Origin of the sequence: Bacillus massilinigeriensis, from assembly GCF_900117315.1 — a bacterium.
Lineage (GTDB): Bacteria > Bacillota > Bacilli > Bacillales > Cytobacillaceae > Bacillus_BE > Bacillus_BE massilionigeriensis.
The window spans coordinates 974675-1090017 of sequence record NZ_LT630337.1 but is presented as its reverse complement, the minus strand read 5'-3'; the positions used below and the strand labels follow the sequence as shown (position 1 = coordinate 1090017).

Annotated in this window: 106 protein-coding genes (1 of these 106 cut by a window edge); 81 read left to right on the top strand and 25 right to left on the bottom strand. The window is 36.5% G+C overall.

The genetic code is table 11. From position 1 onward, the window contains the following. From menC to BQ6100_RS05530, 3 genes are all read left to right on the top strand, one after another. Positions 1-48, top strand: partial view of an o-succinylbenzoate synthase gene (gene menC, locus BQ6100_RS05540; RefSeq protein WP_075983452.1) — the final stretch only. It extends 1038 nt beyond the left edge of the window; only the last 48 of its 1086 coding nucleotides appear in the window; the start codon falls outside the window, past its left edge; its stop codon occupies positions 46-48. Positions 49-319: 271 nt separating this feature from the next. Then, positions 320-1156 (top strand): CPBP family intramembrane glutamic endopeptidase, encoded by an 837-nt coding sequence (locus BQ6100_RS05535; protein WP_075980720.1) that lies wholly within the window; start codon positions 320-322, stop codon positions 1154-1156. A gap of 50 nt (positions 1157-1206) precedes the next feature. After that, positions 1207-1983 carry an SDR family NAD(P)-dependent oxidoreductase gene (locus BQ6100_RS05530; protein ID WP_075980719.1) on the top strand — a complete coding sequence of 259 codons (777 nt, stop codon included), beginning with the start codon at positions 1207-1209 and terminating at the stop codon, positions 1981-1983. Between the two features lie 543 nt (positions 1984-2526). On the opposite strand, the gene BQ6100_RS05525 is transcribed toward BQ6100_RS05530, so the two are convergent. After that, positions 2527-3012 (bottom strand): cysteine dioxygenase, encoded by a 486-nt coding sequence (locus tag BQ6100_RS05525; RefSeq protein ID WP_075980718.1) that lies wholly within the window; start codon positions 3010-3012, stop codon positions 2527-2529. A 213-nt stretch (positions 3013-3225) separates the two neighbouring features. Here BQ6100_RS05525 and megL point away from each other — a divergent pair, with 213 nt between their 5' ends. After that, positions 3226-4410 (top strand): methionine gamma-lyase, encoded by a 1185-nt coding sequence (gene megL / locus BQ6100_RS05520; protein ID WP_075980717.1) that lies wholly within the window; start codon positions 3226-3228, stop codon positions 4408-4410. Positions 4411-4463: 53 nt separating this feature from the next. Here megL and BQ6100_RS05515 read toward each other — a convergent pair whose 3' ends face one another. Next, entirely contained in the window at positions 4464-5138 is a 675-nt protein-coding gene (locus tag BQ6100_RS05515; protein WP_075980716.1) for a YetF domain-containing protein, read from the bottom strand. A gap of 147 nt (positions 5139-5285) precedes the next feature. Continuing rightward, complete coding sequence (locus BQ6100_RS05510) at positions 5286-5663, bottom strand: hypothetical protein (RefSeq protein ID WP_390622399.1); 378 nt, start codon at positions 5661-5663, stop codon at positions 5286-5288. 242 nt (positions 5664-5905) lie between these two features. Here BQ6100_RS05510 and BQ6100_RS05505 point away from each other — a divergent pair, with 242 nt between their 5' ends. Together BQ6100_RS05505 and BQ6100_RS05500 are read left to right on the top strand one after the other, a co-directional pair. After that, positions 5906-6241 carry a hypothetical protein gene (locus BQ6100_RS05505; RefSeq protein ID WP_235816490.1) on the top strand — a complete coding sequence of 112 codons (336 nt, stop codon included), beginning with the start codon at positions 5906-5908 and terminating at the stop codon, positions 6239-6241. Positions 6242-6502: 261 nt separating this feature from the next. Beyond that, complete coding sequence (locus BQ6100_RS05500; RefSeq protein WP_075980714.1) at positions 6503-7066, top strand: acetate and sugar kinases/Hsc70/actin family protein; 564 nt, start codon at positions 6503-6505, stop codon at positions 7064-7066. A gap of 478 nt (positions 7067-7544) precedes the next feature. Here BQ6100_RS05500 and BQ6100_RS05490 read toward each other — a convergent pair whose 3' ends face one another. Then, the gene (locus tag BQ6100_RS05490; protein WP_084780243.1) at positions 7545-7847 is read right to left on the bottom strand and encodes a hypothetical protein; all 303 of its coding nucleotides are present in this window, start codon (positions 7845-7847) and stop codon (positions 7545-7547) included. Between the two features lie 312 nt (positions 7848-8159). On the opposite strand from BQ6100_RS05490, the gene BQ6100_RS05485 reads away from it, so the two are divergent. The 9 genes from BQ6100_RS05485 to BQ6100_RS05445 all read left to right on the top strand — a co-directional run bounded on the left by BQ6100_RS05485 (position 8160) and on the right by BQ6100_RS05445 (position 17951). Further along, positions 8160-9707 carry an acyl-CoA carboxylase subunit beta gene (locus tag BQ6100_RS05485; protein ID WP_075980712.1) on the top strand — a complete coding sequence of 516 codons (1548 nt, stop codon included), beginning with the start codon at positions 8160-8162 and terminating at the stop codon, positions 9705-9707. Positions 9708-10096: 389 nt separating this feature from the next. Beyond that, positions 10097-10651 carry an NADPH-dependent FMN reductase gene (locus tag BQ6100_RS05480; protein ID WP_075980711.1) on the top strand — a complete coding sequence of 185 codons (555 nt, stop codon included), beginning with the start codon at positions 10097-10099 and terminating at the stop codon, positions 10649-10651. A 494-nt stretch (positions 10652-11145) separates the two neighbouring features. After that, positions 11146-12348, top strand: coding sequence for a branched-chain amino acid ABC transporter substrate-binding protein (locus BQ6100_RS05475; RefSeq protein ID WP_075980710.1), 1203 nt, complete (start codon positions 11146-11148; stop codon positions 12346-12348). A 227-nt stretch (positions 12349-12575) separates the two neighbouring features. Continuing rightward, positions 12576-13562 (top strand): branched-chain amino acid ABC transporter permease, encoded by a 987-nt coding sequence (locus tag BQ6100_RS05470; RefSeq protein ID WP_075980709.1) that lies wholly within the window; start codon positions 12576-12578, stop codon positions 13560-13562. 9 nt (positions 13563-13571) lie between these two features. Next, complete coding sequence (locus BQ6100_RS05465) at positions 13572-14858, top strand: branched-chain amino acid ABC transporter permease (protein ID WP_075980708.1); 1287 nt, start codon at positions 13572-13574, stop codon at positions 14856-14858. Between the two features lie 18 nt (positions 14859-14876). Next, on the top strand, positions 14877-15653 hold the full coding sequence (locus BQ6100_RS05460; protein ID WP_075980707.1) for an ABC transporter ATP-binding protein: 777 nt from the start codon (positions 14877-14879) through the stop codon (positions 15651-15653). 12 nt (positions 15654-15665) lie between these two features. Continuing rightward, positions 15666-16373, top strand: coding sequence for an ABC transporter ATP-binding protein (locus BQ6100_RS05455; RefSeq protein ID WP_075980706.1), 708 nt, complete (start codon positions 15666-15668; stop codon positions 16371-16373). Between the two features lie 403 nt (positions 16374-16776). After that, complete coding sequence (locus BQ6100_RS05450) at positions 16777-17424, top strand: chromate transporter (protein WP_084780241.1); 648 nt, start codon at positions 16777-16779, stop codon at positions 17422-17424. Then, positions 17421-17951: a chromate transporter gene (locus BQ6100_RS05445; protein WP_075980705.1), complete on the top strand. Its 531-nt coding sequence runs from the start codon at positions 17421-17423 to the stop codon at positions 17949-17951. The genes BQ6100_RS05450 and BQ6100_RS05445 overlap by 4 nt, the downstream gene beginning before the upstream one ends. A gap of 124 nt (positions 17952-18075) precedes the next feature. Here BQ6100_RS05445 and BQ6100_RS05440 read toward each other — a convergent pair whose 3' ends face one another. The 3 genes from BQ6100_RS05440 to BQ6100_RS05430 form a co-directional block, all read right to left on the bottom strand. Then, positions 18076-18477 carry a hypothetical protein gene (locus BQ6100_RS05440; RefSeq protein WP_075980704.1) on the bottom strand — a complete coding sequence of 134 codons (402 nt, stop codon included), beginning with the start codon at positions 18475-18477 and terminating at the stop codon, positions 18076-18078. A gap of 109 nt (positions 18478-18586) precedes the next feature. Then, positions 18587-18871: a hypothetical protein gene (locus BQ6100_RS05435; RefSeq protein ID WP_075980703.1), complete on the bottom strand. Its 285-nt coding sequence runs from the start codon at positions 18869-18871 to the stop codon at positions 18587-18589. A gap of 81 nt (positions 18872-18952) precedes the next feature. Next, positions 18953-20173 carry an MFS transporter gene (locus tag BQ6100_RS05430; protein ID WP_235816570.1) on the bottom strand — a complete coding sequence of 407 codons (1221 nt, stop codon included), beginning with the start codon at positions 20171-20173 and terminating at the stop codon, positions 18953-18955. A 190-nt stretch (positions 20174-20363) separates the two neighbouring features. On the opposite strand from BQ6100_RS05430, the gene BQ6100_RS05425 reads away from it, so the two are divergent. The 5 genes from BQ6100_RS05425 (at position 20364) to cysC (ending at position 24365) form a co-directional block, all read left to right on the top strand. After that, positions 20364-21131, top strand: a complete 768-nt coding sequence (locus tag BQ6100_RS05425; RefSeq protein ID WP_075980701.1) for a phosphosulfolactate synthase — start codon at positions 20364-20366, stop codon at positions 21129-21131. Further along, positions 21116-21649: a histidine phosphatase family protein gene (locus BQ6100_RS05420; protein ID WP_075980700.1), complete on the top strand. Its 534-nt coding sequence runs from the start codon at positions 21116-21118 to the stop codon at positions 21647-21649. Before BQ6100_RS05425 ends, BQ6100_RS05420 begins: the two co-directional genes overlap by 16 nt. Positions 21650-21679: 30 nt before the next feature. Further along, entirely contained in the window at positions 21680-22393 is a 714-nt protein-coding gene (locus BQ6100_RS05415; RefSeq protein WP_075980699.1) for a phosphoadenylyl-sulfate reductase, read from the top strand. A gap of 84 nt (positions 22394-22477) precedes the next feature. Further along, entirely contained in the window at positions 22478-23635 is a 1158-nt protein-coding gene (gene sat / locus BQ6100_RS05410; RefSeq protein WP_097677942.1) for a sulfate adenylyltransferase, read from the top strand. A gap of 130 nt (positions 23636-23765) precedes the next feature. Beyond that, complete coding sequence (gene cysC / locus BQ6100_RS05405; protein WP_075980697.1) at positions 23766-24365, top strand: adenylyl-sulfate kinase; 600 nt, start codon at positions 23766-23768, stop codon at positions 24363-24365. A 10-nt stretch (positions 24366-24375) separates the two neighbouring features. On the opposite strand, the gene BQ6100_RS05400 is transcribed toward cysC, so the two are convergent. Both BQ6100_RS05400 and BQ6100_RS05395 read right to left on the bottom strand, forming a co-directional pair. Beyond that, the gene (locus BQ6100_RS05400; RefSeq protein ID WP_075983448.1) at positions 24376-24993 is read right to left on the bottom strand and encodes a YitT family protein; all 618 of its coding nucleotides are present in this window, start codon (positions 24991-24993) and stop codon (positions 24376-24378) included. 1211 nt (positions 24994-26204) lie between these two features. Further along, positions 26205-28868 (bottom strand): cation-translocating P-type ATPase, encoded by a 2664-nt coding sequence (locus BQ6100_RS05395; RefSeq protein WP_075980696.1) that lies wholly within the window; start codon positions 28866-28868, stop codon positions 26205-26207. Between the two features lie 273 nt (positions 28869-29141). On the opposite strand from BQ6100_RS05395, the gene BQ6100_RS05390 reads away from it, so the two are divergent. The 13 genes from BQ6100_RS05390 (at position 29142) to BQ6100_RS05330 (ending at position 40747) form a co-directional block, all read left to right on the top strand. Beyond that, positions 29142-30794 (top strand): AMP-binding protein, encoded by a 1653-nt coding sequence (locus BQ6100_RS05390; protein WP_235816489.1) that lies wholly within the window; start codon positions 29142-29144, stop codon positions 30792-30794. A gap of 78 nt (positions 30795-30872) precedes the next feature. Continuing rightward, the gene (locus tag BQ6100_RS05385; RefSeq protein WP_315970008.1) at positions 30873-31634 is read left to right on the top strand and encodes an NRDE family protein; all 762 of its coding nucleotides are present in this window, start codon (positions 30873-30875) and stop codon (positions 31632-31634) included. Positions 31635-31819: 185 nt separating this feature from the next. Further along, the gene (locus BQ6100_RS21540) at positions 31820-31993 is read left to right on the top strand and encodes a Flp family type IVb pilin (protein ID WP_075983445.1); all 174 of its coding nucleotides are present in this window, start codon (positions 31820-31822) and stop codon (positions 31991-31993) included. A gap of 74 nt (positions 31994-32067) precedes the next feature. Then, on the top strand, positions 32068-32559 hold the full coding sequence (locus BQ6100_RS05375) for an A24 family peptidase (RefSeq protein WP_075980695.1): 492 nt from the start codon (positions 32068-32070) through the stop codon (positions 32557-32559). Continuing rightward, complete coding sequence (locus tag BQ6100_RS05370; protein ID WP_075980694.1) at positions 32556-32939, top strand: TadE/TadG family type IV pilus assembly protein; 384 nt, start codon at positions 32556-32558, stop codon at positions 32937-32939. Before BQ6100_RS05375 ends, BQ6100_RS05370 begins: the two co-directional genes overlap by 4 nt. Then, positions 32939-33838 carry a Tad domain-containing protein gene (locus BQ6100_RS05365; protein WP_075980693.1) on the top strand — a complete coding sequence of 300 codons (900 nt, stop codon included), beginning with the start codon at positions 32939-32941 and terminating at the stop codon, positions 33836-33838. Before BQ6100_RS05370 ends, BQ6100_RS05365 begins: the two co-directional genes overlap by 1 nt. A gap of 8 nt (positions 33839-33846) precedes the next feature. Continuing rightward, positions 33847-34308: a Flp pilus assembly protein CpaB gene (gene cpaB, locus BQ6100_RS05360; RefSeq protein ID WP_075980692.1), complete on the top strand. Its 462-nt coding sequence runs from the start codon at positions 33847-33849 to the stop codon at positions 34306-34308. Positions 34309-34346: 38 nt separating this feature from the next. Next, positions 34347-35519 (top strand): AAA family ATPase, encoded by a 1173-nt coding sequence (locus tag BQ6100_RS05355; RefSeq protein WP_075980691.1) that lies wholly within the window; start codon positions 34347-34349, stop codon positions 35517-35519. 11 nt (positions 35520-35530) lie between these two features. Beyond that, positions 35531-36871 (top strand): CpaF family protein, encoded by a 1341-nt coding sequence (locus BQ6100_RS05350; protein WP_075980690.1) that lies wholly within the window; start codon positions 35531-35533, stop codon positions 36869-36871. 3 nt (positions 36872-36874) lie between these two features. Continuing rightward, positions 36875-37840: a type II secretion system F family protein gene (locus tag BQ6100_RS05345; RefSeq protein ID WP_075980689.1), complete on the top strand. Its 966-nt coding sequence runs from the start codon at positions 36875-36877 to the stop codon at positions 37838-37840. A gap of 91 nt (positions 37841-37931) precedes the next feature. After that, positions 37932-38750: a type II secretion system F family protein gene (locus tag BQ6100_RS05340; RefSeq protein WP_159433133.1), complete on the top strand. Its 819-nt coding sequence runs from the start codon at positions 37932-37934 to the stop codon at positions 38748-38750. A gap of 184 nt (positions 38751-38934) precedes the next feature. Then, positions 38935-40122 (top strand): aminotransferase-like domain-containing protein, encoded by a 1188-nt coding sequence (locus BQ6100_RS05335; protein ID WP_075980687.1) that lies wholly within the window; start codon positions 38935-38937, stop codon positions 40120-40122. Positions 40123-40300: 178 nt separating this feature from the next. Continuing rightward, positions 40301-40747, top strand: a complete 447-nt coding sequence (locus BQ6100_RS05330; RefSeq protein WP_075980686.1) for a hypothetical protein — start codon at positions 40301-40303, stop codon at positions 40745-40747. Between the two features lie 241 nt (positions 40748-40988). On the opposite strand, the gene BQ6100_RS05325 is transcribed toward BQ6100_RS05330, so the two are convergent. Continuing rightward, on the bottom strand, positions 40989-41450 hold the full coding sequence (locus tag BQ6100_RS05325; protein ID WP_075980685.1) for a DUF523 domain-containing protein: 462 nt from the start codon (positions 41448-41450) through the stop codon (positions 40989-40991). A gap of 81 nt (positions 41451-41531) precedes the next feature. Next, the gene (locus BQ6100_RS05320; RefSeq protein ID WP_075980684.1) at positions 41532-42143 is read right to left on the bottom strand and encodes a TetR/AcrR family transcriptional regulator; all 612 of its coding nucleotides are present in this window, start codon (positions 42141-42143) and stop codon (positions 41532-41534) included. A 282-nt stretch (positions 42144-42425) separates the two neighbouring features. On the opposite strand from BQ6100_RS05320, the gene BQ6100_RS05315 reads away from it, so the two are divergent. From BQ6100_RS05315 to BQ6100_RS05285, 8 genes are all read left to right on the top strand, one after another. Further along, positions 42426-43715: a sensor histidine kinase gene (locus BQ6100_RS05315; protein ID WP_075980683.1), complete on the top strand. Its 1290-nt coding sequence runs from the start codon at positions 42426-42428 to the stop codon at positions 43713-43715. Positions 43716-43871: 156 nt separating this feature from the next. Next, positions 43872-44021, top strand: a complete 150-nt coding sequence (locus tag BQ6100_RS21420; RefSeq protein ID WP_173719813.1) for a hypothetical protein — start codon at positions 43872-43874, stop codon at positions 44019-44021. 279 nt (positions 44022-44300) lie between these two features. Next, entirely contained in the window at positions 44301-44501 is a 201-nt protein-coding gene (locus BQ6100_RS05310) for a cold-shock protein (protein WP_075980682.1), read from the top strand. A gap of 287 nt (positions 44502-44788) precedes the next feature. Then, positions 44789-46012: an exonuclease SbcCD subunit D gene (locus tag BQ6100_RS05305; protein ID WP_075980681.1), complete on the top strand. Its 1224-nt coding sequence runs from the start codon at positions 44789-44791 to the stop codon at positions 46010-46012. Further along, on the top strand, positions 46009-49101 hold the full coding sequence (locus tag BQ6100_RS05300; RefSeq protein WP_075980680.1) for an AAA family ATPase: 3093 nt from the start codon (positions 46009-46011) through the stop codon (positions 49099-49101). Before BQ6100_RS05305 ends, BQ6100_RS05300 begins: the two co-directional genes overlap by 4 nt. A 120-nt stretch (positions 49102-49221) precedes the next feature. Then, positions 49222-51111, top strand: a complete 1890-nt coding sequence (selB, locus tag BQ6100_RS05295) for a selenocysteine-specific translation elongation factor (RefSeq protein ID WP_075980679.1) — start codon at positions 49222-49224, stop codon at positions 51109-51111. Positions 51112-51665: 554 nt separating this feature from the next. Next, on the top strand, positions 51666-52427 hold the full coding sequence (locus BQ6100_RS05290; protein ID WP_097677900.1) for a threonine/serine exporter family protein: 762 nt from the start codon (positions 51666-51668) through the stop codon (positions 52425-52427). 17 nt (positions 52428-52444) lie between these two features. After that, positions 52445-52912, top strand: coding sequence for a threonine/serine exporter family protein (locus tag BQ6100_RS05285; RefSeq protein WP_075980677.1), 468 nt, complete (start codon positions 52445-52447; stop codon positions 52910-52912). Between the two features lie 102 nt (positions 52913-53014). On the opposite strand, the gene BQ6100_RS05280 is transcribed toward BQ6100_RS05285, so the two are convergent. Further along, positions 53015-54739 carry a glycoside hydrolase family 13 protein gene (locus BQ6100_RS05280; RefSeq protein WP_075980676.1) on the bottom strand — a complete coding sequence of 575 codons (1725 nt, stop codon included), beginning with the start codon at positions 54737-54739 and terminating at the stop codon, positions 53015-53017. 369 nt (positions 54740-55108) lie between these two features. Here BQ6100_RS05280 and BQ6100_RS05275 point away from each other — a divergent pair, with 369 nt between their 5' ends. The 8 genes from BQ6100_RS05275 to BQ6100_RS05240 all read left to right on the top strand — a co-directional run bounded on the left by BQ6100_RS05275 (position 55109) and on the right by BQ6100_RS05240 (position 66102). After that, positions 55109-55798: a response regulator transcription factor gene (locus tag BQ6100_RS05275; protein ID WP_075980675.1), complete on the top strand. Its 690-nt coding sequence runs from the start codon at positions 55109-55111 to the stop codon at positions 55796-55798. After that, the gene (locus BQ6100_RS05270) at positions 55799-56803 is read left to right on the top strand and encodes a sensor histidine kinase (RefSeq protein ID WP_075980674.1); all 1005 of its coding nucleotides are present in this window, start codon (positions 55799-55801) and stop codon (positions 56801-56803) included. 111 nt (positions 56804-56914) lie between these two features. Continuing rightward, positions 56915-57598 (top strand): ABC transporter ATP-binding protein, encoded by a 684-nt coding sequence (locus BQ6100_RS05265; RefSeq protein ID WP_075980673.1) that lies wholly within the window; start codon positions 56915-56917, stop codon positions 57596-57598. Beyond that, complete coding sequence (locus tag BQ6100_RS05260; RefSeq protein WP_075980672.1) at positions 57595-60183, top strand: ABC transporter permease; 2589 nt, start codon at positions 57595-57597, stop codon at positions 60181-60183. Before BQ6100_RS05265 ends, BQ6100_RS05260 begins: the two co-directional genes overlap by 4 nt. A 177-nt stretch (positions 60184-60360) precedes the next feature. Further along, a complete protein-coding gene (locus BQ6100_RS05255; RefSeq protein ID WP_075980671.1) occupies positions 60361-61518 on the top strand; it encodes a DUF4317 domain-containing protein in 1158 nt (385 codons plus the stop codon). 235 nt (positions 61519-61753) lie between these two features. Further along, positions 61754-62218, top strand: coding sequence for a GNAT family N-acetyltransferase (locus BQ6100_RS05250; protein ID WP_075980670.1), 465 nt, complete (start codon positions 61754-61756; stop codon positions 62216-62218). Positions 62219-62239: 21 nt separating this feature from the next. Continuing rightward, positions 62240-62782 carry a GNAT family N-acetyltransferase gene (locus BQ6100_RS05245; protein WP_075980669.1) on the top strand — a complete coding sequence of 181 codons (543 nt, stop codon included), beginning with the start codon at positions 62240-62242 and terminating at the stop codon, positions 62780-62782. A 110-nt stretch (positions 62783-62892) separates the two neighbouring features. Continuing rightward, positions 62893-66102, top strand: a complete 3210-nt coding sequence (locus BQ6100_RS05240; protein ID WP_075980668.1) for a DEAD/DEAH box helicase — start codon at positions 62893-62895, stop codon at positions 66100-66102. Between the two features lie 82 nt (positions 66103-66184). Here BQ6100_RS05240 and BQ6100_RS05235 read toward each other — a convergent pair whose 3' ends face one another. Next, positions 66185-66736, bottom strand: a complete 552-nt coding sequence (locus BQ6100_RS05235) for a CBO0543 family protein (protein WP_075980667.1) — start codon at positions 66734-66736, stop codon at positions 66185-66187. 235 nt (positions 66737-66971) lie between these two features. Here BQ6100_RS05235 and BQ6100_RS05230 point away from each other — a divergent pair, with 235 nt between their 5' ends. Then, on the top strand, positions 66972-68069 hold the full coding sequence (locus tag BQ6100_RS05230) for a carbohydrate kinase (RefSeq protein WP_075983444.1): 1098 nt from the start codon (positions 66972-66974) through the stop codon (positions 68067-68069). Next, on the top strand, positions 68066-68977 hold the full coding sequence (locus BQ6100_RS05225) for a pseudouridine-5'-phosphate glycosidase (protein ID WP_075980666.1): 912 nt from the start codon (positions 68066-68068) through the stop codon (positions 68975-68977). Before BQ6100_RS05230 ends, BQ6100_RS05225 begins: the two co-directional genes overlap by 4 nt. A gap of 61 nt (positions 68978-69038) precedes the next feature. Here the strand turns inward: BQ6100_RS05225 and BQ6100_RS05220 are convergent, their stop codons facing one another. Further along, a complete protein-coding gene (locus BQ6100_RS05220) occupies positions 69039-69872 on the bottom strand; it encodes a TetR family transcriptional regulator (protein ID WP_075980665.1) in 834 nt (277 codons plus the stop codon). A gap of 100 nt (positions 69873-69972) precedes the next feature. Between BQ6100_RS05220 and BQ6100_RS05215 the strand changes: the two genes are divergently transcribed. The 12 genes from BQ6100_RS05215 (at position 69973) to BQ6100_RS05160 (ending at position 87088) form a co-directional block, all read left to right on the top strand. Further along, a complete protein-coding gene (locus BQ6100_RS05215; RefSeq protein ID WP_075980664.1) occupies positions 69973-73059 on the top strand; it encodes an efflux RND transporter permease subunit in 3087 nt (1028 codons plus the stop codon). A 136-nt stretch (positions 73060-73195) separates the two neighbouring features. Next, positions 73196-74239 (top strand): DUF3231 family protein, encoded by a 1044-nt coding sequence (locus BQ6100_RS05210; RefSeq protein WP_075980663.1) that lies wholly within the window; start codon positions 73196-73198, stop codon positions 74237-74239. Between the two features lie 277 nt (positions 74240-74516). Further along, a complete protein-coding gene (locus BQ6100_RS05205; protein ID WP_075980662.1) occupies positions 74517-75662 on the top strand; it encodes an acyl-CoA dehydrogenase family protein in 1146 nt (381 codons plus the stop codon). A gap of 133 nt (positions 75663-75795) precedes the next feature. After that, on the top strand, positions 75796-77358 hold the full coding sequence (locus BQ6100_RS05200) for a fatty acid--CoA ligase (protein WP_075980661.1): 1563 nt from the start codon (positions 75796-75798) through the stop codon (positions 77356-77358). 61 nt (positions 77359-77419) lie between these two features. After that, positions 77420-79036 carry a long-chain fatty acid--CoA ligase gene (locus BQ6100_RS05195; RefSeq protein ID WP_173719812.1) on the top strand — a complete coding sequence of 539 codons (1617 nt, stop codon included), beginning with the start codon at positions 77420-77422 and terminating at the stop codon, positions 79034-79036. Positions 79037-79364: 328 nt separating this feature from the next. Continuing rightward, positions 79365-79817, top strand: a complete 453-nt coding sequence (locus tag BQ6100_RS05190; RefSeq protein ID WP_235816488.1) for a MarR family winged helix-turn-helix transcriptional regulator — start codon at positions 79365-79367, stop codon at positions 79815-79817. Continuing rightward, positions 79814-81025, top strand: coding sequence for an MFS transporter (locus tag BQ6100_RS05185; protein WP_075980659.1), 1212 nt, complete (start codon positions 79814-79816; stop codon positions 81023-81025). Before BQ6100_RS05190 ends, BQ6100_RS05185 begins: the two co-directional genes overlap by 4 nt. 295 nt (positions 81026-81320) lie before the next feature. After that, on the top strand, positions 81321-83753 hold the full coding sequence (gene nirB, locus BQ6100_RS05180) for a nitrite reductase large subunit NirB (protein ID WP_075980658.1): 2433 nt from the start codon (positions 81321-81323) through the stop codon (positions 83751-83753). Between the two features lie 18 nt (positions 83754-83771). Next, positions 83772-84092: a nitrite reductase (NAD(P)H) small subunit gene (locus BQ6100_RS05175; RefSeq protein WP_075980657.1), complete on the top strand. Its 321-nt coding sequence runs from the start codon at positions 83772-83774 to the stop codon at positions 84090-84092. A 112-nt stretch (positions 84093-84204) separates the two neighbouring features. After that, positions 84205-85653 carry a uroporphyrinogen-III C-methyltransferase gene (gene cobA, locus BQ6100_RS05170; protein ID WP_075980656.1) on the top strand — a complete coding sequence of 483 codons (1449 nt, stop codon included), beginning with the start codon at positions 84205-84207 and terminating at the stop codon, positions 85651-85653. A 45-nt stretch (positions 85654-85698) separates the two neighbouring features. Further along, positions 85699-86490 carry a sirohydrochlorin chelatase gene (locus BQ6100_RS05165; RefSeq protein WP_075980655.1) on the top strand — a complete coding sequence of 264 codons (792 nt, stop codon included), beginning with the start codon at positions 85699-85701 and terminating at the stop codon, positions 86488-86490. Beyond that, on the top strand, positions 86462-87088 hold the full coding sequence (locus BQ6100_RS05160; protein WP_075980654.1) for an NAD(P)-binding protein: 627 nt from the start codon (positions 86462-86464) through the stop codon (positions 87086-87088). Before BQ6100_RS05165 ends, BQ6100_RS05160 begins: the two co-directional genes overlap by 29 nt. 133 nt (positions 87089-87221) lie before the next feature. Here BQ6100_RS05160 and BQ6100_RS05155 read toward each other — a convergent pair whose 3' ends face one another. Both BQ6100_RS05155 and BQ6100_RS05150 read right to left on the bottom strand, forming a co-directional pair. Then, positions 87222-88274 carry a M42 family metallopeptidase gene (locus tag BQ6100_RS05155; protein WP_075980653.1) on the bottom strand — a complete coding sequence of 351 codons (1053 nt, stop codon included), beginning with the start codon at positions 88272-88274 and terminating at the stop codon, positions 87222-87224. A 107-nt stretch (positions 88275-88381) separates the two neighbouring features. Then, positions 88382-88807, bottom strand: coding sequence for a GNAT family N-acetyltransferase (locus tag BQ6100_RS05150; RefSeq protein WP_075980652.1), 426 nt, complete (start codon positions 88805-88807; stop codon positions 88382-88384). Between the two features lie 131 nt (positions 88808-88938). Between BQ6100_RS05150 and pdxR the strand changes: the two genes are divergently transcribed. The 3 genes from pdxR to BQ6100_RS05135 all read left to right on the top strand — a co-directional run bounded on the left by pdxR (position 88939) and on the right by BQ6100_RS05135 (position 93790). After that, positions 88939-90339 (top strand): MocR-like pyridoxine biosynthesis transcription factor PdxR, encoded by a 1401-nt coding sequence (gene pdxR, locus BQ6100_RS05145; protein WP_075980651.1) that lies wholly within the window; start codon positions 88939-88941, stop codon positions 90337-90339. Positions 90340-90520: 181 nt separating this feature from the next. After that, positions 90521-92845, top strand: a complete 2325-nt coding sequence (gene helD / locus BQ6100_RS05140) for an RNA polymerase recycling motor HelD (protein ID WP_075980650.1) — start codon at positions 90521-90523, stop codon at positions 92843-92845. 180 nt (positions 92846-93025) lie between these two features. After that, positions 93026-93790: a TraR/DksA C4-type zinc finger protein gene (locus tag BQ6100_RS05135; protein ID WP_075980649.1), complete on the top strand. Its 765-nt coding sequence runs from the start codon at positions 93026-93028 to the stop codon at positions 93788-93790. A 49-nt stretch (positions 93791-93839) separates the two neighbouring features. On the opposite strand, the gene BQ6100_RS05130 is transcribed toward BQ6100_RS05135, so the two are convergent. Beyond that, positions 93840-94487 carry a glycoside hydrolase domain-containing protein gene (locus BQ6100_RS05130; protein WP_075980648.1) on the bottom strand — a complete coding sequence of 216 codons (648 nt, stop codon included), beginning with the start codon at positions 94485-94487 and terminating at the stop codon, positions 93840-93842. A 412-nt stretch (positions 94488-94899) separates the two neighbouring features. Here BQ6100_RS05130 and BQ6100_RS05125 point away from each other — a divergent pair, with 412 nt between their 5' ends. The 3 genes from BQ6100_RS05125 to BQ6100_RS05115 all read left to right on the top strand — a co-directional run bounded on the left by BQ6100_RS05125 (position 94900) and on the right by BQ6100_RS05115 (position 97886). Further along, the gene (locus BQ6100_RS05125; RefSeq protein WP_075980647.1) at positions 94900-95910 is read left to right on the top strand and encodes an ABC transporter substrate-binding protein; all 1011 of its coding nucleotides are present in this window, start codon (positions 94900-94902) and stop codon (positions 95908-95910) included. A gap of 175 nt (positions 95911-96085) precedes the next feature. Then, entirely contained in the window at positions 96086-97117 is a 1032-nt protein-coding gene (locus tag BQ6100_RS05120) for an ABC transporter permease (RefSeq protein ID WP_075983442.1), read from the top strand. Continuing rightward, positions 97092-97886, top strand: coding sequence for an ABC transporter ATP-binding protein (locus BQ6100_RS05115; protein WP_075980646.1), 795 nt, complete (start codon positions 97092-97094; stop codon positions 97884-97886). Before BQ6100_RS05120 ends, BQ6100_RS05115 begins: the two co-directional genes overlap by 26 nt. Before the next feature lie 67 nt (positions 97887-97953). Here BQ6100_RS05115 and BQ6100_RS05110 read toward each other — a convergent pair whose 3' ends face one another. The 3 genes from BQ6100_RS05110 to BQ6100_RS05100 form a co-directional block, all read right to left on the bottom strand. Continuing rightward, the gene (locus BQ6100_RS05110; protein ID WP_075980645.1) at positions 97954-98565 is read right to left on the bottom strand and encodes a class D sortase; all 612 of its coding nucleotides are present in this window, start codon (positions 98563-98565) and stop codon (positions 97954-97956) included. Continuing rightward, positions 98559-99527, bottom strand: coding sequence for a processed acidic surface protein (locus BQ6100_RS05105; protein WP_075980644.1), 969 nt, complete (start codon positions 99525-99527; stop codon positions 98559-98561). The genes BQ6100_RS05110 and BQ6100_RS05105 overlap by 7 nt, the downstream gene beginning before the upstream one ends. Positions 99528-99759: 232 nt before the next feature. Continuing rightward, entirely contained in the window at positions 99760-100293 is a 534-nt protein-coding gene (locus BQ6100_RS05100; protein WP_075980643.1) for a pyridoxamine 5'-phosphate oxidase family protein, read from the bottom strand. Between the two features lie 218 nt (positions 100294-100511). On the opposite strand from BQ6100_RS05100, the gene BQ6100_RS05095 reads away from it, so the two are divergent. Next, positions 100512-101699: a glycine C-acetyltransferase gene (locus BQ6100_RS05095; protein WP_173719811.1), complete on the top strand. Its 1188-nt coding sequence runs from the start codon at positions 100512-100514 to the stop codon at positions 101697-101699. An 89-nt stretch (positions 101700-101788) separates the two neighbouring features. Then, positions 101789-102730 (top strand): L-threonine 3-dehydrogenase, encoded by a 942-nt coding sequence (locus BQ6100_RS05090; protein ID WP_075980642.1) that lies wholly within the window; start codon positions 101789-101791, stop codon positions 102728-102730. Positions 102731-102784: 54 nt separating this feature from the next. On the opposite strand, the gene selD is transcribed toward BQ6100_RS05090, so the two are convergent. Together selD and BQ6100_RS05080 are read right to left on the bottom strand one after the other, a co-directional pair. Continuing rightward, the gene (gene selD, locus BQ6100_RS05085) at positions 102785-103840 is read right to left on the bottom strand and encodes a selenide, water dikinase SelD (protein WP_084780235.1); all 1056 of its coding nucleotides are present in this window, start codon (positions 103838-103840) and stop codon (positions 102785-102787) included. 66 nt (positions 103841-103906) lie between these two features. After that, positions 103907-104290: an Hsp20/alpha crystallin family protein gene (locus tag BQ6100_RS05080; RefSeq protein WP_075980640.1), complete on the bottom strand. Its 384-nt coding sequence runs from the start codon at positions 104288-104290 to the stop codon at positions 103907-103909. A 110-nt stretch (positions 104291-104400) separates the two neighbouring features. Here BQ6100_RS05080 and selA point away from each other — a divergent pair, with 110 nt between their 5' ends. After that, complete coding sequence (gene selA, locus BQ6100_RS05075) at positions 104401-105810, top strand: L-seryl-tRNA(Sec) selenium transferase (RefSeq protein WP_075980639.1); 1410 nt, start codon at positions 104401-104403, stop codon at positions 105808-105810. 122 nt (positions 105811-105932) lie between these two features. Here the strand turns inward: selA and BQ6100_RS05070 are convergent, their stop codons facing one another. Next, positions 105933-106076: a small acid-soluble spore protein P gene (locus BQ6100_RS05070; RefSeq protein ID WP_075980638.1), complete on the bottom strand. Its 144-nt coding sequence runs from the start codon at positions 106074-106076 to the stop codon at positions 105933-105935. 201 nt (positions 106077-106277) lie between these two features. Here BQ6100_RS05070 and BQ6100_RS05065 point away from each other — a divergent pair, with 201 nt between their 5' ends. After that, positions 106278-106541, top strand: a complete 264-nt coding sequence (locus BQ6100_RS05065) for a hypothetical protein (RefSeq protein WP_075980637.1) — start codon at positions 106278-106280, stop codon at positions 106539-106541. 47 nt (positions 106542-106588) lie between these two features. On the opposite strand, the gene sspO is transcribed toward BQ6100_RS05065, so the two are convergent. Further along, complete coding sequence (gene sspO / locus BQ6100_RS05060) at positions 106589-106738, bottom strand: small acid-soluble spore protein O (protein ID WP_075980636.1); 150 nt, start codon at positions 106736-106738, stop codon at positions 106589-106591. A 398-nt stretch (positions 106739-107136) separates the two neighbouring features. Here sspO and acnA point away from each other — a divergent pair, with 398 nt between their 5' ends. From acnA to BQ6100_RS05020, 8 genes are all read left to right on the top strand, one after another. Further along, positions 107137-109845 carry an aconitate hydratase AcnA gene (gene acnA, locus BQ6100_RS05055; protein ID WP_075980635.1) on the top strand — a complete coding sequence of 903 codons (2709 nt, stop codon included), beginning with the start codon at positions 107137-107139 and terminating at the stop codon, positions 109843-109845. 228 nt (positions 109846-110073) lie between these two features. Then, on the top strand, positions 110074-110616 hold the full coding sequence (locus BQ6100_RS05050) for a peroxiredoxin family protein (RefSeq protein WP_075980634.1): 543 nt from the start codon (positions 110074-110076) through the stop codon (positions 110614-110616). 223 nt (positions 110617-110839) lie between these two features. Beyond that, the gene (locus tag BQ6100_RS05045; RefSeq protein ID WP_075980633.1) at positions 110840-110968 is read left to right on the top strand and encodes an FbpB family small basic protein; all 129 of its coding nucleotides are present in this window, start codon (positions 110840-110842) and stop codon (positions 110966-110968) included. Between the two features lie 68 nt (positions 110969-111036). Further along, positions 111037-111180 carry an acid-soluble spore protein N gene (locus BQ6100_RS05040; protein ID WP_075980632.1) on the top strand — a complete coding sequence of 48 codons (144 nt, stop codon included), beginning with the start codon at positions 111037-111039 and terminating at the stop codon, positions 111178-111180. A gap of 174 nt (positions 111181-111354) precedes the next feature. Next, entirely contained in the window at positions 111355-111597 is a 243-nt protein-coding gene (gene tlp / locus BQ6100_RS05035; RefSeq protein ID WP_075980631.1) for a small acid-soluble spore protein Tlp, read from the top strand. 124 nt (positions 111598-111721) lie between these two features. Continuing rightward, positions 111722-114106: an AAA family ATPase gene (locus tag BQ6100_RS05030; RefSeq protein WP_235816486.1), complete on the top strand. Its 2385-nt coding sequence runs from the start codon at positions 111722-111724 to the stop codon at positions 114104-114106. A 2-nt stretch (positions 114107-114108) separates the two neighbouring features. After that, positions 114109-114546, top strand: coding sequence for an acyl-CoA thioesterase (locus tag BQ6100_RS05025; protein ID WP_075980630.1), 438 nt, complete (start codon positions 114109-114111; stop codon positions 114544-114546). Between the two features lie 14 nt (positions 114547-114560). Continuing rightward, positions 114561-114851: a hypothetical protein gene (locus BQ6100_RS05020; RefSeq protein WP_075980629.1), complete on the top strand. Its 291-nt coding sequence runs from the start codon at positions 114561-114563 to the stop codon at positions 114849-114851. A 33-nt stretch (positions 114852-114884) separates the two neighbouring features. On the opposite strand, the gene BQ6100_RS05015 is transcribed toward BQ6100_RS05020, so the two are convergent. Further along, entirely contained in the window at positions 114885-115175 is a 291-nt protein-coding gene (locus tag BQ6100_RS05015; RefSeq protein WP_075980628.1) for a HesB/YadR/YfhF family protein, read from the bottom strand. Positions 115176-115343 lie beyond the last annotated feature (168 nt).

Sequence of the window (115343 nt, the reverse complement as noted above, 5' to 3'; positions counted from 1 at the left end):
TCATTCCGGATTGATAAGCAAGTGTTTACATCGTCAAAAGTAGTGTAAAACTGGTGTCTGAAGCCCACAGCAATAACTGAGGGAGTCAGGCATCAGTTTTTTTATAGGAATTCGATCAGAATTCTCCTATAGAACGTTTGGTCGAATAGTCTATATAGCTTTCAAAACATTTTTTTCATTTAACTATTGATAACTTTTTACTTAAAAAATGACTAAAAGTCATAAACAATGCAGAAACTTATGACTTTTCGACACTATGAGTATCTTGAACAAAACATTAAAGTAAGGAAGTGAAGTTAACCAAGGAAGGGTGTAATAAATGAAAAAGAACTATATTCGTTCATTAGCAATAATTTTAATCAATTCGTTGACCATCATTTTACTTATGATTTTTTTAGGAAGGAAAATGGAATCAGCTACTCTGATGGAATGGGGGATTCTTGCCTCTCTCGGAGCTATACTTCAAACTGTTTCAATCTTACTCTTTTATAAATTTGTTGATAAAAAGCCACTTGATACATTGGATTTAAAAATGAACAAAAGGGATCTATTATTTTCCGTCTTTTCGATTACTTTAACGATTTGTCTATTTTTTATATACCTAGTGGCGGCCTCAAAGCTGGATCATTTTTCCATAGAATGGAAAACTGAACATTTTTCAAGAATCTCCTTTTATCTGATGTTGTTAGTAGTAGGGTTTGGTTGGTTCAATGCAGCGTTTACAGAAGAGTTATTGTATAGATGGTATCTAGTATCAAACTTAAAGCATTTAAGTACTATGAAACTATATCTTGCTACAGGTCTATTTTTTATGCTATCGCACCTTTTTAAAGGGGACTTTAACCCATTTTATCTATTGTTTTTATTAGTAACTAGCTGTTCTTTATTATATGTCTACTTAAGAACTGGGGGGAAGTTACTTCCAGTTACATTTGCCCATATGATCCAAAATCTTACCATCAATCATTTGGTAGGAAGCAGCGATCTTGCCATTCTTCATTTTGAAACAGAACCAAGCCAAGTTCACCTGCTGGCTTTGACTATTCTATACAATCTTTTAATCATAACTTTAGCGACGGTAATGTATAGGAAGTCTGAAGGAATGCAGCAAAATACAAATATTCATGTCCATGGCAATTCAAAAATCATTATCTGAAAGATTTTCTATTAAAGATATGAAGAATATTTAAGGGAGGGAGTTTCCAGTTGGAATTCAATAATAAAGTTGCCTTGATTACTGGTGGTACATCTGGGATAGGGTTATCTGTTGCTGCTAGTTTAGCTCAAAAGGGTGCAAAGGTAGTCGTCGTAGGAAGAAACTCTTCTAAGGGAGAGGAGGCAATTCAGGAATTAAAACAAATACACTCTGATGTTGTCTTTCTATCAAAGGATGTAAGTCAATCTAGTGAAATAAAGCAGATGGTCGATGAAACGCTATCTATTTTCGGGACATTAGATTTTGCTTTTAATAATGCCTGTCATGCAGAGATGACGCCTGCACGAACTCATGAATTTTCCGAGGAAGATTTTGACCGAATGATGGGTATAACAATTAAGAGTGTATGGCTATGTATGAAATATGAACTTCAAGCCATGCTTAAGGGTGGTGGGGGGTCAATTGTCAATACATCCTCACTAGATGCGTTTGTATGTCACCCAGGAATCACGGCCTATACAGTTGGAAAGAGCGGAATTATCACCTTATCGAAGTGTGTTGCGAGAGAGTACGGGAAACAAGGTATTAGAGTCAATACTCTAACACCTGGTGCAATAAGAACGCCTATGATTGAAAGGAAATTTGAAGGTTTGTCAAAAGAAGAAGGAAATATGCTTGAGGAAAAATATCAAAACATAAATGCTTTAGGAAGAATGGGGACTCCGGAAGAAGCAGCAAACGTAGTGACATGGTTAATGTCAGAGAAGTCATCCTATATTACTGGTCAAAACATTATTCTAGATGGTGGAGTAAGCTATATTTCATGAAAAAAGCGTTCATATAAAGTACGCATTTTGATATTTCAAGTCTACAGTCAATAATAGAGTAGATTGATATTTATCCAAAAGGTAATACTAAAAATACGGAAGTGGAGCCAACTCTCGTTTTGTGGTAACGGACACAGGATCCACTAAATCGATAAAAATCGCTTAAAATTGGTAACTAACGGACAGAGGATCCACTATTGACTGGAAATTACAAGGAAATTACTTTAAATTGAAAAAATAGCGGAACCAGAGTCCGTAAAACCCATAAATCCATAAGTAAAAACCTAAATAACGGAACCAGTGTCCATAAGGCAATTCAAAAAAATCACATACAGTTCTAGAAAGTCTGTCAATTTTATATTTGAATGACGTGAATCCACCAACAACCCCATTTTTCATACGAAATATATTATCCATTTATCTTATAATAATGAACTGCAACCTCAATTGTTAACGTATTATCTACCAAACGATTAGAAGTAGTAGTTCAAAGTAGATGAAGCCTAAAAGGAAAAAAACAGAAATCTATTACTCATACATTACTCAAATCCTATTTTGAACACTTTCTTCTTCCTCGTAAACTGTCATATCCTTCAATGGTGGAGAGTAGACATGTAGAGAAATCATACGTTCATTTGAAGGATTGGTCATTTTATGAATCATTCCCTTGGTAGAGTATAGACACTCGCCTTGGTTAATACAAAAAGAAGAAAATTGTTCTGAACGGTCACCGTTTAGTCTGTATATTGAGTTCACGATGGTTCCTTCTATTACCATGGCACAGCCAATAGATTTTCCATGATCGTGGATAGCGGTTCCTTTATGTGGGGGGATGTTAATGACAATCACTTCTAATTCATTGTTTCGATAAATCACATTTCTTCCATATTGGTACTGTTTAGGTTCCTTGATAAACGGGACAATCGAATTTGCTACGTTTGGAACTTGCTTTAAATGATAGGCTAATTCTTTCAAACTGGGTTCCTTTAATTCTCCAAAAAGGTGTTTGATATTTTCATAAAGCTCCATTGCTCATTCCTCCTAGACATTGTAAAAGTTGACTAAATTAGTCGAGAATCACCGACTTATTTGCAGGATATTTATCTACAGTAAAATGAGTGTGGGCATACACCTAATTCATAAAAGAAAATGGAGAATCACCTTTATGGATAAATTACTAAATTAATATTTCAAACATATTATATAGAGAAAAAATGTAAGCGTTTACCCAGGAGGATAGAAATGGATAAAAATAATTATCAATTTGAGACAAAAGTTATACATGCTGGATATGAAACAGAAAAAAATCAGGGAAGCTTAACTCCACCCCTATTTCAAACGTCTACCTTTACATTTAATACGGCAGAACAGGGTGAAAGAAGATTTTCAGGAGAGGAAAAGGGTTATATTTATTCGAGGCTGGGTAATCCAACTGTTAAGATTCTTGAAGACAGGATAGCTACATTAGAAAGAGGAGAAGCGGCATTAGCCTTTTCTTCTGGTATGGCAGCAGTTTCTGCTGTTCTTGTGGCCTTAACTAGGACAGGTGACCATATACTTTGCTCCAAAGGAGTTTACGGCTGTACCTTTGGATTACTTCATCTTTTAAAAGAAAAATATGAAATAGATCATGATTTCTCAAATATGAATTCTGTTGAAGAGATAGAACGAGCAATACGACCGAATACGAAATGCATCTATATCGAAACCCCAATAAATCCAACAATGAAGCTAGTAGACCTCAAAATGGTTGCGAGCCTTGCAAATAAAAAAGGGATACCAGTTGTGGTTGATAATACCTTTTGTTCGCCCTATTTACAAACACCTCTTGCCCATGGCTGTGACGTTGTGCTCCATAGTGCAACAAAATATATATGCGGACATGGAGATGTCATTGCAGGATTAGTAGTTGGAAAAAGAAACTTCATAGATAACATCTCTCGTACAACCCAAAAAGATATTGGGGGAATTATTTCCCCATTTGATGCCTGGCTACTATTAAGAGGTTTAAAGACCCTTCCAGTTCGTATGGACCGACATTGTGAAAATACGGAAATTTTGTTTGAATTTTTAAAAAGCCACCCGAAAATTGAATCTATTTATTATCCTGGTGACAAAAATCATTTAGATTATTCAATTATGAAGAGCCAAATGACCAAACCAGGAGGAATGTTATCCTTCTCAATAAAAGGAACGAAGGAGACGGCGCAATTATTCATGAATCAATTAGAGCTAATAAAAATTGCCGTAAGTCTAGGGGATACTGAAACACTCCTTCAACATCCCGCTACGATGACACATGCAGTCGTTCCAAGGTCTGAAAGAGAAAAAATGGGGATTGAGGACACATTATTGCGCCTGTCTGTTGGTCTGGAAGCATGGGAGGATATAAAGAGTGATCTTAAACAGGCACTTGATAAGATTTAAGAAATTGATTATTACTAGAAAGTCAACTAAGCTACTCAATTAATGAGTAGCTTTCAATATTCTTGAAAATAGATCCCTTTTTCAGCATCCCATTCCGCATAACAGACATCCTTTGGTTGTTTAATCCCATGTGCATTCAATTCTTTATGAAGCCATTCCTCCGTTAAACCCTCTTTCTTTAAATTTGATGCTAAAATTTTACCATCACTGATGATAGTAATTGGGATATTATGTTCCTCGCATTGAATATTTAAATCCTGACAAGTAGGAAAATCTGCTTCTGGCTTTCTCATAGCACTAATACTTCCATTATTTTCAAAAAAGGCGTACTCAACATCTTGTAGAGAGAAGATATCTTTTGAACGTAACAATTGCTTCAGCTGATCGATATCTAAACGATTTCTTTTCATTTCCTTCCAATCAATTTTTCCTTTGTTAATAATCAAAGAAGCTCTTCCTTCAAAAAGGTGTCGTAAGGGTCTAGATTTTTGTGTAGCCAACTCTGTAAAAAATATGAGTGCACCCCAAATCACGATGGCAAAAAGGATTTTAATAAGACCTACCCTATGATCAAACACGGCATTTCCCACCAAATCACCTAAAACAAGGGCAGAGATAAAATCAAAAGGAGTAATTTGATTAATTTGAGTCTTTCCTAAAATTTTTACAGTCAGAAAAAGTGCAAAATAGCCAATGACAAGTTCTGTAAGGATATGAAAATAGCTCATTTTTTTCCTTCTTCATCTCCCTTTTCTCTTGTTTTGAAGGATTAATACATACGAATTCGAATATAAATGAATGGAGTGCTTTTTATTTCTAATCCTTTTTTGTCATACGTAATATTGATAAAATAGGATCATTTCTTTTTGGTAATATCATTGGTTATATTCTGCATTGTAGGAATTTTCCCCGGCATGAACAGATAAAAGGGTGTTGGCGTACCCAACGAGACGATTGACAATTTCATCAGAAATAGCATAAACAAGTTGATACTGCTCTAAATGATGTAGGGAGGGGTCATCGAAAATAATAGTAGTATTAATAAAAATTTCCTTTGTATCCAAAAGATTATAATGTATTATTGCCTTTCCTGCGGCACCACCAGTTAGAGGATCCTTAAAGCTTGGGAGAAAAATATACCATTCTTCTGCAGAAGGGGAGCGGAAATTTTTTGTAAAGGTTAACCCATCAAGTTCATATTCAATTAGTTTTATCTGTTCCTCACTTAATACATCCATAATATTCTCATTCAAAACAAAAACCTTCTTCCGTCCAGCAACTATAGTTATTAAGTAAAAATAGCTATTGTCTTAACATGATTATTGTCCGCTTCTCTTCTGTTCTTAATCATTTTTAGATGATGGAAAAACTCACCAAAAATATTCTCTCCTTTAAGTTAAAGACATATAATTAGTAAAAGGAATGAAAATAATCTAACACTATGTCAAAACATGATAATGGGAAATATATCCTTTAATAAATGAATACCATAAATTTGGAACTTACTAACGGGCAGTATTGTAAATATCAGGATTTTGAAAGGATAAATAAAATGGCGATTGTTGTAGGGTATGGAATTGCATTTATTGGTGCGTTTGTAGCTAATATGCTCAGCGTAGGCAAGTCGAAAAAAAGAAAATATAAGGTATGGGGCATTGCTCTTATGGTACCAATTTCACCAGCCTTATCATTTGCGTTAGGGTTAACGTATGCAATTATTGAGAAAAATGGATGGGCTGCATTGAGCATGATATATATTTTTCCTATCATCTTCATCATTGGACTCGTTATGTTATTGGTTGGTATTTTCAAGAAAGAAGAAACAAAATGAAACCTATAGAGGAGCTATTCTTCCAATGAGGAGGATGGCTCTTTTTTTGAGTTAAACCGAAGTTTAGACTAATTCGCCAAGTTATAATTTGCTGATTATTCATTAGAGCCAAGCTCATTTTGTTACTAATATGGACAAACTCTGATTAGAAAAAAATATCAAGCACAAATGGAATAGTTGAATTGCTTCATGAGTTTTTCAGACAGTTTTCATTTTAAAGGATTATTCTAGTAATATAAATTGTTCAAAAGGAGATTGCTTATGAAATATTGGAAACTATTATCTATCCTAATGTTGTTTGCAATTACAATTAATCTAATTACTACAGAGAGCAACCTTGTTTCTGCGGAGGGGGATTATGAAGAAGAGTACGAAGATCATGACAGGCACGGGCATGATGATGAAGGGAAGGATGGGAATTTTGAAGATATAGGTGAATTGGCTGGCTGGATAACTATTATTACAATGGGTACGGCAGGTTTAATATTCCCTATTAGAAAGTCAACGAAATCAGTCATTACTAGTTTTCCAGGGGCAAAAAAAACCTATATCTCTATTTCAAAGTTTTTAAGCAAATATCATATATATTTTGGAATAGTAGCAATGGCTTTAAGTATATTTCATGGAGTTGTCATGTACCTTAACGAAGGAGAATTAGAAAGTGAGGGGATCGTTGGATTAGGTGCAGTGGTACTAATGTTGATTGCTAGCATCCTTGGATTAATATTATACAAGAACAAAAAAGTGAAAAGTCTTCGTACCACACATTCGACATTGTTAGGTTTTGCAATTCTCATTGGATTATTTCACATATTTATATCCTAAAGATAAGGAATCTTCATCTACTAGGAAAGGTCTTAATTATTTAATAGAGAAATGTCAGTTGGACGTTGCTCCATTTATTAGAATTACTTTTGATAAGTAGTTTCAATTTTGGTAATTTCGATTAGATTTTGTTTGGTTATGTATTTTAGGGGATTTATGAAAGCCGCTTTGCATGGGATTCTGAATGGTTTTGTCCTTCATGAGCCGGATGAAGGACAAACCGCGTAGATTCCTGAATGATTCTGCCCTTCATGAGCCCAAAGAAGGATAAATCGTCTGGGTTTTTTAATGAAAATATTTTGCCCCAATATACAAGTGATCGGGGGGGAGATAGTTTAACAATTACTAGGTTAGAAAAATGCATGACAGTATTCATTTCTCTATCCCCCGTTTTTATGTTGGATTGTAAAATAACCAAACCTAAAAAAATGCCAGTCAATTATGAAATAGAAACCAACTAGGATTGAAAATTATGAGGTTAGCGATTATTGAAATAGACATTTAAAGCGTCAACAATATCATTATTTTGGCCATCTGATTGAATGACATAGTGGTCACCTTCTAAATTTGAAGTAAAGTTTTGTATTCCTTGATGGTTTAAGAAGTCATCAATGTCAGAGAGCCTTTCTCCCTGATTTTTTAAGGCCTTTTTTCCAACATAGCTTCCATTAACATAAATCTCATACTCATCCTGATTAAGTTTTACAACCGATTCGTTTTTTAGATTGTCAGTAATAAATGTATTTGTTCCACTTCCTGTTGGAAGATTTTGATTAATCAAGTTTATACCCCCAATTCTATTTATGGCAATATTTTTCCCTGAGATAATCAAATTATGAGTCTTCAAACAAATAGTGGGCTATCAGCAAACAAATCATGAACAATGGATAGAATGGCATTTTTCATGACGGTATCCTCATTTTTCAGGGAAGGATTTAGTTGCTTGCTATTTCAAATAAAGCTATAATAGTGGTAATATTTTTTGAATAGTGTGAAAATAGTTTTCGCAGAGGGTTTAAACCTCTTTTTTTAAAAAAACAAATACTAACCAGTCAGTATGTAACGAATATATTCATGAAAGTGAGGAGAATAAATGGATATTTTAAAAGGACTAACAGATGATTTAATAGAAAGAAAAGAGGCAGCATTATTAGGCGGTGGTGCAAGCAAAATTGAAGCCCAGCATCAAAGAGGTCTTTTAACAGCAAGGGAACGAATTTCTAAATTAGTCGATCCTGGATCATTTCGTGAATTGGGGATGTTAAATACATCGGATGATTCTGGTAATAAAAAGGAAAGTTACGGAGATGGTCTTATCGGTGGGATTGGCAAGGTAAGTGGTAGACCAGCAGTCATTCAAGCTGGAGATAAAACTGTTTTTGCCGGGACAGAGGGAAATGTTCACATTCGAAAATCTAGGATGCTTCATGAATTTGCTATAAAAAATGGTCTCCCTATGTTTTTCCTAAATGAGGGTGGAGGTCTAAGAATGCCCGATGGAATGGGTTCTGACGGAATTAGTGATAAGTTATTTCCAAGAGAGATGCTAACCAACCATCGTCAAGTTCCCACAATGTCTGCCATTTTAGGAGATAGTTATGGGGGTCCAACATGGACAGCAGTATCTTCAGATTTTGTTACACAGCTACAAGGTACTTGTATGGCAATCGCCGGTCCAAGAATGCTTGAGCTTGCCAATGGTCAAAAGATGACTCCAGAGGAGCTTGGGGGAGTGGACATACATAATAAATTTACTGGTCAGATCGATCATGATGGTTTAACTGAAGAGGAATGTATTGAAGCGACAAAAGCATACTTTGAATATATGCCACAAAATGCGTTGACAAGACCATCTATGGGGCTATCAAAGGATGATCCTTATCGAAATGTGGATGAGGTTCTTTCGATTTTACCTCAACAAAGCAATCGTGTGTATGATATGAAAAAAATAATTGAAACGCTCGTTGATGATGGCCGATATTTTGATTACCAAGCGAAATTTGGTCGGGCAATAATCACAGTATTTGCCCATATTAATGGACATGTGGTTGGAATTGTAGCAAATCAGCCAAATCAATTTGCAGGAGCACCTGGTCCTCATGAATGTCAAAAGGCAACTGAATTTATTTGTTTATGTGATTCCTACCACATTCCATTGATTTTTTTACATGATACACCTGGGTTTCGTATTAGCAGTGAAGCAGAAAAAGCTCAGATGCCAACCAAAATTATGGTATGGAATCAGGCATTAGCTTTAACGACAGTACCAAAAATATCGGTCGTTATTAGGAAAAGTATCGGGGCAGCCTACGGAAATATGTGTGGACCAGGAATGGGAGGAGATTTAATTGTTGCTTGGCCAACTGCCGAAATAAACTTTACTGGTCCAGAAGTAGGAATTAATGTTGTTTTCGCCCGCGAAATTTCTCAAGCCGAAGATCCAAAGGAAATGAGGAAGCAATTGCTAAACCATTGGTCATTTGATAGCTCACCCTATAAAGCGGCTGCGAAACATCTCATAGATGATGTCATTCATCCAGGAGAAACCCGTAAATTTTTAAGTCAATCCCTGGAGTTTTTATTAACGAGCAAAAGGGAACTGAGTGAGCGAAATCTTGCGACCTGGCCGACGGGGTTCTAAGGAAGAAAGTAATGCTGAATTAAACTCAAAGCTAATGAACATTTTTTTGGGACTATTAAATTCGGCTGTTAATTCATAAATGATCCCTTTTTAGAGAGTTATTGGACACTTATTCCGTAAATATACGTGAACTAAATGGTATATTTTTGATTAATAGTATATTTTGGAGCTTGAGTCTGATAACTCTATTTTTTGGTCTCCCATTTTGGTAAAAAAGGGCCATTGTCAGAAGGGATTTTTAGAAAATGTAGGCAATCCTCTATGAGACAAAAAATTTTTTGAATAGAAAATATTTGAAGGGTTTAAAATATTTGATTATTTTTGACTATATTAACAATTATTATAGTGATAAAGCGCTATGAAATGTTCAAGATTTAGGAGGAATTGAAATGAAGATTGTAGCAATAGTAGGAAGTATTAGAGAAGACTCATTGAACTTTGGCTTAGTTAAAACCCTACAGGAAAGATATAGTGAGAAGCTTGATATAATAATGGCAAACATTGCTCAGCTACCATTTTATAATCAGGATCATGAGAATAGTCCTAACGAATTGGTTTATCATTTTAAACAAGAAATACTATCTGCAGATGCCGTATTGATTTCAACTCCAGAGTATAATTGGTCCGTTCCTGGCGTATTGAAAAATGCCCTTGATTGGCTTTCAAGAGTCGATTTTGTATTACGTAATAAACCAGTTATGATTGTTGGAGTATCAACAGGTATGGTTGGAACATTACGTGCACAATTACATCTAAGACAAATTTTATCTAGTCCGGGTCTTTCTTCCAGGGTATTGCCACCTAGTGGAAATGAGGTAATTGTTAATCAAGCCCTGACAAAATTTGAGAATGGAAGATTAGTTGACGAACCAACCTTATTATTTATTGATGAAGTAATGGGGAGATTTATAGAATGGAGTAAAGAAAAGGAAACTGATAATTAAGGTTGATTCAATTTTATAATAGATATATAATAATATTAGAAATTTTAAGAAAAGTTAGAAAGATTAACCATAAATGGGGACTAGTTTCCCCATTTTATTTGTTGAACATTCTTACCAGATGTAAATTAATTACCAATCATAAATTAGACCTCTTTGAAAATGTAATTAAATGGAGATAATATTTTTATTATTATCCTTTTAAGTTCCCACAAAAATATTTGTAGAATAATAGACATTATTTCTTCCAAAACAATCCTTATTATCTAAGATTACTTTCCGAAAAAGAACAGCAGAAGTCATAATTACTAGTGAATAATAATATATTTAAAAAGGAAAATATATGTAAAAATGTTAGATTTTCTAACATTATTATTGACAAAATATTTAGAACATTGTTACTATTATTACTAGTTATACTACTTTTCTCCTATAAGAATACTGTACATAAGGAAATGCTGTATAACTATATATATTAAAAAATAGGGAGGGTTAAAATGAAGTTTAAAAAATCTTTTTCATTCTTAATGGCTAGTGGTTTAGCACTAGGCATCTTGGCTGGTTGTAGTGGTGAAAAGGAAACTAGCGGTGGCACCGGGTCAAAATCAGAAGGCACAAAGATAATTAAAATTGCAACTCAAAGTCCATTATCAGGTGGAAGTGCAACAGTTGGGGAAGCAATCAAGCTAGGAGCACAATTAGCTTTAGATGAACAAAAGGACAAATTTAAGGATTTAGGTTTTGAATTGCAACTTGTACCATATGACGATCAGGCAGACCCGAAAAAAGGGGTTGCCAATGCACAATTAATTGCATCTGACAAGGATGTATTAGCAGTGGTTGGTCACTATAATTCAGGTGTTGCAATCCCATCTTCAGAAGTTTACGAGAAATATAGCATACCTATGGTATCACCTGCAAATACTGCGACTGAAGTGACCGATAGGGGGCTAAAATCGGTTAACCGTATCGTAGCACGTGATGATTCTCAAGGTCCTGCCGGTGCAGACTATGCAGTAAATAAAATAGGCGCAAAAAAAATCTTTATCGTTCAGGATAAAACCGCTTATGGTACTGGTCTTGCTGAGGCGTTCAAGAAAGGTGCAGAAGAAGCTGGAGCAGAAATCCTTGGGTTTGAAGGGATTACAATCGGTGAAAAAGATTTTAACGGAGTTCTTAACCAAATCTTATCTAAAAAACCTGAACTAGTATATTTTGGTGGAATGTACTCAGAGGGTGGACTATTAATTAAGCAGGCTCGTGATAAAGGAATTGATATTCCATTCATGGGTGGTGACGGCATGGATTCTTCAACACTAGTTGAAATTGCCGGGGATTCGATTAAAAACACGTACATTACTTCAGTTGCCGGGGATTCATCTACAACTGATACTGGTAAAAAGTTTATCGATGATTATAAAAAGGCATTTAACAAAAACCCAGAGTCATATTCCGTATATGGCTACGATTCCATGGGTGTTGTCCTAAAAGGTTTAGAGGATGCTATTAATGCAAATAGCAAAAAATTGCCTACTCGCGAACAGCTTTCAGAAGCTATTCGTGCAGTCTCAGACTATAAGGGTGCTTTAACTCAAGTAACCTTCGATGATAAAGGTGATAATGAGTTTGCAAAAGTATTCATTTACAAATTTGATGAAGCTAAATATCCAGCTAAATTTGAAGGTGAAGTAGCTAAATAAGAACCAAAAGGGAAAGGGTATGACCCCCTAAAATCGAGGGCGTACCCTTTTTATCTAAAGTTAATGGGCGATAAGACTTCCACTTAAATATCTGTAACATCGTTTTAGGGTTAAGTGGTGGATTTTCTTACCAGTAAACTCCCAATTGCTTCAGCTAACCAATAGTGGGGGAAATCCCACTGATAGTAGGTTCACCTTTTCTAAACACTGGTGGTAGGAGGTAAAAGATGCTAAATGAGATATTACATACAATTCCGCAAGTCTTAATAGATGGTCTTACCCTGGGTACTGTTTATGCCGTTATTGCCTTAGGTTATACAATGGTATATGGAATTTTGGAATTAATTAACTTTGCGCATGGTGAGATCTTCATGTCTGGTGCATTTATCGGCACAACGATTTTAATCATTCTAACAGGAATAGGGTGGGTATCAGCTATTCCTGCAATAGTAGTGTTAATTGTGGTTCTTTTAATAACTGCATTATTAACTGGTTTTGTAGGAATGGGCATTGAACGGGTTGCCTATCGTCCCTTAAGAAAAGCCCCTAAGCTCATCGCTTTAATCACAGCAATCGGAATATCCTTTGTATTACAAGACGTTGTTAGATTCATTGCTGAATTAAAAAATGGTAACTACATTTTAACTGGTCCAAGCCTTTTCACTGAACAAATATCCATTAAAGCATCTGCCCTTGGTTCAATATTTAATGATGCTTCTATTAAATCCTCATTTCTTATCGTTCTCGTTACAGCAGTAATTATGATGATTATACTCGATATTTTTGTCAATAGGACAAAATGGGGTATGGCGATGAGAGCAGTAGCCCAGGATCGAGAAACAGCCTCTCTCATGACAGTCAATGTGAATAAAGTGATTTCGATGACATTTTTCATAGGCTCTGCTCTCGGTGGAGCAACAGGTGTATTATTCGCCGTGCAATATGGAACCATTGACCCTTATATAGGATTTATCCTTGGTTTAAAAGCATTTATTGCAGCTGTTTTAGGTGGAATTGGAAATATCCGTGGAGCCATGCTTGGTGGTTTATTGCTCGGTATTATGGAGATGTTTGCCTCTGCCAATTTAACACTTCTTACCGGTGGAGTATTTGGAGCGGAATATAAGGACGTATTTGCCTTTATCATATTAATTATTGTGTTGATTTTCAAACCGCAAGGACTTCTTGGAAAATCGGTTACTGAGAAAGTGTAGGTGAGAAGAATGAAAACATTGTGGAATAAGTATAAGAATAATAGAATGGCACAAGCTGTCTTTCTTCTAATTTACATTGGAGTAACATCCTTAAGCCTTTATCTAGCGGAAAGATCAGTTACATCATTTTTATTGCTGCTTGCTTCCTTACTGATGCTTTATTTTACTAGTTTTAAAAATGCTACTAAATGGATCATCGCAGGAGTCGTACTTATCTTTCTACTCCCGTTCACTGCAAGTAATGGTGCAGGCTACCAGGCATATATGGAGGTCGCAACCTTAGTTGGAATCTATATCGCGATGGCACTTGGGTTAAATATTGTCGTAGGGATGGCTGGATTATTAGATTTAGGATTTGTTGCCTTCTTTGCAGTAGGGGCGTATACGTATGGTATGTTTGCTACCCCACAGGCTGCAAATTTTATGCCTTTTGGCCATTATCCACTTTCAGGAGAAAGTTTTTGGATATTTATCATAATTGGATGTTTGGTCGCAGCATTATTTGGAATCTTAATTGGTGTCCCAGTTTTAAGGGTTAAGGGAGATTATTTAGCGATTGTAACTCTTGGGTTTGGAGAGATTATTCGGATTGTATTTAATAATCTTGATAAACCTGTCAATATTACAAACGGTGCCATGGGGATTGCTTCTATTACACCCCCTAGACTATTTGGACTGGAATTTATTTATCCAAATCAATTCTATTATATTGTTCTCATAATTTTAGTCTTCACCATTTTTACAGTCCTTCGGTTTGAGCATTCCAAAATAGGTCGTTCCTGGAAGGCTATAAGAGAAAATGAAATTGCCGCTCAGGCTATGGGAATCCCATTAGTAAAGACAAAGCTTACTGCCTTCGCTATTGGTGCATCGTTCTCGGGTATGATGGGAGTCGTATTTGCTGCTAAACAAACCTTTGTTGACCCAACTAGCTTTACTCTACTAGAATCCTTTACTATTTTAGTAATGGTCGTGCTAGGAGGTATGGGAAGTGTACCTGGGGTTATTTTAGGAGCAGCCGTTATGACGATTCTAAATCTTCAAGTATTAACAGAAATAACAAACTGGCTAAACCAATTAAGTCTTTCTGGATTTGTATCCATTCCAGATGCTTTATCTCCATCTAAGATGCAGAGATTAATTTTTGGTGGACTATTAATAATATTTGCTTTATATCGACCTAAAGGATTAATTCCGTCAAAAAATAAAAAATTTGATGAGGAAAAATTAAAAGCAGGTAAATCAAAGAACACCATCATTTCGAATCATATTCAGGATGAGAAAGCACAAGTATAGTTAAGGGGGAAGAAATCAATGTCTATACTAGAGGTGCATAATTTAACGAAACAATTTGGTGGTCTTACTGCTAATCAAAATATTTCAATGACATTTAATGAAAACTCGATAACGGCAGTAATTGGACCAAATGGTGCTGGTAAGACAACCTTTTTTAATATGATAACAGGGGTTTATCAACCTACCTCAGGATCTATATTATTAGAGGGTAAAAAAATACACGGGTTAAAGCCACATGATGTGACGAAAAGAGGGATTGCAAGGACCTTCCAGAACATACGCCTATTTGATGAAATGGCAGTTATTGAGAACGTTCTAGTGGGAATGCATACTCATTTGAAAGCAGGGATTCTAGGGACTTTATTTAATCGCCCTGGTGTTCGAAAAGAAGAATATAGCGCAGAGGTAGAAGCTTATGAGCTATTGGAGTATGTGGGACTTGCAAACTTTATTAATGAAAAAGCTTGCAATTTAAGCTACGGTGCCCAAAGGAGACTTGAAATCGCAAGGGCATTAGCGGCTAAACCTAAAGTCATCTTATTGGATGAGCCTGCAGCAGGGATGAATCCAAAAGAAACAAATGAATTAACCCAGCTAATTAAGAAAATGAGAGATGAATACAATCTTACGGTGATTCTAATTGAGCATGATATGAAACTAGTAATGGAAATTTCAGAACATATTTTTGTTTTAGATCACGGGGAAAAAATTGCAGAAGGAAAACCAGAAGAGATTCGAAGTAATCCCAAAGTAATCGAGGCTTATTTAGGATCTGGAGCCATACAAGCAGGATAGGGGGGCTGACGAATGAGTATGCTTCAATTAAATGGTGTTGAAACCTTTTATGGTGGGATTCAGGCTTTAAAAGGTATTGATATTCATGTTGAAAAAGGAGAAATTGTTACCTTAATAGGTAGTAATGGTGCTGGAAAATCCACGACATTAAAATCAATTAGTGGGTTAGTAGGTGTTAAGAAAGGTACAATTCTTTATAAAGATAAGGAAATTTCAAATAGACCTGCCCATGAAAACACAGCTCTCGGTATAGCACATGTTCCAGAAGGTAGAAGGATTTTCCCAAATTTAACAGTTAAGGAAAATTTAATGATGGGTGCCTTTTCTGTTAAGGATAAAGTACTAATAAAAGATAGATTAGAACGGGTTTTTCAATATTTTCCTAGATTAAAAGAGCGTTTAGACCAAAAGGGTGGGACGATGAGTGGAGGAGAGCAGCAAATGCTTGCTATTGGAAGGGCATTAATGCTCGGACCCGATCTATTAATGTTAGATGAACCTTCCATGGGACTTGCTCCAATTATTGTGGAACAAATTTTTGAGATAATAAAGGAATTGAACCAAGAAGGTATTACTATTTTACTTGTAGAACAAAATGCTTTCCAAGCTCTTCATATAGCGGATAGAGGCTACGTTATCCAAAATGGAGAAATTAAGCTTCAAGGGAACGGAAAGGATCTAATTACAAATGACGAGGTTCAAGAGGCCTATTTAGCTTAAAATTTCCAAAAAATCTAATTACATAATTCTATATAAAAATATAAACAAAAAAATTATGGCTTATCCCACTTCAATATATGGGTAAGTCATTTTTTGTCTTCAAAGGATGCTTTTAGCTAGTAAATTTATTTAGGGGCTGATTTATCATTTTAATAAAATAGAGGCTAAAACCTGTGATTGGGAATGAATCTTTTAGGATACGTCTATGGGACATCAAAATAATAAATTGATCAATGAAAAAAAGATGAAAGTTTTGTAAAATAGAGTAATAGAAAATTCTGATAAGTAACAATAGGCTTGTAATAGCCATGAATTATAGTAAATCTTGGATTCAGATGACGTATCTAGAAACAAGCGTATATTTCTGCGGAACAGAACCAAGAAAAGATGGAGAGATTGCAATATGGTAGAACTGCCAAAAATCAAAGAACAGCAGAAAGAAAAAAAAATAACTCTAACAAAAGGCGTTGTTAATCAACGTGCCATTTTCATTGCATTCTTTCGGTCTGGGATGCTTGGGTATGGTGGTGGCCCTTCATCGATTCCTCTGGTTCATAAGGAAGTAGTTGAGCGATTCCGCTGGTTGGATGATAAAGAATTTGCTGATATTTTGGCTCTTGCTAATACTTTACCTGGCCCGATTGCAACTAAAATGGCTGGTTATATTGGGTATCGCGTTGGCGGTTTCATAGGAATGATGAATGCCATAATGGCTACAGTATTACCAACTGTGTTGTTAATGATTATCTTATTATCAACTCTAACGAACTTTCAACATATGTCATGGGTGTCAGGGATGACAAAGGCTATATTACCTGTTGTTGGAGTAATGCTTGCCGTTATGACATGGGATTTTCTGAAAATGGCCAACATGAATCTTGGCTGGGTAAAAAATATCTTCTTCATTATATTAAGTATTGTTGCAATGGAAGTATTTTCAGTTCATCCTGGCATCATCATAATTTCACTAATGATACTTGCCTGGATTCCAAAGCCTCCAAATAAAAAGCAAAAAGTGGAGATTGGAAGTAGGGGGAACTCTAGCGTATGATATATTTTCAAATATTTATGGCATTTTTCATCCCAAGTATTCTTGGATACGGAGGAGGACCTGCCTCCATTCCATTAATAGAAAAAGAGGTAGTAGATCGGTACGAGTGGTTGTCCGTTCACGAATTTAGTGAAATGCTTGCAATAGGAAACTCTTTGCCAGGACCTATAGCAACCAAAATGGCAGGATTTATTGGTTATCAGCAAGGAGGGGCATTTGGTTCTTTCATTGCTTTGTTTGCAACCATTGCTCCATCCTTAATATTAATGATTCTATTTCTTGGTCTTATTTATAAATATAAGGATTCACCAAATGTTAAAAAAATGACTCAAAATATTAGACCGGTCATTGCAGTTTTGCTAGGAATCATGACATTTGATTTCTTTTTTAATTCCTATCAAGGAAATGGACTATTTATGACTATTTTCTTAATCATTGCAAGTTTCTTGTTATTAGAGAAATGGAAGGTCCATCCCGCATATGTGATAATCGGTTCTCTAATTTTCGGTGCAATTTTTTTGGGATAAAAATATCTCCCTAGACCTGCAATCATCCTAATTACTCCCTTTCAAATGAAAAGGGAGTTTTAACTTTATTATGTAAAAGAACTTAATTGTCTAGGTAAATTATGCTATATATCCATTTTTTCTTTTACATTTTATCTATAAGTTTAGACACTAAATCATTTTGTTTAATTAAAACAGCCGTTTGTTCTTTCAGGTCTCTAATATCGTTACCTGTTTCTATTAGGTATTCTTCTAATGTCTCAATCCTCTCCAAAATATCTGAAAGGGATACTTCTGGTAGAGGAGGTTTTTCTTCAACGGGTTTTATTTTACCCCTTGCCTTCTCATATTTCCAAATAGAAGCAGAGATATTGACCTCCTTATTTGTTTCAATTTGACCTGTATTTACCCACTGAATTTTAAGATAAATAATACCATCTTTCCCAAGAAAACGGTCAAGTATTTGAAATCTTCCAGAAGCATTTTCGTGAAATGTTCCGTTGGCATATTTTTTAGAGGGTTTAATTCCTTCTTGCTTTTCAGCCATTTTATTCCTAACCTCCATTAATGACTATAAGGTCCTCCGGCACCACAAAATATCTTGAATCTGAAGAGATAATGTTGTGGTACCAAGCACCTTCATATGGGATAGATTTTTATTTCTGTTCCTTTTCATCATTCAAGTTTATTTTCTTACATCCCACGTATAGACAAGAGAGAATATCTAGACCCGGTTTTGCCTTTGCGAGTCCTTTAATGTATGGGGTGACGAGGTCTTTAAAGTCTGCTCCGACACCTTCCTCCTCTAAGATTCCATATACGTACAGCTTTTTTTCATCGAAGAGAAAGGCGACATTCCCCACGGCCTTATTATCAGAATCCACTACATTTAGTACTTGGTATTCTGGCGTGACTACCTCTGGTGAAAAATAGATTTGCAAATCAATCTACTCCTTTACCGAAAATTTTGCCAAATAATGAAGCTTTGATTACTACCTTTTTGACGAAAATCAAAAAAGCTATTAAGTAAGCTGGAGCTTTTCAAAGAGTGTATCGCTTTCTTCTGAAGGTTTCTTTTTAGCAATGTGAATTAGCACCATACATAATAGGGCACAAAATAACGTAAGACCAGCTGTTATTAAAAACATCCCTGTTCTTGACCATTCCATCAACGTACTGAATATTGGAGGTCCTATGGCCACACCTAAAAATCGGACAGAACCATATAGTGAGGTGACAAATCCTCTTCGATCAGATGGAACTGAACCAGTAATAAAGCTATTAATACATGGTAGTACAAGTCCAGTACCGATACTGCTTATAACCAAAACAGAAATAAATGGGATTAATTTTTTAAAGTAAATCAAGGCTGCAAAAGAAGATGTCATAAGAAGTAATCCAAGGATGATTAAGGATTTCATTAGCCTCATTTTTTTGCCGATTTTGCTCCCGGTAATATAGGAAGTACTAGTCATAAATAAAAGTGGTATTGCTAGAATACCTCCTTTTAACAGACCATCTATGTGATGCTCCTTTTCTAGAATATCGGATATATAAAACAAAATACCGAATAAGGTGAACAGACAGGTAGCCCCAGTTAAATAGGCAGCGAATAACCAACGGCCCTCTGATTTAAATACGGATAAAAGTCCTTTAACATACTTTCCAACTGGCGGTGGCTCTTTTTCCTTTTTCTTTTCTTTAATGAAGAAGATAGTTAAGAGAATCGAGATAAAGCAAAATATTGGAAAAGCGAAGAAAGCTGCATACCAGAAGATCATGGCAAAAAGAGAACCTAAAATTGGGCTGATGACTTTTCCAAACCCATTAGAAGCCTCAACTAGACCCAGTACTTTACTTTGCTCTCCCCCCTTAAACAAATCTCCAGTTAACGCCATGGCAATAGGTGCTGTACCTGCTGCCCCTATTCCTTGCATAACTCTCCCAGCTAGAATCCAAAAGTAGGAATGATCAAACCAAGCTGAAGCAGCACCAGCTAATAGGCCACCGCTACCGTATAAAATAAGTGCAGGGATGATTACGGCTTTCCGTGAAAACCTGTCTGAAAGATATCCTAAGATAGGAATGGAAGCAGCAGCAGCAATAGAAAAAACGGAAATAATAAGACTAATTTTAAATTGAGATACATCTAGCTCTGTTTTCATCTTTGGAAGAATCGGAATTAACATTGAGTTGCCTAAGACTAAAATAAGTGGGATGGATCCAATGGCAAAAATGGTCATCCCTTTATGTTTTTGTTTTGGCAATAGAAGTACACTCCTAACGTAAAGAATAACCTTTCCATATTTTTTGATGTTTCCAGGCTGATTATTCAGGGCGCATACCTAATTTATATGGAAAAAGCCCATTATTTACACATTCACCCATATATTGAATAATCTATCCTAGAAAAATAGAGGAGGCGTTTTCCCTATGGATTTTTTAACATTACCGAAAAGGACTATAGGAATGAGAAACTATGGTCTTACCTCGGTGGTTGATTTTGGAACCCCAATGGGAGAATTAAAAAATATTTTAGCCGATTATAGCGATTTTATAGATATTGCCAAAATCGGTATTGGGTCCGCATATATAACACCTAACCTAAGTGAAAAAATTAAGCTTTATAAGGATTATAAAATTAGGCCTTATTTTGGAGGAACCCTATTTGAAAAATGTTACGTTCAAAATAAGCTTCCAGAATACCTCTCTTCCTTACGTAAATTAGGAATTGAATGGATTGAAATATCTAATGGCACTGTCGATATTCCCATTCAGGAACGCCTCAAAATCATCTCCCAAATAAAAAATGATTTTCATGTCATTTCGGAGGTAGGTTCAAAGGATGCAAATAAGGATATGTCAACAACCGAGTGGAAGGAGGAAATCGGTCTTTTATTAGATGCAGGTTGTCATTATGTCATAACTGAAGGAAGAGACTCAGGTACTGCCGGAATATATGAAAAAAGCGGTAATATCAAGTCTGATCTAATCCATGAACTATTAAGAGACATCGACAGTAAAAAAATAATATTCGAAGCACCTTCACCAAAACACCAAATGTACTTTATTAATCAAATTGGTCCAAATGTAAATTTAGGAAACGTAAAGTTAAGTGATGTGCTAGTATTAGAGGCACAACGCTGTGGACTTAGAAGCGAAACCTTTTATTTGGAGGATCAAGAATGCATATTGCCCTAATTAGACATCTACCAACCGATTGGAATAAAAAAACATGGTTACAAGGGAGAAGGGATATTGAAATATCCGAGGTATCTGAAAAATTCCGAAACGAGATAAGTCATAACCAGCAGCTTTTAAAAGCAATTGAGCCCTTTGATTTAGTATTGGTAAGCACACTAAAAAGAACTCATCAAACAGCAGAACAATATGGTTATGTGGCAAAGACAGAAGGTTTACTCGACGAATTAGATTTTGGTCCATATGAAGGGAAGCCCAAGGAAGAGCTATTTCGAAGCTATGGGGATAAATGGGTTGAAAATCCAAAGGAATTAATCCTTGGAGAAAGTGTCACCTCCCTTGAAAAACGAATTGTGCAATTTATAAAGAAATATGAGCAGAAAGACAAAATATTAGTCTTTGGACATGGATCATGGATAAGGGCCATGGTGTCCTATTATCAATACGGTCATATCAACAATATGAATAAAATGACAGTCGGAAATAACGAATGCATTATTTTACCTTTCAATAACTAAGCTTGAGTGAATGGAGAGGAGGGTTGTATTTTGTCTGCTACATTAACTTATGAAAACTGGGATGAGATAAAGATAAAAGCAACCTTGGAAAATCAACCAGATTACTTGGATATCTTAAAATGGGCTTATAAAGAGTATGGTGAGAAAATCCTTTATGCTTGTAGTTTTGGGGCGGAAGGAATTGTGCTAATTGATTTAATCCATAAAGTGAACAAAAAGGCTAAAATTATTTTCCTCGATACAGGACTCCATTTTCGTCAAACATATGAACTTATAGATCAAGTTAGAAATCGTTACCCATCACTAGAAATCAATACGATTGAACCAAAATCTTCTTTGGAGGAACAAGAAAAATGGTATGGAGAGGAATTATGGAAACATAATCCGAATCTTTGTTGCCATATGAGAAAGGTCACTCCCCTTAAGGAAGCATTAACAGAAGTAAACGCATGGATTTCTGGTTTGAGAAGGGAACAATCTCCCACAAGAAGCAATGTCCAGTATATAAATAAAGATGATAAATTTCAGAAGGTGAAAATTTGTCCTCTGATTCATTGGACTTGGGAGGATATATTGAACTATATCAAACTAAATAATCTTCCATACAATCCTTTGCATGATGAGGGTTATCCAAGTATCGGCTGTGCCACATGTACGAAACCTGTGAAGGAAAATGGTGACAGTCGCTCTGGTAGATGGGTGGGTCATTCAAAATCAGAATGTGGGCTTCATGTATCTGAATAAAAGTCAAAATTATTGTAATTAATCTAATATTTGAGGCAACTGCTTCTATATGCTAGAGAGTTCAATCTGAAGGGGGAAATAATGGTGAGAAAAAGTATTCCCCACGGGGGAAAACTGGTCAATCGAATGAACTTGAATTCACTGGTTGATTATTCCTTGAACTTTGTTGAAATTGACAAGGTGGAATTAAGTGATTTGGAGTTAATCGCAAATGGGGGATATAGTCCTTTAGAAGGGTTTATGGGGAAGGCTGATTATGAATCGGTTGTAGAAGATATGAGGTTAGAAAATGGTCTGCCATGGTCCATTCCTATCACCTTGTCTGTTGAAAGGAATAAGGCAAAGGAATTAAAAAAAGGGGAGACAATCAATCTAATACATGATGGAATTGTATATGGGGTCATGAATGTAAAGGAAATATTCCTGCCTAATAAAAAAATTGAAGCTGAAAAGGTTTATAAAACGACAGACATAAATCATCCTGGAGTAAAAAAATTATATGAACGTCATGAGATGTATATTGCTGGTCCAATTACATTAATAAAGAGACCAGTAAAAGACAGGTTTAAGGATTATTATCTGGATCCCATTCAAACAAGAATGATATTTGAAAAGTTTGGATGGAATACAATCGTTGGTTTTCAAACTCGTAATCCTGTTCATCGAGCTCATGAATATATTCAAAAATCAGCGATGGAAATCGTTGATGGACTCTTCTTAAATCCACTAGTGGGTGAAACGAAATCGGATGATATTCCTAGTGAAATAAGGATGAAGAGCTACCAGGTGTTAATCGATCATTATTATCCAAAGGATCGCGTCTTTTTATCTGTATTTCCTGCAGCCATGAGATATGCAGGACCTAGAGAAGCAGTTTTTCATGCTATTGTTAGAAAAAATTACGGTTGTACCCATTTTATTGTAGGTAGAGATCATGCAGGTGTGGGAAATTACTACGGAACCTATGATGCCCAAAAGATATTTAGTCATTTTAACGAAGATGAATTAGGAATCAATCTCCTATTCTTTGAAAATAGCTTTTATTGTAAGAAGTGCGAGAACATGGCTTCAGAAAAGACCTGTCCACATGAAGTAGAGCACCATGTAGTGTTATCAGGAACAAAAGTAAGAGGAATGTTGAAAAATGGTGAGGAGCCACCAAAAGAATTCAGTAGACCTGAAGTTGTGGAGATTCTCATTCAAGGATTGAAGGAAACTGACTCAGAACAAATTAGGCTTTAAAATATTAATAAGATGGAGAGAGCAGTCATATTTCCTCTACTCAAAGAATTTAAGTTCATTTTTAGAGGCAGGAAGGTAGATAACAGGCTTATCTCCAACTCTAGTTACGACTAACTAAAGGGTGTAGAAAATGAGCAATAGTAAAAATATTATTTGGCATAATTCAACCATAACGAAGAATGATCGACATCAATTAAATGGAAATAAAAGCTGCGTACTTTGGTTTACGGGTTTATCAGGTTCAGGGAAGTCAACGCTAGCGAATGCGGTTGATAGTCAACTATTTAAAGAGCAGTATCGGAGCTATTGTTTGGATGGTGATAATATTCGGCACGGGTTAAATCGTGATTTAAGTTTTAAGCCAGAGGATCGTACGGAAAACATTCGAAGAATAGGAGAAGTTGCAAAGCTTTTTGTCGATAGTGGCCTTATTGTTTCCTCAGCATTTATTTCTCCTTTTCGAAGAGATAGGCAGCTTGTGAGAGATTTATTTGATGAAAATGAGTTTATTGAAATTTATTTAAAATGTCCAATACAAATATGCGAAGAGAGGGACCCAAAGGGTTTATATAAGAAGGCGAGGGCAGGTGAAATTCCCGAATTTACTGGAATATCTTCACCATATGAGATTCCAGATAACCCAGAAATAATCATTGAAACAAATGAAATGACAATTGAGGAATCTGTTCACCACATCCTGTCGTATTTAAGGGATAAGAAGATCTTATAAGGAGATCTTCTTATCTCCTTCGCCAATTTATGGACAAGTAATTCAATTTAGAAAATCGTAATGTATAAATATAGTCAATGATATTTGTTGAAAAGAACTGGCAAATTATCGCGAATATGACAATCTTATAATCGATGACAAGAGAGGTTAGTAAAAAGATAAATAGATTGATTCCCATCATCACTTTACCTGGACTCCAGTTTTTATAAGAAGCAATCATCAAGGCAGGAATAACCATCCCTCCACTTGAAGCACCCGCTCGTATTAACAATCCAACGCCTATTCCAAAAATGATGCTCCCCCCAATCATATCAAGAAAGATATTGATATGAGGAAGCTGTTCTTGATTTGAAAGGAAGCTAATGGTTGTAGATGTCGTGGCAACAGAAAGAATGGTCCGTAATGTCCATGTATATCCAAAATATTTTAATGCAAATACTAAAAATACAATATTGGCAATCCATAATGAAAATCCTAAAGGTAAATGAATCCAATGGTTCATTAAGAGGGCTAGTCCAGCAGCTCCCCCAGATGGAATGGAGTGAGGAAAGAGAAAGATAGACATGGACATCCCTTGTAGGAAGGCCCCAATGAATATAGTTGCATAAGTTAAGGCAATTTTTCTCATTGTGAGTGGTGAAAATCCATATTTAATATACGAAAGGCATCCACAGCTAGTCATTCCTCTCCTTAAGAGTCATCTACCTTGTCCATTTTATGAAAAGAGCTATGAAAATATGTTGAAATCAGGAAAAAAGAACGCATAAAAAGGCTAATAACGGAAATTTAAGTAAGTGAAAGATGTCACATACTATTCACAATTATCTGAGTTTTGTAAGGGTTTACATGTTATAATAAAGCCATAGAAAGAAATAAGCATAATAACATCTTAGGAGGCTCAACCATAAATGCTCGTTCCGCCAAGTGAACGAGGAAACATTATTTCTTTTTCTAATTGCAAGAATATTGCAATCAAGGTGAAATCTAAAAGCAGGAATTTTTTCAGGACACTATAAAAGGAAACCTTTAAGGTAAAACCTTTTATAGTAAATTCTTCAAGCTCGAAAGTTTTTGGAAGCGACCCATTCTTTAATCATCTAGAAACATGAAAGTGAATGTTTTAAAGATCTAAAAGGTCAGAATGAAATTTCTGTCTACTACGGAAAAGTACACAGAAAGGAAGTTCGAAACCAAAAGAATTTAATTTTCCTTCAAATTGCATCAGAAATTCTTAAAACGAAGCCTGAATGATAATTTTGGAAAGTTGAATTTGAGATTTGAAAGACATATCACGGAGATCATCTAAAAAATGTATTGGAAAAGTAATGGTGATGGATGAATCAAAAGGAATAATGGTCGTTAAACCGATAACGTATAGAGTAAGAAGAAGGAATGAAAATTCCAAAAAAGTGGAAGTGTGATTGCAAAATTTATATAACCACTTTCAAAGCGAATTAGAATAGCCAAATGATTGTAAAAAGGTAACAATTAGAATAAGGATGATGAGTCTCGCGGTGATTATACCGCTAATAAGGATGAAAAGGGAATATCTCAAATAAAGAGGGCAACCAAATTTATTGAGAACATTGATTCCCGAAACGGAACAGCAGACATCGGCTGAATCCGTCATACCCTATCAATGAAAAATTGATAAAAATTGGCGCTTTGAAATATTACAGCTGGTGCCATGGTTGGGTCTCCTAAGATGTTATTCAAAACCTTCCTAATCATATTGGAAGGTTTTTTATTTCCTTTTTTCAAAGAGCGAATACGACACAAAAAAGGGGCTGATACGACACAGCCCCATTATAATTTCATCACTACATGAATGGATAATTTTCAGTTTGAAAATACTCTTTTTCCTGCTTTGCCCAGTTCATTAATGATTACTGGTAATATAGATAATGTCATAACAAATAGCCAGTCTTTCCAGTTTAAGAAGGTAATCTCAAAAAACTCATTGAAAATCGGAAAAGCCACTAACAGGAATTGAATTCCAATTCCAATTAGAATGGAACTAAGTAAATATTTATTTGTAAATAATCCAATCTCGAAAATAGACTTTTCAGGATGGCGTAAGTTTAAGGCATGAAATAATTGTGAAATGCTTAATGTAATAAATGCCATCGTCTGTGCGTGAATAAGAACCTGTTTATCGATATTGGAAAAGTCTATTGTAAAAATTGATTCCGCACCAGAATAATAATTTAAACCAGCGATGAAAGCAAATAATGAAAGAAGCCCGATAAGTGCCCCATTAATTAATGTAAATGCACCTCTTCCATGGGAGAAAATGCTTTCCTTTACCGAACGAGGTTCATGCTTCATCACATCAGGATCGTCTGGGTCAAGTCCAAGAGATATGGCAGGGAAAGTATCCGTAATCAAATTAATCCATAAAATATGAATGGCTGTAAGAGGAGCCGGCCACCCCATTAATATTGCCAAAAATAGAATAACAATTTCTCCTAAATTACAAGAAAGTAAAAATAAGATTGATTTTTTAATATTCTGGTAGATATTTCTACCTTCCTCAACAGCTGCAACAATGGTTGCAAAATTGTCGTCTGTAAGAACGATATCCGAAGCTCCCTTGGCAACATCTGTGCCACCCATCCCCATCGCAACTCCAACATCTGCCTGCTGTAAAGAAGGAGCATCATTAACACCATCACCTGTCATTGATACAATTTTCCCATTTGCTCTAAGAGCACTTACAATTCTAACTTTATGCTCAGGGGAGACGCGGGCAAAAACGCGGATTTTATTTACTTTTTCAATTAAATCATGGTCTGAAATTGAATTTAGCTCGAATCCGGTCATGGTCTCAGATTCAAGGCTAGAAATCCCAAGCTCACGAGCAATGGCAAAGGCAGTTTTTGGATGATCTCCAGTTATCATTACGGTTCGTATCCCAGCGCTTTTACATTGGGCAATCGATGTCTTTACTTCCTCACGTGGTGGATCAATCATCCCGGTGAGACCTAAAAAGATTAATTCATTTTCAATTTTCTCTTTATTAAAATGAGATGGGGATTCCACTTCTTTATAGGCAATGGCTAGAACACGAAGAGCCTCATCTGACATTTGATTTGCTCGATTTTTGATCCCTTCACATCCAGATTCAGTTAAATTGATCAATTCCCCATTTATCATTGTATAAGAGGAAAGGGGGAGAATACTTTCCAGAGCTCCTTTTACCATCGCATAATAACGATTTCCATGCTGATGAATCGTAGTCATCATTTTTCGTTCAGAATCAAAAGGAATCTCGAAAACGCGTTCATATTCTCTTTCCAAGTCATGTTTTTCCAACCCTACTTGTTTAGCCGCGGCAACTAAGGCAATTTCAGTAGGATCTCCTGATTGTTCCTCACTGGTGAAGATGGCATCATTACACAATGCCATAGCTTCAAAGAAACGTTCTTGATTTACACTTTTTGTTTTGATAGCAGACAATGGGACGTATTCATCATTAACATAAACCTTTGTTACTGTCATTTTGTTTTGTGTCAGTGTCCCGGTTTTATCAGAACAGATGACACTTACAGCTCCAAGTGTTTCTACAGCTGGAAGCTTTCGGACAACAGCCCTGCGCTTAATCATACGTTGGACTCCAAGGGCAAGTACTATGGTTACTATTGCCGGAAGACCTTCAGGAATAGCTGCAACAGCAAGGCTGATAGCAATTAAAAACATATCAAGTGCATTTCTCCCTTGAAAAAAGCCAATCAAAAAGATAACAGCGGAAATGAGAATGGCACCAATCCCAAGAATCTTTCCTAATTCTGCAAGTTTTATTTGTAAAGGGGTCTGTTCGCGTTCAGGTGTACCAAGCATTTTTGCAATTTTTCCTATTTCAGTTTTCATACCAGTATGAACAACTACTCCAATCCCTCGTCCATAGGTTGAAACAGTCGACATAAAGGCCATATTCTTTTGGTCACCAATAGGAATTTCACCATCTGCCTGCCAATTCGCGTCTTTGTCTACTGGTACAGATTCTCCAGTCAAGGATGATTCTTCAATTTTGAGATTAGCAGCTTCTATCAAGCGGATATCTGCCGGAATAAAGCGTCCCGCATCAATGATAACAATATCGCCAGGAACGACTAGCTCTGAAGGTATTTCCTTAATGGTACCCTCACGCCTCACAACGGCTTTTGGGGTAGTCATTTTTTTTAGCTCTTCTAAAGCTTTTTCAGCCTTGGATTCTTGTAAAACTCCAATAACAGAATTTAATAGAATAACAATCAAAATAATAATGGCATCACTATATTCAGCAACAATGATAGAGATTATTGCTGCTACTATAAGAATATATATTAGCCAACTGTTAATTTGTTCGAAAAAAAGCTTTAATATGGATGGTCTTTTGTATTGGCTAAATTCATTTTTCCCTACCTCTGCTAATCGCTTTTCAACTTCTTCAGTTGTAAGTCCAGTTGAGGGATGAGTATTCAGTTCATCCATAACTTGAGTATAACTTTTAGTATAAGACATACCACCATCACTCTCCGTGTTAATAAAGTGGAAAATCTAGTTAATATTATTTAAACATACAATGTTGAAAATTTGTCCGTGGAATGGTAAAAGTTACAGAAATATTTAAAATATTAGTATGTAGAATATGGATATTTTTACATAAGTGTAAGTTATTAGTTGAATGGTTGTTCAGTGGAGGATATAATAATAACAAAAAATATAGAACTTTCTGTCTTTTAACTAAACATACTAACCGGTTAGTTAAAGATGGATTGATTAGGGAGGAAAAATATGGTTGAAAAAGGAATGAATTATTGGCCAGAAGGGCTTTCTTCAGAACTACTATATCATAATGGGAAAAAATCATTATATGAATACTTAACCGACCATGCTAATCAAACTCCGAAAGAGACTTCCTACATCTTTTACGGGAATGAAATTAGCTGGGAAGATTTGTTGGAGCAGGTGAATCGCTTAGCAGGTTATTTTCAGCGCAAAGGGGTTAAAAAAGGGGACCGTGTTGCTATTTTCTTGCAGAATTGCCCCCAATATATTATTGCACATTACGCCATTCAGCAATTAGGTGGAGTGGTAGTACCTTTAAATCCCATGTACAAAGCAGATGAATTAAGCTACTTTTTTGAGGAAGCACCGATTTGTGGAATCATTTCAAGTGATGATGGCTTTGAAGAATTGCTAAAAGCAGATGCACCTAGCCGTATGTCATTCATGATCACAACAAACTATAAGGATTATTTACCGGAGCATCCTTCATTAGCTATTTGTGAAGAGCTAACCTTTCCAAAAAAGATTTTTGAAGAGGCAGAGGATTTTCTAAGAATAGTAACAGAAGAAAATAGATATGAAGCATATGAGCAAATAGACTTAATGAATGATATCGGGTTGATGGTTTTCACATCCGGAACTACAGGAAGACCAAAAGGTGCTCAGCTTACATACGGAAATGCCTTATTTAAAACAGCTGCTGCAAGTCAGGCAAATGGGATTACGGCAAATGACCGATTGATGGCCAGTGCACCATTAAGTCATATTGCAGGTATGGTTATGGGTGTGAATATTCCAATTTATACAGGCATTCCGTGTGTATTATTTACAAGATTTGACCCTTATGCGGCGGTTCAAGCGATTGAAATGTATCAGATTTCTTCCTGGTATAGCATTGCACCGATGAATGGATCAATTTTACAAATACCAGAAATCTCCAATAGGGATCTTACAAGTCTAAAAAATAACTTAGCAACAAGCTTTGGGATACAGGTAACCGAAGAATTAGCGAATAAATGGAAAGCGGTTACAAAGGGCTGTGTTATGTATGAGGCGGCCTATGGCTTAAGTGAAACTCATACATGTGACACATTCATGCCCAAGGATAAGATTAAATTTGGCTCTTGTGGAATCCCTATATATGAAACAGAAATGAAAATCATTCACCCTGAAACTGGGGAAGAACAACCTCGAAATCAATCTGGAGAAATCATATTGAAGAGTCCAGGAGTTTTCAAAGGCTATTTTAATCGACCTGAGGCAACAGCCGAGACATTAAAAGATGGTTGGGTGTATACAGGAGATATAGGATATATGGATAATGATGGATATTTATATTTCCAAGGTTGGGTAAAAGAAATGATCAAATGCTCAGGCTTCAGCGTATTTCCAGAAGACGTGGAGGCTTTGTTAAATAACCATCCTGCTATCCGACAATCCGCTGTAATAGGCATACCAGACCCAGTTAGAGGTGAAACAATTAAGGCTTTTATCGTTTTACATGATTCCTATAATGGACAAATGACAGAAAATGATATAATAAGTTGGTCTAAAGAGCATATGGCAGCATATAAATACCCACGATATGTGGAGTTTATCGATCAGTTGCCAACTACAGCATCCGGTAAAGTATTAAGAAAGCTATTAAAAGATGAATGATCAGCACAAATATATTAAAGTTTAATATAGAACCCCCACTTATTTTTTAAAAAAATAAATCCTAATAAGGCTGTGAAAATGATGTGTCTCATTCTTTTTGCTTATCACATACACCCTGAATATCAATTAATCGTAGCTGCCAATCGTGATGAATTTTATCAAAGGCCAACCGCTCCGGCACACTATTGGGAAGACCATCCTGAAATCCTGGCAGGAAGAGATTTAGAAAAGATGGGAACCTGGATGGGAGTAAATTTGACAGGGCATTTCTCAGCGTTAACCAATTACCGAAATCCAAAAGAAACTCAAGTAGGAAAGCATTCTAGAGGAGAATTAGTTCATCATGCTCTCACCTTTAAGGGTGATTTGAAAGATTATATGGAATCTCTCAAAATAAACAAGGACCTCTACCCCGGATTTAATCTATTGGCTGGAAGTATTGAGCAACTATACTATTATTCAAATGTTTCCAATGAGGTACAGAGAATTAATAAAGGAGTCCATGGTGTCAGCAATCATTTATTGAATTCTGAATGGCCAAAGGTGAAAAAAGGCAAGGATGGCTTACTAAAAATAATCAACGAAGAGGAAGAAAATCAAATGGTGGAGAAGCTTTTTCAGCTTTTGGAGAATACTGATCGTTCACCAGATGAAGAGTTACCTAATACAGGTGTTTCTCTAGAAATGGAAAGAATGTTATCACCACTCTTTATAAAAAGTGAAGACTATGGTACTAGGAGCTCTACCGTCTTATTCATATCTGAAAAGAAAATAAAGTTTATAGAAAAAGTTTTTACTAAGGGTGAAGTTAGTAGTCAAAAATTTTCAATAAGGTTATAGGAATGAAGCAATATTAGAATCTGTATCGATTAAAAATAAAGAACAGTACCAATTATAAAAATTGGTGCTGTTTTTTTATGAAAACTTATTTGAAATCGTTGAAAAAGAAGAATGTTTCCTTGTTGAATAGTTTTTCCTTATTTAAACAAAATAAAAGTAAACAAGATGATAGAGGTGAAATAAAAATGGAAAACATCAAAAGGCTTCTTTCGGATGAAGATGGACAATCAATGACAGAATATGCATTAATTCTTGGGCTCATAGTAGTTGCGGCGGTTGCGGCTTTTGCTGTTTTTAACGAAGCCATTGTAGCTAAATTTAATGACCTAAAAACGACAATTATGAATGCAGGAAAGTGATGATCATATCATTGCCCTTGCTTACCATTTCTCATAAAGAGTAGGGGTACTTTATTAGCAAAGAAGTGTGATATATGGATAATTTCATTCTTTTAATCGCATTAGTCATCTCATTTGTAACTGATTTAAGGAAAAGAAAAATATATAACATTATCACTTTCCCATCGATAATACTAGGTTTTGTATTTCATACATGGATGAATGGATTTCAAGGCTTTTTATTTAGTTTATTTGGATGCATTGTCGGTTTGGGATTATTAATGTTTCCTTTTATTCTTGGTGCAATGGGAGCTGGGGATGTAAAATTATTGGCGGCTATTGGGGCTTTAAAGGGGACATTTTTTGTCATTCAAACCTTTGTTGTAATGGCCATTTTCGGAGGTATTATTGCTTTACTCATTCTTCTAACAAAAAAAGAGTTTCATCCTTTTTATCAAAAGTTAATTGTTTCGATTAGTATAGGAAAATGGCATTCCTTTAATAAAGATGATTCGCAAATTGTATTTCCGTATGGGGTGGCTATTGTTCTAGGGACATTGATTAATGTTGGAGTTGAACTGTTTTGATAAAGAAGGAAAATGGGCAAGCAACTGTCGAGATGGCTCTTTCATTGACCCTATTTTGTCTTCTGATTTTTGGAATGATTGATTTTGGCCGAATTTTTTCTGCCTATTTGACACTTAATCATGCCTCCAGGGAAGCAGCAAGAGTTGCAAGCGTTGGTGGAACTGATGCAGTGATTCGTAGTAAGGCGATGGATGCGTCTAAGGTTTTAAATAATAGCGGGAAAAATGTTCAAATATCCCCTTCAAGCTCCTTACGTGTAAGAGGGGAATATGTGACGGTTAAAATGTCTTATCCTGTTTCCATTTCGACACCTCTTTTAAGAACAATCTTACCTGATCCTTTTGTGGTTAGTAACGAAACAACAATGAGGGTTGAATAATGAAACTGTGGAATGAAGAAGGGCAAATTATTGTCTATATAGCTTGTCTAATGAGCATCTTTATCGGAATTTTGGCATTTGTCATTGATGGAGGGTATTTATACTTAGAAAAAGCAAATGTTCAAAAAGCCTCTGATTCAGCTGCACTAGCCGGGGCACAAGAAATACCAACTAGTCAGACTCACGCGATTCAAAAAGTGAGAGAGGCTATTGAGCTGAATAAGGAGAACCCTAGTAATTATTCCATTCTATTTAATAGCAATTTAACAAAAATAGAGGTCGTTGGCAAAAAAAAGGTGAAATTATTTTTTGCTGGTGCATTAGGGATTCAAAATCCTGAGGTGGAAGCAAGGGCAACTGTAGAATTAGCACCAATAACCTCAGGATTTGGAGCTGTCCCTTTAGGTTTTGACTATCGTTCATTACTCATTCAAGGGATGATTTATATTTTAAGTGTAGAGGATTCTGGAATTGGAAAATTCAATGCCCTCGCATTTTCTGGTGGGGGCGCAGATAGATTTGAGAAAGATTTAACAATTGGATTCAATGGTAGCTTGAAGGTAAATGACATTGTTGATATTGAATCCGGCAGTATGAATGGACCTACTAATAAGGCAATATCAACACGTATTTCAGCTTGCCCAAATGACTCGTATACAAATTATAGTTCGGGCTGTTCACGATTAGTTTTAGTTCCAATCGTAAAACCATATTCCTATGAAAAATTGAAGTTAAAGCAAGTAATGATTGTCGGCTTTGCAACTTTTTTTATTGAAGGAGTGACCCCAACCTGGCTAGGGTCAAATATTATCGGTCGATTTGTACAAGCGACCTATCCTGGTAACATTTCAACGAACCAAACAGACTATGGTACATTTGGCTATAAACTTACAAGGTAGGTTTTGAAATGAATAACAGAAACATATGGATTTATTCCATTCTATTTGCACTAATTTCAGCTAGTGTGGTTTATTTTGTTTTTAACCTTGGTGATGGTGAAGAGATAACTACCGAGGAAAAAAAAGAAAAATTTGAAACGAAACAAGAAGCAATTGCTACTAGTGCTTATTTTTCTATCGATACTGGAAAAAGAGCGGTTACTATACCTGTAAGTGACCCTCAGGGTGTATCAGGATTTATCATCCCTGGTTCATTTGTAGATATTATTCAAACCTTACCAAATGAGAATAGTCAGCTATTAGTTGAAAATATTAAGGTTCTAGCAGTTGGAAGAGTCATAACAAAAATAGATAAGCCAGAGAAGAATACCTATGACACTGTTACCTTACAAGTAACTCCAGCTGAAGGTACGATCATTGTAAATGCGATCAACAAAGGGACCATCAACCTCATGTTAAGAGGAACTTAGGCTTTATTAAGGGATACATATAGAAAAGGTGATGATTGATGATTCACTATTTTGCATTAATGGACAAAGCACCTCGTATTGAATCGTTACAAGATTTATTTGGACATAATAGGAGAATAAAAATATTACATTCTACTGCTGAATTGTATAACAAAATCAAGACCACTGAAAGAGCAGTCATATTACTAGGAGAATCAATCAATTATGAGGTGTACGAACTTTGCCAGGAAATCACACATTTATTCCCGATGACTGCGATTGTACTAGTATTATCAAAGGAAGCTATTGATTATAAAAAAGGGATGTTTTCAGGAGCAGTGGATGTCATTGACATGAACAATCAGGAGGAATGGATTTCGGCAGTAGAAAAGGCAAATCAAATTATTCAATTAAAGAGTAAAAGACAGGGAAGCTCCGACTTAAAAGAAGGGAAGGTCATAACATTTTGCAGTACAAAGGGAGGGGTTGGAAAATCTGCCTTAACTGTTAACATTGCTGTTGCTTTTTTGCTGAAGGAATTCAGAGTAGCGGTAATCGATTTAGATTTGCAATTTGGTGATATTACACTCCTTCTTAATCAGAAACCAAATGTAACGATCTATGAGTGGATTAAAGAAGGATATGAATCTGGAGTTTTTTCTATTGATGATTACGTGACTAAGGATAAAGCTGGAATTGATATCTTAGCGTCTCCATATCTCCCTGAGTATGCCGAACTAGTAACCGGCGAGCATGTTTATACCCTCATCCAAGAGATGAAGAAAAAATATGACATTATCATTATAGATACTCCTCCTTCCTTTGTTGAAACAACCTTAGTAGCTTTAGAAAATGCGGATGAAATTTTACTCATTACAAGCCTTGATCTTCCAGCATTAAAAAATGGAAAACTAGCAGTAGATACCTTAAATGTCTTAGGGCTAAAGGAACGGATAAAAGTGGTATTAAATCGAGATTCTGAATTTGGAGAACTGACTACGGAAATGGTAGAGGAAGTTTTAGGAATGGATATTCGCTATCGTATCCCTAGTGATTATAAGCTTATTATTGCCTCCATCAATAAAGGGATTCCCTTTGTTACTATGGCTCCAAGAGTGCCTGTATCAAAAGCAGTATTCCAACTTGCTGATGAGTTATTAGGTGAATCCAAAATAGAGCTTGAAAGAAAAAGAAAAAAACGTTTTTGGAAAAAGAAGCGTAAAGCGCAATAGGAGAATGAATAATGTCACTTTTGAGACGGCTTAATGAGAGAACAAATGCTGGGATAAATCAACCGTCCGGACCATATAAGAAGGAAGTAAAAATTTCTAAAACACCTGAATTAATTAATCATTTACACCAACATGTTATTGCAGAATTAAAAAAGCATGCAGATTTAAGTGAAGAAGAACAGATTTCAATGATTGAAAGAGAATCCCTAGATTATTTAAACAAACAGCATGAAAGAATTCTTTCACTTGATGAAAAGAAAGAATTGATAGAGGCAATAACAAATGAACTGATTGGATTTGGTCCCATCACACCTCTATTAAATGATCCTGAAGTATCAGAAATAATGGTGAACGGTCCTTACCAAATCTACATTGAAAAAAAGGGGAAATTGAAGGACACCCAACTCTTTTTTCGAGATGATGATCATGTTCTACAGGTGATAGAAAAAATTGTCTCTCCCTTAGGAAGACGAATAAATGAAACCAGTCCAATGGTAGATGCACGATTACCAGATGGATCAAGAGTGAATGCTATCATCCCACCCCTATCCCTAGTTGGACCAGTCATGACGATAAGAAAATTCCCAAGCAAACGCCTGGAAATGAAGGATTTTATCCGGCTAGGTACGCTAACAGAGGTGATGGCTAAATTTTTAGATGGATGTGTAAAGGCAAGACTAAACATCCTAGTAAGTGGTGGAACTGGATCAGGAAAAACGACCCTTCTTAATGTGCTATCTTCCTTTATTCCTAATGACGATCGTATTGTTACAATTGAAGACGCTGCTGAGCTTCAGCTTATGCAGGACCATGTGATTCCGTTAGAAACAAGGCCTCCAAATATTGAAGGAAAAGGAAGCATTAGTATTCGTGATTTAGTTAGAAATTCTCTTAGGATGCGTCCAGACAGAATCATCATTGGTGAGGTTAGAAGTGCAGAGGCGTTAGATATGCTGCAGGCCATGAACACAGGACATGATGGCTCATTAGCTACTGCTCACGCTAATTCACCGAGAGATATGCTTTCAAGGTTAGAAACTATGGTCCTCATGGCAGGGATGGATTTACCAGTGAAAGCCATTCGAGAACAAATTGCCAGTGCGATAGATATTATTATTCAACAAACAAGATTAAAGGATGGAAGTCGAAAAATAACCCATATCACAGAGGTCATTGGTATGGAAGGTGAAACGATTATTCTTCAGGATCTCTTCATTTATAAGCAAACAGGGTTATCCAATGATGGAAAGCTTGAAGGGAAGCATACTTCAACAGGTCTCCGTCCTTATGTTTCCGAATCATTAGAACATTATGGGATTCATATGCCTGCCGAATGGTTTACGGAGGTGTAATGCATGTTTATCCTCTATTTTTTAACCTTTACACTTTTATACCTAATGATTGGAATATACATTTCAAGGAAAAAAGAAGGAGTAAAGAAGAGAATAAAAAGATTTATCCTTGACACCGATCGAATACGGAGCCGTTCTCAGGGGAATTTGGAGGATGAAGGGGAAGTAGACTGGTTGAAAAGGATGATTGTCCGTTTTTCAACCATTTTTCACCCAAAGGTACAAAAGAAGGAAAAATTACAGCAAAATCTTGATGCAGCTGGGATACCATTGAAGCCTGAGGAATGGATGGTTGTAAGAGGAATTATTGTAGCTATGGTCGTAATTTTAAGTATCCTTTTTCAATTTCATTTTTTTATTAGCTTTTTACTTTCAGTATTCGTATGGTTTTTATTAAATGCCTTCTTAAATATTAGGAGGGACCAGCGGCTACGGAAAACTGTCCATCAGCTTCCGCATACCCTCGACACCATGTCCACAGCAATGAAATCTGGATTTAGTTTTATTCAAGCGATGCAATTAATTGCAAAAGAGGTCCCGGATCCAATTGGGTCTGAATTTCAAAAGGCCATTCGTGAAATAAACTTAGGTGAGAATATGGAAACAGCTTTTCAAAACATGCTGAATCGCATCCCTAATAGGGATTTGGAAATGGTGGTTACAGCCGTACTCATTCAAAGACAAACTGGCGGGAATTTAATAAAAATTCTTGAAACCTTGAGGGAAACCGTTGTGGAACGAATACGAGTAAAAGAAGAAATCCATTCATTGACGGCCCAAGGGAAATTGTCAGCATGGATCGTTACCCTATTACCTATTGCTTTAGCGATTCTATTAACACTCATGAATCCTCAGTATTTTCTTCCCATTCTTTCTCATCCATTTGGTATAGCCATTTTAATTGGGGGAATCACCTTAGAATTGATTGGATGGATTCTTATTCAAAAAATAATAAAAATTGAGGTGTGAAATGTTAATTGTTTTGTGGTTGCTTTCATTTTTATTTTTCACCTTCTTTTATCTAACAATATTTTATTTAAGTAATAGAGCAAAATGGAATATGCAAAATAGAATCTCAACCTTTATCATAAGAAGGCCTTTATCGAACGTCCCTGAAAAAGGGGGAGGAGAAAAGGTCAGGTCATCGTTTTTAAATTATATTCGTAGGTATTTCATTGAAAAAATGTCAAGACATCAGCTTGTTGTTCTAGATAGGAAGTTGCAGGAGGCGGGAAATCCTTTTGGTATGAAGGCAGTTGATTTTAGAATTCTTCAAATAACAACTTCTGTCACTCTTTTTATTCTTTCGGTTTTTATTCTTTTTTCCACAACAAATGAATTCAGAAAAACCATTTTTCTTTCATTGTGTTTTTCTTTGCTTGGTTTCCTTTATTTTTCTTTTTACATAGGTGGGAAGAGAAAAACGCGTATGATTGAAATCGAAAAATCAATGCCAGACTTTTTTGATTTGGTTACCATTTCAATCGAAGCTGGAATGGGTTTAGACGGTGCTTTGGTCAGAGTGTGTCGTCAGATGAATTCTCCTTTGTCGAGTGAATTTTTACTAACATTAGAGGATATGAGGCTTGGAAAGTCTAGAAGACAGGCGTTTGTGGATCTTCGAGATCGAATTCCCTCCGAGTTTTTCAAGAGTATCATGAACTCCATTATTCAGGCTGATCAATGGGGAATTGGGATGTCAAAGGTTTTAAAGGCTCAAACGGAACGAATTCGTGAAAATCAAAGGCAGCGGGTGAAAGAACAAGCAGCCAAAGCACCAGTTAAAATGCTTTTTCCTATGATATTGTTTATTTTTCCAATGCTTTTTATTGTTTTACTTGGTCCGGTCGTTATCACTCTGCTTACTACTTGGTTATAACACAAAAATAGAATTTGGGGGGGTTGCTGGTTTTAAGCCAGCTCATTTTTAAGAAAATTTTCGAAATCTTTTGTAAAATCAATTGAAATTTCATAAAAGTATGTATATGATATATAAACAATATTAAACAAGCGAGCAATATTAATGTTTGCAGCTATGTAAGAAGAAAAGGAAGGGACCTTATATGGATTATTCATTTGCTGACCGAACAAAAACCTTCGAATCATCTGCCGTTAGAGAAATCTTAAATGTGATTCAACAAGGGAATGTCATTTCTTTTGCAGGAGGGCTTCCATGTGAAGAATTGTTCCCTGTCGCGGCTGTCCAATCAGCATATGAAAAAGTATTAGCATCAGGAAACGCCTCTATGCAATATGGGTTAACAGAAGGATTTAAACCTTTAAGAGAGAGTATTTCATCAAGGATGAATGAAAAAGGGATTCCATCAAACCCTGATAACATTCTTGTAACCACTGGCTCACAACAAGCCATCTATCTTTTATCACGAATTATGATATCCCATGGAGATGTTGTGTTAACCGAAAATCCTACATACTTGTCTGCATTACAAGTATTCCGTTCATTTGGAGCATCTGTTGTTGCTGTAAATGGAGATGAAGATGGAATGGATCCTGAAGATTTGGAAGAGAAGATTAAGAAGCATCATCCGAAATTCATTTATGTCATTCCAACATTCTCAAATCCAGACGGAAAGGCATGGAGTGAAGATCGTAGAAAAAATCTACTAGAACTATGCTATAAATATAATGTTCTGGTATTAGAAGATGATCCATATGGAGAAATAAAATTTGATGAATCGACAGATTATCATCCTATTGCATCCTTTGATAAGGAGCAGACCCATGTATTATATACGAGTACCTTTTCAAAAACTGTAGTACCTGCCTTGAGAACGGGTTGGATTACTGGTCCACGGGAAGTAATCGCAATGATGTCACAAGCGAAGCAAATGGTTGATTTACATTCAAGTTCCATTGACCAACAAGCATTGTATTACTTATTGAGAGATTTTGATTTGGAGAGTCATATTAAGCAATTGAGAAAAGAATATTACAGCAGAATGATGATTATGCAGGACTATTTGAAAAAGTTAAAGCCAGGTACCTTTACATGGAAAGAGCCGAAAGGTGGAATGTTCTTATGGGTGAAGGGGCAAGACGATTTAAATACGACAACTTTGCTATCAGAAGCTGTTAAAAATGGGGTTGCGTTTGTTCCAGGTGTCCAATTTTATGCAACAAATCCAGTAAACAATACGTTTCGACTAAACTATAGTCATCCATCCCCAGAAAAAATTCAACTTGGAATGGATCGATTAGTATCAGTTCTATTAAATGGTGTTCCTGTATAAAGAAAACTATGAAAATACTTATTCATAAGGTATTTTATTAAGATTAAATATGATAATTATTTAACACATTATTCGGATATAGTAAACTCTTTTCGGTATATAATATAAGTAAGAAAGCTAATCCAAATGTTTCAGTTTATTTTTTTACGTATTATCTATTCGAAAAGAGGGTGGGTTCATGAACAAAATGAAGCTTTTGCCGTATGGAACGGGGATTCTCCTATCTTTTGTTGGAATAGGAGCTGTTGCCGCTGGCGGAGGATTTATCATTGATTCAAGTGGCTCAGGACTGGGGATGTCAGTGGAAATATTAGAAAATTCCCCATTTGAAAGCTTCTTAATCCCAGGTATTTTTCTATTAATTCTTAACGGTATTGGTAGTTTAATTGGTGCCATTTTTGCCTTCAAAAATTTTCGATACTCGGGGATATCCACTATCATTCTAGGAATTATCATGATTATTTGGATATCTATTCAAGTATTCTGGATTGGGTGGATAAGCTGGTTGCAGCCAACATTTTTAGTCATAGGAGCGATGGAATTACTCCTAGGCTATTTCTTAAATGTACGCAAAGTTGGAAATCATGAGGTGTTTCCGCACCGCCATCATGGTACAGGTTCCTAGTCCATTAAATAATATTGAATTATCACTCACTTATACTTAAGTTGTTTTGGGGGGATGCCATATTTTTCTTTGTAACTCCAATAAGAGCATATCGCAACAAATTCAAAGCCTGATAAACGTTGATTTATCAGGCTTTTGATTATCTAATAAGATATAAAACAATGAAAGGAACATAACAAGTGATAAACTTAAAAGTCAAGCTTTTGTATGTCCTAGAACTTTTTAAGATTGCCCAGTCATTTTATAAAATATCGCTATATAAAAACTCCTTTTCGGAAATAACTTTAATTCCATTTTTTCTAAGTAAAGCAGCCGTGACCCCACTTCCGGCAATTTTCTTGCCATTAAATTTTCCGTTATAAATGAAAGAACTCCCACATGAAGGACTATTTTCCTTAAGAATTACCATGGTTGCACCAATTTCCTTTGCTTTATCAAGGGCTGCATAGGCTCCTTTCAAAAACATTTCTGTAACATCCTTTCCGTTTTGGTCGAATACCTTTGCCTTTTCATTGATGACATCATCGCCATCTCCACCGATAATTTCAGCTGGTACTCTTGGAGTTGGGAGACCACCTAGTACTTCTGGACAAACAGAAACAGCCTTTTTTTGTTCAATCAGCTGCTGAATTCGTTGATTGAAACAGTCTCCACCGTCATATCTAACCTTTAATCCTGCTAGGCAGGAGCTTACAAGAATCATGTCTTCACCTCATTAATAGTATGCTTTTCCAAAAAGTGAAATGATTTGGTTGGTTATATAATTGGATAAATAATTATTGACCTACTCATTAATTTGCGAAAAGAGAGTGCCAATCACTTCAGTTAATTTCATAATCTGTTTTTCCACATCCCTCTCATCTTTACCAGGATAGTGTCTGTAGGTGATAAGAATTCCATTTAAACTAGCAAAAAGGGCATGTGAATATAATCTTGGCTGGCTTGCACCTGCTCGGAGAAACAAACCATCAAATATTTCTAATAAATTTCGAATATGTTGGTCGAATTTTTCTAGTTTCTCCCTTTTAATTGTTCGATCCATCATGAAATGGGTCATCATTCTAAAGAAATGGTCGTGTTGGAATAAATAGCGGACGAACTCCTTTGCGACCTCAATTAAACTATTTTCATTAAGTTCATCTACTTTAAGGAGGAAATGATGGATCATTTGGCCGGTTTCTCTATTAATTGCTTCCAAAAGAAGCTCATCTTGATCTGAAAAGTAGCGATAAATCAAGGCAGGTGAGATTCCTGCTTCTTTTGCAATATCTCTTATGCCAACTTCTTTTAATGGCCGATTGCTAAATAAACGTATTGCTGTATCAACAATGAGATTTTTTCGCGCTGCCTTTTCTTCAGCTTTTAAATCTTTTAATGTTATTTTTTTATTAGTCATATCTCACCCTCCATTAGCAGCAAACCTTATTTACGCTAATCCCATAATTATTTTCATATAGTATAACATACAGAATGGGAATGAAATTTACAAAATTTTTATATTTTTAAAAATTCTGTTATAAGGGAATATAGTAAAAAACGTTTTACAAAGATATACATTTGATTATTAAAATAGGCTTCCTTCCATTTTTCAACATATTTCAACAAAAAATCGAAAAAACTTGTCGTATTGGACAAAAAATTGTAACATTTAGATATCGAAGGATGGATGGTGACAAGTATGGAATTAGTAAGGCATTTGCTTTTTAATCTATCCCTATTACTGGTTCTGCTGTTATTTGTCCAAATAGGTATAGAACGTCAAGTTTCAAGACCTGTAACAAAAAAGGGTATGTTCGTATATTTCTTTATTGCAGTGCTATTATGTTTATTATTTTCTAAGGAAATCAGTCATCAGATTAGAGTTGACTTACGGGAGATTCCATTAATCTTAGGTGGACTATACTTTGGGATAGGGATTCCTATTGCTTTCTTAATTATCATCATTCGCGCATTCTTAAGTATTGATCATGGATTTTGGATTACTTTAGGGATTTATTTATTCTTGGCCCTCACTGTTCAAATGATTCATCCGTCATTTTTTAAAAGATCATTGAAAATGAGAATAAATATTTCAGTCATGCTTGCTTTGATAACACCGATATTATTTATGATTGTATATGTACTTTTAGGTGAACCGATTCAAAGGATGGATGTGTGGGCAGTTATGATCATTGTTCCGACAGTAGGGACCGCAATTATTGCTTTCACTTTTGAATCTATTAAGCGAAATATGATGATTAGGGATCAAGTATATGAAACTCAAAAGCTTGAAGCCGTAAGTCATATGGGAGCCGCATTTTCACACGAAATTCGTAATCCAATAACTGCAGTTAAGGGTTTTCTCCAATTAATTGGGGAAGACGGACAATTGCAAACGAAAACTAGAGAATACGTTAATATTTCCATTAAAGAACTGGATCGAGCAGAAAAGGTTATTCAAGACTACTTAACATTTGCTAAACCGTCGTTAGAGCATATTGAAGAAATGGATATTCACCGTGAGCTTGACCACGTATTAAAGGTGCTAGAGCCACTATGCAACATGAATGCAATTCATATAGAAACTTCCTATGGTCCAATTGGCATTATTCAGGGAGATAAAAATAAGTTTCATCAATGTTTTATCAATATTATTAAAAATAGTATTGAAGCAATGCCATCTGGTGGAAGATTATCGATAAAAACAAGTATGGATAGTACCTATCTTGATATTTTAATTACTGATACTGGGAAGGGAATGACGGAAAGAGAGATAGCAAGGTTAGGTGAACCATTTTTTACAACAAAGAAAGGGTCAGGAACGGGTCTTGGATTAATGGTTTCTTATAGCATCATAAGGGCAATGAACGGAATCATTAAAACGAACAGTCAACAAGGAAAAGGGACAACGTTTATTATTTCCTTTCCTCAATATTTACCTTGGGGTGAAAACCACTTGGAGGAAATAGCAACCTATCATTCAACATAAGCAAACAATATACTCGGTGATGAAGAAGTCTTTCCACAAGGAGAGACTTTTTTGATGTGCAGTACTGAACTTTTCCTTCTTAGCACTTAATAGTAGTATTTTCGATTCATCATAACAGAGGGTGTAACACATATTAAGTGTAGGAGGTGAATGCCGATGCCAAGGGGGAAGGAATTAGAACAGCTTCCAATGGCAAATGTTGCTCCAAGTATAGGGGACAACCAGAGCAAATATAATCGTGTAAAATTAAATGGAGTTATACAAGAAGAACAACCAAAGCCAAGTCAAACAAAATCAAAAAGATAATCGAGAAAAGGTATTCCAAAGTGAAAAATGGAATGCCTTTTTGATTGTAAAAAGGGGGATAAAACGGTTGGATTATCTTGGAAATGGAGGATGTCTTTTCTTGACATACCATGATGTTCATGCTAAATTTTAAGTAGCCGTTATGCATCGTGTTACGTTTTTGCAAGGTTCTTGTTCCAAGTTAAAAACAAAGTTTGGAAGAGTAATGTGATAAATGCTATGCGTTGTAAATGGTTAATTTTCACATGGCTAGGATTGGCCAATAGGAGGATTTTTTTTATGAAAAACGGTAAAGTTAAATGGTTCAATGCTGAGAAAGGTTTCGGTTTCATCGAAGCAGAAGACGGAAACGATGTATTTGTACATTACTCTGCAATCCAATCTGAAGGTTTCAAAACATTAGAAGAAGGTCAAGAAGTATCTTTTGAAGTTGTTGAAGGTGCTCGTGGACCACAAGCTGCTAACGTAACAAAAAAATAATCATTGACTAATATGACAGCTCAGCCATCGGTTGGGCTGTTTTTGTGTATGAAGTAAATTCCTTGTCATCTATTAAAAGGCATCCACGGCGAAAACTACCTTCCACCCATTTTCCATTATTTCTATTTTATTAATAGCTAAAAGTATTTTATGATAGATTAGAAGACTATGTTAATAAAACATTAGATAAATCAACGTTTTAGTTCAACAACAATTAAGTTGTTCCAATTAATATAAATAACCAAACAATCTAAATAAAACAGTAAATAAAGAAGGGAAGAAGTTCAATGAAGTTTTTCCATACCGCAGACTGGCATTTAGGGAAGCTAGTTCAAAATGTGTATATGACTGAGGATCAGAAACATGTTCTTCAGGAATTTGTTAAAGCGATTGAAGAGGAAAAGCCAGATGCAGTGATTATTGCAGGGGACTTGTATGACCGAGGCGTACCGCCAACTGAGGCTGTAAACCTGTTAGACGATGTGTTAGAGAAAATTGTTTTGGAATTGAACACGCCTGTGCTGGCTATTGCAGGGAACCATGATAGCCCTAGTCGCCTTCACTTTGGCAGTAGAATCATGAAGTCAAAAGGCTATCATATGATTGGCAGGATTTCTGAATCCCTAAAACCAATTGTGCTGAATGATGAGTATGGGGAGGTGCATTTTCATTTAGTACCATATGCAGACCCTAGTGTGATTCGGCATATATTTGAAGACGATAATATAAAGACTCATAATGATGCAATGAAAAAAATGACGGATATAATCAGGGCGAATATGGATCCGAATGCTCGTCATGTTTTTGTTGGACATGCATTTGTCACTCAAACCGGCGAAAAAGAGGAAAATACAAGCGATTCTGAACGCCCGCTCTCAATTGGTGGGACTGAGCAAGTGAGTGCAGGTCACTTTGAAGAGTTCCACTATACGGCTTTAGGACACTTACATCAAGCCCATTTTGTATTGAATGAAACCATCCAATATTCAGGGTCACCACTAAAATATTCGATCTCAGAGGAAAAGCATAAAAAGGGATTCATTATCGTGGAAATCAATGCCGATGGAAAGGTTACATTAGAAAAGCGTCTATTAACCCCTATTCGAGATATGAGAACGGTTGAAGGGAAAATTGATGAGATATTAAAACACCCTGTAAACGAAGATTATGTATTTGTTCGATTGCTTGATGAAACTCCAGTTCTCATGCCCATGGAGAAAATTCGATCCGTTTATCCAAACGCCATGCATGTTGAACGTGTTATTCAGGCCCCACAAATAAATGGTGGAGAGAAGATTGAAAGGGTAGCGCGAACAAAGATGGACGATTTATCCTTATTTAAAGCCTTTTATCAAGAAGTAAAAGGTACGGTACCGACGAAAGAAACCGAAACGATCTTTTTAGAGGTTCTTCAGGAGCTATTACAAAAGGATAGTGAACAATCACCAATTCCTTCGAAAGAACGGGTCGCTGTTACAGCAAATCAAGGGGAGAAGGAGAGTAACCGATGAGACCGCTTAAACTAACAATTTCTGCTTTCGGACCATACAAGAATCGTGAAGTTATCGATTTTACTGAACTTAAAGATAATCGTATTTTTGTTATCTCTGGAAACACGGGTGCTGGGAAGACAACGATTTTTGATGCAATATGTTTTGCTCTTTACGGTTCTGCCAGTGGAGAGGACCGCAATGATTCGAAGATGATGCGCAGTGATTTTGCTGATGATGAGGTCCATACTTCAGTAGAGCTTGAGTTTGAGCTTAACGGAAAGAACTACCGGATTAGAAGGCAGCTTCCCCATGTGAAAAAAGGCAATAAAAGTGCGACAGGGGAACAATATGAATTTTATGAAAAAACAGTTGAGGGTGAGCTTCCTTGTGTTGACCGACAAATTGTTTCTGAGATTAATAAAAAGGTAGAAGAGATTGTAGGATTAACTCAGGATCAGTTTAGACAAATTGTCATGCTTCCACAAGGTGAGTTTCGAAAGCTCTTAACATCGCAGACAGAAAATAAAGAAGAGATCCTACGTAAGATTTTTAAAACAGAACCATATAAATGGATTAGTGAACGACTACGCGATCGTAAAAGAGAAGCCGAAGAAGAGTGGAAAAGCGAAAAGCAAATGAGGGATCGTTATATAGAAGATATTCAAGCCACTCTTCCTATTCGGGAGAATTCAAAGCTGACTAAAGTGTTTTCACAATCTGAATATAATACCAATCAAATTATTGACGGCTTGGATGTTGAAGCTGATTTTTACAAAATAGAAATGATGGAAAATAAGAAACGTTCAGAGGATGCTGAGGGGGCCTATAATCAAAAGCTTGAAAACTACCATCAGGCTAAGGCGATAAATGACCGTTTCCTAGATTTAGAACAAAAGGAGTATAGGTTCCAAGAATTATCATTACAGGTTCCAACCTTTAACGAAAAGGAAAAGCAATATGAAAAAGCGGAACGTGCGAGTATTATTGTCGCCTATGAAAATCAGGTGAACGAATGGCGAGTAGATGAACGGTCAAAAAAGCAAGCCTTACATGGGGCAGAAATATCTCTAAATAAGGCAAGGGAGCAGCTTGGGATAGCGCAAGCCTTATTTGAACAAGAGGAGAACAGAAAAGAGGAAAGGGAGGAAAGTGTCCGGACTCTTGACCGCTTGAAGGAGTACGTGCCAATCGTTCAAGAGATAGAGAGTAAGAATTCCGAGCTATCGAAACTAGAAGATGAGGTCCAGAAACTATCTAATAACCTACTGGCTATCGGTAGAAATATCGAGGCTAAAAATATGGAAATAGACAAGCTTTCCAATGAAATAAAAAGGATTGAGAAGCTGGTCGACGAACTACCAAATAAGCAGCAAACCTTAAATGAATTGAGAGAACAGGTAGCAGTTGTTCAGGAATATCGGAAATTTCACCAAGCACAAATAAAACTCGAACAAGATTATTCAGAGAAGCAAAGTCATTATGTGGTTGTGAAGGAACAATACGACAAGCTAGAGGAATCATGGATAAGTGGTCAAGCAAGTATTCTTGCCATGCATTTGCATGATGGAGGGCCTTGTCCAGTATGTGGCAGTATCGATCATCCTCATAAAGCAGACGGACAAGATAGGGTTCCTTCTAAAGAAGAACTAGAAGAGGCTAAAAAGCGATTTGACAAATCATATAGTTTATTTCGTGAAGCGGCAGCTAGATTAAAGTCTAATTCAGAACAGCTTGAGTCATGTGCCCAAAAACTAATCGAAAAAGGATTTCAGGTGGAAGAGGCGGAGCAAATCTACCTTCGTATGGTTCATGAGGGAAAAGAGCTTAGGAAAGAAGTAGACGATTTATTATTAGAAAAGGAAAAGCTAACTACCTTAAAAGGGACTCTTGAATCAACGGAAAAAGAACTAAAGCAATCTGAAGCGACAAGGGAACAGATTTCCTCTAATTATCAAGAAAGGCTAACTCACTTTGTCAAAGAAAAAGCGATTTATGATGAGAAGATTGGTCGGATTCCTGAGGATATACGTAATTTTACAACATTACAGCGAAAAATGACTGAAGCGCAAAACCGAAAGGAAAAGCTTGAGAAAGATTGGAATATCGCCCAAAAGCAGTTACAAGACTCAAAGGAAGAAGAAACAAAAGCAACTGCTTATTATTCCAGTGCCCAAGTCCAATTAAAAGAAAGTACAGAGAAAAAGGAACGTTCAGTAACCCAGTTCACAACGGAATTACAAAGAGCACAATTTGTCTCAGAAGAAGATTATTTATCTGCAAAAATGTCAGATGGTGCTCGTGAGAAGTTAAAGATCTCAATTGAGGAATTTAAGAAAAATATTGAAACATTGAAGCAACAAATTACCGAGCTTAAAGAGGAATTGAAGGATAAGACAAAGGCGAATTTAGAACTATTAACTAGTGAATTGACACAATTAAAGAATGAGCGCGATCTTGCTTTAAAAGCATTAAGCGATTCGGAAGGTTATCAAAATAAGGCGATCGAGTTAAGAATAAAAATTCTTGATACGGAAGAAATAGTGTCAGAATTAGAGAAGCAAATGAATAGATTAACTGATTTATACGACATGGTTAGAGGTCAAAATGGCAGTAAAATATCCTTTGAACGGTATTTGCAAATCGAGTATCTTGAACAAATCATCATTGCTGCTAACGAGAGATTAAAGCATCTATCAAATGGGCAATTTATATTGGAACGTAGTGAACGTCAAGAGTCTCGTGGAAGACAAAGTGGTCTTGGCCTTGATGTATTCGATTCTTACACTGGACAAACTCGGGATGTAAAGACCTTATCCGGTGGGGAGAAGTTTAATGCTTCCTTAAGCCTCGCACTTGGATTGGCAGATGTCATTCAGAGCTTTCAAGGTGGAGTTTCCATTGATACCATGTTTATCGATGAAGGATTTGGTTCTTTAGACGAAGAATCCTTAAATAAAGCAATTGATACTTTAATTGACTTACAGCAATCTGGTCGCATGATTGGCGTTATCTCCCATGTTCAAGACTTGAAAAATTCAATACCAGCTATTTTAGAAGTGAAAAAGACTAAAGAGGGCTATAGCCAAACAGAGTTTGTCATTAAATAGTTTTATTCGAACAGATATCCAATCAATAATAGCAGCGGGATTTATTAAATTCCACTGCTATATTTTTTGTCTATAATAGAAGGTGAGTAGGAAAATTGTGTGAAGAAGCAGGTGGAATGCATGACCAAAAGATATTTCACAATAGGAATGGCCGGACATATTGACCATGGAAAGACTACATTAACTAAAGCATTAACAAATGTAGATACAGATCGATTAAAAGAGGAAAAGGAACGACAAATCTCCATTGAACTTGGATTTGCCCCTTTGTACGAAGATGAGGAGATTCAAATATCCCTTGTTGATGTTCCTGGGCATGAGCGTTTTATTAGGCAAATGATTGCTGGAGTGGCAGGGATTGATTTAGTGGTTTTGGTTGTTGCTGCTGATGAAGGTGTGATGCCACAAACGAAGGAGCATATAGAAATACTAGGTTTTCTAGGAATCAAGAATGGCATAATAGCAGTTACAAAAATAGATCGAGTAGAAGAAGAGCTTCTTGACTTAGTAAAAGAGGAAATAAATGATGAACTTCATGGGTCCGTTTTTGAAGATGCCCCTGTAGTTATGGTTGACAGTCTTTCCCATAAAGGGACAGAAGAATTAAAGCAAATGATCATACATAAATTAAAGGAATCTGAACCTCGTGAAACTAAAGGGGATTTCCGCCTTCCAATTGATCAAGTTTTTACAATTAAAGGTCAAGGAACAATCGTTCGTGGAACCGTCTATGAAGGAATAGTTGAAGAGGGTCAGCTCCTTAAAATTCTGCCAAAGGGAATAGAAACAAGAGCAAGGCAAATTCAAACTCATCATAAGTCTGCTATAAAGGCTTTTGCAGGTCAGCGGGTTGCAATCAATTTAGGTGGAGTTGCAAAAGAGGAAATTGAACGTGGAAATGTCGCTGTTTCTTCAGACCGGTTTCATGTTACACGTACGATTGACGTTTCACTTTCTCTAATAAAAAATTTAGGTTATTTAGTAAAGCAAAGAATGCCAATGAAATGTCATATTGGGACCTCAGAAGTGATGGGGAGAATTGTTTTCTTTGACCGAAACGAAGCAAAGGAAAAAGACGGTGAAATCCTTTGCCAACTCCGTCTTGAAGAGGATATTGTAGTAAGTCGCGGTGACCGTTTCATCATTAGACGACCAAGTCCACAAGAAACAATAGGTGGTGGATGGGTAATCGATCCTTCTGGTGAGAAGCATCGCTTTGGCCAAAATACAGTAGAAGAACTACAAAAGAAGAAGGAAGGGACTGCGAAAGAACGAATAGTTTCTTTATTATTAGAGGAAAAAAGTATGAATTTGGCTGAGTTGAGTAAAAAGACAGCGCTTGATGATGCCAATTTGGCAAAAGAGTTGGAAGCAGATGAATTTCTGGAATACAGTGATGGGAATTTTACATTAGTAAAAATTATTTCCCGCTTGGAGGATGAAATTCGGGAACGCTTGATGGACTTTCATTCGGAAGCTCCATTGAAAATAGGATTAAATAAGGCGGAATTGTTGCAGACGATGCGAAGCACCTACCCAAAGACCTTATTAGAATATGTAATAGAGGAAGGAAAAACGAAAGGAGTCTTTTCTCAAAAGGAACAATTTGTGTATCTTAGTGACTTTACTTCACATGTACCAAAAGGTTGGCAAAAACGAGTGGAAGGGATGCTTCAATGTTTAATAAGAGATGGCATTAAGGTTCGCAAATTCCAGGAGTATTTTAATGAAGCAGGCCTGCCGAAGGAATTATTTTTGGATTTGACCCGATTGTTAGAGGAGCAAGGGTTCATTGTGAAACTAGAGGGGGATTACTTTTGGGATGGTGCTATTTTTCAGGAGACTGTTCGAAAATTGCGAAAAGGAACAAGTGTAGAGTTTGAAGTGAGCGAGGCAAAGGCTGCAGTAGAATTGTCGAGAAGATGGCTGATTCCATTTTTAGAAAAGCTAGATGAAATTGGATTAACAGATCGAATAGAGAATAAACGCATATGGAAACGAGAATGGTAAGGGGACTCAGGAAATGGGTCTTTTTACTTTTTATGTGCAAAATGTAGAAATTGCAGGAAATTTCTTTTATTTAACAAATTCTTTTATATTCATTGAAAGTGGTTGGATTATCAACTACAATGACTTCAGCGTTGTTGCTTTTAGGGACAGTAATTGAATTGTTCCTGGTTTAGTATGAAGCGTGTACTTTCGCGAATAAAGGGGGACTTTCGTGAAAAATTTGAATTGTTCGCGAATAATTAGAAGAAATCGCGAATAAAAGGGAACTTTCGCGAATAGATTTTGAAATCGCGAATAAAAAACACATTTTCGCGAATAAATTGGAATAATTCGCGAATTTTTTCGAGATCTCGCGAATAAATTTAGTATTTCGCGAATAAATCTGCTACCTAGCAACTATTTTAATAAATAATAATTGGACATTGCCCATTAAAATTAGAATTTATGGCTTTTTAGCAATTTTTATATATAGGTAAGTCTATTTTTTAGCTAAATCTAAAAAACTAATTCGCCTTTTGGAAAGACATAGTTTTTGAATGTTGGAGAGATGTATGATGGAAGACCATGTGAAGTTAGCAAATGATGTGATGGATGTCTGCCTTCTTGCTGGGAAGATTATGCTTCAAAGCGGGGCAGAGACCTATAGAGTGGAAGATACGATGATGTGGATTGCGCGCGGGTTTGGTGTCGGTCAGTCTCATAGTTATGTGACTCCAACCGCGATTATCTTTTCCATCGAAGGAATGGGAGAAACTAAGACGAGGCTACTTAGGATCACCAATCGGACGACGGATTTGGAAAAGGTAACAATAGTAAATAGCATTTCAAGAAATATACATAGCAAAGGACTTACCTTAGAGGAAGCCTATGAAGCATTAAAGGAAGTAGAAAAGGCAAAGCTGCAGTTTCCGTTGTACATTCAAATATTAGCTGCAGCCATCTCTAGTGGCTGTTTTGTCATTATGTTTCAAGGTGGCTGGTATGATTTTATCCCTGCCTTTATGAGCGGTGGTGTCGGCCTCCTTAGTCAGCAAAATTTCCATCGACTTGTCCCAATAAAATTCTTCTCGGAATTTTTATCCTCTTTTCTTATAGGTTTTCTGGCCTTTCTTTTTGTAAAAATTGGTTGGGGTACCGAGCTAGATAAAATTATTATTGGTTCAGTTATGCCGCTAGTTCCAGGGTTGCTCATCACTAATGCTGTGAGGGATTTAATGGCAGGCCATTTCGTTTCGGGTCTATCAAAAGGGGCTGAGGCGTTTTTAACTGCTTTTGCCATCGGTGCGGGGATTGCTGTTGTATTAACTTTCTTTTAAAGATGGAGGTGGATAGGATGATGGTTTTCGAACAGTTAATCACAAGCTTCATTGCAACAAGTGCTTTTGGAGTCATTTTTAATACCCCAAAGTCTTCGCTTATTAAATGTGGTTTTGTTGGAATGTTTGGTTGGATTATTTATATCTTAATGGTGGTTAATGGGATAGATTCAGTGGTTGCTTCATTAGCAGCATCATTTTCCGTTGCGGTAATCAGTCAAATCTTTTCAAAGCTGTATAAAACTCCTGTTATTATTTTTAGTGTTGCCGGTGTCATACCGCTTGTGCCGGGAGGTCTTGCCTATGATGCGATGCGGAATTTTGTAGAAAATAATTATAGTATCGCGATCAATCTTGCTGCAAGGGCTTTTATGATTTCAGGTGCAATAGCAATTGGACTTGTCTTTTCTGAAGTTGTTAATCAATCGATCCGACAGTCAAAATTTAAAAATCCTCTAAGTGGAAAATTCAAAAAACGTGCATAAAAGCCGTCTATAGTTGAACGGTATCTCCCTTTAAGCATGATCATTGGGATTCGTTCACGATAGACGGCTTTTTTATAGTTTATCCTGATGTTACTAGTATTTTTATTTTTTCTCTTTTAATAATAAATACCCATTACCAGGAATTTCACCATCTAGCAATCCATTTCCAAGAAGAAGCTCCATATGGCTCATATCTAAATCGATTCGTGCAGCTTCAGCAGATGGATTAATCACTATGGTGAATTTCTCATTATTGAAGGTTTTATCGTACACTAAAACATTTGCCTCCTCACGGAAAATTAATACCCCATGTGACAATGCTTTATTATTTTTTCTTAAAGATATTAAATGCTTTACAAACTCAAGAATTTCCCGATCCTGCATTTCCTTATCCCAAACCATACATTTCCGGCAGCCTGGATCTAATTCACCATCCATCCCAATTTCATCGCCATAATAAATACATGGGCTACCAGAGAAGGTTAAGAGAGTGAGGAAGAGTTGTTTCAGTTTCTCTTTATTCCCTTTTGCGATGGTTAGCATTCGAGGGGTATCATGACTCCCTAATAGATTAAAGGCTACTTCATTCACATTGAGCGGGTATTTATACAGTAATTCTTCGATTCCATCTTTGTATTCTTGAATGCTGATCCTTTCTTTCGCAAGTAAATCCAAGGTGAGATCGGTAAATGGATAGTTCATGACGGCATCAAATTGGTCTCCTTGAAGCCATGGCATGGAATCATTCCAAATTTCCCCTAGAATATATACGTCAGATTTGGCATTTTTTACAACCTTTCTAAATTCCCTCCAGAAGGCGTGATCCACTTCATTAGAAACATCTAATCTCCAACCATCAATATCACATTCCTCGATCCAATAACGGGCGACACCCAATAAGTAATCTTTGACCTCATCATTTTCAGTATTGAATTTTGGCATCATATGGGTGAATGAAAAGGTATCATAATTAGGAAGTGGCTCTGTTCGAACCGGAAACTCGTGAATATGGAACCAATCCTTATATTTTGATTTCTCCCCGTGTTTTAAAACATCTTGAAATGGTTCAAAATAAAACCCGCAGTGATTAAATACGGCATCCAACATGACACGAATCCCTCTATCATGGCATTCACTAACTAATTTTTTCAGGGTTTCCTTTTCGCCAAAGTGAGGGTCAATCTGTAAATAATCAATGGTATCATATTTATGATTTGTCATTGCTTTAAAAATAGGATTGAAATAGATTCCCGTTACCCCAAGCTCAGTCAAATGATCTAAGTGCTCGATAACTCCGTCTAAATCTCCTCCAAAATAATTCTCTGGTGTTGGCTCTGCGCTTCCCCATTCCAAGGTGTTTTCAGGGTTCCTTGCCGAATTCCCATTGGCAAACCTTTCAGGGAAAATTTGATACCAAACGGTTTCTTTGACCCATTCAGGTGCTGTTAACACATCAACTGGATTAATAAATGGAAATCTAAACAGGCTATGAACCTTTTCCTGATCCTCGAAAAATCCTCTTTCTGAATAATACTGGGGTTTGAAGTTTGGATCATGATCAATGAATTCAAAATAATATTCTACTCTTCGGTGTGGAGGGGTAACCTCAACCTGCCAATAATCAAACAATTGATTCGATCCCATTTTTTTCATTGGTTTTTGAGTATGACCTAAGCCAACGCTATCTCCCTTAAAAGGATCTTGAAAATGTAGATGGACTTCCTTTATATCATTTTTCTTCGTATGAATTCGGATATGTAAGGTTTGCTGGTTATAAGCATAGGCAAAATTGTTTTTTGGTCGATGATAAATTGCTTCTTTTAGCATATGAAACTCCTCCTAATCATTTAGCCTTCTGATAGAAATCCCAAATTTTGAAAACGATTTCTATTTTCTAAAAAAAAAATGAGACAAAAAATACGTTCTTTTAGTATATTACAATAATTATCCAAATAAATGCAGTGAGATTGTCTGATTTATGTCTATTTCCTCTTACAATAAAAAAAATCATCCTGATAGATAAGGAGGATGATTTATTATTTTATATGTTCATTTGAAAAATGATTCAATTTATATTGAAATAGTAATGGAACTTTTATTTTTAAATAATTATTGGCTTTTGTATTTTTTTGACGAGGTTCTTCCTAATAAAATATGATGGAAGAATAGTACCTAGAATTAGTTAAGGAGTTAATTATGAAAATATTGTTGGTTGAAGATGATAAAACAATTGCCTCCGGGTTAGAGTATTCCTTGCAACAGGATCAATATGAAACAACCCTTTGCCATAATTTTGAAACGGCTAAGTGGATTATTGAGGACCAATTAAGTGAAATCGATCTATGTTTGTTTGATTTATCCTTACCCGATGGGAGCGGGTATGATTTATGCGCATTAGTGAAAAGGAAGGACGATAAACCAGTTATCTTTCTGACTGCCCTTGACGATGAAGTGAATGTGGTGATGGGTCTTGATATGGGAGCTGACGATTATATAACAAAGCCTTTTCGAATACGGGAACTACTCTCTCGAATTAAGTCTGTGCTTCGTCGTTACAATAAACAGACTAGCCTTCAGCAGAAAACCGTGATCGAAATCGAAAACATCCGTATCAATACTTTAGAGGGAAAAGTATATCGTAAGGACGAGGAGGTCATTTTAACTGCCTTAGAATATCGCTTGCTCTTGATTTTTGCCAATCATATTGGACAGGTGTTAACAAGGAATCAGCTATTAGAACGAATCTGGGATGTGGCGGGAGACTTTGTGAACGATAATACACTTACGGTTTATATCAAGAGATTAAGAGAAAAGCTAGAAGAGAACCCGCAAAATCCAACGATTATAAAAACTGTTCGTGGAATGGGCTATAAGGTAGGTGAGTAAATGCTACGAAATAGAGAAATTAAATGGCTGATTTTCATAATAAGCAATATCTGTCTAGTAGCAATCGGATTCGCTGGTATTCTTTTGTCAATGAAGGCAGCTTTGTTCCTCTTAGTTTTTTCCTTCCTCCTCATTGGATATTTCTTATATTTTACTTGGTTGCGATATAAAGAAATTGAGAAATTATCCAATTATTTAAGAAGGATTGCAGGTGGGGATTATGGCCTCGATATCAGTGATAATTACGAAGGGGAACTTAGTATTCTCAAAAATGATATTTATAAAGTAACATCAATGCTTTCTGAGAAAAGCAATTATTTACAGGATGATAAAATCATGCTGATGAATGCTATTTCGGATATCTCTCATCAGCTTAAAACGCCATTAACCTCGATGATGGTGATGTCTGACTTATTAAGTGATCCCACACTTAATGAAACAAAGCGAGCAGAATTTACAAGGAACATTCATGTGCAATTAGAAAGAATCGAATGGCTCGTGTCATCCCTGCTAAAGCTTTCGAAAATAGATGCAGGTACCGTTTTGTTTAAAAAGGATCAAATTTCTGTCCAAGAATTGATACGAAAAGCAGTTGAGCCGATTTTAATTCCAATGGATATTAAGGAGCAAACATTAAAAATTGATGGAGAGCTAAATGCCACTTTTGTTGGAGATATAAATTGGATTGCAGAAGCACTTATTAATATTTTAAAAAACTGTGTAGAGCATACGGATAACAGGGGAGAGATTTCCATTTTCTATAACGAAAATGCCTTATATACGGAAATTACGATTTCCGATAATGGAAAGGGAATAGCAAGAGAGGATCTTCCCTATATATTCAAGAGATTTTATAAAGGAAAAAATGCGAGTGAAGACAGTGTTGGGATTGGACTTGCAATGGCCAATAGCATTATCACAAGTCAGAATGGTGATATTAAGGTTAAGAGTGTCGTAGGGGAAGGGACACAATTCCAGATAAAAATTTACAAGCAAATTATTTAAATAAACTTTGTAGAAAATTTCTTAAGTGACTAAATTGTCATTTAAGAGTCACTTGATAGTCATTTTAGACAGATAAACTGTAGTGGAAATGGATATTAGGAGGAACTTATAATGAATATTTTGCAAATAGAAAATCTGTCTAAAGTCTATGGGAAAGGTGATACCGCAGTTAAAGCTCTCGATGATGTTTCCTTCTCAGTGAAGAAAGGAGAATTTGTTGCGATTATAGGACCTTCAGGCTCTGGTAAATCAACGTTATTGCATTTGCTTGGAGGGGTTGATCGTCCAAGTCACGGGAAGGTTCTCATTAATAACACAGATATCTATGGGCTAGATGAAACCCAGTTGGCTATTTTTAGAAGAAGGCAGATTGGGTTAATCTATCAATTTTATAATTTAATTCCGATATTAACGGTTGAAGAAAATATCACCCTCCCATTGCTTTTAGATGAGCATAAGGTGGATAAGAAGCAGTTTAATGATATCGTTGGTATTCTTGGACTAAAGGAACGTTTAGGTCATTTACCGAATCAGCTATCTGGTGGACAGCAGCAAAGAGTATCGATTGGTCGGGCTCTTATCAGCAACCCTTCTATTATGCTCGCTGATGAACCAACCGGAAATCTTGATAGCAAAAACAGCAATGAAATTATTGAACTGTTAAAAATGTTTAACAAGACTTTTAACCAAACATTGATTGTGATTACTCATGATGAACACATTGCCTTGCAAGCTGATCGCGTCATTTCTATTGAAGACGGTAAGATTGCGAAGGACGAGGTGATTCGTCCATGAATATTATTAACCGACTAACCTTAAGACATCTTAAGGAAAATAAAAGAAGAACGCTTGTGACCATTATTGGAGTCATTATTTCAGTAGCCATGGTAACAGCGGTCTCCACTCTCGGTGTTTCATTTTTGGATTTGATGAAAAGACAAACTATTGCAACTGATGGAGAGTGGCATGTTCAATATAAAAATGTGAACAAAGATCAGATTGAGGCGATTCAAAAAGATGAGAATACACAAAAAGTCATTCTTACTAACAATGGAAAATATGCTCGCCTAAAGGAATCGGAAAATGAAAATAAACCCTATTTATACATTAAGGAATACAGCGAAAAAGGATTAACACAATTCCCGATTGAGCTAAAAAAAGGACGTCTTCCTAAGTCTGAAAATGAAGTCGTTATTTCAGAAGAGATAATAAATGATGCCGGTGTTAACTATAAGATTGGTGATTCAATCACTATAGAAATGGGAGAGAGGTATTTGGAGAATGAAGTCGAGCCTCTCTTACAGAATTATGATGTACAAAGAGATGAAGAGGGAAAAACGAGTGAAACGTTAAAGATACAAGAAACAAAAACCTTTACGATTGTAGGAATGATTAAACGACCAAAATGGGAGCCATCGTGGGCACCGGGTTACACAGTAATTAATTTCTTAGACCCTAGCACGTTAAATGGAGAGGAACAAGTCAATGCACTTGTCGTTCTTAACAAGGTTAGCAATACTCTTTTCAAGCAGACGGAGAAATTAGCAAAGGAAAATCATGTGAAAGCCTTTAGCTTCAACGAAGAACTCCTTCGCTATTATGGAGTGACAGGGAACGGTAATTTAAAAATAACATTGAACTCTTTATTGGGTATTATCATGGGTGTTATTATAATCGGGTCTGTTTCTTTAATCTATAACGCTTTTGCTATTAGTGTTTCTGAACGTTCCAGACATCTCGGAATGCTTGCAAGTGTTGGGGCAACAAAAAAGCAAAAACGAAACTCTGTCTTTTTTGAAGGGGCGTTTATTGGGGCGATCAGCATTCCATTAGGACTACTCGCTGGCCTAGGTGGAATTGGTATCACTTTTATGTTTATAAACTCCTTTATTGAAGAAGCACTTCTAATTACTGAAAGGCTAAAGCTAATTATTACTCCATTTTCTCTATTAACTGCTTGCCTGGTATCCATTTTGACTATTTTTATCTCAACTTACCTACCTGCTAGGAAGGCATCCAAGATTTCTCCAATTGAAGCGATTCGCCAAACACAGGATATAAAACTGACTAGTAAAGCGGTAAAGACCTCAAAAATCATTCGCAAGCTATTTGGACTAGAGGCGGAAATTGGTTTGAAAAACTTAAAGAGAAATAAAAGAAGATACAAGGCAACCGTATTTTCTCTCGTCATTAGTATTGTCTTATTTTTATCCGTATCCTTTTTTACTGAGAGTTTGAAAAAAACCCTGGTACTATCCCAGGATGATGTGAATTTTGATATTAATGTGTCATTAGATCTATCTTCAGATGAAAAGGAGTTAAATGTAATTTCACATTTAGCAAATGTGACTGATTATACGCTTGATAAGAGTTTGGAGCTAAATACGAAATTGGAGCAATCAGAGATAGCTGACAGCTTACAGGAGCTCGTTAAAAAGGATCAAACCTTATTAGAAAATGGAAAATATACCTATTACGTCGTACTTCATGCATTGGATGATCAAAGCTTTAAAGACTATGCAAAAAAAGTTGGCGTGGATTTCAAAGAATATAATCAACCGCAAAAACCAAAGGCAATTGCTATTAGAAAAATAAAATATCAGGATATGGAAACGGGAAAAATAATTGAAACAAAATCAATCAATATAGAGAAAGGAAAAACATTAGAGTTATTATCGATGGATTATGAAACGGGGGCTTTTAATAAGGTCCACCAAGTGCAAGTAGGGACAATAACTGAGGAATTGCCAATGGGTAGTTATCGTGCAGGTTTAGGTGGTATGGAATTGGTTATGACCATGGATACTCTAAATCAGTTAGTAAATAAAGAAGTTAAAAATCCCATTAATGACAATATTTACTTAAAGAGTTCGGATCCAATGGAAACACAAAAAGCACTTGAAGATATGAAAAAATCCAATATGTATGTCTATAATGTCTTTCAGGAGAGAGAGCGGGAGGAACAGATGGTTTTATTGATGTCTGTATTCACTTATGGATTCATTGCACTCATCTCACTCATCTCGATAGCCAATATATTCAATACAATTTCTACAAGCATTTCCTTGAGGAAACGTGAATTTGCAATGCTAAAATCCGTTGGAATGACATCAAAAGGCTTCAACAAAATGATAAACTATGAAAGTATATTTTATGGTATCAAAGCCTTATTGTACGGAATTCCTATTAGTGTGATTGTTATGGGATTCATTTATTGGGCTATGAGAAAGACCTTCGAATATGGATTTGAAATCCCATGGTTGAGTTTCATTTATGTGATTATCGCTATCTTCCTAATTGTTGGCTCTGCGATGCTTTATTCCATTAGTAAAATTAAAAAAGAAAATATCATTGATGGTTTGAAGCAGGAAAATATTTAGGATAGTATGACAAAGAATGAGTCTTTCACTTTAGAGAGACTCATTCTTTGTGTTTGAATGCTAGATCATCCTTGTGAAAGACTGTCCTTATTTATTGGTATTGGTGAAACCTGTATATTTGTTTCACTTACTATTTTCCTTTTAGAACAGTATAATCAGGAGTGGGAGTTGAAACAAATGAATAAAAAAGACATCGCAAATATCCGCAAACAATTTAAATTAAATAACAATCGTATGCAGATTCGAGAAATCTTCAACGTTTACGTGAAGAAGGAATCAGGTGAAATATATCACCAAGTAAGCCAGCCGTTTCAAATGTTAGAACAAGAAACACAGGAATTGTTTTTGGCAAACTTTAAAAAGGTTCTGACGGGCAACCTTGATGCCAAATTGTTCGAGCTAAAATTCAGAAGGGATGTGGATGATAGCACTCAAACGATCCTTTATAAAGGTTTGAAGGCAGACTCGGAGGATTGGAAGGATAACATGTTAGACATTGTCGAGAAAATGTTTACCCATGCAAAGTATGAATTTGATACCGTAGTAACATTTATCCGAGGAGAATACCGCAAACCAACTAAGAAACGAGACCCGGAATCCGAAATGGGCGGAGATGATGAAGTTTATTCTAACGAATTTATCCTCAGCAGTCTCAATAAAACGGATCAGCCGAAAAAAGCTCTGATGTTTGATTATATTGAAAAGCTCTTTAAATCATACAACGTAGTTGATCCAATTATTAATATGGATTCCCCGCTTTCAGGGTTTCTGTTTCCTGCTTTTAATGATAACGCTGCAGATGTGAACCATATTCTCTATTGTGCAGGGAAAGCGAATCAACCAAGTTTTACATTTATTGAGGATGTCCTCAATTGTGAAGATATCATTACTGCTGAAGAAGATAAGGCCAGTTTCGAACTTATTTTAAAAGAGGTAATTGGAGAAGAGGTTGATACGAGGGTTATTTCCAATGTGTATGAGGAAATTGATAAAATGGTCCAAGAAAAGCTAGAAAATGAAGAAAGCGAAATGCCAATGCTTGATTACAAGGATGTTGGGCGAATCCTTGAGGTTAGCGGGGTCCAAAATGTAGATAATGTCAAGGTAGAACATGCCTTTAAGGATGTAGTAGCTGATGAGAAGCATGAATTTAAGGCAAGTAGTTTAGTTCCCAAAACCATTAAAATCAAAACGAAAGTGGCAGATGTGAGCATCAACCCGGAAAACCTAAAAAATATTAAATATATTACCTACCAAGGGAAACGGTGCCTATTGTTAGAGGTGGAAGAAGAAGTAATTGTGGAAGGTTTTCGACTAGAGTCAGAGACACTTTAATGGATTTAAGATAGGTTTCTTCATCCAGAATAATTTATAAATAACATGGATTAGATAACAGAAAACAGTAGCCCAAAGGATATGATACTAGCTCCTTATGGGGCTACTGTTTTGATATAAGGAAAAGGTTTCGTATTTATTAACCCTTTACTAAATAGATTGGAAAGAATATATTTTATCCAATCATAAAATTCAGATTATAATTAGGTTATATCAAATGTGAGTTGGTGATTTCATGAGGGAGAGAGTAGAACTTAAGAAAATTAGTTTAGGTGAGAGAGACCAATTGATTCCATATTTGTTGTTAGCTGATGAAAGTGAAGAGATGGTTAAAGAGTATTTAGATGAAGGTGATTTATACGCCGTATATATTGAAGATCAGATTGCGGGTGTCGCGCTATTTATTGAAGACTCCTCAAGCATAGTGGAATTAAAAAATATTGCCTTAACCCCTAATTGGAGGGGAAGGGGGATTGGTAGGGAAATCATTCAATCATTATTCAATCTTTACCGAGGAAAATATCGTAAAATGATTGTAGGAACAGCAAACTCAAGTATAGATAATATTGCATTCTATCAAAAATGCGGCTTTAGAATCACATCTATAAGGAAAGACTTTTTTAGACAATATCCAGAACCGATTTTTGAAGATGGGATACAGGCATTAGATATGATAATGTTTGAAAAGGAATTATCATAATTAGGGGAAGAGGGGGATTATATGATAAGATTGGAATATTTCACTGAGTCTGATTTTAATCAGCTTATTAATTGGATAGAATCGCCTGAATTTATGATACAATGGTCAGGTTCAAGCTTTAACTATCCGTTGGATGTAACCCAGTTATCAAAGTATATCGAAAAGGCCAATCAAGAAAACTCTGAGATTTATATATATAAAGTAATCCATAACGAATCTAATAAAGTAATTGGTCACCTATCATTAGGTAATATTAATAAAAGAAATAACTCAGCTAGAATAGGAAGAGTCCTAGTAGGAGATCAAAGCGTTAGAGGGTTAGGAATTGGACAAAAGATGATCGAAGAATTATTAAAAATTGCTTTTGAAGAGCTACATCTTCACCGAGTTAGCCTTGGAGTGTTTGATTTCAATCATTCAGCAATTTCCTGCTACGAAAAGGCTGGATTTGTGAAAGAAGGATTATTAAGAGACCATAGCAGGGTTGGCAATCAATATTGGAACTTATTTGAAATGAGCATATTAGAAAATGAGTGGTCTCAAAAAAAATTGAAGGAAGAGTAACCTTCTTAGGAAATGACTAGTAAGTGTGAAATAAAAAACCACAATTCAATATAAAATGAATAAAGGATTTTATCATCAGAAGAGCATTCCCCAGGAAGGAGTCATGGCCATTGAACATTAAAATCAACCGAAAAATCATTAAAGATATGTGTGGAACAGTCTCCTTCAAAAAAGGAGATGCTTTTTTTCATGCTCATAAAGTAACCTTTCAAAAATTTAATGAGCATAGCTGTGAGGCAACTGTTTCAGGGACCGAAGATTTCCATGTTGTCGTTGAAAAAGAAGCTAAAGGTAGTTTTTCTACAAAATGTAGTTGTCCCACTCTCCCTTCCTTTAGGGGTAAATGCCAGCATATTGCAGCGGTTTTATTATCTATATATGATAAGCAGAGTAAGAAATCAGCCCCTTATCAGTCATCCAAACAGGATACGGAATCCCTGATAAATAATGATTTATTATCTCTTTTTGATAAAAAAGCTAAGCGACTAAGTGTACATCAGCTTCATTTTGAAAATAGAAAGTTACTTGATGCTGAGTTTTTTTGTAAATTAGTTCAAGTCAGTAAAGATCAACATATGATGGGACTTGGAATTGAGATTGGTTCCATACGTGTGCAAAATATCCGAGAATTTTTGGAGAAAATATATGCTGGAGAACCTAGCGTCCTTACCAATGTATTTACATTTGATCCAAATCTTCATTGTGTTATAAAGGAAGCAGATTCTGTCATACAGCAACTTATATTATTGATGAATGATGAAAAGATGTTTGAAGATGTACTCATTGAAAAGTCCAATTTCAGGATGGAAAACGACCTTTTCCTCATTCCACCTTCCTATTGGAAGAAATTAGTCCCTTTTTTAATAAATGCACCATCTGTAAAAATTGAATATGATAATCATTTAATGGGCGACTTTTTCATTTCAGACAAGTTGTTACCAATTGTGTTTGATTTTCAACATACAGAGGGAAGAGGATACTCTTTAAAAATTTCAGGCCTGAATGACATCATTATATTAGATTCCTATCAATCTGTTTTATCTGAAGGGAAACTCGTTCAATTTAATGCTGAGGAGATCGAACGTCTGTTAGAAATAAAGCAAATGGTAGAGAAGTCTGGAACTAATCAGATTCCCATTCAAGAAAGTCAATTGGGAATATTTATTGAAAAAGTGGTACCAGGTTTGAAAAAATTAGGGGAAGTCCGGCTATCATCAGCCATTATGAAACAACTCGAGAAAATCCCGTTGACAGCAAAGCTCTACCTAGACCGTCTAAAAAATCGATTGCTTGCTGGACTAGAGTTCCATTATGAAAATTATATCATTAATCCATTGGAGGATTGGAATCAACAAGGTAATCATGTGATTCTTAGAGATAAGGAAAAAGAGAATATCATTATGCAATTGATGGAGGAAAGCTCCTTTGCAAGGACGGATAGCGGATATTATTTGCATAATGAGGAGCTGGAGTACGAGTTTTTACACCATGTTATACCTAAATTACAACATCATGTGCAAATTTATGCTACTACTGCAGTAAGAAATCGAATACTGAAGGAAAACCCAATCCCAAGGATTCGAGTAAATTTGAAAAAAGAGCGGACAAACTGGCTCGAATTCAAATTTGAATTAGATGGAATCTCTGACAAAGAAATTAAAGGAGTATTACAAGCATTAGAGGAAAAAAGAAAGTATTACCGTTTGAGAAATGGCTCCTTATTTTCTTTAGAGAGCAGAGAGTTGGAAGAAATCAAACGTTTTTTAGCTGCACTTCCAATACAGAATGAAGACTGGGAAGAAAAATTAAATGTTCCGCTTGTACAAGGTCTTCAGCTTCTTAGTTTAAGTGATGACCATTCTGTATTTTCCATTGAAGAATCCTTTCGACAATTTCTAGAAAACATCGCCCATCCAGATCGTTTAGACTTTGAGGTTCCAAATGGTTTGGATGGGATATTAAGAGATTATCAGGTACATGGGTATAAATGGATGAAATCACTTGCAGGCTATGGCTTTGGAGGAATCCTTGGTGATTCAATGGGACTTGGCAAAACCTTACAGAGCATTACATTCATCCTATCAGAATTACCATTCATCCGAAAAAATCATTCTCCAATTTTAATCGTTTGTCCATCCTCATTAACGTACAACTGGCTTAGTGAATTGATGAAATTTGCCCCTGAAATTCAGGCAATCGTTGTGGATGGAAATTTGGAGGAAAGGCGTAAAATCCAAAAAGAAGCGATGGATATTGACGTATTTATCACATCCTATCCATTAATCCGTAAAGACATTAAATGGTTTGAGCAGCAAACCTTTCATACGGTGTTTTTTGACGAGGCTCAGGCCTTTAAAAATCCAATCACCCAAACGGCTAGAGCAGTGAAAAGATTACAAGCCAATCATCGTTTTGCTCTAACAGGAACACCTATAGAAAATTCCCTAGAAGAACTGTGGTCTATTTTTCATGTAGTTTTCCCCGAACTTTTCAAGGGACTTAAGGAATATAGCAACCTCACTAAGGAACAAATAAAAAGAAGAATTCGTCCATTTTTACTTAGAAGGCTGAAAAAGGATGTGCTTTCCGAGCTACCTGAAAAAATTGAATGGACCCATTCAGTTGAGTTACTTCATGATCAGAAAAAACTATATGCTGCCTATTTAGCCAAGCTTCGACAAGATACATTGAAGCATCTAGATAAGGATACTCTCCGGAAAAATAAAATAAAGATTCTAGCTGGTTTGACCCGTTTACGGCAAATTTGTTGTCATCCCGCCTTATTTGTATCGGACTATAAGGGTAGCTCCGCAAAATTTAATCAATTAATGCAGTTGATAGAGGAAGCTAAGCTTACCGGAAGAAGGATATTAATCTTTTCCCAATTTACCAAAATGCTTGAGTTGATTGGTAAGGAACTAGCAAAACAAGGTTTGTCGTATTTCTATCTTGATGGACAAACCCCGTCTGAAAATCGATTGGAAATCTGCAATCGTTTTAATAACGGGGAACGTGATTTATTTCTCATCTCCTTGAAGGCTGGTGGAACTGGTTTAAACCTTACGGGTGCGGATACGGTTATCCTTTATGATTTATGGTGGAATCCTGCAGTCGAGGAGCAGGCGGCTGATCGCGCTCATCGAATCGGACAGGAAAATAAGGTGGAGGTTATCAAACTAGTGGCTCGTGGAACGATTGAAGAAAAGATGAATGAATTACAAGAGAAAAAGAGAGACCTCATTCATGAGTTGATCGATACGGGTGATAAAGCTTCATCTACCCTCACGGAAGATGATATCCGAGAACTATTAATGATCTAATAAGTACCTTATGAAATAAGAGCTTTCATTATCAGATGATTGCTCTTATTTTTATTATACTGCATGTTTTTTGGAATAGTACTCAAACGTTCTGAAATGTGTCCCTTTTAGTAAGCCATTCTGCAAAAATGTAAATTAGAGCGTAAGGAAGAATTGAGTAGATATAATGCCAACCAGTCATTACATAGAAACCGAGCCATACAAAAATAGGTTCTCCAATGAAAGCCGTGACCCAGCCGTAAAAAATTCCTTTTTTCCAGCCAGCAATATGGGGTTTTGTTTGGATTAGAAACATAATGGAAACAGGTAGCATACACAAATTATATGGGAGCCAGGCAGGAAATGATGGGGTCAGTTTTCCAGTATAATACCAAAGACCGAGCGCTGTCCCTATATAATCCAGACATAATGAAAGAGCTATGATAAATATTCCTGCATACAAAAGCCTGTGTGTACTCTCTTTTTTTCGATAAAAAATCCAAAACCCCCATGATCCTACAGAGAATAAAACTGATAGCCACCAATCCCAATGAAGAAAGGTTTCATCCATCCATAGTTGACCGTATTCCTTGTGAAGATGTTGAAATTTCTCAAATAATTTCCCTACTGAAGCGATTTTCTGCCCTTTATCCATAATTAGCACCCTTGAAATTGTATGATAACTATATTATTTCGCTGTAATCTCACAAAAAGTTAAGGGAACTAATGGATATTGTATGGCCTGAGTAAAACTGAAAGTATTTTGATAAAGAAAATAGTTTTGGAGAAATTATTGAAAAAGGTGGACTGTTGAGTTAAAAAGTTGTATGTTATAAACATAAGTTTATTTAATAAACAAAAGTTTAGGAGGTGAGAGTGTGTCTAATAGAATGACAGAGAAAGAACAAGCGCTTTTTGATATCGTCAAGACGAACCCTTACATATCTCAACAGGAATTAGCAGATGCCTTAGGATTATCACGACCATCGGTTGCCAATATGATATCTGGTCTCATGAAAAAAGGATATATTATTGGCCGAGCCTATGTGTTAAAAGAATCACAGCAAATCATCTGTATTGGTGGAGCAAATGTTGACCGGAAATTCTATATAAAAGAAAAAGCTCAGCTTGGAACGTCAAATCCGGTAAAATCGACACAAAGCGTTGGAGGAGTTGCCCGAAATATCGCCGAAAACCTTGGCCGTCTTGGACTAGATGCTGTCTTACTTACTACATGTGGGGAAGACTCTGATTGGAAGCTCATCCAAGAATCCTCATCACTTTATATGAATCTGGATTATGTAACGCCAATACACGGAATGACAACAGGATCCTATTCAGCGGTACTAGATTCAAGAGGGGATTTGGTCATTGCTCTTGCAGATATGGAAGTATATGATTCGATATCAGTAGACATACTCCTAAAAAATGATGCCTTACTAAGCAATGCCAAATGTATTGTAGCCGATTTAAATTGTCCAAAGGAAACATTACAGTTTCTATGCCATTTTTCAAAAACCCATGATCGGCCACTCATTTTCATACCAGTTTCCTCCCCTAAGATGGTTCGACTTCCTGATGATTTAAATGGAGTGACTTGGTTAATAACCAACAGGGATGAAACAGAAACCTATTTTCAAAGAGAAATTAGTAATGAAGAAGAATGGAGGAAAGCTCTCGAACAATGGCTATCCCTTGGTATTGAAAACGTAGTAGTTACCAATGGTAAAGAGGGAGCAATGATTGGGAATAAACAGGAAGGAATTATTCATGTTCCGTCTATTGAAACGAATCAAATTGTTGATGTGACAGGCGCGGGGGACGCGTTTTGTGCTGCTGTAATCTATAAATGGCTTGATGGAAGTGATTTACTTGATATCGCAAAAGCAGGTTCTGTGAATGCATCCAAAACGCTAAAATCAACTTATACCGTTCGTCAGGACTTATCACCAAACCAATTACAACTAGATCTGGAGGAAATATCATGAAACAATATATCTCACTATCTGAAGAAGTACGTATGGCAAAAGAACAAGGAAAACCGATTGTAGCTTTAGAATCAACGATTATCTCCCATGGAATGCCCTATCCACAAAACGTGCAAACAGCTCGTGAAGTAGAGCAGATTGTCCGTGACAACGGAGCGGTTCCAGCAACCATTGCTATTTTAGATGGGAAAATTAAAATTGGTCTATCCGATGAGGAATTGGAGATGTTTGGAAAAAGCACAGATGTTGCCAAGGCATCTCGTCGGGATTTAGCTTACCTAATTGCTACTAAGAAAAAGGGAGCAACCACTGTTGCTGCAACTATGATATGTGCTGATTTAGCTGGAATTAAGATTTTTGTTACTGGTGGAATAGGCGGAGTTCATCGTGGTGCAGAGCATTCCATGGACATCTCTGCAGACCTAGAAGAATTAGCTCAAACAAATGTTGCAGTGATTTGTGCAGGTGCAAAATCAATTTTGGATTTAGGATTAACGATGGAGTATCTTGAAACAAAAGGCGTTCCTGTAATGGGTTATCAAACAGATGTTTTACCTGCTTTTTACACAAGAACGAGTGATATTCCTGTCAACTTCCGCGTGGATGACACAGAAACAGTAGCTTCAACGTTAAAAGCCAAATGGGATTTAAACTTAAAAGGTGGAGCAGTCATTGCTAACCCAATACCTGAAGAATACGCGATGGATGAAAAAGTAATCACAGATGTAATTGAATCCGCATTGAAGGAAGCTAATGAGAAAAAGATTTCAGGTAAGAATGTCACACCATTCCTACTAGCAAAGGTAAAAGAATTAACTGCAGGAAAGAGCTTAGAATCAAACATTGCCTTAGTTAAGAATAATGCTGTAGTAGGTACAAAAATAGCAGTAAACCTGCATTCCATTTAAAAAAGGTGCCAGGCACCATCCAATTTTTGGATGGTGCCTGGCACCTTTTTCTTTCCTTCTTCTAAAACTGAAAATAGTTACTAAGTAAATAAGAAACCCATTTACAATGAGGATGGGAACGAATATTTTCGATTAACCCCTTAATTATCGCTTGACTTAGCGAGGGTTGAAGTAGTTCTTCTTTTAACAGGACTAAAGATTCTTTTTCAATGGATTGTTCCATTTCTTTTATCTTTTGATCCAGCTCCTCGAGGATTCTCTCCTTTGTTACTTCCTCTTTCTTAGGTCTTTTCAGTAATTGGAAAAATAATTCACTTGAAATAAACGGTATAGTTGTATGTTCTGCAAGTAATTTTGTTTTTTCCACTAGCGATTGAGCCAGAAGATCCAAATCTAAAGGTACGTTATTAAAAATAAATAATGATGAATAACTGTTCATTAATCCCTTAATGCAATAAAGCAGGTCGTATTTTGTGTCTTGAATATCTTCTTTAAATAAGCGGTCAATCATAAACAAAATGGTCTTGTCCATTAAACTGTCATAGTAATGTACTTTTCTTAAAAGTTCCTCATTAAAGGATTGTGCCTGTTCCTTTAGTAAGAGCTTGGCAAAATCAGAATGCTTATGAAAAGAATCAAATACTGCGTAATAAAAGGTGTATAGTAGCTGCCTGTCATTTGTGCTTTTGACCATATAGTCAATGTCGGAGGTGATTTGTTTCATGAAATGGTCAATTAAGGACAAAATTAATTCATCCTTTGATTTAAAGGACAAGTAAAAAGCCCCTTTTGAAATACCGCAAAGTTCAGTTATTTGTTGAACTGAAGTTGCCTCAAATCCTTGCTTGGCAAAAAGCTCCAATGCTTTCTCCATAATCAGTTGTTTTTTAACCATTTATTCAATCTCTCCCGTGCCAATTTTATTGACAAATGACTTATTAGTCATTATTATAAAAAAATGAGCCTAATTAGTCAAATTAAGGGATGGTGTAATTGTGAAAGGTTTAGTTAACTTTGTCCTGAAGAATAAACTAGCAGTCTGGTTATTAACAATAATTATTACTGCTTCAGGTATTTATTCAGGAACTCGTATGAATATGGAGACAATCCCAAATATATCAATACCATACTTAATGGTGATGGATGTCTATCCTGGAGCAACTCCGGAAAAGGTAATGGACGATATTTCTATGCCTTTGGAAAAAGCTATTGAAGGCCTTGAGGATGTAAAATTTGTTTATTCAAATTCTTATTCAAATATGTCAAGTATTCAAGTGGAATATGAATATGGGATAGATATGGATGAGGCGAAGCGCGCCTTACAATCTGCCATCGATGCAGTGAATTTACCTGAGGCGGCAGAAGAGCCTACCATCACAGCAATCAGCATGAATATGATGCCGGTTGTTGCATTAAGTGTAAGTAGTGATAAAGAGGATATTGTTGAATTAACATCAACAGTCGAGGATATTTTACTTCCGAAGATTGAAAAACTTGAAGGTGTAGCTTCAGCAACTACGACTGGACAGCATATTAATGAGGTTGAGCTTACGTATGATGAGGCTAAATTGAAAAAATACGATCTAACAGAAGACAAAGTAAAAGAAATAATTCAAGCAAGTAATGTTGCGGTTTCTTTAGGACTTTATGAGTTTGAAGAAGGCGAACAGGCTGTTTCTGTAGACGGAAAGTTCATGTCAGCTGATGAATTAAAGAATATGCTTATTCCTGTAACCCCATCAGCAACACAGCCATCTCCATTTGTTAAGCTTAAAGATATTGCAAAAGTTGAAGTCATCGGTAAGGTACAATCTATTTCACGTACAAATGGTAAAGATGCGATTGCTATTCAAATAGTGAAAGAGCAGCAAGCTAACACAGTAGATGTTGTTAATAAGGTAAAGGATTTAATTAAAGAACAAGAAAAGAAAATCGATGGACTTGTAGTCGATGTTTCCCTTGACCAAGGTGAACCGATTGAAGAATCTGTTTCAACAATGGTAGAGAAAGCTTTATTCGGTGGATTAATAGCTGTATTAATAATCCTATTATTCCTACGCGATTTCAAATCTACAATCATTTCTATTGTATCCATCCCAGTATCAGTATTTTTAGCATTATTGCTATTACATTGGTTGGATATTACGTTGAACATCATGACTCTCGGAGCGATTACGGTCGCGATTGGGCGTGTTATCGATGACTCGATCGTTGTTGTTGAAAACATATATCGAAGACTCCATTTAAAAGGGGAAAAATTAAATGGTCGTGCATTGATCCGTGAAGCGACCATTGAAATGTTTAAACCAATTCTCTCATCAACATTAGTTACAGTGGCAGTATTTGCACCACTAATTTTTGTTGGTGGTATGGTTGGTGAGTTGTTTATGCCATTTGCATTAACGATGACATTTGCCCTTGGAGCATCATTAATAGTCGCAATTACAATAGTTCCTGCTCTTTCTCATTTCTTATTTAAGAAGAAATTGTATGGAGAAAAGACGGAAAGTAGTCACAAGGACAGCGGAATATTATCTCGGTGGTATAAAGGCGTTCTTGAAAAGGCTCTTAATCATAAAATCATTACTTCTATTCTTGCTGTTGTTTTATTAGCTGGAAGTTTGGCGCTAACTCCACTCATTGGTTTCAGTTTTATGGGCAGTGAAGAGGAAAAAGTGATGTATTTAACTTACACGCCAAAAGCTGGTGAGTTAGAGGAAGAAACATTAGAAAATGTTAAAGCTGTTGAAGAGAAGATGCTTAAACGGGAGGATATTGACATTGTTCAAATATCAGTCACCGATGAAGGCGATCCGATGTCAGCAATGATGGGTGGGGGATCAAACGGTGCATTAATGTACTTAATCTTTGATCCAGATATGGAAAACTTCTCAGAGGTTCGCGATGAAATTGAAGAATATGTATTTAATATTGGTCAATCTGGGGAATGGAAAAGCCAAGATTTCTCTTCCATGTCCTCTGTTGGATCCAGTGAAGTTAGCTACACTTTATACAGTGAGGATTTAGATAAACTAAATAGCACAGTAAAAGATGTAGAAAAAATAATGAAGAAAAATAAACACCTAGAAGATGTTGAGACAAGTACAGAAGATGCATATGTAGAATACACATTTAGAGTGAATCAACAAGAGTTATTACAGTATGGTTTAACCGCAGGACAAATCATTATGATGCTAAATCCAAATCATACTAAGGATGTCATAACTACTGTAGAGAAAAATGGCGAAGAACTTGATGTGATTGTTCAACATGAGCAAAAAGCTCCGCCTAAAGATATCGATGAACTGTTAAAAACTCCAGTCCCAACTGCTCTTGGTACGCCAATGCCATTATCTAAGCTTGTTGAAGTAAAAAAAGGTACAACACAAAATACACTATCACGCAGTAAAGGTGAATACTACGCTTCTGTTTCAGGTACTGTCATTGGAGCGGATATTTCAAAGGCTTCCTCAGAGGTACAGAAGGGAATTGATCAATTAGACATACCAAAAGGTGTAACTGTTGATGTTGCTGGTGTCCAAGCAGATATGATTGAAACATTTACAAAACTAGGTGTAGCAATGATTGCCGCGATAGCGATAGTCTACTTTATCCTTGTTGTAACATTTGGTGAAGGTCTAGCACCATTTACTATACTTTTCTCACTACCATTTGCCGTTATTGGATCATTTGTTGGGCTTTACCTAGCTGGTGAAACCATCTCGGTATCAGTAATGATGGGTCTATTAATGTTAATTGGTATTGTTGTTACCAACGCGATTGTACTAGTTGACCGAATTATTCATATGGAACGTGATGGAATGAATATGCGTGAAGCGATTCTCGAGGCGGGTGCGACTCGTCTACGTCCAATCCTCATGACAGCCATTGCTACTGTTGGTGCGTTAATACCATTGGCTATCGGTACTGGTGGTGGAGGGTTAATCACAAAGAGCCTAGGCATCACCGTTATTGGTGGTTTAACAAGTTCGACCTTGTTAACATTATTTATTGTACCGATTGTTTTTGAAGTATTATCTAAGCTGTTTAAGAAAAACCGTAAAGAAATAGAAGAAAACTAATACTAAGCCCTACAAGAAATATTCAGGATCTTGTAGGGCTTTTTATATTTTATGCTTCCTTTTTTGTTTGAACTTAATGGAATAGATATTGAATAGAAGTAAACACTAGAAGAAAACCAAACCAAGGGGAGTAGTTATGGATACGAGAAAAACAATAAAGGTGGCTAAGCCTAAACCAAGCCCCAATAATGAGCCCCTAACTTCAGCAGAAGTTGGAAAGCTTTGGTCAATTTACATGGGTAATACGATGTCCATTCAAATTTTAAGCTATTTCCTTAAACATGTGGATGATGATGAAATTCAAAAGTTATTAGATCAAGGCCTACATTTAAGCCAATCATTTGTAGAAAGTAGTAAAGATATATTGGAGAAGGAAAAATTCCCAATTCCGGTTGGATTTACAGAAAAAGACGTAAATCTTGAGGCACCACGATTATTTTCAGATGAGTTTTATCTTCATTATTTGAAATATGCAGGAAAAGCAGGTTTAAGTCTATATTCAATTGCTGTTCCTTTAATGATTAGAGAAGATATTGCTGATTTTCTAAACCAATGTGTCAGTTCAACAGTTGATTTTTTGAGAGATGTAAATCATGCTTTAATAACAAAAGGCTTTTTAATGAAACCGCCGCCAATTCCAGTACCAGAACGTGTTGAATTTATTAAAAAACAAAATTACCTTAATGGTTTTTTTGGCAATGTTAGACCACTCCATGTTTTAGAGATTACACATCTTTATGACAATATTGAAAACAATGTAACAAGTAAAGCGTTATTAATTGGTTTCAGCCAGGTTTCACAGCATGAAACGGTCAGACAATACTTGATAAGAGGGAAGGAAATTACAAACAAACATATAGAATTATGCTCACAACACTTGCATAAGGATCATTTGCCGTCTCCACCGCTCTTAGATCATTTAGTTACAACTTCCACTTCATCACCATTTTCTGAAAAACTAATGCTCTTTCATAAAATTGATATGTTTTCGATGAAAATCAGGTCCTATGGTAATTCCTCATCAGCTAACGGGAGAAGAGATATAGGTGGAATGTATGCTAAGTTTTTAATGGATATGGCATTATTTGTGGAGGATGGGTTTGAAATAATGATTGACTACGGATGGATGGAGCAAATCCCAGAAGCTGTAGATCGAGATACATTAGCATCAAAAAAATGAGAAAGGATTGAAGGGATTAATAATAATTCCTTCAATTTTTTGTGTCTTAGTATAAATGTTTTGGTAAGCATTTTTTCATCGATAAAAAATATATGACAAGATAATGAAGGAAGTTATTTACAAAGGAGGAAAATCCATAACAATTCTCGAATAATTTAGGAGATGGATAGTTAATAGTTTCTAAGGTTTGTAGAGATACTTTCATAATCATTATTAGGTATCACGACAAACGTAAACGCTTTCATATATACATACGAACAGTGGGAGGAGATTTATCGTGAGTCATCCATATTTAAATGAGGAGCATGAAATTTTTAGAAAATCCTTGAGGAAATTTTTAGAGAAAGAGGCATATCCTTTTTACGAGCAGTGGGAAAATGAACGATTAATTCCTCGTTCCTTTTGGCAAAAGATGGGGGAGCAAGGGTATTTATGTCCTGATATTGATGAAAAATATGGTGGTAGTGAAGTTGATTGGGGTTTTTCTGTTGTAATTAATGAAGAGCTTGAAAGGGTGGGTTCGAGCTTGGTTGGTGTAGGCTTACATAATGATATAGTTGTTCCTTATATTACATCTTATGGAAATGAAGAACAAAAAGGGCGTTGGCTACCAAAATGCACAACTGGAGAAATCATTACAGCCATCGCTATGACTGAGCCTGGTACGGGATCGGATCTATCCAATATCCAAACAACAGCAAAACTAGATGGTGACCACTATATTTTAAATGGGCAAAAAACCTTTATTACAAATGGAATTCAATCCGATTTAGTGGTAGTTGCATGTAAAACAGATCCAAATGCGGTTCCAAAGCATAAAGGAATTAGCTTATTAGTAGTTGAACGAGGTACACCTGGTTTTTCAAGAGGAAGAAAGTTAAATAAGGTGGGATTACATTCTCAAGACACTGCCGAGTTGATTTTTGAAGACTGTAGGGTTCCTAAGGAAAATCTACTTGGAGAGGAAGGAAAAGGATTTTTATATTTAATGGAAAAATTACAGCAGGAACGACTGCTTGTTGCCATTGCAGCTCAAATTGCGTCAGAAGAAATGTTAAAGAAAACCATCGAGTACGTGAAAAGCCGTGAAGCGTTTGGTCAACCCATTAGTAAGTTTCAAAACACACAATTTAAAATTGTGGAAATGGCCACTGAGGTTGAAATGGGAAGAGCCTTCCTTGATCAATTAATAATGGATCATTTGAAAGGAAAAAACATTGTAACCAAAGTCTCAATGGCGAAATGGAAGCTAACGGATATTGCACGAAAAATAGCAACAGATTGTATGCAATTACATGGTGGCTATGGATATATGGAAGAATACGAGATTGCAAGAAGATATCGAGACATTCCTGTCGCAAGTATCTATGCAGGTACAAATGAAATCATGAAAACCATCATTGCGAAAAATCTTGGATTATAACTAACATAGGAGACTTCTCAGGGTGTGAGGTGTCTCCTATAACTTATGACTCCCACCATGATGAAGACATAATCAATATCCTAATATGGGTCCTTATGACCCGCCAAAAATAATCTTAATAGGAGAGGAAAGTATGTCGATAACCATTGGGAAAATTTTTGATTTATCTGTTGGAAAGTATCCCAACAAAGAAGCCATCTATGATGTACGGAAGAGTGTGCGGTATACGTACAGTGAGTGGAATGAACAAGTCAATAAATTATCAAATGCACTCCTATGCGAGGGTGTGAAAAAGGGTGATCGCGTTTCAACCTATCTTTTCAATACAGAAGAGCTAGCCACTGCCTTTTTCGCCTGTACAAAAATTGGGGCAATCCTCAATCCTATCAATTTTCGGTTAATGGCTGAAGAAGTTGCCTATATTTTAAGTGATGCTGAACCTAAGGTTGTATTATTTGAAAAAGCTCTTGAGTCAAGCATTTCTATCATCGAAAACCGTTTTCCTCATATATCCTTCTGGTCCATTGATGACGAAGTACCATCCTTTGCTTCAAGCTATCATGAAAAAGTATCTTCTGCATCCAATGCTCCAATCAATGCCAGTGTCGACGAAAATGATATTTATGCCATTATGTATACTAGCGGAACAACGGGAAGACCTAAAGGGGTTATACATCGTCATCGAGATATGGTAGAGCAAAGCTTAATTTGTATCCATGGAACAAGACTATCATCAAACGATAATGGGCTTGTTGTGGCACCTATGTTCCATTGTGCAGAGCTTCATTGTGCGTTTCTTCCTAGAGTACATATTGGAGCAAAAAGTACGATTATGCATCATTTTGAGCCAAAACTTGTTCTGCAATTAATTGAACAGGAGCAAATTACAAAGTTCTTTGCTGCACCAACGATGTGGAATATGCTTCTCCAAGAAGATCTTGATCAATATGATTTATCAAGCTTAAAACTAGGATTATATGGAGCTGCCCCGATGGCACCAACTCTAGTTTATGCTTGTCAGGATCGGTTAGGTGTACAGCTCGTTCAAGCATATGGAATGACAGAAATGGGCCCTGCAATAACCTTTTTAACAGAAGAAGATCAAATTCGTAAAGCTGGTTCTGCCGGTCAGCCTTTATTGAATCATGAAATCCGAATCGTTCGGCCGAATGAAGATGGTCCATCAGACCCTGATGATATTTTACCTCCAGGAGAGTCCGGAGAAATCATTGTCAAAGGTCCTTGTATGATGAGTGGTTATTTTAATCGAGAGGAAGCTACGGAAAAGGCAATGCACAAGGGTTGGTATCATTCAGGAGATATAGGCTATTTAGATGATGATGGTTATCTTTGGGTAAAAGATCGGGTCGATGACATGATTATTAGCGGTGGAGAAAATATTTATCCTAGGGAAGTAGAGGATGTTCTATATGAACATGAAGGGGTCATGGATGTAGCGATTATTGGTCAGCCAGATGATCACTGGGGGGAAAGTGTCACCGCCTTTATCGTAAGAAAAAATCCATCATTAACAGAAACAGAACTTGATGAATTCTGTAAAAATAGTGACAAGCTTGCTAGATATAAGAGACCAAGAAAATACATCTTTTGTGATGAACTCCCAAGAAATGCTAGTGGAAAAATTCAAAAATTTATACTGAGAAAGCAATTAGAGGAGCTTTTTACTGGAGAATAGTTTTTAAAGAAGTTGAAGATCAAATTTGTTGAAAAATAATTCATTTGGGGGAATGGTAATTATGATGAATACACCACTTACTGTTGGATCTTTGTTAGAAAGGGCAGAAAAGTATTTTCCAAAGAAAGAGGTAGTATCACGAACGCTTTCAGGAATCCATCGTTTTACCTACCGTGAAATAGGAAAAAGAACGAGAAGACTTGCTAGTGCACTTGAAAAACTAGGCATACAGCGAGGGGATCGTGTCGGGACCTTTGCTTGGAATCATCACCGCCATCTTGAAATTTATTTTGCAGCACCTGGTATGGGGGCAGTTCTTCATACCATCAATATTCGCTTATCACCAGAGCATATCTCCTACATTGTTAACCACGCAGAAGACCAAGTACTCCTAATAGATGAAGACTTACTACCATTAATAGAAAGAGTGAAGGATGAACTAACGACGGTAAAAGCCTTTATTATCATGACAGATAAAGAAGAACTTCCATCAACCAGTCTCTCACCAGTATTTTCATATGAAGAATTATTAGAACTAGGAAATGAAAACTATCCTTTTGTTAAAGATATTGATGAAAATGAACCAGCTGGAATGTGCTACACTTCAGCAACCACAGGGAATCCAAAAGGGGTTGTCTATTCTCACCGGGGACTAGTGCTTCATAGCTTTGCGTTAGGGTTAGCTGATACAGTAGCCATTTCCGAATCAGATACGGCCATGGCAATTGTTCCAATGTTCCATGCGAACGCTTGGGGGTTGCCATTTGCAGCCACTTGGTTTGGAACGAAACAAGTCATGCCTGGACCTCAGTTTACACCTCAACTCATCGCCGAACTTATTCAGGAAGAGAAGGTTACAATTTCAGCTGGTGTGCCAACCATTTGGCTAGGACTTCTACAGGTGATTGAACAAGGAAATTATGATATGTCATCTGTCCGGGCTTTGCTATGTGGGGGTTCTGCAGCACCTAGAGGTTTAATTAAAGCATATGAAATGAAGCATAATATTCCTTTCCTTCACGCCTATGGTATGACAGAAACGACACCACTTGCGACGTTCTCTCGTCTGAAGAGCTATCAGCTGGATTTAGATATTGAGGAAAAACTCGATATTCGCTCGAAGCAAGGTCTGCTCGTTCCAGGGTTAGAAATGAAGGTTGTATCTGGTGATGGTGAAGTGAAATGGGATGGAAGGGATATGGGTGAACTCTTATTAAGGGGTCCTTGGATTGCAGATGAGTATTACAGGGATGAAAGAACGAAGGAGGCCTTTATCGATGGTTGGCTTCATACTGGAGACGTAGCCACAGTAGATGAAGAAGGTGTGATTAAGCTTGTCGATCGTACAAAAGATCTCATTAAGAGTGGAGGAGAATGGATTTCATCCGTTGATCTTGAAAATGCACTTATGGCGCATGAGGCTGTGTTTGAAGCAAGTGTAGTGGCTGTCCCACATGAAAGATGGCAGGAACGTCCAGTGGCCTGTGTGGTTCTAAAGCCAGCATACAAAGATAAGGTATCAAAAGACGAAATCATGGAATTTTTAACACCGCAATTTGCCAAGTGGTGGTTGCCTGATGATATCGTATTTATGGAGGAAATCCCGAAAACATCCGTAGGTAAGTTCTTAAAACGCGCACTAAGGGATCAGTTACAAGACCATTTATTAAAAAAATAAGGAAAGATTGTTTCTATTTGGCATCTCCAGCTCTTGCTGGGGGTATTTTTTTTACCATTCATTATTTTTTAATAAAATTCAAATGCTCCATCTTTTGTTCTTGTCTTTAATGCTAACTAATCAGTGAAATTTATTATTTTTGTTCCTACTAATATTTATCGAACTCGATTAATAAAATAGTGTCGATATAGAAAATCTCAAAATGAAAGATATTGCTCATCTTATCAAATTTGGAAACGGCACATGTAATAGGCAGCACTTGACATCCTGCATGTATTTCTAATATTATAGTTACTTGTGGTAACTATTATCTAAGGTAACTATATAAATGATAAGGAATGTGGAGAAGATGGAGTCGATTCGTCAATTTTTTTATGAATTTATGATGACCTACCGCTTATTTCTGAATGAGTTGAACGGCCTTCTAGAGAAATATCAATTACATCGTTCTCAATGGGCCGTACTTGACATAATCCATCATTCTGGGTCGGTAACGCTTGTAGAAATCTCAAAACATCAAAGAGTGGAAAAACCCACAATCACTCGTACGGTGAGCCGCTTAGAGGAGCTAGGCCTGGTTGAACATATTCCAGGTAAGGATAAAAGGGAAAAAAGGATGGTACTGACAGAGGAGGGGCTCCAATTATTTAATGAAATCCGTTTGGATCTCGATAATTTAGAGCGGCAGCATTTAGATGGTGTTTCAAGTGAAGAAATTTTAGCAGTAACACGTACTTTGGGAATGGTGCGCGAGAACATAAATAAGGGGAAAAAAGGATGAATCAACTTAACAATAAATTATGGACAAAGGATTTTATTATTGTTTCGTCCATAAACTTTTTCTTAACTCTAATCTTTTACTTATTAATGGTGACGATCTCAGTCTACGCTGTAGAACAATTTCATGCATCAACTAGTTCAGCGGGACTGGTCACTGGAATTTTTATTATCGGGGCATTAATTGGAAGACTGTTTACAGGGAAAATTATTGACACTGTTGGTCGAAAGAAAATCTTATTTATTGGATTAATTCTATTTATTATTACCACTTCTTTCTATTTTGGTGCAAATAATTTGGGACTCCTGCTTATCAATCGTTTAATACATGGAGTGGCTTTGGGGATTAGTAGTACTGCTACAGGAACAATCGTTGCACAGGTTATCCCGGAAACCCGAAGAGGAGAGGGGATTGGGTACTATAGTATGAGTGCAACCTTAGCAACAGCCATAGGCCCATTCGTTGGTTTATATTTAAGCCAGCATGCCAATTTTCAAGTCATCTTTTTCTTTTGTTTAGGATTGGGTCTATTTAGCTTTCTTACTGCCTTCCTACTAAAGGTGCCGGCAATTATTCTTTCCAATGAACAAACGGATGAAATGAAAGGGTTTAAGCTTTCAAACTTTATTGAAATGAAGGCTCTGCCCATTGCCATAGTAACTTTACTGGCGGGCTTTTGCTATTCCAGTGTTATGTCATTTATAACTTTTTATGCGATGGAGATTCATTTAGTGGATACGGCAAGCTTTTTCTTTTTAGTGTATGCAATAGCCATTTTGGTTTCGAGACCTTTTACAGGTCGATTGTTTGATCTTAAAGGTGCCAATATGATTATGTATCCTGCCCTTTTTCTTTTTGCTATTGGCATGATGCTTTTAAGTACTGCTTCACAGGGGCTTATTTTATTACTTTCAGGAATCATCATTGGGTTTGGATTTGGGAATTTTCAATCCAGTGCACAAGCTGTCGCAATTAAGGTTACACCGCCTCATAGAATGGGATTGGCTACGTCAACCTTTTTCATTTTTATTGATTTTGGATATGGAATAGGACCGTATATCTTAGGTTTTCTTATTCCACTAGCGGGTTATCGGATGATGTATCTAGCAATAGGTATTACAGTTCTCATCACAATGATTCTTTATCATTTCTTGCATGGTAAGAAAGAATCAATAGCTAGGAGTAGAAACAAGATTTCGGTTCCTCTTTAAACCTTATTTTCAAGGTAAAAACGTAATGAATATATATTAAAGGTGCTTGACTAGTGTCAGGCATCTTTTTTTATTAAAATCGGAAAGGTGAACACGTCTTGCTCATTTTATACTATCACTACAATGAATAAAGGATAAAATATGTATAAATGATGAAAATGTCACTTATCTTTCTGATATGTGATGAACTTCACAAATTTTTTATGAGAAAACGAATAAAATGAGTACATAACATCATTTGTGAAGTGTTAAACAAACAAGGATTGATACTCACGCAATTGGGGAGGATTATTCGATGAACAAAAAGAAATTAGTCATGATCGGAAATGGAATGGCTGGTATTCGAACCATTGAAGAAATTTTGAAAATAAGCAAAGATACTTTTGATATTAAAGTTTTTGGAAGTGAACCACATCCAAATTATAATCGTATTCAGCTTTCAACTGTTTTACAGGGTGATACAACCATTGAAAACATTATTATGAATGACTGGAATTGGTATAATGAAAATAATATTGAATTATTTACTGGAGAAGCCATAACAGAGATTGATACAATAACCAAAACCGTAACTTCTGAATCTGGACGTGTTGTTGACTATGATGAATTAATTGTAGCGACCGGTTCTAGTTCCTTTATCCTACCAATCCCGGGTTCTGATAAAGAGGGAGTAACAGGATTTCGTGATATACAAGATTGTGAAACAATGATCAAAACCTCAAAGGAATATCATAAGGCTGTGGTAATCGGAGGGGGGCTTCTTGGACTAGAAGCGGCTAGAGGATTACTGAACTTAGGAATGAAAGTAGATGTCGTTCATTTAGTGCCAAACTTAATGGAAAGACAGCTCGATGAAACAGCATCAAGTATGCTGAAAAAAGAACTTGAAGAGCAAGGCATGAATTTCCTAATGGAAAAGCAAACCGTTGAAATTCTAGGCGACGAAAGAGTGACGGGCCTTCGCTTCAAAGATGGTTCAGAAGTGGATGCTGACCTAGTTGTTATGGCAGTTGGGATTAAACCGAACGTTTCCCTTGCAAAGGATCATGGTATATATGTTAATCGCGGAATTGTCGTAAATGATTATATGGAAACAAGTGTTGCGAATGTTTATGCAGTCGGTGAATGTGCAGAGCACCGTGAAATTGTATATGGAATGGTTGCTCCACTCTATGAACAAGGGAAAGTATTAGCTGAAAAGATTTGTGGTCGAAGCCCAAAACCTTATGAAGGTTCCGTGGTGGGAACAGGATTAAAAATTTCTGGAATTGATTTGTATTCTGCAGGTGAAATCTTCGATGACAAAACAACGAAATCAATAAAAATTCATAACGAATTTGAAGGCGTTTATAAAAAGGTTCTCATTCGTAATAACACAATCGTTGGTATTGTTTTATATGGTGATACAAAGGACAGTACAAGACTATTTAGAATGCTGACGAAAAATGAAGATGTTAGTGGGCTAAACAGTGGATCCATTCTCCAATCTGATACTTGTACAGATGAAGCTGGTAGTGATGTGGCAACAATGGCGGAGGATGAGCTTGTTTGCGGTTGTAATGGTGTCACAAAGGGAGCCATTGTGGAAGCTATTCGAACCAATGGATTAACGACGGTTGATGAAGTAGGAGGATGTACGAATGCTGGGCGCTCCTGCGGTCGTTGTAAACCTATGATTTCCGAAATACTAGCCCATACTCTCGGTGACGAATATGATTCATCCACTGCAACGAAAGAAACACTTTGTAGTTGTACGACATTAAGCCGTGATGAAGTGGTTGCAGAAATTAAAGAAAAAGGGCTAATGAACATGAAAGAAGTCATGAATGTTCTCGGTTGGAAGGAAGAAGAGGGTTGTTCAAAATGCCGTCCAGCATTGAACTACTTCCTCGGTATGATTTATCCTGAGGAATATACAGATGATCGGGATTCTCGTCTTGTGAATGAAAAAATGCATGCAAATATACAAAAGGATGGCACATATACGGTGGTGCCTAGAATGTACGGTGGTGTAACGACTGCAGAAGACTTGAAAAAAATAGCTGAAGTTGCGGAAAAATACAATGTACCTCTTGTGAAAATGACAGGCGGACAAAGGATTGCCCTAATGGGGATATCAAAAGAGAATCTTCCCAATGTATGGAGAGATCTTGGAATGAAATCAGGTTATGCATACGGTAAAACCCTACGTACGGTAAAGACATGTGTCGGATCAAGATTCTGCCGCTATGGTACTCAGGACTCAATGGATCTAGGAATCGAGCTAGAGAAGAAATTTGAACGTCTTGACACACCACATAAGGTCAAAATGGGTGTATCCGGATGTCCACGGAACTGTTCAGAGGCAGGAATAAAAGATATCGGCTTTGTTGGCATTGATGGTGGATGGGAAATCTACGTTGGCGGTAACGGAGGTGTGGATCTTCGGGCGGGTGACTTACTTGCAACTGTTAAAACAATGGAAGAAGCAATGGAAATCACAGGGGCTTACCTTCAATATTACCGAGAGACTGCAAACTATCTAGAGCGTACATCCAAATGGCTTGAACGTGTTGGACTAGATCATATTAAAGAAGTATTAGCGGATGAACAAACAAGAAAAGAACTAAACGATCGAATAAATAAAACATTAGAGAGATATACAGAGCCTTGGAAGGAAGCCTTAGAAAATAAAGATATATTAGAAAAATACTATGAAACTCGGTCTATCCCTGTTACAGTAAAATAATCATGGAAGGTGAAACACATGGAAAAGACTTTGCAAAAAATCGAGGTTGCCTCCTTCTCATCTTTACCCGAACGTATGGGACAGGTGGTACGAGTAAATGGAGAGGATATCGTACTATTTCGTTTAACTAATGGAACAGTGAGAGCAATCGAAAACCGTAGCCCTTCACCAAAAGGGGGGACACTTTCTGACGGCTTAGTTTCAGGAGAGTACGTTTACTGTCCAATTTCAGATTGGAAAATATCCTTAACCGATGGATCTGTGGAAGCACCAGGTTATGGTCAGGTAAAGATTTATCCTATTGAAGTGACTGAGAATAGCATATATTTATTTTTGTAAAAAATAGGGAGGCAGAGACTAATAGTCCCGCCTCTTTTTTACCAAGTAATGGTTTATACAAGAATTGATTAAATAAATACAAGCAAGATACAGCAAGGAGGATAAGGGGACAATGAAAATAGGGAGAGTATTATTAGTTGGTGCAGGTCCAGGAGACATTGGTCTTATTACAGTAAAAGGGTTAGAGGCCATTCAAAAGGCAGAGGTTATTCTTTATGATCGTTTAGCTAACCCAAAACTACTAGATTATGCCCAATCAAACTGTGAATTTATCTATTGTGGTAAATTGCCAAATCGCCATGTATTGCGCCAGGAAGCCATAAATGACCTCCTCGTATTAAAGGCTAAGGAAGGGAAAAGGGTGGTTCGTCTAAAAGGCGGGGACCCTGGTGTGTTTGGACGAGTCGGTGAAGAGGCAGAGGCCCTTGTCATGCATCAAATCCCCTTTGAAATTGTACCTGGAATCTCTTCTGGGATTGCTGCACCCCTTTATGCGGGAATTCCAGTTACCCATCGTGAATTTGGTGAGTCTTTTGCTTTAGTTACAGCTCACAATCAATCAGAGGATGGAAGACCAAGATTAGATTGGAAGGGCTTGGCAACAAGTATTGAAACAATTGCTTTTTATATGGGGATTTCTAATCTTCCCTATATTTGTGAAAACCTAATGAAAAGCGGGAAGTCCCCAGAAACTCCAGTTATCCTTATCCAATGGGGAACATTTGGCAGACAAAAGACATTAGAAGGTACTCTTGAAACGATTAATAATAAGGTAAGGAAGGAGAATTTTACCAACCCAGCGATTACCTTAGTAGGAAATATTGTTTCATTAAGAGAAAAATTAATGTGGTTTGAAAAGAAACCATTGTTTGGACGTCAAATCCTTCTTGCTAGAACGAGTACAAAATCTAGTTCATTAGCAAAAACGTTAATGGATCAAGGGGCTGACGTTATTGAGTTTCCAAAATGGAAAAAGGAAATTCTCCCTCCAGATCAAAGAATAATATCCATTATAGATACGTATGATCGAATCCTTTTTACTTCAGATGAAGGGGTAGATGAATTTTTCAATTACCTTATCGAATATGGAATGGATGTTCGAAAAGTTCAGGGGAAATTCTTTGGTTCCTCAACTAAATCGATAAATGCCTTAAAAGGAAAAGGATTTATTGCCGCTCATGAAGCGCAAATTCCGGATATTGGAACGCTGCTAATTGTGGGAAGTGACTCTCTTGATTCAAGTTATAAAGAAAAATTTGGAGAATTTGACTTTTTGCAGACTAGTAAAAAAATGGTAGATGAAAAGCAAACCCCAATTTTTAAAAGAATGTTAGAAGAGGCTGATCTAAATACAGTTATTTTTCCTAGTAGTGCCTCTGTATTTATGTTCTTTGAAGAGGTTTTGAAAAAATCAATACTTTCAAGTGAGGCATTACAAAAGCTTGAAGTGGTTTGTATGGGAGAAAAGACTAGGATTGCAGCAACACAGCTTGGTTTATGTCCAGATAGAGAACCTGAAAGTCCAACAAGCCAAGCAATGGTGGAATGCCTAAGGGATTAATTAACGGTTAATTGACTTATGATAAGAATTGAAGGGGGTCACTTCATGAAAGCAATGATTTTTATTGGTCATGGAAGTCGGACGGAAGAGGGAAATCGTTCTTTTATTGACTTTGTTTCGAAAGCAATTAGTGAGCTAAGGCCATCAATTGGTGCATACGCCTTTTTAGAAAAGGCAAACCCTACTATTCCAACTGCGATTAATAGCTGTGTTGACAAGGGGGCTACCGAAATTTCCATTATTCCCATTCTGTTACTTTCAGGTATTCATGCCAATGTGGATATCCCTTTAGAAATTGAAAAAGCTAAACTTCAATTTCCAGACACTAGCTTTTATTATGCATCACCAATTGGTATTGATGAAATAATGGTTCATATTGTGGAAAAGAGATTGAAGGAAAAGGGATTTCAAAATCAACAGGATGAAAAAGTATTATTAGTAGCACATGGAAGCAGGGATAAGGGTGCCGAGTTTGAATTTGAAAAACTAGCATCTTTAATAGGGGAGAAATATTTTGATAAAATTGCTTTAGGATATTTAAAAGCAAGCCCCAATTATCGAAATGTGTTACAAATTCAATCTAAATCCACTGATCAAAAGATATATATTGTACCTTATTTGCTTTTTTCTGGTGGATTTACTTTACAAATAAAGCGCTCAATAGAAGAAATCTCCCTTCAATTTCCTATTCAGAAAATGATATTATGTAATCCAATAGGCTTTGATAGAGATTTAATTGCCTTGCTGAGAAAAAGAATCGATGAAGTGACAAATGCTGACCATTTCCATTGGAAAGGAATAGTTGAAGATGAAAGATTTTTATCCGATTCACATTGATTTAAGCGGGAAAGAAGTAGTTGTTATTGGTGGAGGGAAGGTAGCAACTCGAAAGGTTCACGGACTTATTTCTTCAGGTGCAAACATCACAGTTGTAAGTCCTCAAATTTCTGATGATATAAAGAAACTAATCCAAGATAACACAATTTGTTGGAAAGAGAAGGTATTCTCACCTACTGATATAGCAGGGGCATTTTTAATCATTGTTGCGACAAATAATCAAGAGACAAACAAAATGGTCTTGGAATCCGCCCTTCCTCAGCAACTAATTAATGCTGCCGATGATTTTCATGAATCGAATTGCATTATACCCTCTATGATTAAGAGAGGAAAGCTGACAATCTCTGTTTCTACCAATGGCGCAAGTCCAACCCTTACAAAATACATTCGTAAATCCCTTGAAGAAATGTTCGATGATCGTTATGAAAGCTATATTGAATTCTTGTCAGAGAGTCGAAGCTTTATTTTACAAAAGGTAAAGGATGAGAATAAAAAAAGAATATTGCTTCAAGAAATTGTTGAAGATTCTCGATTTATAGAAAGTTCAAATAGGGAGGAGGATTTTCAGCGATTAATTCAGAGAGTGATGAATAACTAGTAGGAAAACAGAATAATTTTCGTTAAACCATAATTATGTTATGTAAACTAAAAGAGTATTTTTTCATATTAAACTAAATGTCCTTCCACCTAGAAAAAAAGAGCCCAACTTATTGAGCTCCTTAAGTACTTACTTATTTGAGGTTCATTTCCGATTGAAGATAATGGTATAGTAATTTACTTGTGTTTTCGATGGATGATTGATGTGTTCGTTCATAGGCATGGGATGAGTCAATTCCAGGACCAATTAATCCATGGACGATATCATGTCCAGCTCTAATTGCTGCTGATGCATCTGAACCGTAATGAGGGTATATATCAAGTTTATATTTAACCCCATTTTCTTCAGCGATCTGGGTTAATTTTTTTCTAAGCTCATAGTGATACGGCCCACTGGAGTCTTTAACGCAAATGGAGACGGTATACTCATCTGTTTGCTGACCATCACCAATTGCACCCATATCAACTGCTAAATACTCGATGGTCTCTGGAGTAATATTTGAGTTCCCTCCGTAACCTATTTCTTCATTATTGGAGATGAGAAAATGAGTGGTGTATGGGAGAATGATATTTTCACTCTTCATTAGCTTAATTAATTGTAGTAAAATGGCTACACTTGCCTTATCATCCAAATGACGTGACTTAATAAATCCGCTTTCTGTAATTTCTACACGGGGATCAAAGGAAATAAAATCTCCAACATTTATCCCCAGATTCCGAACATCATCAGCATTGTGAACGACTTCATCAATTCTAACCTCTATATTTTTCTGGTTTCTTTCTGCTTTGCCAGCATCCTTATATACATGTACAGATGTTTGATGCATGAGAATTGTACCTGTATATACTTTCCCAGTGATCGTTTGTATTTGACAATATTCTCCTTCAATCGAATGGTATGTAAAACCACCGATTTGGTCGATGGCTAATCTTCCAGAAGGCTTGATTTCTTTTACTATGGCACCTAAAGTATCTACATGGGCTGTCAGCATTCGATGATTTTCTGAATTAATACCAGGTAAGGTGGCGATTAATCCGCCCTTTCGGTTTCTTTTTGTTTCTACCCCAAGATTAGTAAGATAATTTTCAACAAACGTAATCACTTCAGCGGTTTTGCCTGAGGGACTAGGGATGGATACTAGCTCTTTTAAAAGTTGCATTGTTTCATTCACATCTGGATAGGTCATTAACGTTTTCCCCTCTCAACTAAAATCCATAAATATCTGAAAAACTCAAATATTATTATAGACCTTTTTACAAATAAAACCAATATTGGCGAGGGAAAAGAGATATATTATATTCCTTTCTTAAAAGCAAAACTTGTACGTTCGAAGTTCATTTTCTTTTCATAGAATCGATGAGCCTCTAATCTTTGTAGGCCTGAGGTTAAGGCTATGGCTTTAGCACCTTGTTCTGCTCCCCATTTCTCGATGAAACGAAGCAGCTTTGCTCCGTAGTTTTTTGAACGTTCTCTCTCGGTGGTTACTAAATCATATATAAAAACATGCCTTCCATGGTAAAGGTTTGTCATGATACAAACACCAGCAACTGCCACAATTCTACCTGAATGGTAAAGACCAAACATTTTATAGCCCTCTTTTATCATTGATTTTAATAATGAAAAATACTCGTCAACCTCAAGATGTGACCGTAATTCCTTCATAACTGAAAAACCTTCTAGTAATTCCTCTTTCGTGACCAATTGTTTAATTTCTTCCATTTGGAACCCTCCAATAATCATTCTTTACTTTTTCAAAAAATTCTTTCAAAATGATTGTAATGGAATACTGATATCATCAAAAGTGCCAATTTTTAAAATTTTGATGGGGTCAGGAAAGGGGAGCTATACAAATGGATATCACTCCAAATTTTTATGAAGATAAAAAGAAGCCATTATATATGCAGTTATATGAGTATATCAAGAATCAAATTAAAAAGGACAAGCTGGAGCCGGATGAGCAATTACCCTCCAAAAGAAAGCTTGCTCAGCATTTACAGGTTAGTATGAATACTGTGGAAAATGCTTATGAGCAATTATTGGCTGAGGGTTATGTATACAGTAGAGAACGAGTCGGTATATTTGTCGCCCATATAGAAAAACTGCCGGATAATCATGTGAAGCAAAGTATTAAATGGAAGGAAATAGAAAAGGAGAGACCTACCTCAAGAATAAAATATGATTTTAACCAAGGTTATGTGGATCTAGATCACTTTCCTTTTTCTATATGGAAAAAGTTAACGGGTGAATGTCTAAGTAATGACCAAAAGGAATTATTGCTTAGGGGTCATCCACAAGGAGAATGGGGTCTTCGTGAAGAAATTTCCAAATATTTATATCACTCTCGTGGAGTACGGTGTGAGCCACATCAAATAGTGATTGGTGCAGGGACGCAATTATTAGTGAGCATGATGTGTAGGATTATGGGGAAAGACTGGAGGATATCAATGGAGAATCCTGGATATCATCGATCTCGGGAAATGTTTCTTTCCTACGGTATTCATGTGTTTCCTATTTCGGTGGAGGACGATGGTATTGATCTGAAAGAGTTGAAAAAACATTCAAGCAATCTTGTTTATGTGACACCATCACACCAATTTCCGACAGGTAAGGTGATGTCGATTCAAAAGAGGTCTCAATTATTAGAGTGGGCCTTTAAAAATAATGCCTATATTGTGGAGGATGATTATGATGGTGAGTTTCGTTATCGTGGAAAACCAATTCCATCCTTGCAAGGATTGGACAGCCATGAGAGGGTGATCTATTTAGGGACGTTTTCAAAATCCCTCATTCCTTCAATTCGACTGAGCTATATGGTATTACCCAACCATTTAATCGAAAAATATAAAAATGAATTCTCCTTTGAAAAACAAACTGTATCAAGAATCCATCAAAAAACGGTAGAGCTCTTTATGAAAGAAGGTCATTGGGAAAGACATCTTAATAAGATGAGGACATTGTATCGGAAAAAGCAAAAGACTCTTGTTCGGTCCATAGAGGATTATTTCGGTAATGAGGTCACCATAATCGGAGAGCAGTCAGGCTTGCACCTATTATTACAGATTCATCTAAACATGAGTGAAGAAGAACTCATTATTAAAGCAGAAAAAAGAACGGTGAAGGTTTACCCCACCTCTGTTTATTATCTTGAAGCTGCTGTAAATACAGAACCACATATTTTATTAGGATTTGGAGGGCTCAGTGAAGAGGAAATTAAAGAGGGAGTTCGACTGTTATATGAGGCATGGAAATAGTTGAACAATAATACAAAAACCGCTCTTGAAATCTTAGCAGAAAGATGCTAGACTGAAGAGCGGTTTAATTTTCTATTTAATAAATCGATTATTATTAAAATAATCCTATAATAACATTAACACAAATCAATATTTTTGTCAATGGTTTAAAGTGAAAAAACGAGCTTGGAGTGATGGATTAATGGATCAAGAAAAAATCGAAATGCAACAGGAGAAGACACGTGTTGATTCTGTCATAAGCGAAGTCGATCGAAAAATAAATCAATTAGAGACACATGTTCAAAAAGTTGGTTCAGATGTTCAAGAAATTCGCAAAAGTTTTTGGCAAGATGTAACCGTCAATTTGGATGAACTAGATGATGTCATTGAAACATTCACTAGTATTAAACAACAAGCAGAACTTCTTTCAGAGCGTGAGCGGAATCAAGGGCATATTAAACAAACGATAAAAACTCTTCATCGCTTGAAGAATTCTCCCTATTTTGGACGGATTGATTTTCAAGAGGATCAGGAGAACGAGATGGAAAGGATTTATATCGGGATTACTTCTTTATTAGATAATACAGAAGAGAATTTTCTAATTTATGATTGGAGAGCGCCGATTTCAAGCATGTATTATGACTATTCTCCAGGTCCTTCAAAATATGAAATTATGGATGGGACAGTTACGGGGTTGATGACCCTGAAACGTCAATATATTATCCGAGATGGCCGAATTGAAGGTATGTTTGATACAGGTGTCACCATTGGGGACGAGATGCTTAGAGAAGTGTTGGGGAATAACGCAAATACTCAAATGAAAAGCATCGTATCGACCATCCAAAAGGAGCAAAATCAAATTATTCGAAATGAAAAAAGCAAGGTATTGCTCGTCCAAGGTGTTGCAGGGAGCGGCAAGACTTCAGCTGCCATGCAAAGAATCGCTTATTTACTTTATCGATATCGAAATACGATTAAATCAGAAAACATTATGCTATTTTCTCCAAATCCATTGTTCAACAGCTATGTTGCAACTGTTTTACCAGAGCTAGGTGAAGAAAATATGAGGCAAGGAACATTCCAAGAATATATTAACCATCGCCTTGCGAAAAAATATCGGGTGGAGGATCCTTTTATGCAAATGGAATATCTTCTGTCGACCCGTGACGCTGAAAGCTATGAAACAAGAGTTCATAGTATACAGTTTAAAGCAAGCCTCCAATTTAAGGGGATGATTGATGATTATGCAAAGGAATTATCAAAAGATGGTCTTTCTTTCAGGAATATTTCATTCCGCGGCAAAACACTTATCTCAAGTCAGCAGATCAAGGATTATTTTTACTCATTAAACCAATCATATTCCATACCCAATCGAATAGTTATGGTAAAGGATTGGTTGTTAATGGAGCTAAGGAAATTCGCTAAATTAGAGAATAAAGCGGATTGGGTTAAAGAGGAGATTCAGTTTTTATCGAAAGAGGATTTAGTGAATGCCTATAAAGCCCTGCAGAAAAATCAACAATTTACCGAAGAAACCTTTGATGACTTTGATCAAGAAGAGTTGTATCTTTCTAAAATGGTTGTGAATCGATATTTTAAAACAATCGTGAAAAAGGTTAAAAATCTTGAATTTATTCATATGAAAAAATTATATAGCGAACTCTTCCGAAAAGAAAACTGGCCTAATCAGCCAAACCAATGGAGTGATATTTGTCAGATTACATTAAAATCTTTAGCAAAATCAAGCCTAAACTATGAGGATACGACACCTTACATGTATTTACAGGATTTAATCGAAGGTAGGAGAACAAATTCGGGGATAAGACATGTATTTATTGATGAGGCTCAGGATTATTCAGCCTTTCAATTTGCTTATATCAAACAGATTTTTCCATACAGCAAATTAACGTTATTAGGTGACATGAACCAGGCGATTTATTCTCATACCTTGGGCAAGACTCTTATATTATCAGATGCAGGCTTTGAACAGGAGGAAATAGATGTTGTTACATTGACAAAAAGCTATCGTTCAACAAAACCTATCGTGGAATTTACGAAAAGGATTCTTGCTGGTGGAGAGGAAATTGAGGCATTTAATCGTGAAGGAAAAACGCCAACTGTAACAAAGGTTAGTAATAAAGATGATCAGAACAGAAAAATGTGGAGAAAGATCGCAGAACTTGAGGAGGAAGGGCATCAAACAATTGCAGTAATTTGTAAAACAGCAAAAGAGAGTAAGGAAGCATACGAGGCTTTTGCGAATAAAGAAAAGGCTTGGCTCATCGAAAAAGGGACGATTACCTTTGAAAAAGGGATTCTCTTTATACCTTCCTACTTAGCCAAAGGGATTGAATTCGATGCAGTCATCATTCATGATGCTTCTCTTCATCAATACTACAGGGAAAGTGAAAGAAAGCTTTTTTACACAGCCTGTACTAGAGCAATGCATGAGCTTCATCTAATTTCAGTAGGAGAATATAGCCCATTTTTTGCGAACCTTGAAGGGTATTTTGATGAGATGAGCTAATTTTAATAACCCATTCCCAATTTATTTTGACGCGGGAGTGGGCTTTTTTATTGATAGTTATGTGCTAGCATTAATAAAAAACAAATTAGAGATTACAATATGATTTCCTTCTTTTGACATTCATGGTTTTCATTAAAAGGTAAAAAATAAGACCATGAATTTGAGGAGGGAGTGGCTTTCATGCTTAACCAGAAGCAATTATCAACCTTCCGTTCCCAGTTGATAAATGAAAAGAAAGACCTCGAAAAGAACTTGGAAATCAATGATAATTTAAATTTACGATCCGGCCATGCGCACGAGTCGGTTGGTGAGCTTTCTAGCTATGATAATCACCCAGCAGATGAGGCAACAGAATTATATGAAAGAGAAAAGGATGTTGCCATTAATCAGCATTATAAGCTTGAGATACTTAATATCAACCAAGCGATTGAAGCCATTGAAAAAGGGACATATGGAAAATGCATGACGTGTGGTAAGGAAATCCCATTGGAGAGATTAGAGGCCTTACCAACAACCCTTTACTGTAAGGAGCATAGCCCAGACCAAGTTACTTCGCATGATCGTCCAATTGAAGAAGGAGTACTCATGCCTCCGTTTGGTAAATTTGATATGGACAACCAGGACGAAGATGTTGCCTTTGATGCGGAGGATTCATGGCAGGAGGTGGCCAGCTACGGTACAAGTGAATCACCTTCTGATTTTGCCGTTCCCCGGGATCATTACGACGATACTTATACAGAATCTGAGGAAAAAATAGGTTATGTGGAGGATTTCGAAAACTTTGTTGGAAATGACATGTACGGTCGAAACATTACGGTATATCCGAATAATCAGCACGAAAATTATGAGGAAGCTTTAGATGAGGAAGGAATTATGACAAGCTTTGGAGATCTCCCCGCCTTTGAGCATGATCCTTATGTTGAAGATGAAGAGGAAAAAAGCTGACTTACGAAAGAGTCAGCTTTTTCATGGTTATTAATCTTATTGGATTCCATTACCATAGGGCTTCAAAAAAACGGGAATTGATAAGATTGGTATCAATAGGACATTTATCGGCATCCCTCCCATACTGCCATCCCCAGACATTTCCTTTACAAGGAACCTTTCTTGGTCGAAAATTCGGTGTATTCCTAGGCTTTGTTACACCTTGATCTGGTTCCGCACTCCAAAGTATGACCTGATTGGCGGCTTTTGCATCCTTTGCAACCGCATCACAAAACGCTTTACTAAACATTCCAGTAACGGGGTCATGATAGAGGCCTGCTTTATACCCACTTGTATAAATAGTATTAACAAAACCACGTATCCAAGCCTCATCCACTTGGAAATACTTTTCGATATTTGCAAAAACAACCTTTCCGCTTGGTACGCCTAATCTTCTTGCATGATAAATTGCATTTTGTGCGACTACTTGACCGGAAGGGTAGCCTGTCGCCTCACTAAAAGCACTATATATAGGAAGAATTTTTGTTCCACTGGCATGCAAAAGTTCAATTTCATCTCTTTGTAATCCCTCAGTGACACCCTGAATTGGTGCAAGATATCTTCCCCAGTAACTTGGCTTTCCAAAATTCTTCAATACACAATCATAGAGTTCCTTTGTTACCTTTGCGGCTGAGTCCACTCCCCAGTAATAGGCCAATATTCTAACCTCCTATAATGTTAAATATTAACCTTAAATTATATGAACAAAGGAGGGAAAAATTCTTACTATTGGAAGATGGAGGTATGTAAGTGAAAATACTATTCTAGCAAACATAAAATTTCTATTTTATTAACATAGATTGTCTGGAAGAAAGCGCTACCATTACTTTTGCATTACCAAAATCAATAGTTCAAATGAACTAATAAATTGGCTTTTCGATTAAAAATAATTTTCTGAATATTATTGACTTTTATCACTTTAAAGTGTTACTATTACTGATATTATTAGAGTAAGTATTAAAGAAAAAATAGTATGAATGATAATTAAGTACTATTTGGCAATGACTGGCATTTCAAGTGAAGAAAATGCTAGACTACAAAAATATTATTTATGTATTAGGGGGATTCAAATGAAAAAACCTGTAAAGGCTCTAGCTGCGGTTATCGCAAGTGCTACACTTCTACTTGCTGGGTGCGGTGGAGAGAAAGCTTCAAAGGATACAAAAGGTGAAGAGAAAAAAGTGGTAACGGTCGGAATCACTCAATTCGCTGAGCATCCATCACTTGACGCTGCTACAGAAGGATTTAAAAAGGCATTGGAAGATCAAGGCTATAAAGAAGGAGACAACATTAAGTTTGATTTACAAAACGCTCAAGCAGATATGAACAACACACAAACAATTGCTAATAATTTTGTTGGGGATAAAGTGGATTTAATTTTTGCAAATGCAACACCAAGTGCAGTAGCTGCTTTAAATGCCACAAAGGAAATCCCAATCGTTTTCACATCTGTTACTGATCCAATTGGTGCAGGCCTTGTAGAAGCTTTTGATAAACCAGGGGCAAATGTTACTGGTACTACAGATAATCATCCAGAAGCAACTGAAAAAACAATTACTTTTATTACCGACCAAATCGGTGCTAAGAAAATTGGCGTAATTTACAATGCTGGTGAACAAAACTCTGAAGTACAAGTTGATGCTGTTAAGAAGATAGCAGAATCAAAGGGAGCAAAAATCGTTGAAGCTTCTGTTTCAACTTCTGCTGAAGTTAAACAAGCTGCCGAGTCATTAGTAGGTCGAGTAGATGCAATTTACATTCCAACTGATAACACAGTAGTATCAGCACTCGAATCAGTAATTTCCGTAGCAAACAGCAAAAAAATTCCTTTATTCGCAGGAGAATTTGATTCAATGAAAAAGGGTGCTATCGCAGCAAGTGGCTTTGAATATTATGACATCGGCTATCAATCAGGCATCATGGCGGCTGATATTTTAAAAGGTAATAAAAAGGCTTCTGAGATCAACGTCGAACTTCCAAAATCATTAAAGCTTGTCATTAATAAAAAGGCCGCGGAGGCTCAAGGCGTAACTGTTAAAGACGAATGGAAGGACTTAGGCGAGTTCTATGAAGGTGAATAAGGTCTCTTTTGTTAAAACAAAAATGACCAATGAATAACCATAACTGATTTGTATTTAGAAACCATTTTTGATTTAGAGAAATACCTCAAAGATAATGGATACCCCCACTTATATTTATGAAGTGGGGGTCTTATTCCCCGTGTTAAATGGGATGAAGAAGGAGACTGATTCTTTAGTGTTTACAGCGATATTTGGGGCATTTGAATCCGGAATCATCTATGCCATTATGGCTTTAGGAGTATATTTAACCTTTCGTATATTAGACTTTCCTGACCTTACAGTGGATGGAAGCTTTGTTACGGGGGCAGCGGTTGCTGCAACCATGATTGTGAATGGATACAATCCTTTTGTTTCAACCCTTGTAGCGTTAGTTGCTGGGTTTGTAGCAGGATGTTTTACAGGTATCCTTCATACGATAGGAAAGATTAATTCTTTGCTATCTGGTATTTTAATGATGATTGCCTTATATTCAATCAATTTACGAATAATGGGGAAATCAAATGTTCCCTTGTTAAATAATGAAACTGCAATGACGAAGATAAGAGATGCATGGGATAAAACAGGAATTGATGGGTTCTTCAATGGAATCCTAACCTCCATTGGGTTAGGAGATACCTTACCGCGCACGTGGGGAATCTTAATTTGTATGATCGTCCTTACGTTCGTTATAAAAATTCTTACCGATTTATTTTTACAAACAGAAATTGGTTTAGCTCTTCGGGCAACTGGTGATAACAAAGGAATGATTCGCAGCTTCTCAGCGAACACCAATGCGATGACTGTTCTTGGTTTAGGACTTTCCAATGCGCTAGTAGCATTTTCTGGTGCTCTTATTGCCCAACAAGGTGGATTTGCTGATGTTGGTATGGGAATTGGTATGATTGTTATTGGATTGGCCTCCGTTATTATTGGGGAAGCATTATTTGGTACAAAAACGATTGCTAGGACGACTCTTGCTGTAATTGGTGGTGCGATTATTTATCGTATAGTGGTTGCTTTAGCATTGCGGGTTGAGTTTTTAGAACCGGGTGATATGAAGCTAATAACAGCAACTATTGTTGTTCTTGCTTTAGTTTTACCAAAAATTATTGATGCCTCAAAGGATAAAAGAAGAAAAGCTGTTAGAAGGGCTGAAATCAATAGCATAGGTTGTAGACAATCAGACAGAGAGGGTGAAACCGGTGCTGCACTTAAATCAGATTCATAAAATTTTTAACGAAGGCACACCGGACGAAAAAATTGCCTTAGATAATATTAATTTGACTTTAAAAGAAGGCGATTTTGTTACGGTTATTGGTAGTAATGGTGCTGGTAAATCGACTTTAATGAACATGATATCCGGTGTACTCACTCCTGACATTGGGAGGGTCATTATAGATGATAAGGATGTGACCTCTATTTCAGAATACAAAAGAGCAAAGCTCATTGGTCGGGTGTTCCAAGACCCGATGGCCGGAACCGCACCTAGTATGACAATTGAAGAAAATTTAGCGATGGCCTATTCTCGGAATAAATCACGAACATTAAGAAGGGGAGTCACTAAGAAGCGAAAGGATTATTTCAAGGAAGTTCTTGGGACACTCCATCTTGGACTTGAAAATCGATTGAATGCTAAGGTTGGACTACTCTCAGGTGGAGAGAGACAAGCTTTGTCTTTGTTAATGGCAACCTTTACTGAACCATCCATACTATTATTAGATGAACATACAGCAGCTCTTGATCCGTCTCGTGCCGAACTGATAACCAATCTAACAAAAGAAATTGTGGAAAAATATCATTTAACCACACTAATGGTTACACATAATATGCAACAGGCATTAGACCTTGGAAATCGTCTAATTATGATGGATAAGGGTCAAATTATTTTAGAAGTTTCAGAAGAAGAAAAGAAAGATTTAACCATTGAAGCCTTATTAAATGAATTCCAACGGATTCGTGGAACTCAAATGGCGAGTGATCGCGCGTTACTTTCATAATCAGGTGAAGAAAAGGGACTTGAAGAGGAATCCTCTAATAATAGAGGACGTTCTTCAAATCCCTTTTTCAATGACTTAGATTAGATGTTATTAAATCCGCCACTAAAATATATCGTTTAGGAGCATTCCCAATAAAATAAAAGGGGTAACAGGTAGTGACAGTTAGAGTCGCTTTTGGCTTTGGAGTGATTACAGTTTGATCCTCGTCATCTACAATTCGAATCTTTTTTATTTTATATAGGAAACTACCTGCGTTCGTTTTAACAATTAATTCGTCAAATTTCTTTAATTCTTCAAGACCTTTAAAAAAGGTATCCCTATGACCTGAAAGGATGGAGTTATTTGCTTCACCAGGGAGTGCACTTCTTGAATAATGTCCCACTCCTTTTTTTAATATGTCACTTGACGTTCCTTCATATATCGGGTAGGTCTCATTAAGCCTTGGTATTGTTAGCTCTCCAATCTTTTCTCCTTTTTTCAATTTCTTTGAGTATACTTGATGAATTTTATCTAGACCCGTTATGTTCAATTGACTATTTAATTGAACAGTTTCATGTCTTGACCCCTTTTCAATGGCTTGAAAGCTTTGAAGGAAAGGAATGCTATTTATGAATATGAGAATGATCCCAATCCCCATGAAAAAAGATGGACTGTATTTTTGTAAAAGGTTCTTTAGCATTCAGGTTGTTTCATCCTATGCTTTCTAAATACCATCATACTAGCTCCACATAAGAAACAGATCATTCCAATGAACAGATATAATCCGTATGGTGAAGCAGTATCAGGAAGACTTCCATGTCTAAGCTTTGTTAATTCACCAGCAAGTTCACCGATATCAGCTATCTTTCCTCCAGCATTAATGATAAAGTCACTTGAAAGCATCTCAGCAGAAACTTGCATATCTAAAAGCATTTTGCCATTCATATCATAAAGCTGAACATATATTGCGTCATGGTTGAATTCCTCCATGGTCGCTAATGTATGAAAGGAAACAGGTATCTTCGTTGAGCCGTCAACTAAATAGAATTTAGGGTTTAGATTTACAATCTTCATGATGTCTTCCCAGACAGATATGACTTCATCTATTTGTTTTTTGGTTAACTCTGCTTCGGGGTCAAGCATGATTAATGATTCAAGTCTTGAACCGATTTTTTCCATTTCCTCTTCAAGCTTCAATTGGTCTAATTTCTCGAAATGACTAAAGAGCCTTTCTCCTTCTTCATCTGTAATTCCGATTGCCTTGATAAAATCCTCTAATTCATCAATGTCCTCCTGGTTATTTATGTAGAATTCAATAGATGCATCAAGTTCTTCTATGGACCAGTGATCATCAACAGTCATTCCAAATTCACCAAGCAATTGGTCTAGGTCTTTTCGTGTAAAACCATAATCCGCTAATAATCGATTGAGATTCTTCTCATTAATTGGAGTGCCAAGGGTTGTGCTTAAATCTTCCTTAGAATCAAAGTCTTCTAATGATAATTCATAATAATCGAGAAATTGATTAAATTTATCTCGTTCCCAACCTTTTTCCGCTAACACTTCATTGGCCTCTTGCTCTGAAACGGCTGCGAGTGCGCTCGTTGTGAATAAAGGGAAGAGTAGGAAAAGAGCTAGTACTGAAAAGATAAACTTTTTCATATGGGTCCCTCCGCATTTGTACTGTATTGGTATTGTTTGTAAATAGGGTAAAAAAATACTCCTATTTCCAAAAAAACAGAATAGATAATCATCTGCTTCCAATGTGTACAAATAGAGGCATGTAGTAAAGTTTCAGTAACCTTCTCGCTAAAAAAAGCAACTCAAAAAAATGGAATGTCTTGATTAACCTTTTGCTGTAATATAAGGAAGAAATGTCCCTTCACTCGTAAGATTAATCCTTCTGAACAGTTTTTCCAGGATAAAAAATAGTAGCTGTATCTAGGTCATTTTTCTTTGCAGTTAACCTCTCTATATTGATTTTTAACACACATGTTCTACTTCCAAGAGAAGAGCGGTATTTTTCGACATGTGTTTTAGATAAAGGCTGTTGATAATAACCAGGAACATATTTGTCTAGAAGGAGCTGCATGGCTTTTGTTGCTTCCTCTAAATTCTTTACTATTTCCACTTTCCCAAAAACCATCACACTTTTATAAGCAGTATCCGTTTTTGCAGGGATTGGATTCGACATCGTTCCTAAATCCTCACTAACCGTAAAGCATGCATGATTATTATTTTGTATGAGATCCATTTTTCTGCCTTTAGCTGCTCCATGAAAATAAATCGTACTGTTCGTCCAAATAAAATTTAACGGAACCACATAAGGTTGATTTTCGTCCGATAACCCAAGATAACCTGTTTTCGCCTTTGATAAAAAATCCTCAATTTCAGTTTGAACATTCCATTCTAAATCTTGTTGTCTCATATCTTTCCCTCCAATGTAAAAATCTAGTAAACTTAGTGTAGAATAAACCAGTGAAAAGGGAAAGAAAAAAATTATGATAGGTTGTAAGAGAGAGTCTGTTATAGTGTTTTTTGCTGCTGCTCATGAATAAAATGGTTGAAGATACAAAAGAAGATAGATTTTCCTAAGTTATTTCGAAATTTATGGGAGTTAGTAATGTGATGGATGGGGGAAGGATTATGTCCAATAAATTAGATGTGTTTTTAAAGAAAAATCTAGAGGATTTAAAAGGTAGAGGACTGTACAATGTCATTGATTCTCTCGAAGGCCCAAATGGACCTATAATTACAATACAAGGAAAACAACTAATCAATCTATCTTCCAATAATTATTTAGGTTTAGCAACTGATGAAAGATTAAAGAAAGCGGCAACGAAGGCGATTATACAATATGGGGTTGGTTCAGGTGCCGTTCGAACTATTAATGGCACATTAAAGCTTCATGTTCAATTAGAGGAAAAATTAGCTTTATTTAAGCATACGGAAGCGGCGATCGCCTATCAATCTGGTTTTAACTGCAATATGGCGGCAATTTCTGCTGTGATGGATCAAAATGATGCCATTCTTTCAGATGAATTAAACCATGCATCAATTATTGATGGATGTCGATTATCAAAGTCAAAGATTATCCGTTATAAACATTCTGATATGGATGATTTAGGAAGGAAGGCAAAGGAAGTAACAGAGTCCGGTCAATATAATAAGGTAATGGTCATTACTGATGGGGTATTTTCAATGGATGGAGATATTGCAAAACTACCGGAAATCGTTCAAATAGCTGAACAATTTGATTTAGTCACCTATGTAGATGATGCTCATGGTTCAGGTGTCCTCGGAAAGGGAGCTGGAACGGTTAAGCACTTTGGTTTATCTGAAAAAATAGACTTCCAAATTGGCACTCTTTCTAAAGCAATAGGAGTGGTTGGTGGCTATGTCGCTGGGAAGAAGGAACTGATTGATTGGTTGAAGGTAAGAAGCCGACCATTTCTTTTCTCCACCGCCTTGACACCTGCAGACGTTGCAGCAAGCATTTGTTCCCTTGATATTCTAATGGATAGCACCGAGTTAAATGAACGGTTATGGGAAAACGCCGATTACTTGAAAAAAGGTTTGTCGGCTCTAGGATTTGATGTCGGAAAAAGTCAAACCCCTATTACTCCTTGCATCATAGGCGATGAAGTAAAGACTCAAGAATTCAGCAAGCGCTTATACGAAGAGGGAGTATACGCAAAAGCGATTGTATTCCCTACAGTTCCAAGTGGAACGGGAAGAGTTCGTAATATGCCTACTGCTGCACATACAACGGCTATGCTAGATCAAGCCATAGCCATTTATGAAAAAGTTGGGAAAGAAATAGGGGTCATTTAATACATTATTATAATATCTATAAAGTATAACGATATTTAGGGGAGAGGATAAATATTGTCCAATTCCCAGGTTGTACTTGGGGGATTATGATGAAGCGTATACTAATCACTGGTGCTCTGGGGCAAATTGGATCAGAGTTAACCTTAAAGCTACGTGAAATCTATGGCATAGATCATGTGGTGGCAACCGACATTCGAAGGGATTCAATAGAGATTGCACAATCAGGTTATTTTGAGATTTTAGATGTCATGGATGGGACCCGAATGATTGAACTCGCGAAGAAATATCAAATCGATTCAATTATCCACTTAGCATCATTATTATCAGCAACTGCAGAAAAAAATCCATTGTTTGCTTGGAATTTAAATATGGGTGGCTTGTTGAATGCCTTGGAAACGGCACGTGAGGTTGGTGCACTATTTTTCACACCAAGTTCCATTGGCGCATTTGGCCATAGTACACCAAAAAATAATACACCTCAAGTGACCGTTCAGCGTCCAACCACGATGTATGGAATCAATAAAGTAGCGGGAGAGCTACTTTGTGATTATTATTACCATCGATATGGGGTGGATACGAGAGGATTACGATTCCCTGGACTCATTTCATATCGGACTCCTCCAGGTGGTGGAACAACGGATTATGCCGTTGAAATCTACTTTGAAGCTGTTAGAAATGGGGAATACACTTCATATATTGATAAAAATACCTTCATGGATATGATGTATATGCCTGATGCTATACAGGCAATTATTGACTTAATGGAGTCAGATTCAACAAGGTTATTGCATCGCAATTCCTACAATGTCACCGCAATGAGTATTGAACCTGAAGTTATTGCCACAGAAATTAGAAAGTATATCCCAGGGTTTCTTATAAAATATGAGGTGGATCCTGTTCGTCAGAAGATAGCAGAAAGTTGGCCGAATTCTATCGATGCCTCGGCAGCTAGGGAAGAGTGGGGGTTTAAACCAAAGTTTGATTTAGAAAGAATGACAGACGATATGCTAAAAAATATCAAGAATAGTTAATCAACCTTTTATATGTTCAAATCATTCTATTAAGCAAAAAAACGAGGCTATCTTCTAGCCTCGTTTTACATCGATTAAGTAATCCTTTTGTTCCACTACTCGTCCAATTATGGAGCTTTCCAATAATCCTATCTGTTTAGTATCTGCTAAGTATTTTTCAGCCTCATTTTCAGGTAAAGCAACCAACAGTCCACCTGAAGTAATAGCATCACAAAGGACAAGCTGCTCTTCTAAAGAGATATCCTCATATAAGACATCCTTTTCAAGCCATTTATGATTTGATTTGGTTCCACCAGGTACAATCCCTTGTTTCGCTAATTCCCATGTACCTTCTAAAACAGGAACCTGATTCAAATAAATTTCTAAACTAACATGACTTCCACGTGCCATTTCACTTCCATGACCTAATAAGCCAAAGCCTGTTACATCGGTAACCGCATGTGGGGAATAGGAGAACAGTGCCTCAGCAGCAGACTTATTTAACAAAGCCATCACTTCTGTTACTTTTTGTTCCTGTTCCTCAGTAACAGCGCAACGTTTGATTCCTGTCGTCATAATCCCTACACCAATTGGTTTAGTTAAAACTAATACATCCCCTGGTTTAGCACCAACATTTTTCCACACCTTATCAGGGTGAACGATACCCGTACAAGATAGGCCAAACTTCGGTTCCTGGTCATCAACGGAATGTCCACCGACGGTAACAGCTCCCGCTTCTTTTACCTTGTCAGCTGCACCGCGCAATATTTCTGAAAGCATTTCTGCTCCTAATTTTTTTACAGGATAGCCGACAATATTCATGACGGTCTTTGGAATTCCACCCATTGCATATACATCACTTAAGGCATTTGCAGCAGCAATTTGCCCAAACATATATGGATCATCAACAATTGGTGTGAAATAGTCTATCGTTTGGATAAGAGCAATAGTATCTGTTAGCTGAAATACACCTGCATCATCGGAAGTCTCATGGCCGACAAGTAGTTCTGGTACAGGATCTTGCTTTGGTAATAGACGCAAAACTTGCATCAAGTCCTCAGGACCAATTTTGCAGCCTCAGCCAGCTTTTGTAGACAAAGAAGTTAGGCGAATTTTTTCTTGTTCACTCATCTTATCCACCTCCTGTTACCAGTATAACTTGAATCGTTAGGAATTTCACATAGACAGTATTATTTGTTATTTTTTATATTTTACATTAATATAACGGTTCCTGTTTGTTGGAACTATTTTGTATTTAGGAATAAAGACTTCTAATATACCATTTGAAAAAGTTGCACTCACACTTTGCCCTGTAACCTTATTAGGAAACACAACACTTCGAGAAGTATTTTTTCCTTCATGGTCAACGGAAATGGAAATTTGGCATCCATTAAGAAAAACAGTGATAGATGAAATTGTAAATTCAGACAATAATGCCTCTAAAATATAGTCTTCCTCTGTTTCATATATATCAATTCGAAATGTATGTTGGTCGAGATAGCTCGTTAAAGGATCGAGGAAATAAGTTTCTAACCATTTCTCAATTTTCATGCTATCAAAAGATTCATCCCAATTAGACATAAATATGCCTCCATTTTTTATATCCTAAAATACTCTTATCATTTGTATTCATTTCTTTTTAAAATGTGATAAGTGTATAATTATCACGAGCATATTTGGGAGGCCTTATAATGGAAAAGATTCTAAGGAAGATACCACCTATTCATGAGTTGCAAAAAAATGAAGTATTTCAAGAGCTAATGAATGACAACGGAATCGAACTTGAACAAATGACTGAAATGATGAAAAAAATTATCGAACAAATTAGAGAGTCTATTCATAACCGACATTGGAATGGACCTATGCCTGGTACAGGGGAATTTAATGAATACATATATAATCAATTAGAAGATTCCATTAAAAAAAAGTTCAGTTTTACTTTAAAAAGAGTAATTAACGCAACTGGTACGATTTTACATACGAATTTTGGACGAGCACGGTTAAGTGAGAAGGCCATAGAACATGTGATAGAAGTGGCAAAGAACTATTCGAATTTAGAATATGAGCTGGAAAAAGGGGAAAGAGGGTCACGTCATAGTCATGTGGAGTCTCTAATTAAACATATGACAGGGGCGGAAGCCGCAATGGTTGTGAATAATAATGCTGCAGCTGTGTACTTAGTTCTCCGTGCATTAGCTAAGAATAGGGAGGTCCTTGTTTCCCGTGGACAGCTGGTCGAAATAGGAGGCTCCTTTCGCATATCATCCATCATGGAGGAAAGCGGTGCACAATTAATCGAGGTTGGAACAACAAATAAGACCCACCTTCATGACTATGTAGAAAAGATTAGTGAAGAGACAGCGATGCTCTTAAAAGTACACACGAGTAATTTTAAAGTGATTGGTTTTACGAAGCAAGTTAGTACAAGAGAGTTAGCAGAGCTAGCAAATAAGCATCAACACATTATTTTTTATGAGGATTTAGGTAGTGGAGTAATATATGATTTTCAAAGGCTAGGTATCGGTGAAGAACCGGTAGTGAGCGATGTATTAAAAATGGGAGTAGACATCGTATCCTTCAGCGGGGATAAGCTTTTGGGTGGACCTCAGGCTGGCATAATTGCAGGAAAGAAAGCGTTGATTGACCAACTTAAAAAACATCAGCTTGCTCGTGTAGTCAGGGTTGATAAAATGACTCTTGCGGCATTAGAGGGGACCTTGATTGATTATTTGAAAGGAGAGGAAGGACGGAAAAATATCCCTATCATTCGGGATATATTAATCACAAAGGAAGAGCTTAAAACTAGGGCGGAGGCGTTCACCGCAAAGCTTCAGAGCTTAAACAATCTTTTTATTACTAATTTAGCTGATGGAACAAGTCAAGTGGGTGGTGGTACGATGCCAGATGTTGCCATTCCTTCTACCATTATTTCGCTTAATCATAAACGATATTCAGCAGAAGAATTGGCACGTAAGCTTAGACAAGAATCTCACCCTTCTATCATCGTTCGTGTTCAAAAGGAGAGTGTATACCTTGATTTACGAACGGTAACGGAAGAGGATGAAGAGTTCATCCTTTCTGCCCTTGTACATATGGTTTGAAAAAATTTGAAGAAATTTGTAAATAATAAAATATCTTGAGGCTGTCCCACTAATTGCTTGATACTACTTTGTGGAACAGCCCCTTTTCATGCAGTAAATGGTAATTTAGGAAATACTAATATTTACATATCATGGTGCGATTTACTCTTCTGTCTTGTATGGTTGCGATTCTTTACCTTATGTGAGCCGCTTAATGGTTCTGGTTGACCAGGGTTATGTCCTTTTGGCGCATTTTTTCGCATATCCTTGCTGTCATTTTTATTCATGTTCACCCCTCCTAGTTATAGGATGAGAGAATTTATTGTTTTTATTCGGAATATTATTCTTCTGCTCTGGACAATTTAACCTCACATAGAAAGCTATATGGTATGGATCCCTGGAGATAATTTCAAGTGAAATAATCAAAATAAGGTAAAAACAGAACATTAATAATCCATATAGCATGAAAAATTCAAGGAGTGGAAAAAATGCCATATCATAAAAATAAACAACAAGCATTTCAAGCTGCACAGCAGGGGGTAAACGATGCACAGGAACTCTACCATGAAATAGTTAGAGATAGTGCAAGCTATGGTCACCAATTGAAGCATCTACAAAAGGAAGTAAATGAAGCATTTGAACAAATAGAAAATGCGCTAGAGGTTGCTTCTGAGCATCAAAGAGCACAGCTTGAGCAATTCCAAAACGACTTACGTTCAATTGTTGATGATGTAAACCAAACAAATGATTAAAATAATGAAGCGGCTGACATCCTAAATTGGACTCAGCCGCTATTTTTTTACTGGTTCTTCTTCCGTTTTTTATTATTTAGCCTTTGCGCAGCAGTTAACGGTTCATTGGCTAATTCTTCATTATAACCCGTGCCTTTTCCTTGTGCACTTGCTGCATTCATTGCAGGTATTATATGATTTGCCTTCCTTTTTCCCAAAGTATTTCACCTCCATCCCTAAATTTTTTCCAAACCTTTTAAAAACATGCAGATCGATTCGACATGCTAATTTTTAATGGTGAAATACTTTATACATTCGCTTATTTATTATTTTCTAAAATAGTAATCTTATAGAAGAACTGTAATAATATGTATTTTAATTAATTAAAAAATGTCCATTTGTCGAGGGAAATTTTTATACTATAAGAAATCAGCCCTATTTTTTAAAATGTTGATAAGAAATACTTATAAAATATAATAACTTTCTTGTTATTTACTTATAGAAGTCGTTGTATTAAGATAGGAATTGAGAGAAAAGTTTGGATGGGGGAAAAATTCTAACTTTTCGACAAATTTCTTAATTAATTAGGTGATTACGTATTAGGGGGTAGATAAATATGACGAATACGGATGTCTTGAATGCGCGTAAATCATTTGAACTAAACGGGAAACGCTATAATTATTACAATTTAGCCGCTCTTGAAGAAGCAGGAATTGGTAAGATTTCTAGATTGCCATACTCTATTAAAGTGTTACTAGAGTCTGTGCTTCGCCAATTAGATGGTCGTGTTATAACAAGAGAACATGTTGAAAATCTTGCAAAATGGGGAACAAGCGAAGTGAAGGATGTAGATGTACCATTCAAACCTTCTCGCGTTATTCTTCAAGACTTCACAGGGGTTCCAGCAGTTGTTGACCTTGCGTCACTTCGTAAAGCAATGGCTGACTTGGGTGGAGATCCAGATAAAATTAACCCAGAAAAACCAGTTGACTTGGTAATTGACCACTCTGTTCAAGTGGATAGATATGGTACACAAGATGCCTTAGAAGCAAATATGGACTTAGAATTTGAAAGAAATGCTGAACGTTATCAATTCCTAAGCTGGGCACAAAAAGCATTTAATAATTATCGTGCTGTTCCACCTGCAACAGGTATTGTTCACCAAGTAAACTTAGAGTATTTAGCAAGTGTGGTTCACGCTGTTGAAAATGAAGACGGTGAATATGAAGCCTTCCCAGATTCTTTAGTAGGTACTGACTCTCATACAACCATGATTAATGGGATTGGTGTTCTTGGTTGGGGCGTAGGTGGTATTGAAGCAGAAGCTGGAATGCTTGGCCAACCTTCTTACTTCCCAGTTCCAGAAGTTGTTGGGGTTAAATTAACCGGTCAACTCCCAGACGGAGCTACAGCAACTGACCTTGCGTTAAAAGTAACTCAAGTTCTTCGTAAGCATGGTGTTGTTAATAAATTTGTTGAGTTCTTCGGACCAGGTGTTACAACCCTTCCGTTAGCTGACCGTGCTACAGTGGCCAATATGGCTCCTGAATACGGTGCAACTTGTGGATTCTTCCCAGTTGATTCTGAATCATTAGAATATATGCGTTTAACTGGTCGTCCAGAAGAACATGTTCAAGTGGTGGAACAATATTGCAAGGAAAACGGATTATTCTTTGATCCGTCTGTAGAACCAACTTATACTTCAGTAGTTGAAATTAACCTTTCAGTAATTGAAGCAAATCTTTCTGGTCCTAAGCGTCCACAAGATTTAATACCTCTTTCTCAAATGAAAAAGGAATTTAACCAAGCAATCACTGCACCTCAAGGAAACCAAGGTTTTGGATTTGACGCTTCAGAAATTGAAAAAGAAGCAACTGTTCAATTCAAAAATGGTGATACAGCTACAATGAAAACAGGTGCGATTGCCATTGCATCTATTACTAGTTGTACAAATACTTCTAACCCATATGTACTAGTTGCTGCTGGTTTAGTTGCGAAAAAAGCAGTTGAACTTGGACTTCAAGTTCCTAAATATGTAAAAACTTCTTTAGCACCAGGATCTAAGGTTGTTACTGGATACCTTCGTGATTCAGGATTACTTCCTTATCTTGAACAAATTGGATTCAACGTAGTTGGATACGGTTGTACAACATGTATCGGTAACTCTGGTCCATTAAAAGAGGAAATCGAAAAAGCAGTAGCAGAAAGCGATCTTCTCGTAACTTCTGTTCTTTCTGGTAACCGTAACTTTGAAGGACGTATTCATCCATTAGTAAAAGCAAACTACTTGGCTTCACCACCGTTAGTAGTCACTTATGCTCTTGCTGGAACAGTGAATATTGATCTTCAAAATGATTCACTTGGTAAGGATAAAGATGGTAACGACGTATTCTTCAAGGATATTTGGCCATCAACAGCCGAAGTAAACGAAGTAGTTAAACGCACGGTTACTCCTGAATTATTCCGTAAAGAATATGAAAATGTATTCAGTGACAATGCACGTTGGAACCAAATTCAAACAAGCAATGATGCTTTATATACTTTTGATGACAAATCAACTTATATTCAAAACCCACCATTCTTTGAAGGCTTAAATCCAGATCCTGACGAAGTAAAACCATTAACTGGTTTACGCGTTGTAGGTAAGTTTGGTGATTCTGTAACAACCGACCATATTTCTCCAGCAGGTTCAATCGGTAAGGATACTCCAGCTGGAAAATATTTACGTGATAACGGTGTAGAAATTCGTGACTTCAACTCCTACGGTTCTCGTCGTGGTAACCATGAGGTGATGATGCGCGGAACATTTGCGAATATTCGTATCCGTAACCAAGTTGCTCCTGGTACTGAAGGAGGTTTCACAACTTACTGGCCAACAGGCGAAGTAACATCTATCTATGATGCTTGCATGAAGTACAAAGAAGATGGAACCGGTCTTGTCGTATTGGCTGGTAAGGATTATGGAATGGGCTCTTCACGTGACTGGGCAGCAAAAGGAACAAACTTACTTGGAATTAAAACAGTTATCGCTGAAAGCTTCGAGCGTATTCACCGTTCAAACCTTGTACTTATGGGCGTTCTTCCTCTACAATTCAAAGAAGGCGAAAATGCTGATGTACTAGGCCTAACTGGTAAAGAAACCATCGATGTTCAAGTGGATGAGAATGTAAAACCGCGCGACCTTCTAAAAGTTACTGCAACTGATGAAGCAGGAAACAAGAAAGAATTTGAAGTAGTAGTTCGTTTTGATTCAGAAGTGGAAATTGACTATTACCGCCATGGTGGCATCCTTCAAATGGTTTTACGTGAAAAATTACAAAAATAATTCATTAAACAAAAAGTGAGAGGCTGATTTATTTCAGCTTCTCTTTTTCTGTGAATGATTATCTTCCCAGTTCAACCCTTTTGATCAATTCCATTTTCTTATTATTAAATGACTCATTTATATCATATGGAACCTAGTTCACCATTCAAAAGCTGAGTCTTTTCTTTTAACAATAACTTGGGGTAGAATAAGATTAGTGATATATATCATTAGCAATAGGAGGGGCGTATGCTTAAAAAAATCCTTGCAGCCGTTTTACTCGTGGGCTTAACAACGGTTGTCTTTGTCCAAGCTATGGGCACAGATTCCACCAAGCCATCTGGTCAAACTCAGTCCCAAACAACCAAAGACAATCTACCAGGCTTAAAAATTGGTGTAAAAGCCCCGGATTTTGAATTAAATACCCTTACTGGTGAAAGCGTTCGGTTATCTGATTTTAAGGGGAAAAAGATCGTACTCAATTTTTGGGCAACTTGGTGCCCTCCATGCAAAGAAGAAATGCCTGACATGCAAAAGTATTATGAAAAAGCAGGGAATGATGTGGTCATACTTGCTGTCAATATTGATCCTCAATATGATGTAGCTGGATTTGCCAAAAAAATGAATGCTCAGTTTCCAATATTATTGGATGAGAAGGATACAGTGAACACTCTGTACCAAATTATGACGGTTCCGACAACCTATTTTATTGATGAAGAGGGAATCATTCAAAATAAGTATTTGACCTCTTTGACAACAAAAAAAATGAAAATTTTTGTTGATAATATGTAATGATAATATTTAAGCCAAACAAAAGGGAGATAAGTTCTACCTGATTGTATGGCTTTTTTTGATAACTGGATTTTGTACACATAATTATTTTTCTGAAAATTGAAACAGTAACATCCGATATTGCGTAAATATAAAATGAATGAAATTTTCAAAAATTTGTAATAAATTAGGTTTGTTTTGGGCATAATTACTGTTAGAATAGGGTTAAAGGAAGGTGAAAACGATGCGAAGAATAAGAAAGCGTTCCTTTTCAGAATTAGTCCAAGAAAATAAAAGCCAATTGCTAAAGGATCAAGCGGCTTTAGATAGAATTGAAGAACGGCTTGAAAAGCGTTTGGGAAAAGCTGAGTAATAAGAGGAAATGCTTCCCATTAATGAATTCCTTATTATCGGTAATGATAATGAAGGAGGAGGGGTAGTATGGGTAATCCAAAGCGAGACAGCAAGCACTTTGTTCCAAGTCATATTGGGACAAAATCCCGCTCATTTGGAGGAAACAAAGGAAAACAGATGCAGGATCGATCTGGACAACATCCCCAAGTGATTCAAACAAAAGGTGAATAATATTCAAAGTGGTCAACTCGTCGTGATTATTTTTTTCACGGCGAGTTTTATTTTTAAGATTAATTTACATAACCTTGTTATAGTAAACAATACTCCCAGAACTTTCACTTATATTTTTACAGGAAAGTCACAAACTATTTTTGTATCAACAACATGGATAAGGAGGAGCAGAAATTGACCTACAATCAGAAGCCAAAACCAGATGATCGTAGTGATAATGTGGAGAAATTACAATCAATGATTCACGATACAATCGAAAATATGGAAGAAGCAGAAGCCTCATTGGAACTTGCAACAAATGAGGAACAACGTGCACAAATTGAGGCAAAAAATGAACGACGTCGCGAAAGTATTGATGCCTTCCGTGCAGAGATAAAAGATGAGGCTCATGCCCAACAAAACGGAAATAATCGATAATGATTTGAAAACCAGGCTGGCATGAATAAAGACTGTTTTACTTAGTCTTTATAGAGTGTCAGCCTTTTATTAAGTGAACTTTCATTTATGTTGGAAGCTTCTTTCTAATAGTTCTTCCTAAATTATGTTAAGATTAATTGGAAATATTATAAGTGAAGTGATGATTATGAATCAACAGGAATTTCATACTAACGATTTAGAGCAGGTCATCCAATTATGGGAAAAGGAATTAACAAACAAGGGATTCATTATGGATGAGTCTTCTCTTATGAAAATCATAAAATCTTTGGATGAACAAAGTGATGCTAAAGAAATTTCCACTCTATTAACTCTTGCCGCCTTATCAAGGATGGGAAAAATAAAGAAAAAAGATTCCCTCATCCATGCGTGGATGGAGCAGGCTTTACAATTAAATCCAAAAAACGAAAGAGCTACCCAGTTTCTTGCACAATTTAAATGGCGACATAAAAAAACTTTACTTGACCTGCTTGATTTTCCCATTCTTCGTGAAACAGATCAAGCACCTGCAAAAAAGAAGGCTGCAGATGATATTATTACAATCTGCCAGAAATTTTTGGAATCTGCAGAAGAGGAATTTGAGGAACTTGAACGAGGGGAAGAGTCAGCTAGAGCATTTAAAGATCAAGTATTAGAGGAAAAGTATCAAGCCTTGCTGACCCTTTTAGAGGAAACAATGGAGCATATAAGTGGTGTGTTAAAGTCTGCAAGAGACTATTCTACTTCTATATCAGGAATGTTTTATAATACAACTTTTTTTCAGGAATTAAAGGTTTCCCTTCAAAAAATCAAGGATTTAAAGAAGGAATGGGATCTTATCTTTGATGGTCAAGATGAGCACGAAAAAATTGAAGAATATGAATCAGCATTATCTAGTTTAGATCAAATGATTGGCCTTTATGAAGTGAAGAATCGCGTACATAATTATTATCAATATTTAAAATATCAAAACGAACGTAAAAAGCATGGGTTTAAAATGAAGGATGAGCTAAGCTTAAATATGGTGTTGACTGGTAATCCAGGAACAGGAAAAACAACACTTGCAAGGCTCTTTGCAAAAATATACTTTGAACTGGGAGTTTTACCACGGGAAGAGATCATAGAAGTTGATCGCTCCCAGATAGTTGGTGCATATGTGGGACAAACGGAGGAGAATGTTAGAAAAGCAGTCTCTAATGCATTAGGTGGAGTTTTGTTTATTGATGAGGCCTATAGCTTAAAGCGAGAAGGGCAATCTGGAAGTGATTATGGACAAACTGCTGTAGATACACTCGTTTCCCTAATGACTGGAGAAGAGTTTGGAGGGAAATTTGCGGTATTCCTTGCCGGTTATCCGGATGAAATGAGACAATTTCTTGATGCAAATCCAGGTCTGAGAAGTCGATTTCCACGATCAAATTTTATTCATCTATCCAATTATTCCCTAGATGAACTAATAGATATTGCTGATCAAATGTCTTTGGAAAATGATTATGTCCTGACGGAAGAAGCAAAAATAGAGGTAAAGAAACGGTTGGAGAAAGAAAAAGTCGATGACTCCTTTGGGAATGCCAGAACGGTGAAAAACATTATTCTGGATGCCATTTTTAAAAAGGGATCAAAACATGATCATCATTTGTTAGATTATACTCTTTTGGATCGAGAAGATTTTCAAATAGATGTTCCAGAGAAAGCAGAAGATCCTGCAAAGACACTGGATGAATTAATCGGCTTAAGCGTTGTAAAGGAAGAGGTGGAGACCCTCATATCATTTGTTGAAATGCAACAAATCAGAAGGGAGAAAGGCCTGCCAGTTGTCCCTATTCAGCTGCATTCCGTATTTACAGGAAACCCTGGTACGGGAAAAACAACGGTTGCAAAAATATATGCAGAGCTTTTAAGAGAGTGTGGAATGTTGAAAAGGGGTCATTTGATTATTGCAAGTAGGGCAGACTTAGTTGCAGGATACGTTGGTCAATCCGCCATTAAGACGAAGAAGAAAATTCGAGAAGCACTAGGTGGGGTCTTATTTATTGACGAAGCCTATTCATTATTTAATCCAACCTCTGGTGATTTTGGGAAGGAAGTGGTAGATACTTTAGTTGATGAGATGACGAAGCATAATGAAAATTTAGTAGTTATTTTAGCTGGATATCACGAGGAAATGGAGAAATTATTAGAAAGTAATCCTGGTTTGAAATCGCGATTTAAGAAATTTTTCCATTTTCAGGATTATTCCGCTCAAGAAATTCTAGAAATTATGGAGAAATATGCTTCAAAATTCCATTATTCCATATCAGAGGAAGCTAAATTAGAGGTATTAAATCGCTTATCCCAAACAACTGTACCCGGTAATGGTAGGTTCGCAACTAATGTCATAGACGAAGCGATTCAAGTACAGGCCGTTCGGATGTTGGAAAATAATCACTGGAGAGAATGGACAGAAGAAGCAAATATTTTAACAAAAGATGATATAGAGAAAGCCATAAACAAAAGAAGAAAAGGGGAATAAAGATGTTAGTAACAACAACGGATATTCAAGTAAGATATGCGGAAACGGATCAGATGGGTGTCGTCTACCATGCGAATTATTTAGTTTGGATGGAATTAGGACGTACGACACTTATTGAAGCAATGGGCTTTAACTACGCGGAGATGGAGAAGGATGGAATCATTTCACCTGTTATTGATATCCAAGCATCCTACAAAAAGCCTGTACGATATGGAGAAGTTGCCACTGTAAAAACATGGATTGATCATTATGATGGATTGAGAGTGACATACGGATATGAAATTTTAACTGAAAATGGCGAGATGGCAGTAGAAGGGAAGTCAGTACATATTTGCGTGAAAAAGGATTCCTTTAGACCAATTAAGTTTAGAAGAGTTTTTCCTGAATGGCATGAAGCATATGAAAAAAATAAAAAGCAACCAATAGATACTCTCGCTTAAGAGGTGAAGAGCAAGTGGCCTTTGGGATAAAAAAAGAGGAAATAATAGCCTGGAAAGCTAAAATAGACAAAGGAGAAATTGCCTTTCTAACCCATTATTGGCTTGATGATCGCTTTCCGGGCAGTAAAACCGTTACAAAGGTAGGCTGCAATGATATAGAAAAGTTGAAGCAATGGGGCTTACAATACGGTTTAAAGCCTGAATGGATTGATATTAGAAAAAATGGTTATTCTCATTTTGATTTGATTGGTCCGAAGCAAGAGGAGATACTATTAAGAGAAAAGCTATTTGATCATATATGGTAATAGAGGGATGATATTATTATCATCCCTTTCCTATTACTTATTAAATGATAGTTTTGGTTCTCCGAGCTTTGTATCTAATTCAATCATTGGGTCATGATTATCAAAATACCATAAATCCTTTTCTTCGATATAAAAGGTGATTCCTTTTCTATTGGCTTGAGCACCAATTTCATTTGGAGATTCTGTGGATATTCCGAGCGAAAAGCCTTTTTGAACCGTGCTGAGACCGCCATATCGCACGAAAAAACGAATAAAGGAGCCATGCTTCAATTCCATTTCTTCAATATACCAATCCACGGCTTCATCTGTTATATGTATATTCACCTGAAGTACCCCTTTCTTAAAAAACATTATTATTATATAGGAAACCTCAATTGAAAGCGAAAGATTGAACCAGAACTGAAATCTAAGCAGCTTTAACTAATCCATAATGGAATTCTTTCACTCAAAATCATACATACATTAAACAGGAAGTGCCAAGTGATTGCTGGT

Coding starts and splice junctions, on each gene's coding strand:
- BQ6100_RS05305 (WP_075980681.1), top strand. CDS start 44,789: ATGAAGTTTTTCCATACCGCAGACTGGCATTTAGGGAAGCTAGTTCAA.
- BQ6100_RS05385 (WP_315970008.1), top strand. CDS start 30,873: ATGATGTGTCTCATTCTTTTTGCTTATCACATACACCCTGAATATCAA.
- BQ6100_RS21420 (WP_173719813.1), top strand. CDS start 43,872: ATGCCAAGGGGGAAGGAATTAGAACAGCTTCCAATGGCAAATGTTGCT.
- BQ6100_RS05150 (WP_075980652.1), bottom strand. CDS start 88,807: ATGGAAGAAATTAAACAATTGGTCACGAAAGAGGAATTACTAGAAGGT.
- BQ6100_RS05330 (WP_075980686.1), top strand. CDS start 40,301: ATGAACAAAATGAAGCTTTTGCCGTATGGAACGGGGATTCTCCTATCT.
- BQ6100_RS05025 (WP_075980630.1), top strand. CDS start 114,109: ATGTTAGTAACAACAACGGATATTCAAGTAAGATATGCGGAAACGGAT.
- BQ6100_RS05040 (WP_075980632.1), top strand. CDS start 111,037: ATGGGTAATCCAAAGCGAGACAGCAAGCACTTTGTTCCAAGTCATATT.
- BQ6100_RS05255 (WP_075980671.1), top strand. CDS start 60,361: ATGAATAAAAAAGACATCGCAAATATCCGCAAACAATTTAAATTAAAT.
- pdxR (WP_075980651.1), top strand. CDS start 88,939: ATGGATATCACTCCAAATTTTTATGAAGATAAAAAGAAGCCATTATAT.
- BQ6100_RS05250 (WP_075980670.1), top strand. CDS start 61,754: ATGAGGGAGAGAGTAGAACTTAAGAAAATTAGTTTAGGTGAGAGAGAC.
- BQ6100_RS05310 (WP_075980682.1), top strand. CDS start 44,301: ATGAAAAACGGTAAAGTTAAATGGTTCAATGCTGAGAAAGGTTTCGGT.
- BQ6100_RS05070 (WP_075980638.1), bottom strand. CDS start 106,076: ATGAATAAAAATGACAGCAAGGATATGCGAAAAAATGCGCCAAAAGGA.
- BQ6100_RS05230 (WP_075983444.1), top strand. CDS start 66,972: ATGACAGAGAAAGAACAAGCGCTTTTTGATATCGTCAAGACGAACCCT.
- BQ6100_RS05290 (WP_097677900.1), top strand. CDS start 51,666: ATGGAAGACCATGTGAAGTTAGCAAATGATGTGATGGATGTCTGCCTT.
- BQ6100_RS05315 (WP_075980683.1), top strand. CDS start 42,426: ATGGAATTAGTAAGGCATTTGCTTTTTAATCTATCCCTATTACTGGTT.
- BQ6100_RS05065 (WP_075980637.1), top strand. CDS start 106,278: ATGCCATATCATAAAAATAAACAACAAGCATTTCAAGCTGCACAGCAG.
- megL (WP_075980717.1), top strand. CDS start 3,226: ATGGATAAAAATAATTATCAATTTGAGACAAAAGTTATACATGCTGGA.
- BQ6100_RS05340 (WP_159433133.1), top strand. CDS start 37,932: ATGCAAAATAGAATCTCAACCTTTATCATAAGAAGGCCTTTATCGAAC.
- BQ6100_RS05220 (WP_075980665.1), bottom strand. CDS start 69,872: ATGGTTAAAAAACAACTGATTATGGAGAAAGCATTGGAGCTTTTTGCC.
- BQ6100_RS05450 (WP_084780241.1), top strand. CDS start 16,777: ATGGTAGAACTGCCAAAAATCAAAGAACAGCAGAAAGAAAAAAAAATA.
- BQ6100_RS05480 (WP_075980711.1), top strand. CDS start 10,097: ATGAAGATTGTAGCAATAGTAGGAAGTATTAGAGAAGACTCATTGAAC.
- BQ6100_RS05485 (WP_075980712.1), top strand. CDS start 8,160: ATGGATATTTTAAAAGGACTAACAGATGATTTAATAGAAAGAAAAGAG.
- BQ6100_RS05475 (WP_075980710.1), top strand. CDS start 11,146: ATGAAGTTTAAAAAATCTTTTTCATTCTTAATGGCTAGTGGTTTAGCA.
- selB (WP_075980679.1), top strand. CDS start 49,222: ATGACCAAAAGATATTTCACAATAGGAATGGCCGGACATATTGACCAT.
- cysC (WP_075980697.1), top strand. CDS start 23,766: ATGAGCAATAGTAAAAATATTATTTGGCATAATTCAACCATAACGAAG.
- BQ6100_RS05095 (WP_173719811.1), top strand. CDS start 100,512: ATGTCCAATAAATTAGATGTGTTTTTAAAGAAAAATCTAGAGGATTTA.
- BQ6100_RS05090 (WP_075980642.1), top strand. CDS start 101,789: ATGAAGCGTATACTAATCACTGGTGCTCTGGGGCAAATTGGATCAGAG.
- BQ6100_RS05440 (WP_075980704.1), bottom strand. CDS start 18,477: ATGGCTGAAAAGCAAGAAGGAATTAAACCCTCTAAAAAATATGCCAAC.
- BQ6100_RS05445 (WP_075980705.1), top strand. CDS start 17,421: ATGATATATTTTCAAATATTTATGGCATTTTTCATCCCAAGTATTCTT.
- BQ6100_RS05535 (WP_075980720.1), top strand. CDS start 320: ATGAAAAAGAACTATATTCGTTCATTAGCAATAATTTTAATCAATTCG.
- BQ6100_RS05375 (WP_075980695.1), top strand. CDS start 32,068: ATGGATAATTTCATTCTTTTAATCGCATTAGTCATCTCATTTGTAACT.
- BQ6100_RS05350 (WP_075980690.1), top strand. CDS start 35,531: ATGTCACTTTTGAGACGGCTTAATGAGAGAACAAATGCTGGGATAAAT.
- nirB (WP_075980658.1), top strand. CDS start 81,321: ATGAACAAAAAGAAATTAGTCATGATCGGAAATGGAATGGCTGGTATT.
- BQ6100_RS05135 (WP_075980649.1), top strand. CDS start 93,026: ATGCTTAACCAGAAGCAATTATCAACCTTCCGTTCCCAGTTGATAAAT.
- BQ6100_RS05455 (WP_075980706.1), top strand. CDS start 15,666: ATGAGTATGCTTCAATTAAATGGTGTTGAAACCTTTTATGGTGGGATT.
- BQ6100_RS05225 (WP_075980666.1), top strand. CDS start 68,066: ATGAAACAATATATCTCACTATCTGAAGAAGTACGTATGGCAAAAGAA.
- BQ6100_RS05155 (WP_075980653.1), bottom strand. CDS start 88,274: ATGACCTATCCAGATGTGAATGAAACAATGCAACTTTTAAAAGAGCTA.
- BQ6100_RS05345 (WP_075980689.1), top strand. CDS start 36,875: ATGTTTATCCTCTATTTTTTAACCTTTACACTTTTATACCTAATGATT.
- BQ6100_RS05430 (WP_235816570.1), bottom strand. CDS start 20,173: ATGACCATTTTTGCCATTGGATCCATCCCACTTATTTTAGTCTTAGGC.
- BQ6100_RS05105 (WP_075980644.1), bottom strand. CDS start 99,527: ATGAAAAAGTTTATCTTTTCAGTACTAGCTCTTTTCCTACTCTTCCCT.
- cobA (WP_075980656.1), top strand. CDS start 84,205: ATGAAAATAGGGAGAGTATTATTAGTTGGTGCAGGTCCAGGAGACATT.
- BQ6100_RS05195 (WP_173719812.1), top strand. CDS start 77,420: ATGATGAATACACCACTTACTGTTGGATCTTTGTTAGAAAGGGCAGAA.
- BQ6100_RS05245 (WP_075980669.1), top strand. CDS start 62,240: ATGATAAGATTGGAATATTTCACTGAGTCTGATTTTAATCAGCTTATT.
- BQ6100_RS05425 (WP_075980701.1), top strand. CDS start 20,364: ATGGATTTTTTAACATTACCGAAAAGGACTATAGGAATGAGAAACTAT.
- BQ6100_RS05470 (WP_075980709.1), top strand. CDS start 12,576: ATGCTAAATGAGATATTACATACAATTCCGCAAGTCTTAATAGATGGT.
- BQ6100_RS05325 (WP_075980685.1), bottom strand. CDS start 41,450: ATGATTCTTGTAAGCTCCTGCCTAGCAGGATTAAAGGTTAGATATGAC.
- BQ6100_RS05175 (WP_075980657.1), top strand. CDS start 83,772: ATGGAAAAGACTTTGCAAAAAATCGAGGTTGCCTCCTTCTCATCTTTA.
- BQ6100_RS05390 (WP_235816489.1), top strand. CDS start 29,142: ATGGTTGAAAAAGGAATGAATTATTGGCCAGAAGGGCTTTCTTCAGAA.
- BQ6100_RS05420 (WP_075980700.1), top strand. CDS start 21,116: ATGCATATTGCCCTAATTAGACATCTACCAACCGATTGGAATAAAAAA.
- BQ6100_RS05080 (WP_075980640.1), bottom strand. CDS start 104,290: ATGTCTAATTGGGATGAATCTTTTGATAGCATGAAAATTGAGAAATGG.
- BQ6100_RS05160 (WP_075980654.1), top strand. CDS start 86,462: ATGAAAGATTTTTATCCGATTCACATTGATTTAAGCGGGAAAGAAGTA.
- BQ6100_RS05050 (WP_075980634.1), top strand. CDS start 110,074: ATGCTTAAAAAAATCCTTGCAGCCGTTTTACTCGTGGGCTTAACAACG.
- BQ6100_RS05285 (WP_075980677.1), top strand. CDS start 52,445: ATGATGGTTTTCGAACAGTTAATCACAAGCTTCATTGCAACAAGTGCT.
- BQ6100_RS05395 (WP_075980696.1), bottom strand. CDS start 28,868: ATGTCTTATACTAAAAGTTATACTCAAGTTATGGATGAACTGAATACT.
- BQ6100_RS05165 (WP_075980655.1), top strand. CDS start 85,699: ATGAAAGCAATGATTTTTATTGGTCATGGAAGTCGGACGGAAGAGGGA.
- helD (WP_075980650.1), top strand. CDS start 90,521: ATGGATCAAGAAAAAATCGAAATGCAACAGGAGAAGACACGTGTTGAT.
- BQ6100_RS05185 (WP_075980659.1), top strand. CDS start 79,814: ATGAATCAACTTAACAATAAATTATGGACAAAGGATTTTATTATTGTT.
- BQ6100_RS05525 (WP_075980718.1), bottom strand. CDS start 3,012: ATGGAGCTTTATGAAAATATCAAACACCTTTTTGGAGAATTAAAGGAA.
- BQ6100_RS05100 (WP_075980643.1), bottom strand. CDS start 100,293: ATGAGACAACAAGATTTAGAATGGAATGTTCAAACTGAAATTGAGGAT.
- BQ6100_RS05335 (WP_075980687.1), top strand. CDS start 38,935: ATGGATTATTCATTTGCTGACCGAACAAAAACCTTCGAATCATCTGCC.
- BQ6100_RS05320 (WP_075980684.1), bottom strand. CDS start 42,143: ATGACTAATAAAAAAATAACATTAAAAGATTTAAAAGCTGAAGAAAAG.
- BQ6100_RS05110 (WP_075980645.1), bottom strand. CDS start 98,565: ATGCTAAAGAACCTTTTACAAAAATACAGTCCATCTTTTTTCATGGGG.
- BQ6100_RS05365 (WP_075980693.1), top strand. CDS start 32,939: ATGAAACTGTGGAATGAAGAAGGGCAAATTATTGTCTATATAGCTTGT.
- BQ6100_RS05270 (WP_075980674.1), top strand. CDS start 55,799: ATGCTACGAAATAGAGAAATTAAATGGCTGATTTTCATAATAAGCAAT.
- BQ6100_RS05030 (WP_235816486.1), top strand. CDS start 111,722: ATGTTAAGATTAATTGGAAATATTATAAGTGAAGTGATGATTATGAAT.
- BQ6100_RS05275 (WP_075980675.1), top strand. CDS start 55,109: ATGAAAATATTGTTGGTTGAAGATGATAAAACAATTGCCTCCGGGTTA.
- BQ6100_RS05200 (WP_075980661.1), top strand. CDS start 75,796: ATGTCGATAACCATTGGGAAAATTTTTGATTTATCTGTTGGAAAGTAT.
- BQ6100_RS05515 (WP_075980716.1), bottom strand. CDS start 5,138: ATGAGCTATTTTCATATCCTTACAGAACTTGTCATTGGCTATTTTGCA.
- BQ6100_RS21540 (WP_075983445.1), top strand. CDS start 31,820: ATGGAAAACATCAAAAGGCTTCTTTCGGATGAAGATGGACAATCAATG.
- BQ6100_RS05235 (WP_075980667.1), bottom strand. CDS start 66,736: ATGGATAAAGGGCAGAAAATCGCTTCAGTAGGGAAATTATTTGAGAAA.
- selA (WP_075980639.1), top strand. CDS start 104,401: ATGGAAAAGATTCTAAGGAAGATACCACCTATTCATGAGTTGCAAAAA.
- BQ6100_RS05460 (WP_075980707.1), top strand. CDS start 14,877: ATGTCTATACTAGAGGTGCATAATTTAACGAAACAATTTGGTGGTCTT.
- BQ6100_RS05355 (WP_075980691.1), top strand. CDS start 34,347: ATGATTCACTATTTTGCATTAATGGACAAAGCACCTCGTATTGAATCG.
- BQ6100_RS05260 (WP_075980672.1), top strand. CDS start 57,595: ATGAATATTATTAACCGACTAACCTTAAGACATCTTAAGGAAAATAAA.
- BQ6100_RS05190 (WP_235816488.1), top strand. CDS start 79,365: ATGATAAGGAATGTGGAGAAGATGGAGTCGATTCGTCAATTTTTTTAT.
- acnA (WP_075980635.1), top strand. CDS start 107,137: ATGACGAATACGGATGTCTTGAATGCGCGTAAATCATTTGAACTAAAC.
- BQ6100_RS05500 (WP_075980714.1), top strand. CDS start 6,503: ATGAAATATTGGAAACTATTATCTATCCTAATGTTGTTTGCAATTACA.
- BQ6100_RS05045 (WP_075980633.1), top strand. CDS start 110,840: ATGCGAAGAATAAGAAAGCGTTCCTTTTCAGAATTAGTCCAAGAAAAT.
- BQ6100_RS05400 (WP_075983448.1), bottom strand. CDS start 24,993: ATGAGAAAAATTGCCTTAACTTATGCAACTATATTCATTGGGGCCTTC.
- BQ6100_RS05125 (WP_075980647.1), top strand. CDS start 94,900: ATGAAAAAACCTGTAAAGGCTCTAGCTGCGGTTATCGCAAGTGCTACA.
- BQ6100_RS05465 (WP_075980708.1), top strand. CDS start 13,572: ATGAAAACATTGTGGAATAAGTATAAGAATAATAGAATGGCACAAGCT.
- BQ6100_RS05210 (WP_075980663.1), top strand. CDS start 73,196: ATGGATACGAGAAAAACAATAAAGGTGGCTAAGCCTAAACCAAGCCCC.
- BQ6100_RS05265 (WP_075980673.1), top strand. CDS start 56,915: ATGAATATTTTGCAAATAGAAAATCTGTCTAAAGTCTATGGGAAAGGT.
- BQ6100_RS05280 (WP_075980676.1), bottom strand. CDS start 54,739: ATGCTAAAAGAAGCAATTTATCATCGACCAAAAAACAATTTTGCCTAT.
- cpaB (WP_075980692.1), top strand. CDS start 33,847: ATGAATAACAGAAACATATGGATTTATTCCATTCTATTTGCACTAATT.
- BQ6100_RS05300 (WP_075980680.1), top strand. CDS start 46,009: ATGAGACCGCTTAAACTAACAATTTCTGCTTTCGGACCATACAAGAAT.